General features: G+C 45.7%; 100 protein-coding genes (2 of these 100 only partly in view). 52 read left to right on the top strand and 48 right to left on the bottom strand.

Annotation, left to right across the window (positions count from 1 at the left end; genetic code table 11):
* The 5 genes in view from FME95_RS06110 to FME95_RS06130 are tightly spaced (at most 5 nt apart) and all read left to right on the top strand, a layout consistent with a single transcriptional unit that may run on beyond the window.
* Positions 1-494, top strand: partial view of a DUF58 domain-containing protein gene (locus tag FME95_RS06110; RefSeq protein ID WP_147713508.1) — the 3' portion only. Its footprint begins 412 nt before the window's first position; the window shows 494 of its 906 coding nt (coding positions 413-906); the start codon falls outside the window, past its left edge; its stop codon occupies positions 492-494.
* The gene (locus FME95_RS06115; RefSeq protein ID WP_147713509.1) at positions 482-958 is read left to right on the top strand and encodes a DUF4381 domain-containing protein; all 477 of its coding nucleotides are present in this window, start codon (positions 482-484) and stop codon (positions 956-958) included. Before FME95_RS06110 ends, FME95_RS06115 begins: the two co-directional genes overlap by 13 nt.
* Complete coding sequence (locus tag FME95_RS06120) at positions 955-1,911, top strand: vWA domain-containing protein (protein ID WP_147713510.1); 957 nt, start codon at positions 955-957, stop codon at positions 1,909-1,911. Before FME95_RS06115 ends, FME95_RS06120 begins: the two co-directional genes overlap by 4 nt.
* Positions 1,911-3,677 carry a VWA domain-containing protein gene (locus FME95_RS06125; protein WP_147713511.1) on the top strand — a complete coding sequence of 589 codons (1,767 nt, stop codon included), beginning with the start codon at positions 1,911-1,913 and terminating at the stop codon, positions 3,675-3,677. Before FME95_RS06120 ends, FME95_RS06125 begins: the two co-directional genes overlap by 1 nt.
* A 5-nt stretch (positions 3,678-3,682) precedes the next feature.
* Positions 3,683-5,362: a BatD family protein gene (locus FME95_RS06130; protein WP_187265457.1), complete on the top strand. Its 1,680-nt coding sequence runs from the start codon at positions 3,683-3,685 to the stop codon at positions 5,360-5,362.
* 149 nt (positions 5,363-5,511) lie between these two features.
* Here FME95_RS06130 and FME95_RS06135 read toward each other — a convergent pair whose 3' ends face one another.
* The 13 genes from FME95_RS06135 to tsaE all read right to left on the bottom strand — a co-directional run bounded on the left by FME95_RS06135 (position 5,512) and on the right by tsaE (position 21,624).
* The gene (locus FME95_RS06135) at positions 5,512-6,354 is read right to left on the bottom strand and encodes a polysaccharide lyase family 7 protein (RefSeq protein WP_222709911.1); all 843 of its coding nucleotides are present in this window, start codon (positions 6,352-6,354) and stop codon (positions 5,512-5,514) included.
* Between the two features lie 267 nt (positions 6,355-6,621).
* Complete coding sequence (gene rlmB / locus FME95_RS06140) at positions 6,622-7,377, bottom strand: 23S rRNA (guanosine(2251)-2'-O)-methyltransferase RlmB (protein WP_147713513.1); 756 nt, start codon at positions 7,375-7,377, stop codon at positions 6,622-6,624.
* A 132-nt stretch (positions 7,378-7,509) separates the two neighbouring features.
* Positions 7,510-9,885, bottom strand: coding sequence for a ribonuclease R (rnr, locus tag FME95_RS06145; RefSeq protein ID WP_246109329.1), 2,376 nt, complete (start codon positions 9,883-9,885; stop codon positions 7,510-7,512).
* A 186-nt stretch (positions 9,886-10,071) separates the two neighbouring features.
* On the bottom strand, positions 10,072-11,364 hold the full coding sequence (locus FME95_RS06150) for an adenylosuccinate synthase (protein ID WP_147713515.1): 1,293 nt from the start codon (positions 11,362-11,364) through the stop codon (positions 10,072-10,074).
* Position 11,365: 1 nt separating this feature from the next.
* A complete protein-coding gene (locus FME95_RS06155; RefSeq protein ID WP_147713516.1) occupies positions 11,366-12,562 on the bottom strand; it encodes an ATP phosphoribosyltransferase regulatory subunit in 1,197 nt (398 codons plus the stop codon).
* Positions 12,563-12,715: 153 nt separating this feature from the next.
* The gene (hflC, locus tag FME95_RS06160) at positions 12,716-13,645 is read right to left on the bottom strand and encodes a protease modulator HflC (protein WP_147713517.1); all 930 of its coding nucleotides are present in this window, start codon (positions 13,643-13,645) and stop codon (positions 12,716-12,718) included.
* Between the two features lie 10 nt (positions 13,646-13,655).
* Positions 13,656-14,837 (bottom strand): FtsH protease activity modulator HflK, encoded by a 1,182-nt coding sequence (gene hflK / locus FME95_RS06165; protein WP_246109330.1) that lies wholly within the window; start codon positions 14,835-14,837, stop codon positions 13,656-13,658.
* Between the two features lie 100 nt (positions 14,838-14,937).
* Positions 14,938-16,251 (bottom strand): ribosome rescue GTPase HflX, encoded by a 1,314-nt coding sequence (gene hflX, locus FME95_RS06170; protein ID WP_147713519.1) that lies wholly within the window; start codon positions 16,249-16,251, stop codon positions 14,938-14,940.
* A gap of 70 nt (positions 16,252-16,321) precedes the next feature.
* A complete protein-coding gene (hfq, locus tag FME95_RS06175) occupies positions 16,322-16,567 on the bottom strand; it encodes an RNA chaperone Hfq (protein WP_147713520.1) in 246 nt (81 codons plus the stop codon).
* 304 nt (positions 16,568-16,871) lie between these two features.
* A complete protein-coding gene (gene miaA / locus FME95_RS06180) occupies positions 16,872-17,834 on the bottom strand; it encodes a tRNA (adenosine(37)-N6)-dimethylallyltransferase MiaA (protein ID WP_147713521.1) in 963 nt (320 codons plus the stop codon).
* A gap of 2 nt (positions 17,835-17,836) precedes the next feature.
* On the bottom strand, positions 17,837-19,693 hold the full coding sequence (gene mutL, locus FME95_RS06185; RefSeq protein ID WP_147713522.1) for a DNA mismatch repair endonuclease MutL: 1,857 nt from the start codon (positions 19,691-19,693) through the stop codon (positions 17,837-17,839).
* Between the two features lie 99 nt (positions 19,694-19,792).
* Positions 19,793-21,154, bottom strand: coding sequence for an N-acetylmuramoyl-L-alanine amidase (locus FME95_RS06190; RefSeq protein ID WP_147713523.1), 1,362 nt, complete (start codon positions 21,152-21,154; stop codon positions 19,793-19,795).
* Between the two features lie 14 nt (positions 21,155-21,168).
* Positions 21,169-21,624, bottom strand: coding sequence for a tRNA (adenosine(37)-N6)-threonylcarbamoyltransferase complex ATPase subunit type 1 TsaE (gene tsaE, locus FME95_RS06195; protein WP_246109331.1), 456 nt, complete (start codon positions 21,622-21,624; stop codon positions 21,169-21,171).
* Between the two features lie 437 nt (positions 21,625-22,061).
* On the opposite strand from tsaE, the gene queG reads away from it, so the two are divergent.
* The gene (queG, locus tag FME95_RS06200; RefSeq protein WP_147713524.1) at positions 22,062-23,156 is read left to right on the top strand and encodes a tRNA epoxyqueuosine(34) reductase QueG; all 1,095 of its coding nucleotides are present in this window, start codon (positions 22,062-22,064) and stop codon (positions 23,154-23,156) included.
* Between the two features lie 32 nt (positions 23,157-23,188).
* On the opposite strand, the gene FME95_RS06205 is transcribed toward queG, so the two are convergent.
* The 5 genes from FME95_RS06205 to FME95_RS06225 all read right to left on the bottom strand — a co-directional run bounded on the left by FME95_RS06205 (position 23,189) and on the right by FME95_RS06225 (position 32,526).
* A complete protein-coding gene (locus FME95_RS06205) occupies positions 23,189-24,847 on the bottom strand; it encodes an FAD-dependent oxidoreductase (protein WP_147713525.1) in 1,659 nt (552 codons plus the stop codon).
* A gap of 150 nt (positions 24,848-24,997) precedes the next feature.
* Entirely contained in the window at positions 24,998-25,600 is a 603-nt protein-coding gene (locus FME95_RS06210) for an IMPACT family protein (RefSeq protein ID WP_147713526.1), read from the bottom strand.
* Positions 25,601-25,735: 135 nt separating this feature from the next.
* Positions 25,736-27,739, bottom strand: coding sequence for a methyl-accepting chemotaxis protein (locus FME95_RS06215; RefSeq protein WP_147713527.1), 2,004 nt, complete (start codon positions 27,737-27,739; stop codon positions 25,736-25,738).
* A gap of 322 nt (positions 27,740-28,061) precedes the next feature.
* Positions 28,062-29,117, bottom strand: a complete 1,056-nt coding sequence (locus FME95_RS06220) for an efflux RND transporter periplasmic adaptor subunit (RefSeq protein ID WP_147713528.1) — start codon at positions 29,115-29,117, stop codon at positions 28,062-28,064.
* Positions 29,110-32,526 (bottom strand): efflux RND transporter permease subunit, encoded by a 3,417-nt coding sequence (locus FME95_RS06225; protein WP_222709912.1) that lies wholly within the window; start codon positions 32,524-32,526, stop codon positions 29,110-29,112. The genes FME95_RS06220 and FME95_RS06225 overlap by 8 nt, the downstream gene beginning before the upstream one ends.
* A gap of 192 nt (positions 32,527-32,718) precedes the next feature.
* On the opposite strand from FME95_RS06225, the gene FME95_RS06230 reads away from it, so the two are divergent.
* The 3 genes from FME95_RS06230 (at position 32,719) to FME95_RS06240 (ending at position 35,403) form a co-directional block, all read left to right on the top strand.
* Entirely contained in the window at positions 32,719-33,336 is a 618-nt protein-coding gene (locus FME95_RS06230; RefSeq protein WP_147713529.1) for a flavin reductase family protein, read from the top strand.
* Between the two features lie 106 nt (positions 33,337-33,442).
* The gene (locus FME95_RS06235) at positions 33,443-34,402 is read left to right on the top strand and encodes a D-2-hydroxyacid dehydrogenase (RefSeq protein ID WP_147713530.1); all 960 of its coding nucleotides are present in this window, start codon (positions 33,443-33,445) and stop codon (positions 34,400-34,402) included.
* A 122-nt stretch (positions 34,403-34,524) separates the two neighbouring features.
* Positions 34,525-35,403, top strand: coding sequence for an ion transporter (locus FME95_RS06240; RefSeq protein ID WP_147713531.1), 879 nt, complete (start codon positions 34,525-34,527; stop codon positions 35,401-35,403).
* 37 nt (positions 35,404-35,440) lie between these two features.
* Here FME95_RS06240 and FME95_RS06245 read toward each other — a convergent pair whose 3' ends face one another.
* The 6 genes from FME95_RS06245 to FME95_RS06270 form a co-directional block, all read right to left on the bottom strand.
* Positions 35,441-36,250, bottom strand: coding sequence for a TatD family hydrolase (locus tag FME95_RS06245; RefSeq protein WP_147713532.1), 810 nt, complete (start codon positions 36,248-36,250; stop codon positions 35,441-35,443).
* Positions 36,251-37,042, bottom strand: a complete 792-nt coding sequence (locus tag FME95_RS06250; protein WP_147713533.1) for a divergent polysaccharide deacetylase family protein — start codon at positions 37,040-37,042, stop codon at positions 36,251-36,253.
* Complete coding sequence (locus FME95_RS06255; protein ID WP_147713534.1) at positions 37,029-38,333, bottom strand: S41 family peptidase; 1,305 nt, start codon at positions 38,331-38,333, stop codon at positions 37,029-37,031. The genes FME95_RS06250 and FME95_RS06255 overlap by 14 nt, the downstream gene beginning before the upstream one ends.
* 48 nt (positions 38,334-38,381) lie before the next feature.
* Positions 38,382-39,536 carry a murein hydrolase activator EnvC family protein gene (locus FME95_RS06260; protein WP_147713535.1) on the bottom strand — a complete coding sequence of 385 codons (1,155 nt, stop codon included), beginning with the start codon at positions 39,534-39,536 and terminating at the stop codon, positions 38,382-38,384.
* 129 nt (positions 39,537-39,665) lie between these two features.
* The gene (gene uxuA / locus FME95_RS06265; protein ID WP_147713536.1) at positions 39,666-40,850 is read right to left on the bottom strand and encodes a mannonate dehydratase; all 1,185 of its coding nucleotides are present in this window, start codon (positions 40,848-40,850) and stop codon (positions 39,666-39,668) included.
* A 48-nt stretch (positions 40,851-40,898) separates the two neighbouring features.
* On the bottom strand, positions 40,899-41,663 hold the full coding sequence (locus FME95_RS06270) for an FCD domain-containing protein (RefSeq protein WP_246109332.1): 765 nt from the start codon (positions 41,661-41,663) through the stop codon (positions 40,899-40,901).
* Positions 41,664-41,998: 335 nt separating this feature from the next.
* Here FME95_RS06270 and FME95_RS06275 point away from each other — a divergent pair, with 335 nt between their 5' ends.
* On the top strand, positions 41,999-43,516 hold the full coding sequence (locus FME95_RS06275) for a mannitol dehydrogenase family protein (protein WP_222709913.1): 1,518 nt from the start codon (positions 41,999-42,001) through the stop codon (positions 43,514-43,516).
* 2 nt (positions 43,517-43,518) lie between these two features.
* Positions 43,519-44,610, top strand: coding sequence for a class I mannose-6-phosphate isomerase (locus tag FME95_RS06280; protein ID WP_147713537.1), 1,092 nt, complete (start codon positions 43,519-43,521; stop codon positions 44,608-44,610).
* 98 nt (positions 44,611-44,708) lie between these two features.
* On the opposite strand, the gene gpmI is transcribed toward FME95_RS06280, so the two are convergent.
* Positions 44,709-46,253: a 2,3-bisphosphoglycerate-independent phosphoglycerate mutase gene (gpmI, locus tag FME95_RS06285; RefSeq protein ID WP_147713538.1), complete on the bottom strand. Its 1,545-nt coding sequence runs from the start codon at positions 46,251-46,253 to the stop codon at positions 44,709-44,711.
* Between the two features lie 264 nt (positions 46,254-46,517).
* Here gpmI and FME95_RS06290 point away from each other — a divergent pair, with 264 nt between their 5' ends.
* The 3 genes from FME95_RS06290 (at position 46,518) to secB (ending at position 47,741) form a co-directional block, all read left to right on the top strand.
* Positions 46,518-46,940 (top strand): rhodanese-like domain-containing protein, encoded by a 423-nt coding sequence (locus tag FME95_RS06290; protein WP_147713539.1) that lies wholly within the window; start codon positions 46,518-46,520, stop codon positions 46,938-46,940.
* Positions 46,941-46,949: 9 nt separating this feature from the next.
* Positions 46,950-47,213 (top strand): glutaredoxin 3, encoded by a 264-nt coding sequence (gene grxC / locus FME95_RS06295; RefSeq protein WP_147713540.1) that lies wholly within the window; start codon positions 46,950-46,952, stop codon positions 47,211-47,213.
* An 81-nt stretch (positions 47,214-47,294) separates the two neighbouring features.
* Positions 47,295-47,741 (top strand): protein-export chaperone SecB, encoded by a 447-nt coding sequence (gene secB, locus FME95_RS06300; RefSeq protein WP_147713541.1) that lies wholly within the window; start codon positions 47,295-47,297, stop codon positions 47,739-47,741.
* 141 nt (positions 47,742-47,882) lie between these two features.
* On the opposite strand, the gene thiI is transcribed toward secB, so the two are convergent.
* Positions 47,883-49,346 carry a tRNA uracil 4-sulfurtransferase ThiI gene (gene thiI, locus FME95_RS06305; protein ID WP_147713542.1) on the bottom strand — a complete coding sequence of 488 codons (1,464 nt, stop codon included), beginning with the start codon at positions 49,344-49,346 and terminating at the stop codon, positions 47,883-47,885.
* A gap of 157 nt (positions 49,347-49,503) precedes the next feature.
* On the opposite strand from thiI, the gene FME95_RS06310 reads away from it, so the two are divergent.
* The 18 genes from FME95_RS06310 (at position 49,504) to FME95_RS06395 (ending at position 64,876) form a co-directional block, all read left to right on the top strand.
* Positions 49,504-50,451 (top strand): serine/threonine-protein kinase, encoded by a 948-nt coding sequence (locus FME95_RS06310; protein WP_187265458.1) that lies wholly within the window; start codon positions 49,504-49,506, stop codon positions 50,449-50,451.
* Between the two features lie 38 nt (positions 50,452-50,489).
* On the top strand, positions 50,490-51,266 hold the full coding sequence (locus tag FME95_RS06315) for a PP2C family protein-serine/threonine phosphatase (RefSeq protein ID WP_147713544.1): 777 nt from the start codon (positions 50,490-50,492) through the stop codon (positions 51,264-51,266).
* Positions 51,267-51,589: 323 nt separating this feature from the next.
* Positions 51,590-52,609, top strand: a complete 1,020-nt coding sequence (locus tag FME95_RS06320; protein WP_147713545.1) for a glutamine synthetase beta-grasp domain-containing protein — start codon at positions 51,590-51,592, stop codon at positions 52,607-52,609.
* Between the two features lie 325 nt (positions 52,610-52,934).
* A complete protein-coding gene (gene glnA, locus FME95_RS06325; protein WP_147713546.1) occupies positions 52,935-54,338 on the top strand; it encodes a glutamate--ammonia ligase in 1,404 nt (467 codons plus the stop codon).
* Between the two features lie 234 nt (positions 54,339-54,572).
* On the top strand, positions 54,573-54,941 hold the full coding sequence (locus FME95_RS06330) for a type II toxin-antitoxin system RelE/ParE family toxin (protein ID WP_246109333.1): 369 nt from the start codon (positions 54,573-54,575) through the stop codon (positions 54,939-54,941).
* Positions 54,938-55,240, top strand: coding sequence for a helix-turn-helix domain-containing protein (locus tag FME95_RS06335; protein ID WP_147713548.1), 303 nt, complete (start codon positions 54,938-54,940; stop codon positions 55,238-55,240). Before FME95_RS06330 ends, FME95_RS06335 begins: the two co-directional genes overlap by 4 nt.
* 310 nt (positions 55,241-55,550) lie before the next feature.
* Positions 55,551-55,775, top strand: coding sequence for a DUF2188 domain-containing protein (locus FME95_RS06340; RefSeq protein ID WP_147713549.1), 225 nt, complete (start codon positions 55,551-55,553; stop codon positions 55,773-55,775).
* Positions 55,776-55,823: 48 nt separating this feature from the next.
* Complete coding sequence (locus tag FME95_RS06345; protein ID WP_147713550.1) at positions 55,824-56,267, top strand: DUF6932 family protein; 444 nt, start codon at positions 55,824-55,826, stop codon at positions 56,265-56,267.
* Positions 56,264-57,187 (top strand): hypothetical protein, encoded by a 924-nt coding sequence (locus tag FME95_RS06350; RefSeq protein WP_147713551.1) that lies wholly within the window; start codon positions 56,264-56,266, stop codon positions 57,185-57,187. The genes FME95_RS06345 and FME95_RS06350 overlap by 4 nt, the downstream gene beginning before the upstream one ends.
* A gap of 105 nt (positions 57,188-57,292) precedes the next feature.
* Positions 57,293-57,607, top strand: a complete 315-nt coding sequence (locus FME95_RS06355) for a hypothetical protein (protein ID WP_147713552.1) — start codon at positions 57,293-57,295, stop codon at positions 57,605-57,607.
* A gap of 110 nt (positions 57,608-57,717) precedes the next feature.
* On the top strand, positions 57,718-58,518 hold the full coding sequence (locus FME95_RS06360; protein WP_147713553.1) for a hypothetical protein: 801 nt from the start codon (positions 57,718-57,720) through the stop codon (positions 58,516-58,518).
* A gap of 353 nt (positions 58,519-58,871) precedes the next feature.
* Positions 58,872-59,255, top strand: coding sequence for a hypothetical protein (locus FME95_RS06365; protein WP_147713554.1), 384 nt, complete (start codon positions 58,872-58,874; stop codon positions 59,253-59,255).
* Positions 59,256-59,347: 92 nt separating this feature from the next.
* Positions 59,348-59,968, top strand: coding sequence for an HAD family hydrolase (locus tag FME95_RS06370; RefSeq protein ID WP_147713555.1), 621 nt, complete (start codon positions 59,348-59,350; stop codon positions 59,966-59,968).
* Positions 59,969-60,133: 165 nt separating this feature from the next.
* Positions 60,134-60,418: a MazG nucleotide pyrophosphohydrolase domain-containing protein gene (locus FME95_RS06375; protein ID WP_147713556.1), complete on the top strand. Its 285-nt coding sequence runs from the start codon at positions 60,134-60,136 to the stop codon at positions 60,416-60,418.
* 54 nt (positions 60,419-60,472) lie between these two features.
* Positions 60,473-61,168: an SDR family NAD(P)-dependent oxidoreductase gene (locus FME95_RS06380; RefSeq protein ID WP_187265459.1), complete on the top strand. Its 696-nt coding sequence runs from the start codon at positions 60,473-60,475 to the stop codon at positions 61,166-61,168.
* 397 nt (positions 61,169-61,565) lie between these two features.
* Entirely contained in the window at positions 61,566-62,051 is a 486-nt protein-coding gene (locus tag FME95_RS06385; RefSeq protein WP_147713558.1) for a GNAT family N-acetyltransferase, read from the top strand.
* Between the two features lie 305 nt (positions 62,052-62,356).
* Complete coding sequence (locus tag FME95_RS06390) at positions 62,357-64,222, top strand: methyl-accepting chemotaxis protein (RefSeq protein ID WP_147713559.1); 1,866 nt, start codon at positions 62,357-62,359, stop codon at positions 64,220-64,222.
* A gap of 252 nt (positions 64,223-64,474) precedes the next feature.
* Positions 64,475-64,876, top strand: coding sequence for a hypothetical protein (locus FME95_RS06395; RefSeq protein ID WP_147713560.1), 402 nt, complete (start codon positions 64,475-64,477; stop codon positions 64,874-64,876).
* A gap of 224 nt (positions 64,877-65,100) precedes the next feature.
* Here the strand turns inward: FME95_RS06395 and FME95_RS06400 are convergent, their stop codons facing one another.
* The 4 genes from FME95_RS06400 to FME95_RS06415 form a co-directional block, all read right to left on the bottom strand.
* The gene (locus FME95_RS06400; protein WP_147713561.1) at positions 65,101-65,574 is read right to left on the bottom strand and encodes a 2-thiouracil desulfurase family protein; all 474 of its coding nucleotides are present in this window, start codon (positions 65,572-65,574) and stop codon (positions 65,101-65,103) included.
* The gene (locus FME95_RS06405; RefSeq protein ID WP_147713562.1) at positions 65,574-66,011 is read right to left on the bottom strand and encodes a tetratricopeptide repeat protein; all 438 of its coding nucleotides are present in this window, start codon (positions 66,009-66,011) and stop codon (positions 65,574-65,576) included. Before FME95_RS06405 ends, FME95_RS06400 begins: the two co-directional genes overlap by 1 nt.
* Complete coding sequence (gene mrcB, locus FME95_RS06410) at positions 65,990-68,371, bottom strand: penicillin-binding protein 1B (protein ID WP_147713563.1); 2,382 nt, start codon at positions 68,369-68,371, stop codon at positions 65,990-65,992. The genes FME95_RS06405 and mrcB overlap by 22 nt, the downstream gene beginning before the upstream one ends.
* A gap of 170 nt (positions 68,372-68,541) precedes the next feature.
* Complete coding sequence (locus FME95_RS06415) at positions 68,542-70,893, bottom strand: DNA polymerase II (protein ID WP_187265460.1); 2,352 nt, start codon at positions 70,891-70,893, stop codon at positions 68,542-68,544.
* Between the two features lie 137 nt (positions 70,894-71,030).
* On the opposite strand from FME95_RS06415, the gene asd reads away from it, so the two are divergent.
* From asd to FME95_RS06430, 3 genes are all read left to right on the top strand, one after another.
* Positions 71,031-71,888 carry an archaetidylserine decarboxylase gene (asd, locus tag FME95_RS06420; RefSeq protein WP_222709914.1) on the top strand — a complete coding sequence of 286 codons (858 nt, stop codon included), beginning with the start codon at positions 71,031-71,033 and terminating at the stop codon, positions 71,886-71,888.
* 257 nt (positions 71,889-72,145) lie between these two features.
* Positions 72,146-72,439, top strand: a complete 294-nt coding sequence (locus FME95_RS06425; protein ID WP_147713565.1) for a hypothetical protein — start codon at positions 72,146-72,148, stop codon at positions 72,437-72,439.
* 155 nt (positions 72,440-72,594) lie between these two features.
* Positions 72,595-73,170 (top strand): ProQ/FINO family protein, encoded by a 576-nt coding sequence (locus tag FME95_RS06430; RefSeq protein ID WP_147713566.1) that lies wholly within the window; start codon positions 72,595-72,597, stop codon positions 73,168-73,170.
* 138 nt (positions 73,171-73,308) lie between these two features.
* Here the strand turns inward: FME95_RS06430 and epmA are convergent, their stop codons facing one another.
* Positions 73,309-74,250: an EF-P lysine aminoacylase EpmA gene (epmA, locus tag FME95_RS06435; RefSeq protein WP_147713567.1), complete on the bottom strand. Its 942-nt coding sequence runs from the start codon at positions 74,248-74,250 to the stop codon at positions 73,309-73,311.
* Between the two features lie 361 nt (positions 74,251-74,611).
* Between epmA and FME95_RS06440 the strand changes: the two genes are divergently transcribed.
* The gene (locus FME95_RS06440; protein WP_147713568.1) at positions 74,612-75,166 is read left to right on the top strand and encodes a heat-shock protein; all 555 of its coding nucleotides are present in this window, start codon (positions 74,612-74,614) and stop codon (positions 75,164-75,166) included.
* Between the two features lie 72 nt (positions 75,167-75,238).
* On the opposite strand, the gene efp is transcribed toward FME95_RS06440, so the two are convergent.
* On the bottom strand, positions 75,239-75,811 hold the full coding sequence (gene efp, locus FME95_RS06445) for an elongation factor P (RefSeq protein ID WP_147713569.1): 573 nt from the start codon (positions 75,809-75,811) through the stop codon (positions 75,239-75,241).
* Positions 75,812-75,850: 39 nt separating this feature from the next.
* On the opposite strand from efp, the gene epmB reads away from it, so the two are divergent.
* Complete coding sequence (gene epmB, locus FME95_RS06450; RefSeq protein ID WP_147713570.1) at positions 75,851-76,885, top strand: EF-P beta-lysylation protein EpmB; 1,035 nt, start codon at positions 75,851-75,853, stop codon at positions 76,883-76,885.
* 209 nt (positions 76,886-77,094) lie between these two features.
* Positions 77,095-77,658, top strand: coding sequence for a TetR/AcrR family transcriptional regulator (locus tag FME95_RS06455; protein WP_147713571.1), 564 nt, complete (start codon positions 77,095-77,097; stop codon positions 77,656-77,658).
* Positions 77,659-77,763: 105 nt separating this feature from the next.
* Here the strand turns inward: FME95_RS06455 and FME95_RS06460 are convergent, their stop codons facing one another.
* Positions 77,764-81,165 carry an autotransporter domain-containing protein gene (locus FME95_RS06460; RefSeq protein WP_147713572.1) on the bottom strand — a complete coding sequence of 1,134 codons (3,402 nt, stop codon included), beginning with the start codon at positions 81,163-81,165 and terminating at the stop codon, positions 77,764-77,766.
* 515 nt (positions 81,166-81,680) lie between these two features.
* Here FME95_RS06460 and fdhD point away from each other — a divergent pair.
* Together fdhD and FME95_RS06470 are read left to right on the top strand one after the other, a co-directional pair.
* Positions 81,681-82,529, top strand: a complete 849-nt coding sequence (gene fdhD, locus FME95_RS06465) for a formate dehydrogenase accessory sulfurtransferase FdhD (RefSeq protein WP_246109334.1) — start codon at positions 81,681-81,683, stop codon at positions 82,527-82,529.
* 41 nt (positions 82,530-82,570) lie between these two features.
* A complete protein-coding gene (locus FME95_RS06470; RefSeq protein WP_147713573.1) occupies positions 82,571-84,901 on the top strand; it encodes an FdhF/YdeP family oxidoreductase in 2,331 nt (776 codons plus the stop codon).
* Between the two features lie 112 nt (positions 84,902-85,013).
* Here FME95_RS06470 and serB read toward each other — a convergent pair whose 3' ends face one another.
* Entirely contained in the window at positions 85,014-85,967 is a 954-nt protein-coding gene (gene serB / locus FME95_RS06475) for a phosphoserine phosphatase SerB (RefSeq protein ID WP_222709915.1), read from the bottom strand.
* Positions 85,968-86,326: 359 nt separating this feature from the next.
* Between serB and FME95_RS06480 the strand changes: the two genes are divergently transcribed.
* Positions 86,327-87,610 carry a hypothetical protein gene (locus FME95_RS06480; protein WP_147713575.1) on the top strand — a complete coding sequence of 428 codons (1,284 nt, stop codon included), beginning with the start codon at positions 86,327-86,329 and terminating at the stop codon, positions 87,608-87,610.
* Positions 87,611-87,644: 34 nt separating this feature from the next.
* Here the strand turns inward: FME95_RS06480 and folK are convergent, their stop codons facing one another.
* The 3 genes from folK to tsaD are packed head-to-tail and all read right to left on the bottom strand — an operon-like array spanning position 87,645 to position 89,564.
* Complete coding sequence (gene folK / locus FME95_RS06485) at positions 87,645-88,184, bottom strand: 2-amino-4-hydroxy-6-hydroxymethyldihydropteridine diphosphokinase (RefSeq protein WP_147713576.1); 540 nt, start codon at positions 88,182-88,184, stop codon at positions 87,645-87,647.
* Positions 88,184-88,540, bottom strand: coding sequence for a dihydroneopterin aldolase (gene folB, locus FME95_RS06490; protein WP_147713577.1), 357 nt, complete (start codon positions 88,538-88,540; stop codon positions 88,184-88,186). The genes folK and folB overlap by 1 nt, the downstream gene beginning before the upstream one ends.
* A complete protein-coding gene (gene tsaD / locus FME95_RS06495) occupies positions 88,533-89,564 on the bottom strand; it encodes a tRNA (adenosine(37)-N6)-threonylcarbamoyltransferase complex transferase subunit TsaD (protein WP_147713578.1) in 1,032 nt (343 codons plus the stop codon). Before tsaD ends, folB begins: the two co-directional genes overlap by 8 nt.
* Before the next feature lie 204 nt (positions 89,565-89,768).
* On the opposite strand from tsaD, the gene rpsU reads away from it, so the two are divergent.
* From rpsU to rpoD, 4 genes are all read left to right on the top strand, one after another.
* Positions 89,769-89,984: a 30S ribosomal protein S21 gene (gene rpsU / locus FME95_RS06500; RefSeq protein WP_132699645.1), complete on the top strand. Its 216-nt coding sequence runs from the start codon at positions 89,769-89,771 to the stop codon at positions 89,982-89,984.
* Between the two features lie 44 nt (positions 89,985-90,028).
* Entirely contained in the window at positions 90,029-90,475 is a 447-nt protein-coding gene (locus FME95_RS06505; protein ID WP_147713579.1) for a GatB/YqeY domain-containing protein, read from the top strand.
* Positions 90,476-90,664: 189 nt separating this feature from the next.
* Complete coding sequence (gene dnaG, locus FME95_RS06510; protein ID WP_147713580.1) at positions 90,665-92,560, top strand: DNA primase; 1,896 nt, start codon at positions 90,665-90,667, stop codon at positions 92,558-92,560.
* A 218-nt stretch (positions 92,561-92,778) separates the two neighbouring features.
* On the top strand, positions 92,779-94,617 hold the full coding sequence (gene rpoD, locus FME95_RS06515) for an RNA polymerase sigma factor RpoD (protein WP_147713581.1): 1,839 nt from the start codon (positions 92,779-92,781) through the stop codon (positions 94,615-94,617).
* 175 nt (positions 94,618-94,792) lie between these two features.
* Here the strand turns inward: rpoD and FME95_RS06520 are convergent, their stop codons facing one another.
* Together FME95_RS06520 and FME95_RS06525 are read right to left on the bottom strand one after the other, a co-directional pair.
* The gene (locus FME95_RS06520; RefSeq protein WP_147713582.1) at positions 94,793-96,745 is read right to left on the bottom strand and encodes an integrin; all 1,953 of its coding nucleotides are present in this window, start codon (positions 96,743-96,745) and stop codon (positions 94,793-94,795) included.
* A gap of 246 nt (positions 96,746-96,991) precedes the next feature.
* On the bottom strand, positions 96,992-97,726 hold the full coding sequence (locus FME95_RS06525) for a VC0807 family protein (RefSeq protein WP_147713583.1): 735 nt from the start codon (positions 97,724-97,726) through the stop codon (positions 96,992-96,994).
* A gap of 78 nt (positions 97,727-97,804) precedes the next feature.
* Here FME95_RS06525 and FME95_RS06530 point away from each other — a divergent pair, with 78 nt between their 5' ends.
* Positions 97,805-98,503 carry a tRNA (adenine(22)-N(1))-methyltransferase TrmK gene (locus FME95_RS06530; protein WP_147713584.1) on the top strand — a complete coding sequence of 233 codons (699 nt, stop codon included), beginning with the start codon at positions 97,805-97,807 and terminating at the stop codon, positions 98,501-98,503.
* 128 nt (positions 98,504-98,631) lie between these two features.
* Positions 98,632-99,084: an Hsp20 family protein gene (locus tag FME95_RS06535; RefSeq protein WP_147713585.1), complete on the top strand. Its 453-nt coding sequence runs from the start codon at positions 98,632-98,634 to the stop codon at positions 99,082-99,084.
* A 63-nt stretch (positions 99,085-99,147) separates the two neighbouring features.
* On the opposite strand, the gene FME95_RS06540 is transcribed toward FME95_RS06535, so the two are convergent.
* The gene (locus tag FME95_RS06540; protein ID WP_147713586.1) at positions 99,148-99,747 is read right to left on the bottom strand and encodes a LysE/ArgO family amino acid transporter; all 600 of its coding nucleotides are present in this window, start codon (positions 99,745-99,747) and stop codon (positions 99,148-99,150) included.
* Positions 99,748-99,851: 104 nt separating this feature from the next.
* On the opposite strand from FME95_RS06540, the gene FME95_RS06545 reads away from it, so the two are divergent.
* From FME95_RS06545 to FME95_RS06560, 4 genes are all read left to right on the top strand, one after another.
* Complete coding sequence (locus FME95_RS06545) at positions 99,852-100,733, top strand: ArgP/LysG family DNA-binding transcriptional regulator (protein ID WP_147713587.1); 882 nt, start codon at positions 99,852-99,854, stop codon at positions 100,731-100,733.
* Between the two features lie 287 nt (positions 100,734-101,020).
* Complete coding sequence (locus tag FME95_RS06550; protein ID WP_147713588.1) at positions 101,021-101,851, top strand: amidohydrolase family protein; 831 nt, start codon at positions 101,021-101,023, stop codon at positions 101,849-101,851.
* A 13-nt stretch (positions 101,852-101,864) separates the two neighbouring features.
* Positions 101,865-102,272, top strand: a complete 408-nt coding sequence (locus FME95_RS06555) for a FixH family protein (RefSeq protein ID WP_147713589.1) — start codon at positions 101,865-101,867, stop codon at positions 102,270-102,272.
* 3 nt (positions 102,273-102,275) lie between these two features.
* Positions 102,276-103,502, top strand: a complete 1,227-nt coding sequence (locus FME95_RS06560; protein WP_147713590.1) for a cytochrome-c peroxidase — start codon at positions 102,276-102,278, stop codon at positions 103,500-103,502.
* A 36-nt stretch (positions 103,503-103,538) separates the two neighbouring features.
* Here the strand turns inward: FME95_RS06560 and FME95_RS06565 are convergent, their stop codons facing one another.
* The 8 genes from FME95_RS06565 to rlmF all read right to left on the bottom strand — a co-directional run bounded on the left by FME95_RS06565 (position 103,539) and on the right by rlmF (position 114,695).
* Complete coding sequence (locus FME95_RS06565; RefSeq protein WP_147713591.1) at positions 103,539-104,906, bottom strand: MATE family efflux transporter; 1,368 nt, start codon at positions 104,904-104,906, stop codon at positions 103,539-103,541.
* A gap of 81 nt (positions 104,907-104,987) precedes the next feature.
* Complete coding sequence (gene holA / locus FME95_RS06570) at positions 104,988-106,010, bottom strand: DNA polymerase III subunit delta (RefSeq protein ID WP_147713592.1); 1,023 nt, start codon at positions 106,008-106,010, stop codon at positions 104,988-104,990.
* A gap of 212 nt (positions 106,011-106,222) precedes the next feature.
* On the bottom strand, positions 106,223-108,802 hold the full coding sequence (gene leuS, locus FME95_RS06575) for a leucine--tRNA ligase (RefSeq protein WP_147713593.1): 2,580 nt from the start codon (positions 108,800-108,802) through the stop codon (positions 106,223-106,225).
* A 258-nt stretch (positions 108,803-109,060) separates the two neighbouring features.
* A complete protein-coding gene (locus tag FME95_RS06580; protein ID WP_147713594.1) occupies positions 109,061-109,828 on the bottom strand; it encodes an amino acid ABC transporter ATP-binding protein in 768 nt (255 codons plus the stop codon).
* Positions 109,829-109,838: 10 nt separating this feature from the next.
* Positions 109,839-110,954 (bottom strand): amino acid ABC transporter permease, encoded by a 1,116-nt coding sequence (locus FME95_RS06585; RefSeq protein ID WP_147713595.1) that lies wholly within the window; start codon positions 110,952-110,954, stop codon positions 109,839-109,841.
* A 9-nt stretch (positions 110,955-110,963) separates the two neighbouring features.
* The gene (locus FME95_RS06590) at positions 110,964-112,166 is read right to left on the bottom strand and encodes an amino acid ABC transporter permease (protein WP_147713596.1); all 1,203 of its coding nucleotides are present in this window, start codon (positions 112,164-112,166) and stop codon (positions 110,964-110,966) included.
* Between the two features lie 108 nt (positions 112,167-112,274).
* Positions 112,275-113,339 carry an amino acid ABC transporter substrate-binding protein gene (locus FME95_RS06595; protein ID WP_147713597.1) on the bottom strand — a complete coding sequence of 355 codons (1,065 nt, stop codon included), beginning with the start codon at positions 113,337-113,339 and terminating at the stop codon, positions 112,275-112,277.
* A gap of 399 nt (positions 113,340-113,738) precedes the next feature.
* On the bottom strand, positions 113,739-114,695 hold the full coding sequence (gene rlmF / locus FME95_RS06600; RefSeq protein WP_147713598.1) for a 23S rRNA (adenine(1618)-N(6))-methyltransferase RlmF: 957 nt from the start codon (positions 114,693-114,695) through the stop codon (positions 113,739-113,741).
* Positions 114,696-114,906: 211 nt separating this feature from the next.
* Between rlmF and FME95_RS06605 the strand changes: the two genes are divergently transcribed.
* Positions 114,907-115,343, top strand: partial view of a DUF3360 family protein gene (locus tag FME95_RS06605; RefSeq protein ID WP_147713599.1) — the beginning only. 1,045 nt of this gene lie beyond the right edge of the window; only the first 437 of its 1,482 coding nucleotides appear in the window; it begins with the start codon at positions 114,907-114,909; its stop codon lies off the right edge, out of view.

The raw sequence follows: 115,343 nt of genomic DNA on the forward strand, positions 1-115,343 counted from the left end.
TTCGTGTCGGTGATCAATGGCAACAGGAAGCCAGCTTAAGCCAACGCAGCGACGGTGCACGGGCTTGCCAACTGATCGCCACGGCACATCGCTATTTGGCGGATCACTTTTTAACACTCAACCCGCCCAGCAACAGCAATATTTTGCACTGGAACGACCGACCCAACCTTTGGTTTATTTCAGATTTTTTGCAAATTAATCAGGCAGAAATTAATCACAGCGCGCCAGCTAGCCTGTTTAGCCAATGCACTTTTTTACAAGCGGCAGACCCTTTTGACTGGCAGCTGCCAGAAGCCGGCCTGCTGCCTATTGAAGCCAACAAGCAGCAACGCTTTATTAACAGCAGCAACCGCGACATTCAAAAAAACTATCGCCAACAGGCCGAGCAACGACAACAGCGTTTAGAGTCAACAGCGGCACAGCGCGGTGGCCTATTACACACTCATTTCACACAAAGCTTTGAGTGGCAGGAGGTGTTATCTTGGCCTCTGTAACGCCCTATTTAGCTAGCCAAATGAGTTCCGCCTCGATACAGCCATTACTAGCGCAGTTGCAACCTAACATAGCTCCTACAGCGCCAAGTATTTGGCCATTAGCGATTGGCTATTGGTTGGTTCTGCTTGGCTTTTGTGCGCTGAGTTTTTTTATTGGTTATCTGTATTACAGAGGCAGGCATGCTCGGTATTGGAAAAAACAAATCAAGCTCGCTCAGCAGTCTGCTAACCCGCTAACTCGTAGCCATGAATTATTGCGCAGCTTTTTAATCATGCATTTAAACGCCGACAAGAGCATGAACGAGCAACAGCTCGCCCAACGCATTGAGCAGACATTAGGCTACGCGCCTGAATGGCTGAACGCCCATTACCGTGCCGATGGTGAATCAAATAGTGACATTAAAGTTAACTGGCAAGAGATAGACAAACTCATTAACCGTTGGCAACGCGAGGCTGGCGTATGAGTTTTGCTTGGCCTTGGTTAGTGTTTATTTTGCCACTACTTTGGTTAGTGGTGCCGTCAAAGCAGACGCTGTCTAGCGGCTCGATTCGCCACCCCTATTTATCAACATTAACAACCTTGCAACGTAAAAATCGGCGTGTGCAGCGGCGCTCGCCTCTTATTGTATTGAGCTGGTTATGCCTAGTGCTGGCGCTCATGCGACCTCAATGGATTGGCGAGCCTATCGACAATGCGTTAACTGGCCGCAGTATTTTTTTATCGGTCGATTTATCTGAAAGTATGCTCACCGAAGACATGCAATGGAATGGTCAGCGCACCTACCGTTACCGAGCCGTGCAAGAGGTGGTCGGTGAATTTGTACAACATCGCCAAGGTGATTTTTTAGGTTTAGTTGTGTTTGGTAGCTTTGCCGCTGTGCAATCACCACTGACTGCCGACACCCAAGCAGTTCATCGATTGTTGTTCGACCTGATTCCCGGCATGGCTGGAAAATCCACTGCCATTGGCGATGGCTTGGCGCAATCGGTAAAACAACTGCGCGATTCTAAATCGAACGATAAAATTATTATTTTATTATCTGACGGTGAGAATAACGCCGGTTCAGTCGAACCTGAAGACGCCATCATTGCGGCACAAAAAAGTGGCATTCGCGTTTACACCATTGGCTTTGGTGGTGACGTCAGTAACCGTTCTCTGTTTAGCCTAATGAACAGCAGTGGCGTGGATGAAGCAACACTCACCGACATTGCTGTCAAAACCGGCGGTCAGTATTTTAGAACGCGATCGGCCAGCCAATTACAGCAGGTTTTTGAAAAGATTAATCAACTCGAAACCAGCGAAAAAGAATTCGACAACTTACGCCTTGTTAGAGAACTTTATTGGCTGCCGTTGAGCTTGTGTTTAATTTTTCTTGCCACGCCGTTAGTCGTTCGTCATGTCAGGGAGAAGCGCTGATGAGTCTATTGCGACCGATGTTTTTAATGCTATTACTGATCTGGTGGCCACTCTGTTTCATGTTATTTAAAGAGCAGGTGTTAAAGAGCCGCTGGCTTAATGTGATGCCCGCACAGCTGTTAAAAGCTTTAACCGAGGCTTCACCAAAGTCGACCAGCAACCGCTACACCCTTTTACTGTTAGGCACTCTGATCATCCTAGCCTTGAGTGGCCCATCGATTAAACAAACAGATATCGAGTCAGTCAGTCAGGGGGATCTCTATGTGGTGTTAGACAACAGTCTTTCGATGGCAGCAACCGATACCAAACCGAATCGCTACAGCCGTGCAAAATGGATGATCGAAGATTGGGCAAAATCAGGAATTTTTGATCGCACCAGTGTCACTCTTTACGCTGCATCGGCCCACCTATTAACGCCACTCACACACGACAGTGAAACGCTCAAAACGCAGCTGACGCCATTAACGCCTTACTTGATGCCAAAGCAAGGCAGTGCACCAGAACAAGCATTCGAGCTACTTAAGCAACAGCTGGCGCATCAGAATAGCAGTGCAGCCCATATTTTATGGATCACCGATGAAATCCGATCGTCTCAAATCGATCTGATCGCTAAACAGCTGCCTTCTGTCGCCAGTAAAACATTGGTCGCGGTTGGCGATGAACAGTCGGTTCCTATTCCAATGGAAGGCGGTCAGGGTTATGTCACCTATGGCGGCTCGATGGTTCAGGTATCCACCAACCACCAAGCCATTGCACAGGCCGGTAAAAAACTAGGTTTCGAAACGGTTGCGTTAGGTTCATTGCCAAACCATTCAATCTTAAACTCGATTGCACGAGCAAATCAGCCGTTAGCATTGCGTGTCGATGTAGGTTATTGGCTGATGCTGCCTATCTTGCTGTTATTTTTATGGCAATTGCGCCATAACGCTAAGTTACTGCAATTTATCTTGTTACCCTGCTTATTGAGCAGTCTGTTAGTTGAGCCTGCTTCGGCGAACCTATTTCAAAATTCAAACCAGCAGGCGTACCAAGCGTTAAACAATAACGCAGCTGAGCAAGCCATTAAAAAAGCCCGCGACCCTGAAATTTTGGCGCAAGCCTTATTCGATCAACAACAATACCAAGCCGCCGCCGATCAATTTTTGCAGTTAAAGACTGCCGACGGCTATTACAACGCGGGCAATGCGTTGGCACACCTAGGTGATTTACAGGCCGCAATTTCAGCTTACGATCAGGCTTTAGCGATCACAGATCACGCCCAAGCAAAGGCTAATAAAAAGCTCATCGAAGACTATTTAAAACAGCAGGAATCTGATCAGTCGCAGTCGAATGAAAATAACTCAGGCGAGAGTCAGCCATCGTCTAATGGCGAGTCTTCGTCCAGTAGTGAACAGAATTCACAGCAAAGTGATTCGTCTTCAGCCGATAACCAAGACAACAGCGGAAATAATAATCAAGCTTCGTCGTCTGAGCCGGGCGATACAGATGAGCAAAGCAACGCTTCCAACAACGAACAGTCTGGTGATAGCGAAAACCAAAACGAGTCCAGCAGCGATGATAATAACGCCTCAAACTCCAGTCAGGCTGAAAGCACTGAACAAGCACAAAACAATGAAGCTACACTGAGTGCCGAAGAACTGCAAAACCGGCAGCAAGTCGATGTTATTTTAAATCAACTGCCTGCGGAACAGGATTCTCTGTTACGTTATAAATTCCAATACCAGTACCAACAAAACCCGAATGAGTCCGAGGGTAACCCATGGTAAAAAACATGATCCGATACATATCGTTAGCGCCGTTCAAATGGATAGTATTTTGCTGCGCCATGATTGCTGCGCCGCACCTTTTGGCCGAAGTGACCGCACGCACCGATCGTTATGAAATGTACTCCGACGAAACCTTGCAACTGAATGTTAACGTTGACTCACGCAGCAATATTAACCGCGCCGATATCGAATCGTTACAGACACTTTTTGATATTCTGGAGCAGCGCCAATACACCAGTACCAGCACAACGCTGAACGGACAACGCACAACCTCTAAAGTACTGCAATTTCGCCTAAGGCCTAAAAACACCGGCATACTTACCATACCGGCGTTTCGATCTGGCAATGAAGCCAGCCAGCCGATTCAAATCACTGTTTATTCTGCCGCCAAACGACCGAATAAGTTGCCGCAAGATGCGGTGATTATCAGTGCCACGTTAAGCGAGCAAACGCCCTATGTTAAGCAACCCTTCGTACTAACCCTAGAAGTGGCTTACAACATAGAGATGCAAAACGCCGCCTTAGAGGGGTTAACCTTCCCTGCGTTCGACAGTGTAGAGCTAAACAAAGGGACAACAATCGAAACCCGCTCAAACAAACAATACAAGGTTTACCGTCAGGTTTTGCAATTAACCGCCGACCAAGCCGGTCGCTATTCGCTGCCGGATATTGTGCTTTCTGCAGACTATTACAATGCAACATCAGGACAAGTAGAGCGTTTTTCACGTGCTGCTCAGGTTGGCAGGATCGATGTTAGAGCAATACCGAAAAACTACCCAACTAATGCCATCTGGCTACCTGTCACATCGCTAACGCTTGAAGATAACCTAGACAGCAATCAAAGTTATCAGGTAGGCGATTACATCGACTGGCTGACTCTAATGACCGTTGAAGGAGCACCAGCAACACAGCTGCCAGACCCGCTGGCAAACATTGAAGCGCAATTACCAACAGGCGTGCGTCTGTATCGCAATCCGGCAGAAATTGATGACAGCCGGCGCGTCGATGTTTCTGCATTAAGCTTTACCGCGGCTGGCAGCCTACGCCTGCCAGAAATTCGTATCCCTTGGTGGAATATTGATAAGGATAAACTCGAGTGGGCAACCTTACCTGCCCGTAATATGCGAGTCGCCGCGGTCAGTCAAAATAGTAATGCAACTAACGGTTTATCGCCTGCTCCAAACCAAGCGGTGGCTATAGACAGCGAGCAAGCCAGCAGCGACGAAACAGAAACGGAAACAACAACGCAAAAAAGTTTTAATTTTTGGAAAGCCATAGCGATCCTGTTAGCTATCGCATGGCCTGCAACAGTCCTTTATTTTATATTTATCGCTCGAAAGCCGGTGCAAAAAACGACAGAACAGAATAACAAAACAGTGGATACGGATGCCGAACAATCGCTCGCTCGTTACGCAAAACAAAATGATATCACTGGTTTTTACAATGAACTGATGACGCAAATGCGAGCAATAGAGCTGACAGAAAAACAGTTGATTAACGCTTTGGATGACGATGGCGTTAACGCCTTTGAGACATTAAACAATTATTTATTTGCCGAGCAGCGTCAACAACCGGATCAAGACTCATTACTTTTACTAGCCAAGAAATTCCGAAAACTATTTAAACAATACAAAGCAAACAACCGTAGTAAAAATAAATCCAAGCAACAGCTGTTTGATCTTTAATTCCAGTCATAAGATTTAATTTTATAGTTAGCCGTGAACTTGGATTTAAATTAGAACTAAAAAAACCAGCATTCATTAAGCATAAAAAAACCGGCAACTTGGCCGGTTTTTTTATCTATTTAATCTAATAAAGATTAACCTAACAAAGATTATTTTTTATCGATGCTATATTCAAGGCTATAGAAGTGCGCTTCACTGGTGCCATTTTTAAACTGGTTATAAACACCGGCTTTAAAGTAGCTGAACTTCTCGCTCCAGTAAGAGATATCGTGATTAACAACGGTTTCACCATCACGGTCGATCACCAATTTAGAATCACCGACAATAATGTCAAAGTGAGTTGGCTTGACTAAATCTACCTGACCAAGGTCTAGCTTGATATAGGCTTCTTTGCATTCAACCTTTTCTTTATTGCCGCTTTTTGAACCGCAATCCATGGCGTTATTTTTAATAATCGCCCAGTAATGATCTGTTTTACCGCTACGCTCTGCTTCATAAACAACACGAACCAACGGGTGAGGAATATAGCCTTCACCACTGGTACCACGTGCGCTAGTACCGTCACCACTGTTATGTACCTGCAAGAATGTCATGGCGTCGTTTTTACCGTCACTCATAGCAACAGCGGCTTGAGGATTGATCGGTAAGATATCCGCAGATAGGCGATAGAACGTATCGGGCAAAGAGGTATCAAAATTATCAAGGATACGAACTTCGCTGCGGTTTTTGTAACCTTTCATTTTAAACACAAGCGCTTCGGAATCTTCATCAACAAAAAATACGTCCTTTAATTCAAGGCCCGAAAAGTTACTGTCTGCGGCATATTCTGCCTTGTTACCCGATTTACCTTCAGGGTCAGACGCTTGTAATTTAGACTCGGCTAAAATCGGTTGGAACTGTTCGTAATCGGCAGGAACCGCAGCAAACACAGCAGCACTGCTCAGTGCGATGGAACTTACGAAGGCAACAGATTTAAGGTTTTTATTGATCATGTATGTACTACCTTTTATTTTTTACAGATTGTTTTTATTGAATAAATGTCACGATTTTTTGCTTTGACTTTAACTTTGTTTTTTATTTTTATTATTCGGCACGCATTAGAGGTGCTCAGATTGACCGACTATAGAGTCGGTCATTAAGGATTACAGTTATACCTATTTCGAACTCATTTTTCCATCATTTGTATGACAAATAGCGAGAGAGTTTGAACTGGATCTATATTTTACTAACGGCGAAAGAGTGGCAAGCAAGGCAACCGCTTATGCTCGCTGCCTAACCACTTCAAAAAGACAAACACCGGCGGCGACAGAAACATTTAAGCTACTCACCTCTCCAGCCATTGGGATATTAATTAGCACATCGCAAGTTTCACGCGTTAAACGACGTAAGCCTTTTCCTTCGGCACCCATCACTAACGCCATAGGTCCGGTCAGTTTATTCTGATAGATCGAGGTTGAAGCTTCGCCAGCGGTACCGTAAATCCAAATGCCGCGTTGCTTTAAACTTTCTAGCGTACGGGCCAAATTAGTAACCGCAAAAAACGGCACGGTGTCTGCCGCGCCACTGGCAATATTAACAGCAGTAGGCGTAAGCGTTGCCGACTTATCTTTTGGCACAATAAGAGCATGAGCACCGGCAGCATCACAACTACGCAAGCAAGCACCAATGTTATGAGGATCGGTCACGCCATCTAATACCAGCAACAATGGTGGCTGTTCTAGCTCGTCGAGCATGGCATCGAGGTCGTCTTCTTTTAGCACCGGTGCTGCAATAGTTTGCAGCAACACTCCCTGATGACGAGCGTCAGTTAGCTGCTGCTTTTGTAGAATTCGATCAAAGCTTGCACGATCGACCAGACGAAAACGAACACCCTGTTCTCGCACTAAATCGAGTAATTTGTTCATTCGATTATCTTGGCGACCCTTAAGCAGGACAACCTCTCGAACTCGGTCGGGGTGCGCCTCTAGCGCGCTGTTTGCCGCATGTAAACCGAACACCCACATTGACTCTGACATAAAACCTTTAACTCCAACATCTTACTGCGCCGACCGATGTCGGCGCCTGCTTACTGTTATATTTTCTATTTATACTTTTCTGTTTTTTTTGCTACTTATTTTTCACGGTTTTTTGCACAAACATTTTAAAATTTAGCGGCTTTTCTTTTTGCCTTCTGGCTTTGATTTTTTTGCTCGACTGGATTTTGGCTTTGCCGCCTTATCTCGACCCTTAGCTGGACGACTCGGCTTACCTTTTTTCGACTTACCTCCGCCGTTCGCTTGTGCTGCAACATCGGCTAGCTCAAAGTCAATTTTGCGTTCATCTAAATCAACGCGCATAACTCGAATTTTTAAGCTATCGCCTAACTTATAAGTTTTACGAGTACGTTCACCAACCAAGCGATGCCCTGCTTCTTGGTATTGGTAGTAATCTGACTGCAAGCTGGAAATATGTACCAAGCCGTCGACATAAATATCATCCAGCTGAACAAACAAACCAAAGTTTGTCACCGAAGAAATAGTGCCGGTGTATTCTTCACCGATATGGCCGCTCATAAATTCGCATTTAAGCCAAGCCATAACATCCCAAGTTGCTTCATCGGCGCGACGCTCTGCCATTGAACATTGCTCACCGAGCTCCAGCATCGCTTTAACATCGTAAGGGTAATTCTTTTCAATGGCTTCGTTTTGCGTCAACTCCATTCGGCGCACCATCGGGGTACGCTTTTTACTGCGCACAATCGAGCGAATGGCACGGTGTACCAATAAGTCTGGGTAACGACGAATCGGCGAAGTAAAGTGAGCATAGCGCTCAAACGCCAAACCAAAGTGACCGATGTTATCCGGCTGGTAAACCGCTTGCGCCATCGATCGGAGCATAACGGTTTGTAGCAAATGAAAGTCTTCACGATGACTGATTTGCTGCAACAGTTTTTGGTAATCTTTTGCGGTTGGTTTAAAGCCGCCCGATAATGCCAAGCCCTGCTCGCCCATGTAGGAGCGTAAGTTTTCTAGCTTTTCAAATGACGGCGTATCATGCACTCGGTACAGGCAAGGAATTTTCAGCGTCTCTAAAAAAGTCGCCGCTGAAACATTTGCCGCCAACATACATTCTTCAATTAGGCGATGCGCTTCGTTGCGTTCAGTTGGCACAATGCGATCAATCTTACGATCATCGTCAAACACAATTCGTGTTTCACGGGTTTCATATTCAATAGCGCCGCGCTCTGAACGAGCAATTCTAAAGCGTTGGTAAACATCGTTTAATGTTTCAATGTTTTTAACCACGGCTGCGCCGAACTGCTGGGTAAATAGCTTCTCTTGTGCGCCGCTGTCATCTTCTAAGAACTCACCCACTAGGGTGTAGGTTAGGCGTGCATGTGAATGAATCACGCCTTCCATAAATTTAAAGTTGAGCACTTCGCCTTGTTCGTTAACTTCCATTTCACAGACCAACGATAATCGATCGGTATGAGGGTTTAACGAACATAAACCGTTCGACAAGATTTCCGGCAACATCGGAATAACGCGTTCAGGAAAATAAACGGAAGTAGCTCGGTTACGTGCTTCATGATCCAATGGCGTATCAACAGCGACATAGTGAGAAACGTCAGCAATGGCGACGTAGAGTTTAATGTTGCCATTACGCATTGTCTTGGCAAATACGGCATCGTCAAAATCACGCGCGTCTTCACCGTCGATAGTAACGAACGCCAGCTCACGCAGGTCGATACGATCTGCCTTATCGGCTTCGCTGACTTCTTCGGTTAGGCCTACAACTTGGGCTTCAACCTCATAAGGCCATTCGTGTGGAATTTCATAGCTGCGCAGAGCAATATCGATTTCCATGCCAGGCGCCATATGTGCGCCCATTACTTTGGTCACCTTGCCTATTGGCTGTTTTCTAAAAGCCGGTTGTTCAACAATGCTGACAACGACAATATCACCGTCACTGGCTTGCTCTACATCGGCAGGCGGAATCAGAATATCGTGAGTGATGCGTTTATTTTCAGCATGAACAACACCAAAGGCTCCTTCCCAACGGAAGCGGCCAACCAACTCTTCGGTATTACGCTCTAACACTTCGGTAATGATGGCTTCGGTACGACCGCGGTGGTCGCGCTGGCCTTTGCGAGCTAAAACCACATCGCCATGAAAGCAGCCTCGCATTTGGCGATAGTTAAGATAGAAATCTTTACCGCCTTGATCTGGAATTAAAAAGCCGTGACCATCGGCATGGCCTTGCACTCGGCCACGAACCAAATCTAATTTATCGATCAGTCCGTAAGCACCTCGGTTGGTGCAATGCAGCTGGCCATCGCGCACCATGGCGATTAAACGGCGGCGCAGTGCCTCTATGTTTTCTTCACTAAATAAGGCTAATTCTTTGCTTAACTCGGGGTGTGTTGCTGGGCCGTTACGTTGCTCTAAGTGCGCAATAATAAATTCGCGGCTGGGAATGGGGTTGTCGTACTTTTCAGCTTCTCGCTGTTGATGCGGGTCTTTGACGTTATTCTTTTTTTTCACAATGACGATTTCACTCGATGAGGTTTCATCGCAGTATAACCACAGTGGCGATGGATAAGTAGGGATTCACTCGCTAATGCAGGTAATAAGCGTGAAAATGGCGCTTAACTAGGGTTAAGCGCCATTCTATGCAGCGGTATCGAGACAGTTCTCGATACCAAGCAGTGCTAAAAACGCAGCTGCTGCTTACATTTCGAATGAATGCTTCAAGACAATGGTTTCAATACGGTCAGGGCCGGTTGAAACGATATCGATACGGGCACCAATCGCTTTCTCAATGTAGGCAATATAGTTACGTGCATTTTGCGGAAGATCGTCGATCGACTTGGCACCGAAGGTCTTTTCAGTCCAACCCGGTAAGTCTTCATAAACCGGCGTCACGGCATCGAATGCTTCAGAAGACTCTGGCCATTCGACATCATTACCTTGCGCGTCTTTATAACCAACACAGACTCTAACTGTTTCTAGGCCGTCTAAAACATCGAGCTTGGTCAAGCAAATAGCGTTAATCGAGTTAATGCGAATGCTGTGCTTCACTAATACCGCATCGAACCAACCGCAACGACGTGCGCGTCCGGTGGTGGTACCAAATTCATGGCCTTTATCTGCCAAGTGCTTACCGTTGTCGTCAAACAACTCAGTTGGGAATGGACCGGCACCAACACGAGTAGTATAGGCTTTGGTAATGCCCATAATTTGGTCAATATAGAGCGGGCCAACACCAGAACCTGTAGCAACACCACCGGCAGTGGTATTAGAAGAAGTCACAAATGGATAAGTGCCGTGGTCGATATCTAATAGCGAGCCTTGCGCACCTTCAAACATAATGTTGCCAGACTTCTCACGAATACTGTGCACTAGGCTGACGGTATTCATGGTGATGTCACGAATGCTTTCCGCTTCGGCAATCACCTGATCAATCGACGCCTGAACATCAACAGGCTCTGCTTGGTAGTACTCTTTTAAAATAAAGTTATGGTATTCCAACAACTCGGTTAGCTTCTCTTTAAAGCCTGGTTGGAAAACATCACCAAGACGCACACCACGACGACTAACTTTATCTTCATACGCAGGGCCAATACCACGACCTGTAGTACCAATTTTATTGTCACCACGTTTTGTTTCACGAGCCTGATCTAACGCGACGTGAACCGGTAGAATCAGTGGGCAACCTTGAGATACAGCCAAACGCTCACGAACAGGAACGCCTCGCTCTTCAAGCATGGCCATTTCTTTTAACAGGGCAGTGATCGAAAGCACAACGCCATTACCAATCACGCACTTAACGCCATCACGCAAAACACCTGAGGGAATAAGGTGCAGAGCCGTTACTTTTCCGTCAATAACCAGTGTATGGCCAGCATTATGACCGCCCTGAAAACGCACCACTGCATCAGCATTCTCAGTCAACAGGTCGACAATTTTCCCTTTACCTTCGTCACCCCATTGGGTGCCTAATACGACAACATTCTTGCCCATATCAATTTTTTCCACTCGTTATTAACGGTTGAATAATCCACTGGCCGTCTTTTACAACCAGCTCTCGGTCGCAGCCTAATTCATCAACATAAGGCTGATCTTTAAACAGTTGAATCACTCGCTCACCCTGAGTTCTTAGCTGGCGAATCGCCTGCTTAAGTTGCTCAGAATCATCTGCTGGTGCTAGCACGCCAGCAGGACTTGACCAGTCTGCGACGGTTAACATGGCAAGGATTTTTAGATCACAAGAAAATCCGGTTGCCGGTCGTGAGCGACCAAACACTTCACCGGTATGATCATAACGGCCACCACGCGCCACCGGTTGACCAAACTCACTGACAAAGGCGGAAAACACCATGCCGGTGTGATAGTTGTAATCACGCAGTTCTGCCAAGTCGAGGTGAACGGTCACTTTCGGGTACTGATGAGTGATTTCTTCAGCGATAGACTGTAAATAGTTCAGCGCTGTAAAGACGGCTTCAGGAGCGCCGGCTAATTCTTTTTTCCAGCTATCGATTTGCGCAACAGAGCCTGCAAATGTTGGTAGCTTAATGAGTATATCTTTATCGGATTGTGCTAAGTCGACATTGCTTAGCCATTGCTCAAGCTCAGGTAACGCACGCTGACGCAATAGACTATAGAGATCTTCTTGTTGCGCCTCAGTTAACGCCATGCGTGCAACTAAAGCCTGATAAATACCAACATGGCCTAAATCGACAGTGACATCATTGATGCCAGACTTTTCTAAGCTGCGCAGCATCAGAGCGATGATTTCAACATCGCTTTGACTGCCAGAGTCGCCATAGAGCTCCGCGCCAATCTGTAACGGATTTCGTGAACTGAGTAAATTTGTCGGCTTGGTATGTAATATTTGACTGCAGTAGCAATAACGCGCCACACCCTGTTTCGGGATAGAGTGCGCATCCATCCTCGCAACTTGCTGAGTACGATCGGCGCTTAAGCCCATAAGCCGGCCGTTAAGCTGATCGGTAATTTTAAAGGTCAACAGATCCAGATCAGAACCGACACCTGTCAGCAGGGATTCTAAATATTCAGCAGTTGGAGGTTGTAGTAGGTCGTAGCCCCAAACTTGATACTCATCAAGTAGAGCTCGTCGTAATGATTCGATTCGAGCGGCTTGTGGCGGCAGTATTTCTTCAATACCGTCCGGTAAAAGCCAGCGTGCAGCAATTGTCATGCGTGATAAAATCCCGTCAATTCACTAATTTAGGGCACAAAAAAACCGGGCTTGGCCCGGTTGATGGATTATACACTTGCTAAAAGAATCTGTTAACTAAAACTATAAAAACTTGAGTCATCAAAATTAATTTAATGACTCTGTTACAGTGTTCTAGTTACCGTTTTGATCATTCAAGAAACGGAAGAATTCAGAATCCGGTTCCAGAATTAGCATATCGCCAGATTCTTCAAAGGCTGTACGATAAGCCTGTAAGCTACGATAGAAAGCATAGAAGTCTGGATCCTTAGAGTAAGCTTCCGCGTAGATTCGCGCGGCTTCTGCATCACCTTGACCACGAAGTTTTTCAGCTTCGCGATAAGCGTTTGCAATAGTAATGGTGCGCGTCTGGTCCGCTGTCGCGCTGATGATCTCAGCCTGACGTTGACCTTCAGAACGGAAGCCACGTGCTACCTGCTCACGATCGGAACGCATACGACGGAAAACATCGTCTGAAACCTGCTCTGGCAAGTCGATCGCTTTAACCCGAATATCAACAACTTCAATACCCAGCTCAGAAATAGCAACGTTATTAACACGCTCTAAAACACGCGCCATCAATGCATCGCGCTCACCTTCGTCCGAACCAATGATGTTACCTTCTGGTAAAGGCTGATCATTCTTCAAACCAGTCACAACTTCACGCAACGACTTATCACCAAAAGCATCACGCAGCGCGGCATTAACACGAGAACCTAATACTTGGCTGGCACGGTAACCATCACCACCACCCGTTGCAGTATAGAACTTAAGGGTGTCGTCGATACGCCACTGGACGTATGAATCAACTTCCAAGCTCTTCTGTTCGCTGGTAATAAAACGCTCAGATTGGCTATCAAGCGTCACCAAGCGCATATCAAACTTAAGGTGATCTTCAAGGATCGGCCAGTTCCAATGTAAACCCGGCTCAATATTGGCTTCAATCACTTCGCCAAAACGCAGTTTAATCGCGCTTTGTCGTTCATCGACAATAAAAAGGCTCGTGCTTGCAAAGAGTGCAGCCAAGGCAACAATGACGATAACTGAAATTAATTTACCATTCATTATTATGCTCCTAATTATTACGGCGACGGCTTTGCTCATTCACGATCAGATCATAAAGCTCACTGATTTCTGATTGAGTCAAAGAATTAATATTTAAGCTACTCGAAAAGCTTGCTGAAGAATCTGCTGCTGTTGCAGTATTTCTACGTAGCTGATCCAACGGTAGATACATCATGTTGTTGCCGCTTTCGACATCTAACAACACCTTAGCGCTGTTGCTATAGATCTCTTCAATAGTCGACAAGTACAGACGTTGACGAGTAATTTCTGGTGCCTTTTGATACTCAGCTAATAACGACGAGAAACGATCGGCATCACCAGATGCACGAGCAATGATTTCTTGTCGGTAAGCTTCTGCTTCAGCTAATTGACGCTCGGCTTGACCTTGGGCAACCGGCACAATCTGGTTGGCGTAGGCTTGCGCTTCATTGATAAGACGCTGCTGATCTTCACGAGCCTTAATCACATCATCAAAGGCTTCTTGCACTGCGGTTGGCGGCGAAGCATCGGTAATTTTCAACTGATCAAGACTGATACCGACGTTGTAGCTATCGAGGTATTCCTGCAGTCGTTCTTTAACCAGCGCCTGCAATTGGTCACGGCCTGTGGTTAAGATCTGCTCTAACTTGGCAGAACCAACAACATGACGCAGTGCCGACTCAGAGGCGTGTGCAATCGTGGCCTGAGGGTCTTGAACATTTAAGGTATAGAGTTCAGCGGCCGCAGCACGGTATTCAACTGTCATCGCAACGGTGACAATGTTTTCATCTGCGGTCAGCATCGAGTTGCGCAAGCTGGTTTCATTAACGCGAGTAACGTTAACCTTGGCGGCAACCTTATCGATGTAAGGGATCTTATAGTGTAAGCCTGGGCCTTCAACACGGTAAAACTTACCTAAGCGAAGCACCACGGCACGCTCGGCTTCATCTACCGTATAGAGGGTGTTATAGCCAGTAAAAACAATACCCAAAACCAATAGAATGGCCACGATAGGGCCGCTACCACCGGATCTTTTAGGGTTCTCGCTGTCGTTGCGGTTATTGTTATTACCGCCACCCAGCCATTTATTCAGTTTAGCGTTAAGCTGCTTAAACAGGTCATCAAGGTCAGGCGGACCCTCATTGTTTTTACGGTTACGATTACCCCAAGGGTCTTGATCGTTATTCCCACCTGGTGGTTCATTCCACGCCATGGTCAACTCCATATTTTATTTTCATATTAATGTTCATATAACAACGGCTAACGAGTGTTGTGCTTTGCTTTATACAACACTTTTGCAACAGTTGGATGCGCTATTGCTCGTAAGGCTCTTTCAGCCTAGCCACACCGAATCGTTGCTCAGAAAGATCAAACCGCTTTAATAGCTGCTTGAAGTCTTTCTTTTGTATTCTTATTTGAATAGATACGGTGCCATTATCTTCATAGTTTTCTGACACAATCGCATTATGCTCAAATAACGCTGCCCGTAATGCCAATTCATGGGGTTGCAGCTCAATTGACTTATCAATCACTTCATCGCCGAGCAATTCTGCAATCGCAGAGTTAATCAACTGGGTACCTTCACCATTATAAGCAGACACCCAAACGCGTACTGGCACGCCCTGCTCATTTCGCTCAATGGCTGGCTTAAAGTCGTCTAACAGATCAATCTTGTTAAACACCTCTAAGCGAGGAATCTGATGGCTACCAATTTCATCGAGCACATTTTCAACCTGAGCAATATTATTGAGGCGATTTTCGTCAGCACAATCCACAACGTGCAATAAAAGATCGGCTTCGGCGGTTTCTTGCAGCGTTGCTTTAAACGCCTCGACCAATTTATGAGGCAAATGCCTGATAAAGCCTACGGTATCGGCCAACACAATGGTTCCCATATCGGGAATTTGCAAGCGACGTAAGGTTGGGTCCAATGTCGCAAACAATTGATCTGCAGCATAAACCGAGGCATCGGTGAGTCGATTAAAGAGTGTCGATTTACCCGCATTGGTATAGCCAACAAGTGACACTGTTGGCGTATCTGAACGAGCTCGCGCACGACGAGACTGATTACGCTGGGTTTCGACCTTTTTCAGTTTTTTATTGATCGTACTGATACGAATACGCAACAGGCGGCGGTCGGTTTCTAGCTGAGTTTCACCTGGACCTCGCAGGCCAATACCACCTTTTTGTCGCTCTAAGTGCGTCCAGCCGCGTACTAAACGCGTGCTTTGGTATTGCAGCTGGGCCAGCTCAACTTGCAGCTTACCCTCATGAGTCCGAGCACGCTGGGCAAAAATATCTAAAATCAAACCGGTACGATCGAGCACACGGCATTCAATTTCTGCTTCAACATTACGTTCTTGGGAAGGGCTTAAGGCGTGATTAAACAGCACCACATCGGCTTGGGTGTCTTTTACTGCTTGGCGAATCTCTTCTAACTTACCAGTACCGACAAAAAACTTTGAATGAGGCGTTGTGCGGGATGCACGAATATATAAAGCCGGATCAGCACCGGCAGAAACCACCAACTCTTCAAACTCTACAGGGTCTTCACGGTGGTTGGACTCTGGAAAATCAACATGGACTAGGACTGCCCGATTACCAGCTTCAGCGCGTTCAAAAAACAATTAAAAAACTCCGATACCCGGCATTGCCGGGCGATGGGAAGACAACAGCGTGCTATCTATTGACGAGGCACTATTCGACGGTTACGGATTCTTCGCCGTCCATCGAAATCTTAACATTGCGCGCAGGCACAACCGTTGAGATAGCGTGCTTATAAACCATTTGGCTGACTGTGTTTTTCAGCAAAATGACAAATTGATCGAAACTTTCGATCTGACCCTGCAACTTAATGCCGTTAACCAAAAAAATAGATACGGGTATACGCTCTTTTCGTAGCGCGTTTAAGAAAGGGTCTTGTAGAGACTGGCCCTTCGACATGGTGGACTCCTTTTTCTTCAAGGATTGTAATAGTAATCGGCTTGCACTCTTTAGCAATAGATCATTGGTCAAATACTCAACCAACGCCTTGCTCTGTCAGTTCGAAAAACCAGGTATATCCGTGCTTCAAATGCTCCAGCGCCGCCCATTGATAAATGAACTTTATCGAGCCGCTTAAAAACTGGGATAGCCGCATTCAGTTATTCAATGTCCGGATTCTAAATTATTTTAAATAGATTGTAGATGGCTCAACGCGATTATTTACCGAGAATCTGACGATATTTAGCACTTTAGGCTGAAATCATCACAGCTGACTCAGGATTCGCTGACACCATTGCTCGGTTGAATAGGCTGATATGTCAATTTCGATCAGTTCCGGCCATCCTCTCAACCAGGTCAATTGGCGTTTTGCCAGTTGTCGAGTCGCAATAACGCCGCGCTCTACCATCTGTTCATAAGTATAGTCGCCCTGAAAGTATTGCCACATTTGTCGATAACCAACACTGCGAATTGAGGGTAAATCCAAGTGCAAATCGCCGCGCTCAAATAACAATCGCGCCTCAGCTTCAAAGCCCATCTTCAACATCAGATCAAAGCGCTCAGCAATACGTTGATGCAACACCTTACGATCATTCGGAATGACCGCATACTGCATTAATCGATAAGGAAACTGCTCAATGGCTGCGCTCGATAACTTACCTTTGGCGCTATTGTCTTGTTGCGCCCAAAAACTGGAAATCGGCTTACCGGTTTGGCGATAGACCTCTAACGCGCGCTGAACTCGCTGCGGGTTCTGCAATTCGATTTGCTGATGAGCAACAGGGTCGACCTCAGCCAACTCGGCGACTAGCGAAGCCAGTCCTTGCTCGGCTAATTGCTGTTGTAATTGTGCTCGAACAATTTCATCCGAGGCCGGCATTTGTGCTAACGGCTCAACTAACGTTTTAAAATAAAGCATGGTGCCGCCGGTGAGCAAGGGTGTTTTGCCTCGCGCGACGATGTCATCCATCAACGTCAATGCATCGTTTCGGAACTGCACCGCCGAATAAGACTCGGCTGGATCGCAGATATCAATCAGATGGTGCGGCGCCAAGGCTAACTCTTCGGCACTGGGTGTTGCTGTGCCAATATTCATACCGCGATAAATTTGCGCCGAGTCGACTGAGATGATTTCGCACTGCCCTTGTTGTACCAAAGACATAGCCAAGTTGGTTTTACCTGCCGCTGTAGGGCCCATAAGGAACAGCGCTGTCGGTTTATGCTGCACCTTTATCGGCCTCTTAAAAACAGTTTATCGAGATCTTTCATCGTCAACTGAGTCCAGGTTGGGCGGCCATGGTTACATTGGCCACTGCGCTCGGTGCGCTCCATATCTCGTAGCAAAGCATTCATTTCAGGAACCGTCAGCTGGCGATTAGCTCTTACAGAACCGTGACACGCCATAGTCGATAGAATTTCGTTACGATGCGCCAAGATAGCATCGGATGTTTCATGCTCAACAAAATCGGCCAACACCGACCGTACCAGCTCTGCAGCATTCGATTGCTGCAAGAACACTGGCACTTGGCGAATGGAAACCGTCTCCGGTGCGATGCGATCAACCACCAGCCCAAAACTGAGCAATAACTCAGCAAACTGCTCGGCAACATCGGCTTCACGCTCACTCAGCGATAAGCTCAGCGGCACCAATAATGGCTGCGCCTGCACCGCCTGTTGATCGTACTGCTGCTTCATCCGCTCGTAGGTAATGCGTTCATGGGCGGCGTGCATATCCACCATAATCAGCCCATGTTCCGACTGAGAAAGAATATAAACACCGTGTAACTGAGCGACCGCAAAACCCAGCGGAGGAATATCTGACTGTGTTTGTGGCTGATCTGCCGGTGTCACCAATTGCTGATAAGCCGCCAACTGTTCGGTCACACCGCTGGATTGCTGAGCGTAGCCATTAGCAGTCTGCGCTATCGAGTGCGAACCAGCAGCGTTAGCAAATTGCGCCGTTGGTGCTTCATTCATCGATAACGACGACTGACCCGAAAACTCACCCGCAGCAAGACCTGTGGCTTTTGGCGGCATGGCTTCAATCGTTGAATCTGCCGTTAGCGACTGGCCATCCGGTCGGTATTCAGCTAAAGCTCGGTGTAATTGCGAAAACAAAAAGTCGTGCACCAAGCGTTGATCTCGGAACCGAACTTCATGTTTTGTAGGGTGAACATTGACATCCACTGCGGCGTTATCAAGTTCTAAATAGAGCACAAAGCAGGCGTGGCGGCCATTGTATAGAACATCGCGATAGGCTTGTTTCACCGCATGAGCAATCACCTTATCGCGCACTACTCGGCCATTAACAAAGAAATACTGCATATCCGCAGAAGAACGTGAAAAGGTTGGCAAGCCGACCCAGCCGGTCATCGTTAAACCCGCACGTTCGGTTTCAATCACCAAGGCATTATTCATAAAGTCCGGGTTAAGCAATTGCGCAATGCGCCGCTGTTGTTCGGCAGGCGTTGCAGCAGGACGCAAAGCATGAATGGTTCGGCCGTTGTGACTAAGAGAAAAACCAACATCAAAACGTGCTAAGGCTTGCCGCTTAACCACCTCTTCTAAATGATTAAATTCGGTTTTTTCGGTGCGCAAAAACTTACGTCTCGCTGGGGTATTAAAAAATAGATCGCGCACTTCCACACTGGTGCCGTCAGTATGCGCCGCAGGCGTCAGATCGACTGCCATATCTCGGCCCTGAGCACTGACTTGCCAAGCGGTATCCTGAGCGGCGGGCTTAGAGGTCAAGGTCAATCGCGATACCGACGCCACCGACGCCAAGGCTTCACCACGAAACCCAAGCGAATTGAGCGCTTCGAGTTCATCTAACGAATAAACCTTTGAGGTCGCATGGCGAGCCAACGCCAAGGGCAAATCGTCCTTACCAATACCACGACCGTTATCACGTACCCGAATTAACTTAACACCGCCCTGTTCGATATCGATATCGATTCGAGTGGCTCCGGCATCTAAACAGTTTTCAATCAACTCTTTCACCACCGAGGCGGGGCGTTCAACCACTTCTCCGGCGGCAATTTGGTTGGCTAAACGAGGTGAAAGCACCTCAATTTTTCTGGATGTCATCAAAAATCCTAATCGATGTCTGTCCTAGTTACGCCTAACAGTCGGCGCAATAGGCAAATGTCTGGTGAACTAAGCACCTATAAACTCAGCACCTATAAACTAAGCGTCTGGAATTACTAATACCTGACCAATGCGAATAGAGGTACTCGACAGATTATTTGCTGAGATCAATTTACGCACAGAGGTTCCGTTCCGGCTGGCAATGCTAGATAAAGTATCACCTTGAGAAACGGTATAACGCCGAATAGTGTTTTTATTTTCCTGACGCCAGGCAATATAGCTGCCGTCTGGCGCATTACGCTCAAAGTAACGCTGCACGCCATCGCTAATCGCCGTTGCCATCTTTTTGCGATAACTGGCTGAGCCTAAATTGGCCGCCTCTCGCGGGTTACTGATAAAGCCAGTTTCAACCAATATTGAAGGTACATCTGGGGCACGTAACACAACAAAGTTAGCATGACCCACCGAGCGTCGGTCGCCATGCAACTTGGTGAAATCACCAATTTCGGATAACACCATGCCGCCAACTTCAACCGAACGTTGCAAGGTAGAGGTCATTGATAAGTCGACCAGCACCGAACGCAAAACATCGTCTTTATCTTCTAACGAAACGCCGTTAATACCACCAATGGTATCGGCTGCGTTTTCTTGGTCGGCAAGGTATTTCGCCATTGCGCTGACAGAGCCGCCATTGGAGAGCGCAAACACCGAAGCACCATGTGCCGAAGGTAAACGGTAAGCATCGGCGTGAATCGAAATAAATAGGTCTGCATTGTTTTCACGGGCAAAGTCGCTGCGTTTTTTTAACGCAACGATGTAATCGCCGGTGCGCGTCATAACCGGTTTATAGCCTGGCAGGGCATCCAGTTGACGATACAATTCTTTAGCGATTGCCAGCACGACATTTTTTTCATGCAGTTTTCTTGGCCCAATGGCACCTGGGTCTTCACCACCGTGACCGGCATCAATAACGACTATAATGTCGCGTTTTTGGCTCGTGACTTGCTCAATGGTTTTGGCAGCACTGGGGACAGTTTCGTTAGCCTTAATGGCCAGATCTCTTTCTAGGTCGATCACCAAGCGATGACCGTACTGCTCGTTCGGCAATAAAGAAAAGCTCCGCGGTGTCATCTCGGCTTGCATATCGAGCACAATACGAACATCGCTGCCATTACGCACGCCACTGCGGATTCGCTCAATGCCAGTATTATCGAGATCGAGCGCTGCTAACTCGGTTGCTAAGCTGCTGTCTTTAACATCGAGTACAATACGATCCGGGTTTTTCAGTACCAGCAAACTGTGCTCGACAGATTCGCTAACATCGAGCACCAGTCGCGTACTATCGGGTGCCGGCCAAATACGAGCACTTTCAATGCTGACCGCCTGAACCATAGTTGCCAGCAATAACGATAAGCACAGCGCTGTAAGCTGCCGTACGGATAATCTGTTCTTTGGCTTCATGCTTATTTTCAGCCTCACGCCATCGCTTCCATCTGTTGAAGTTGCTGTGCGCCCTTATCTGAACAGGCGACTAACCTTAGTTTTCGGCTATTTTGCGCATCTTCAAAATAAACCTCAATATCTGCTGGCGGTAATAAGCCCGCGCCGCGTTCAGGCCATTCGATTAGCCAAATGGCCTGATGCTGATCAAAATCACGTACGCCTAAAAACTCCAGCTCTTCTGGGTCTGCTAATCGATAAAGATCAAAATGTAACGCTTCGACCAAATTACCGCTGTATTGTTCAACCAAAGTATAGGTTGGGCTTTTTACTCGCCCCTGCCAACCAGTGGCTTCAACGACGCAACGAGACAGCGTTGTTTTACCCATTCCTAAAGTGCCTTGCAGATAGATAACACTGCCCGAACGGCAAGCTTTTGCTAGCTGAGCACCAAAGGCTGGCATTTGATCTTCTGTTAAACTTCTTTCCACAACCCTACTTCCAAAAAACCGACATCATTTACGCTTATCAGATTCACGATAAAACGCGATTCATTCGCTGTTATTCAACCAAAGTGTATCAGCTTTGTACCAACGAGTATTCGCCAGCCAAAAAAAGCAAAAAAGCGCTTGACCAAGCCAATTAATCACTCTAGATTGAACGGTATAGAAGTTAGGCAGCTAAGTCACTCAAGTGTCTTAAAAACATCTCAGGATTTACTGCCTATTTAAAAAAGCCCGAACCGTCTTAAAAACGTCTCTCGGGCTTTTTTATGCCTACGACTTACAGCTCAGGCTATTATGATATTTATTCGGCTTTGCACTCACCTACGTTACTTGGCTGCCGCCGAAGGTTTAGATAATCGACCGCAGCGACGCTACACTCAATAACGCCAATTCATCATAACCTAGCACACGATTATCAATCCATGCAGCCTACCAACTCCATCATAGCAACATCAGGTGAATTAACTCTAGCTGAACAGATCCGTCAGCTGGGCTTAAACTTAGGTTTGCAGGCCGTACACTTTAGCTCGCCTTCAACCGATGAACACGAATTACGCTTCCAACAATGGCTCGATGCCGGTCATCATGGCGAAATGGATTGGCTACAACGCAATAAAGATAAACGCTTTCACGGTGGCCAACTGCACCCCGGCACCAAGACTGTGATTTCGGTACGTATGGATTACCTGCCCGACGGTGCGCCGCCATTCAACATTCTTTCCGACCCGAACAAAGCTTATGTTGCCCGCTATGCGGTAGGCCGCGACTACCATAAGGTGCTGCGCAAACGGCTGACACTCTTTGCTAAACAGATTGCACAACTGGCTGGCGAGCATGGCTATCGCCCGTTTGTCGACAGCGCACCTGTCATGGAACGCCAATTGGCCGAAAAGAGCGGCATGGGTTGGATTGGTAAAAACACCCTATTATTAGCGCCGGGCGCGGGCAGTTGGTTCTTTTTAGGTGAGTTATTTACCGACTTAGAACTGCCGTTCGATGAACCGTTTGAAAAAAATCACTGTGGCAGCTGCCAAGAATGCTTGGTGAAATGCCCGACCGATGCCTTTACTCAAGCTGGGGTATTGGATGCAAGAAAATGCATTAGCTATTTGACCATCGAATACAGCGGCAGCATTCCTGTCGATCTGAGAAGTAAAATGGGCAACCGAATTTACGGCTGCGACGATTGCCAACTGGTGTGCCCACACAATAACAAAGCCGATACCTCGGCCGAGTCCGACTTTACGCCGCGACATCAACTCGATCAGGCTTCACTTACCGACTTATTCAGTTGGGACGAGACAACCTTTTTAAGCCGAACCGAAGGCAGTCCGATCCGGCGTATTGGTTATCAACAGTGGTTACGCAACATCGCTATTGCATTGGGTAATGGCGAGCCGAGTCATCAGGTCATCCAATTATTGAGTAATAAACTCGGCTGTTATTCAGAGCTGCTCGATGAACACCTTCGCTGGGCCATTGAGCAGCTAGAACAACGCTTAACCATCAACTCATAAATTTTAACCATCAACTCATAAATAAGGCTGAATTAGCGCCCAACCTGTTGTGCCATTAAATAGCTGGTATAGCCGCCGGTCATATTTAATACCGAATAACCATGTTGAACCAACATGCGTTGCGCGACATAGCCTCTTAAACCAACCGCACAAAGCGTCACCCATGTTTTATCTTTTGGTAGCCGCTGTAAGTTTTGACGCAACTGATCCAGCGGAATATTAATAGCGCCTTCAATGCTGCCGTGCGCTGATATTTCTGACGCTGAACGGACATCCAACACCTGCACATCATCACCCTGCGGCAAGGCGTCTGCTTGGCAAATATCATGCGAGCCGCGCAAAGCATTGCTGGCGACAAAACCGGCCTGATTAATAATGTCTTTTGCCGAGCCAAAGGGTGGTGCATAACAAAGCTCAAACTCTTCCAAATCAAAAACCGTTAAGCCTGCTCGAATTGCAGTAGCGAGCACATCAATACGTTTATCGACGCCTTTTTCACCGACCGCCTGCGCACCTAAAATACGGCCATCTGTTGGCTGAAATAATAACTTAAGGTGAATTTGGCGAGCATCAGGGTAATAGCCTGCATGATCGGCTGCGTGCAAATACACCTTTTGGAAAGGCTTTTGCTCTGCCAATAATTGCTTTTCATTGGCACCCGTTGAGGCCGCCGCCAAGTTGAAGACCTTACAGATACCAGTGCCTAGCGTATCTTTATATTCCGAAGCCATACCAAAAATATTATCAGCGACGATTCGACCTTGCCGGTTGGCAGGCCCAGCCAATGGAATCTGCGCGTGGCTGCCTGTAACAAAATGCGCAACTTCAATCGCATCGCCAACCGCCCAAATATGTTCGACGCTGGTACGCATCTGCTTATCGACTTGAATGCCACCGCGTTGGCCTAACGCCAAGCCCGCTGTTTTAGCCAGCTGATTTTCAGGTGTCACGCCAATCGCCATAATCAGCATATCGGTTTTTAGCTCTCGGCCTGAACGCAATGTCAGCGTTAGCTCGTTATCGCTAGATTCTGTTATCGCTTCTAAGGCATCGCCTAATATCAATTGAGTACCGTTGCGACGCATTTCTTGGTGCAAAGGTACCGCCATTTCGGCATCGATTGGCGGCATAACCTGATTCGACAACTCAATTAGCGTGGTCTCGACTTTGCGGTGCACTAACGCTTCTGCCATTTCAATGCCAATAAAACCGCCACCAATTACCACCGCTGAGCGAGGCGCATCGATATCCAGTTTATGAATAATTCGATCCATATCGGGGATGTTGCGTAAGCTAAACACTGAGGCTAAATCGATGCCAGGAATCGGCGGCATTATCGGTTTTGCACCTGGCGACAGGATAAGCTCATCGTAAGATTCTTGATAACGCTCGCCCGTATCTAGCCTGTGTACCGACACCTGTTTCGCCTGAGCATCAATATCAACCACTTCAGACTGGATGCGAATATCAATATTAAACCGCGCATGCATAGATTCGGGAGTTTGCACCAATAGGGCATTGCGATCTTCAATTTCGCCACCGATATGGTACGGCAGACCGCAGTTAGCAAAGGAGATGAATTGATCGCGCTCAAACATAATGATCTGCGCTGTCTCATCAATACGACGTAAGCGCGCCGCTGCCGACGCACCCCCAGCAACACCACCCACAATGAGGATTTTTTTTGTCATGGCCAGAGCCTCTACAAGCTAAGATTAAATTAGAATTATCTTATATTAATAAATTCTAATATTCTAGCCATTGTAGGGTAAAGATCGCTGCGGCAACGAGTGATAGCAAACGAGTTAGCTAAAAGTTGATCCGGCGCAAGCGCTGGCGGGTCAGTCGAGTGCCGAGACACTGATCGAAAGTTGATCTCCAGCTGGAGCTACCGTTTGTAACAGCTCACACACTTCATTTTTTTGCGACTGTTTCACCGTCAGCTCTGCGCTAACTTGATCGTGATAAGCCACTTGCTGTAGCTGTAAACCGGCCTTACCGAGTACGTGCCGTACTTGGTTTTCTAAACCAAAGGGGAAACTTAACGCTATTTGCCACTGCGACTCGACCGTCAGCAGTTCTGCGTTTTCTAAGGCCAGACTAATGGCATTACCATAAGCGCGGCTTAAACCGCCAGCACCGAGTTTAATACCGCCAAAATAACGCACCACAATGGCGACAACATCGACCAAGCCTTTGTGATTTAAAACATTAAACATCGGTTTAGCGGCGGTGCCCGAAGGTTCGCCATCGTCACTCAATCCGGTCTGACCTTTAACATAAAAGGCCGTGCAAACATGACGTGCATCGGGGTACTGCTGGCGAATATCGGCAATGCGTTGCTTGGCAGCCTGTACCGATGAGACCGGTTCAACCCAGCCTAAAAATCGGCTTTTTTTAATTTCAAACTCGGCAAACTTCGGCTCTGCTAAGGTAACTGCCATAACTCTTCTCTACTGCTCAACGATAAAGACCATGGTAACCAATATTACCGAGTAACAGAAATAACGCCTCTACTGGCTCAATGAGCCGAGCCAGTAAAAGCTTTGTTCAACCGCTGAGTATGGTTATGAATAGAATTAAAAGGTAAATCGCTCAACCATGTCCGACTGCTCTTTGGCCAACTCAACCAATGCTTTCGATTGCTCGTCGGCCTGTTTTGCGCCGGTTGCAGAATCGGCACCCAAATCGGCGATTCGCACGACATTTTGCGCCACCTCTTTTGCCACCACGGTTTGTTGTTCTGCAGCAGCGGCAATGCTCTGACTCATCTGATTAATGGAGGCTAGGTTTTCCAGCATGCGATCCAGTGCGTCTCCGGCTTCTTGCGCTTTAGCGACGCTTTCTAATGCATCCGACTGACTTTTTTGCATACCTAAAACAGTGTCTTCAGAGTTCTTTAATAGCGTTTCTATTTTGCCAGAAATTTCTTGTGTCGCGTCTTGAGTGCGCTGCGCTAAACTTCGCACCTCGTCTGCAACCACGGCAAAGCCTCGACCCTGTTCACCGGCCCGAGCTGCTTCGATAGCGGCATTCAACGCCAGCAAATTAGTTTGCTCGGCAATGCTTTCAATGGTCGACATGATTTGTTCAATCGATTCACTGCTGGCTTTTAATTCTTGCGCACCGTCACTGGCCATTTTTAACTGCCGATCTAAGGTTTGAATTGCGCGTTTATTTTGATCCATAAGTGTTTTATTGGCTAACGCTTCTTTGTTGGCATCATCAACCTGTTGGCTGGCGCTTTCTGCATTTTTGGCAACCTCTTCAATGGCCGATTCCATTTCGGTCACGGCACTGGCAACCGCTTGGGTTTCGTCAAGTTGTTCAGTCACTCGTGCAGCAATCTCCGAATTAATAGTCAAGGCTTGGTGAGAGGTGCGGCTTATCATCGAAGCGCCCGACGATACCTTGCTTAATATTTCCGAAAGCGCTTGCGCCAAACCATTTACACCACGCGCAATACTGGCAATCTCTTGCGCGCCTGTTTGTTCCAGCCTAATTGACATGTCGCCTTCGGCTATGCGGTGTAAGCCCTGTTGAATTTTTGCAATCGGTTTTTTAATGCCCGCAACCAAGGAACGAACCATAACCAACGAAACTAACGTCGCCAAAATACCGACCAATAAAATAAGGTTACGCGCGTTACTCAAGGCTTTGGCAGTATTCAACTCCGAGGCTTGTTGCGCAGCAATTACCGAGTCGCCTAAGCGCATCACCAATTGCTCCGCTTGCAATTCAATGGCATGCATCTGGTCAAGTTTGCTCATGCGCTGTTGTACTGTTTCTAAGTAACTGGCTTGGGTAACGATTATCGATTTTTCGCCAATGAATAGAGCTTCACTGTTGGTAATCAGCTCGTCCATGGCGATGCCTAAAACGCTGACTTCGTCTTTAATAACCGGCCAGGTTTGCAGCCATTCCTGGTAAATATCTGCAAGGTCTTGTTGGTAATCAAGCATCTTTTCTGGTTGTGTTTCTTGCAAGGCAAAACTGGTTTGCTCGAATAAAGTATTGGCGCGTTCGTTAAAACGGCTAATCGCAAAACGAGCGCCAAAGGATGATGATTCATTGAGAATATAATCTTCAATATCGTCCGATTCAACTTCAAAGCCACTAATAATTTCTTCGCGTAAAAAGTTCTGCTGTTTTAAATCACTGGCCAGTTGCAACTCACGTTTGGCTATGGCGATAAACTCTTCGGCGACTTTAAAGTTTTCGTTAATAAGTGTTTGCGTTTCTGTATTTAACGCTTGGTCTTCGCTGTACTCAGGTAACTGTTTAACAGCCTCAAGCAATAGCGTTTTCTTGCTGGCCAGTTCTGTAATGTAGGCTTGTTGTTCTTTTTCATCATTGGTTTGAGCAAAACGATTAACGATAAGGTCGGCATTTAACAGGTTAACCTGAATATCCGAGACCAATGTTTTTAACGGACTGACCCGATGAATTATTTTATCCAATTCATATTGAGTAGAGCGAAAACCGCCCACCGACACTAAGGCCAAAATAACAATGGTGGCGACTAAGATCGCACCCACAAATATGACTTGACCGACTAGGCTGACTGATCTTTTTAGCATCATGAAGCAATACCTTTGCTGACGAAGCTTAAAGATTGATAAACCGCTATAACGTCACGGTTAGACTATTCGATTGTTGACCATTCGTTGGATCATTAAACGTAAAGCATGGGCGTTTGAATTAGAGTTTATCAAAGCTTCTATTATTTTTATTTTCAGCCTAATACTAGGCCATTTTTCTCGAACAGTGTAGCGCTAAACAGCGTTTGATTGACGCAAGTACTGTGTCGACGAAGCAAGACTGACCTAGGTCCATGATTTACCCAGTTAGCTGGCCTGTGTCAGTCAGCGCTTTCAACTGACTCACACAAACCGCTCTAGACGACTAAGGGTTAATTAACACCTCAGCACCAGCACTCAGTCCTGACCTTACTAATGAATACTCATCAAGTTGTTTGCCCGTACGGACAATGGCCGGTAACGCTACACCCTGCTCATTCAGCGCTTTGACGTATTCGATTTGGCCGACTCGGTAGACCGCACGACTATCAACCAGCAACGCTGGCTGGTATCCGGTGGTCAATTGCAGACGGGCAAACATACCCGGCAATAACGGCTGAAGACTTGGCTCGATATCCAGCTTCACTAAAAAACTATGCGAGGCTAAGTCTGCCGCTGGCGCAATTTCGACAACCGTTGCAAACAGCTGTTGCTCTTGACTTGCTACCTGTAGCGGCCAACGCTGCCCCAACTTGATAGCCTTGATCACCGATTCGGGAATATTGACACTCAATTGCATGTCATTAGGGTTGTAAAGGCTCACTAACGCAGCACCGACGTTGGCTTGGTCGCCTAAGTTCAACCAGCGTTTAGAAATAATGCCATCGTAAGGCGCTGCAATCAGTGAATAGCCAAGACTTGCTTGCGCTTCGCTTAAGGCTGCGTTCGCCTGCTTTAAATTGGCTTGCGCTATATCCAGCTGCGCAACAACGCGATCGCGTTCCGCTTCGGGTAACAGCTTTTCATTAACCAAGGCGATTACTCGATCGTGCTCTAATCGGGCTTTATTCAATTGCGCTTGTGCTGCCGCTAGACTTTCCTGTTGAGAGATTCGTCTGGCATCTAAATCTTGATTGGCCAAGCGCATAATAATATCGCCCTGCTTTACACGAGCGCCGACATCGGCCAAGACATCCACCACCTGCGCACTGATTCTGGATGACAGCACACTGGTTTGCTTAGCAATTAAATGCCCCGGGTATTCACTCACTATGGCGATTTCTCGTTCGATGACCGCTGTCACCGGCTGTTGATTCGCAGCCTGTGCATGCGAGTTTTCTGCTGGCTTAATTTTACTGGTAAAGCCACCTGCCATGGCGATAAAGATTAGCAACAGAGCACCACTGCTAAGCACCGCTATTAACCATTTTTTATTAAACATGTTTCTCTCCCTCGGTCATCACATCGTTCTGCTGCGAGTTAGTTAAGTTGCCGTAAGCCAAGTTATAAACCACCGGAATCACCACCAATGTAAATAGCGTTGAAGCGGTGATGCCGAACATAATCGCCCACGCCAAGCCATTAAAAATGGGGTCCAAGGTGATGACAATATTTCCCAGCATGGTGGTTCCAGCCGTTAATAAAATGGGCCGCATGCGTACTGCACCGGCTTCGATCAACGCCTGTTTTAGCGCCATACCTTCGGCTAAAGACTGATGAATAAATTCAATCAGTACCAGCGAGTTACGTACCACAATACCGGCAAGCGCAATCATGCCGATCATGGCTGTGGCGGTGAACAAGACAGGGTTTGGATAATTAGCAATTTCAGTTGTGCCAATATTATTGAGCAATAAAAAGCCCGGCATAATACCGACGACCGTCAACGGAATGGCCAACATAATAATGCCTGCCACCGTTGGTAAACCGGTTTGCAACATCAGCACAATGTATACACCGATTAGAGCGACGCCATAGGCAATGCCCATATCACGAAAAACATTTAGCGTAATTTTCCATTCACCTTCGCCATTCCAAACAACCGAAATATCTTCTGGCACTGACCAGTAATCATCACCGCCGTTAGCAAAGTAATTTCGCCAGCCAAGCGCTCTAGGTTGCTCAGAGTTATTTATTTCACTAGCAGCCTCGACCTTATCAACCGAAGTGTCGACGACGATTTCTGCTGGCACTCGGCCAACGGCCTCAGCGTAAACATAAACCACGGGCTTAAGGTTTTTATGGAAAATCGGTTGGTCAACATCTTCCAAAACAAACTCGCCGAGTTCTCCAATTTGCACCAGCGCTTGAGGCGCATCGACTAACGAACCGGCAACCAATGTTTTAGCCACACCCGCCTGTGCACGAACATACAGATGCTTAATCTGCTCCAACTGATCTCGACTATCCGAAGCCAAACGAACATGGATGGGTGTCGGGAAGACTTCGTTTTCATCTTGCAAATAACTCAACGTACGGCCGTCGTTAGCGGCGCTGATAACCGCATTAATATCGGCAATCGAGACACCTGAAAGCGCGGCCTTTTCTCGGTCGACCTCAAAGCGCCAGCGCTGGTAATCAAGCTGAGCGCTGGTATCGACTTCACGTGCCGACGGCTCACGTTTTAATCGCTCAGCAACAATATCAGCAGCGGCAATCACATCTTCATAGGCGGTATTATCTTCACCGTAAACTTCGGCAACCACGGTCGCAATAACTGGTGGGCCGGGCGGCGTTTCGACCAATTGCATATGAGCCTGATAGTTATCCGCAATGGCTTGCAAATCGTCGCGCAATTTCATGGTTAAAGCATGTGACTGATCGTCACGGTATTTTTTATCTGCCAACACCACTCGCAACTCACCTTCGGACTCATTACTGCGTAAAAAGTAATGACGCACCAAGCCGTTAAAATCCATTGGCGAAGCGATACCGGCAAATGCCGAAACAGAGGCAACCTCAGGCACGGTTCTCAAATAGCGATCCATATCTTGCAACAGATTCGCGGTGCTTTCTAAGCTGGCTGACTCAGGTAGATCGACTACCAATTGGAATTCGTTTTTGTTGTCGTACGGTAACAACTTCAGTGGCACCCAACGCATGGTTGGCAACATAGCGGCAACTACAAACAACAAAGCAACCACCGAAAGTAGAATCCAACTGGCGCGTCTTGAGGTTAAAAAGGGCGTCAAGATGCGTTGATAAAATCGGTACAGTCCGGTTTCGGTCACCGCGACTTGCGCCGCAGGATTGTTATCGGCGACGATGATTTTTTTGGCCAGCCAAGGGGTAATAAAAAACGCCACCACGGTAGAAAACACCACACTGATCGGGACGTTAAACGCCATCGGTGCCATGTAAGGCCCCATCATTCCGGTGATGAATAACATCGGCGTAAAAACAATCACAATCGCCACAGTGGACATCAACAAGGCACCACGAATTTCTGCCATCGCCGCAACAATCGCCGAAGCCTTTGCCATACCTTTGCGATTTAAATAACGCTCAATGTTATCGATACTGGCAATGGGATCATCGACAATTAAACCGAGCGCTAAGATCAACGCAAACAGCGTAACTCGGTTTATCGAATAGCCAAACGCTAAGTCCATCGCTAAAGCTGCGCCATAGCTGATAGGAATAGCAATGCCGACCACTAATGCCGAGCGCCAGTTTAAAAACAGGCCAACAAAGACAACCACCGTCAGCACTGAAACGGCCAAGCTGGAAATAAGATTGGACACCTTATCGTTAGCGGTTTGGCCGTAATCTCGGATCACCGAAAACTGCACCGCCTCAGGAAACTGCTGTTGTTGAATCTGCTCCAACTCCTGTAACAGATCGTTGGCAACCCAAACCGCATTGCTGCCTTTTTGTTTCGCAGCCGCGATAAATACCGCAGGATAAGGCTCAGCAGAAGCTGGCAACACCGAACCTTGGCTGACGCCATCCGGCTGACCGAGAGCAAATGCAGGCCCCTTTGAAAACCAGCTATAGCTGGCAGGCTCGTCTGCGCCATCCTGTATTTTAGCGATGTCACGTAAATACACGGGGCGACCATCAATAACATTAACAATGCTGGCACCAACATCATCGGCATCACGAAAGTAACTGCCCGATTGCACTTCAAAACTACGGCCTTGCACATGCGTTGAACCAGCCTGTTGGCGCTGATTATTAACACCTAAGGCAAAGGCAACATCATCAATAGTGGTTTTTCGGCTGGCCAGCGCTGCGGCATCCAGTTCGATATTAATTTGCCGAGGACTGCCACCAATCACCTGCACGTTATTACTTTTATCAACCGACTGCAGACGCTGACTGGCTTCTTCTGCAAGGCGTCGTAATTCGAACTCATCAACCTGATCAGCATCGGTAGAATAAAGTGCAGCAACAAAGATCGGCACATCGTCGATCTCGACTGGTTTAATTAGCCAATTAGTGACCGAAGGTGGCATTAAGTCTTGGTGCGAATAAACCTTGTTATAAAGTTTAACCAGCGAGTTTTCACGCTCTTGGCCAACTTCAAACCGAGCGATCACAATGGCTTGGCCGGTCGATGAGGTGGAATAAACATACTCCACGCCATCTACCTGCTTAAGCAGTTGTTCCAGCGGTTCGGTAATCTGCTTTTCGATCTGCCGAGCAGAAAGCCCGGGCGCAGAAATGATTAAGTCCGCCATAGGAACAACAATTTGAGGGTCTTCTTCTCGGGGTGTCAGCCACAAAGCCACTGCGCCGATAACGAGCGCCAGCAGCATCAGGATGGGCGGGAAATAGCTGTTCATCACCCGACCAACAAAATCGCGCTTCAGGGATTGTTCTAATTTAGCATCGTCTTGGCTTGCCATAGACTGCAACCTATAAAAGAGGGTTTCACACAGCTCAGCATCAACAGATTAGCCGAGCGTACATTAGTTGCGCATAATATTAGAAAACATTAATATTAGCAATATCTAATATTTGGCCATAGCAACAGCCACCAGACTGAGCTTATACTGTGCAGCCTAGACTGGTTCGCCACTCATCCTTAGGAGAACACGATGAACTTTGATTTCTCTCAACTACAAAAACCTGAAATCTACCGCCTGTTTACCCACGCCATCATTCCGCGCCCTATCGCTTGGGTACTCACTGAAAACGAAAGCGACAATGAAGACAGAAGTTACAACATTGCGCCCTATTCTTTCTTTACCGCAGTAACGTCAGAGCCGCCAGTATTGGTGTTTTCTGCAGGTAAAAAGCGTGATGGCAGTAAAAAAGATACTTGGCAAAACATCGAACGCAGCAAGCGCTGTGTCATTCACATTGCCAATACTGACTTAGCCGAACCATTGAATGCTTCTGCGGCATCACTAGAAAGCGGCCAGTCTGAAATCGAACACATTAATCTACCGATAACAGAGCAAGCTGGCTTCGTACTACCTAGAGTTACCAGTGCTCCGGTGGCGTTTGAGTGCAGCCTCTATGAGATTCATGAAATTGGCGACGCGCCTCAGGGGATGATTTATTGCCAAGTTGAAGCAGCCTATGTTGCCGATGACGTCATGCACAAAGACAAACCGTTGATCGACTTCACCAAGCTGCAGCCGCTATCGAAAATTGGCGGTGAAGACTATGCCGCGCTAGGCGAGATCACGACATTAAAACGTCCCTCTTAAGGCAACGCCATAATTGTCATCATTAGCTGTAACAAGCGCATGCAAGGCATGCGCTTGGCGTCAAAGCAGGTTAAGCTAGCCTAAAACACAGTACGGCGATGACAGTATGACTCAACCATTACAGGCAGTATTTCTCGACCAATCCAGTCTTAACCCAACGGACTTAGACTTCGGCCCATTAGAAGCCGTTGCCAATTGGCAATGGTTTAGTCAGACCTCGGCCGATCAGGTTGCCAGCAGAATTGAACAGGCTGACATCGTCGCCTGTAACAAGGTCATTCTGAACAAACAACAGATAGTCAACGCCCAACGGCTTAAGCTAATCATCGTTGCCGCCACGGGCGTTAACAATATTGATCTTGATGCTTGCCGTGAGCAGGGCATCGCCGTTTACAACTGCCAAAGCTACGGCAATGAGTCGGTCGTTCAGCACAGTTTCGCGCTACTATTCGCACTGGCCAACCAACTAACGGCCAACCATCAGGCCGCGATTCAAAAATGGCCTAACGCCAGCCAGTTCTGCTTGCTGGATCATCTGCCCATGCAATTGGCAGGTAAAACCTTTGGCCTTGTTGGCTATGGCAGCCTCGGCAAAAAAGCGGCTCAAGTCGCCGAAGCCTTAGGCATGAAGGTAATTATCTCGGCACGTAAAGGCCAAGCCACCAGTGATGGTCGGGTTAGCTTTGAACAGCTATTAAAACAGGCCGACATCATTAGCCTGCACTGCCCATTAACAGCAGAAACTAAAGACCTGTTCAGCTTAAATGAATTCAAACAGATGCAAGCACACGCCTTGCTGATCAATACCGCGCGCGGCGGTATTGTTAACGAAACCGATCTGGTGCAGGCACTGCAACAGGGTTTGATCGCAGGCGCTGCGAGCGACGTATTAACAGAAGAGCCGCCGGTTAATGGCAACCCCTTATTAGAATACCGTGGCGCAAACCTTATCGTCACACCTCACATGGCATGGAGCAGCAGCCAAGCTCGGCAAACCATCATCGAGCAGCTGGCGCAGAATATCGAAAACTTTCGCCACCAAAACGACCTACGACGTATTTGTTAGCTTTATCTGTTAGCTTTAATAGCACCAACCTAACTCATTGAAGGCATCAACAGCGGCATTAGTGTGCTGCTGTGTTATTGATGTAAACTGCTGTTTAAAACCGAATAAAGATAAGTCATAGCATGAAGCCAGTCCGTACCAATAAGTTTCATATATTAACCACCGATGCACCGGAAGAAAGCTTTCCTCAGTGGAAGCTTAGGCTGAACGATATTATTTTTGGCGCTGAGTCTAAAGCCGGTAAAGCCTTCGATGTATTTTTAATTATCGCCATCCTAATCAGTGTTTTGGCGGTGATGCTAGAAAGCGTCAGCAATATTTCGCCCAACTATAAGCGCTGGTTATTTTTTATTGAGTGGAGTTTCACGCTCGCCTTTACCATCGAATACGTGCTGCGTTTGTTATGCGTTAAGCATCCGTTGAAATACGCCTTCAGTTTTTATGGCATTGTTGATCTGTTGTCTATTTTGCCTTCTTACTTGTCGATCGTTTTGCCTGGCGCGAACACCTTCTTAGTCATTCGTATTTTACGAATACTGCGTGTTTTTCGTATTTTAAAACTATTCAGCTACATGCGCGAAGCCGAGCAATTAGCGTGGGCAATGCGCTCCAGCCGACGAAAAATCTTAGTATTTTTGTACGTGGTGTTCACCATTGTGGTGGTGTTTGGTTCGATTATGTACATGATCGAAGGGCCAGAAAACGGCTTTACTTCGGTGCCCACCGGAATTTACTGGGCCATTGTTACGTTGACCACCGTAGGCTATGGCGACATTACGCCCGCCACGGCTTTTGGCCAAATGATCGCCTCGGCAACCATGATTACCGGTTACGCCATTATCGCCGTGCCTACTGGTATTTATACTGCAGAACTCACTCAAGCAATGCGCCATAAACGCGACGCACGTGGTTGCTTAGGTTGTGGCAAAACAGGCCATGAAGTGGATGCTAGCTATTGCCGTCATTGCGGCACTGCGCTTGCTGAAGATACAAAACTGTAGTCGTGCAGTTTTTCTGCTTTGCTGCCAAGGCAAAGCCTTAACACCGAAACAGTTGCTGGGTATTTTGCCGACACTGCTCAGCTAATTGTTCAGTGGAAATATCTTTCGCTCGCGCCAAATGCTCGGCAACATCAGTCAATATCAACAGCGGGTTACTCAGCGCCTCGCTCGAATAAGTGGCAGCCTTCATATAGGGCGCGTCGGTTTCTAATAAAATATTCGCCAACGGCAACTGCGCAAACACTCGGGTTAGTTTTTGCGATTTCAATAACAACGGCCCGGCGCCGAAACAAAAACCCAAGGCTAAATACTGCTGAGCAATTTCAATACTGCCATTAAAGGCATGAATCACTCCTCGTATTTCGGGGAATTTTTTTAGCGTTTCGATGACTTCATTATGTGCTTTAACCGCATGCACAATCACCGGCAATTGATGAGACTCCGCTATCGCCAACTGCTGACTAAAACTTTCTAACTGTATTTCCTTTGACGGCCTCGGCTGCTTGGCAGGGTAAAAATCCAAACCAATTTCACCGATAGCAACCGGCCGCTGAGCCGTGCTTGAACTTTCTGTTAACATGCTGGAACTTTCTTTTAAGAAACGCAACAACTCAGCTTGCTCTTGCTCAGGGTTTTCAACATACCAAGGGTGCGTACCGAGCGCGATGTGAATACTGGGCGATTGCAACGCCATCACTTTAGGCCATTGCGCCGGTGTTATTGCGGGCACAATATGTTGGCAAATGCCAAGACTGTGGGCTTGGTCTAAATTCGTAGTCAGGGCTTCAACAGCATCCAAATGACAGTGGCTGTCAATCAATGAGTGCGGTTTAACATCCTGCTGCATTTACGCCTCTTCAGGAAAGTTTCGTTGATTTACTGGTGGCAACGGAGTTGCTTTTTCTGCGGGATAATTAAGTACCGCTGACAATGGCTGCGACATAGTCAGCTCTTCAGCGGTTGGTGATAGGGTTTGGAAAAACGCTAAGGTTTCTTTATAAGGATGACAAATAACGGTAACTACTTCGCCACGCTGTGCGCGCAAAACTGCCTTTTGCCATTGGGCGGCAATAAATTCTTCGGTTTGATAATGGTCTAAAAAGATTTGTCGTCGGTACCACGGAATATCCGACTCTTTCGCTACTTGCCAAGCGACCGAACCGGAAATAGTTAGGCTATCAAAATAATAAAAGCCGGATTTTTTTAATTCCGCCATCACCCACTGCATGGCTTCTCGATCTTGAGTTAGGCGACTGCCCATATGATTCGATAAACCCACAGCATGCGGTACGGTTTCGATAGATTGTTTTAAATTAGCCAATAGCTGAGCTTTGCCATCGCGGCGATCTAAACCCAACGCACCCAGCGGAAAATCGCCCATATTGGACATCGGCGCATGGATGATGACTTCTTTATTTTTTTCGAAGGCGTACTCGGCGAGTTCCTGTGTGTAGGGTCGACCGGGCATAATCGCCACGGTAGAAACCCAAGGAATATCTATAGCGGCGCGGCCAACAGCGCGCTGATTGCCGATATCGTCAACCACCAGCACAATGCTACCGCTGGCGTAAACAAAGCTAGCGCTGCAACACAGCAGCGCTAGCAGTAAGCCATAACAGCGGTATTTAACGGCTTGCATCTAAAATGGAAATTCCTTTTAGCACCGTCAATGCTTGATAAAGCTGGTAATCATCTTCGGCTAATTCAGCCTCGGTTTTTGCGTTATCTTCTGCGCTGGTATCGGCTTTGTCGTCGCCATTCGGGTTATCCAAAGCGCCGCTTAAGTCAGATTCTTTGTAAAAAGGATCCACTTCATTTTGCGTCAGGCTACCTTGACGAACCACGATATCTGGCACAATACCTTGCGCCTGAATTGAGCGGCCGCTTGGCGTAAAGTAACGCGCGGTAGTCAATTTTAATGCGTGGTCTTGGCTCAACGGTAAGATAGTTTGCACTGAGCCTTTACCAAAGGAGCGTGTTCCTAAAATAAGGCCACGTTTGTGATCTTGGATAGCACCGGCAACAATTTCTGACGCCGAGGCAGAACCACCATTAATTAACACCACAAGGTTCACACCATTGCTTGGGTCGCTACTGCGAGCCACAAAGCGGCTGTCAGAATTTGGAATTCGACCTTCGGTATAAACGATCAAACCTTCGCTGATAAGCGCATCAACTACAGCGACCGAAGCCTGCAACACGCCGCCTGGGTTGTTACGTAAATCTAACACCAAGCCTTTGAGGCCATTCTCAGTCTCATCGTTGAGCGCTTTAATGGCTTTTTCAAAATCGTTACCAGTACGTTCTTGGAAAGAAGAAATACGGATGTAACCGAAATCTGGCTCTAACATACGATGACGAATGCTGGTGATCTTAATGATGTCGCGAGTAATCTCGACTTTCAGCGGTGCATTTTCACCTTGGCGTACAATCGTCAGCTCAATATCGGTACCCGGCTTTCCGCGCATCAGTGCAACGGCATCGCTAATGGTCATACCTTTTACCGGCGTGTCGTCGATTTGAGTAATGAGATCGCCAGGCTGAATACCTGCTTTGTAGGCTGGGGTATCGTCAATCGGAGAAACAATGCGGATAAAGCCAGTTTCGTCCAAGGTGATTTCGATACCTAAGCCACCAAACTCACCCGAGGTACTTTCACGTAAATCGGCAAAATCTTCTGGTGTCAGATAGTCAGAGTGAGGATCTAAACCGGTAAGCATGCCTTCAATAGCCGCTTCGATCAGTTCTTCATCGGTCACTTCCTCGACATAGCTTTGCTTGATGCGCTCAAGAACTTGCGACATCAGGCGAACTTCATCAATGGGTAAGCGCGTTTCGTTATTGGCTTCCACCGCTGTGGTTAGACCCACGGCAATACCAATGACCAACGCTGTCGTCGCCGCCAGTAAGGGGTTACGAATTAATCTCATAACAATTCCTTTAAAATCATCTGTGTCATTTATTTCTTTCACTGTGGCCTACCTTTTACCCAACCAGGCTGATGGATTTACCGGTTCTCCGTTTATACGAAGTTCAAAGTATAGTCCGCTACGATTGTAGCCGCCGGATTGGCCAACTTCTGCGATCAACTCCCCAGTTTCGACCCAACTGCCGACATCTTTGAGTAAGCTGTTGTTACGACCGTATAACGACCATACACCATCGCCGTGATCAATAATAATCAGCAGGCCACTGGATTTAAAAAAGTCAGCAAAAATGACTCGACCACCATGTACCGCTCGTACACCGTCGCCAAAATCAGCCTCAATGAGCCAGCCTTGCCACTTTAAAGTAGTGCCATCAATAGCGCGACCATACTGATTTACTAGACGCCCCGCCACTGGCCAAACCAATTTCCCTTTAACTTTACCAATTGCTTCTAATTCTGGGAAATCGAGGTTCAATTCATTTAATTTAGACTGCAACTGATTCACCAGATCGGCCATCCGTTGCTGCTCAGCTTCTTTATGGGCGATCTCTGCTTGAGTATCTTTCGACTGTTCGACCAATTGCTGTAGCAGTTGTTCACGCTCTTTACGTTGTTCTGCGAGGACTTTGGTCTGTTCTAGCTGGCTACTGAGGTTGTCTTTTAATTGATTATTGAGCTGCAACTGCTGCTCAATGGTTGCTGCCAACTGAGTTTGGCGATCTAACCATTGCTGTAATTGGTCACGCTGATTTTTTGTCAGTGCCGAAAAATAATACAGTTGTCGCGCCAGCTCTTCTGGCCGCTCGCCAGACAAAATCAACTTAATTAATGGCAAGTTGTTTTGCTTGTAGGCTAAACGCAGGATGGCGTCGATCTCAGACTTTTTACTGGCTTGCTGCTGTTCTAGTTCACTTTGCTGTTGCTGCAATTCATTCAACTGCTGATTGGCTTGGCTGATTTCAGCACGCAACTGGCGTAAACCGTTTTCTAATTGCGCCATGTTTTTTTCGACACGCGTTAACGCCTGCCGCTGCTTAGAAACGCCCTGATTTTGGTTTGCGAGTCGCTGTTGCAGCGACTCCAGCTCTTGCGTGATCTGTTGCAGGCGCTTTTTGTTGTCATCGAGCTCATCTGCCAGCACCAATGGGCACAGTAGCAGCAGCGATAAAACAACCGTTAAGAATCGAAAAACTAAATCAGGCACAGGGCAGCATCGTAAGTCTCAGTTGCAAGGCATACTACCAGCTGCTCTAAAGGTTGTCGCTAGCCAGCGAAGCTCTATCCGTAAGGCCTTTGCAAAGTGACGAAGCAATCAGCGAACGCCGTACGAGCACTAAGCGCTGAACTTGGCGCGTAGCAGCGCCAGCTCTAAACCGCGCAGCTCTGCCAAGCCCTTTAACCGACCAATCGCAGAATAACCGGGGTTCGTCTTCTTATTGAGGTCATCTAAGATTTGATGGCCATGATCTGGGCGCATCGGTATGGCGCGCTTATCACCAGCCAGCCTGCGACGTTGCTCTTCTTCTAACAAGGCATAGACCACCGAATACATATCGACATCGCCAGCCAAATGACTCGCCTCGTGGAAACTTTTTGGATTGGCCTCTCGCTGGGTGGAACGCAAATGAATAAAGTATATTCGCTCGCCATATTGGCGAATCATTTCAGGCAGGTCATTATCGGCGCGCACACCATAAGAGCCAGTACAAAACGTTAAACCATTGACGTTACTGGGCACGGCTTGCATCAACCAAGCGATGTCATCGATGGTTGAGACCACACGAGGCAAGCCCAAAATCGGCCGCGGCGGATCATCAGGATGAATCGCCAAACGCACGCCATATCGCTCACAGACCGGAACTATCTCTTGTAAAAACAGCGCCAAATTTTGTCTCAATGCATCAGCATCGATCGCTTGGTAGCGATCTAACTGCTGTTGAAATTCAACTAGGCTGTAGCCTTCTTCGGCACCCGGTAAGCCGGCAATAATATTCGAAGTAAGCTGATCAAGATCGGCCTGACTGGCCTGCTGAAAATAACGCGCTGCCTGCTCTTGTTCTTCATCGCTGTAGTCTTGCTTGGCAGCGGTTCGCTTTAAAATAAACAGATCAAAGGCTGCAAAGGCAATTTGGTCAAAGCGCAAAGCTTTTGAACCGTCGGCCAGTTCGTAGGCCAAGTCGGTACGAGTCCAATCCAATACCGGCATAAAGTTATAACAGACAGTATCGATACCGCATTCGGCAAGGTTAATCAGCGACTGCTTGTAGTTATCGATCCACTGCTGGAAATTACCCGTTCGGGTTTTTATTTCCTCGTGCACCGGCACACTTTCGACAACCGACCAAACTAAACCTTTCGCTTCAATAGCCGCTTTGCGCTGATTGATTTCTTCTTTGCTCCAGATTTCGCCATTGGCAATATGATGCAATGCTGTCACCACGCCGGTTGCTCCGGCTTGGCGAATATCGTTAAGCGTGACGTTGTCTGCTGGACCGTACCAGCGCCAAGTCTGTTCCATTTTTTAGCCTCGTATTTTTATTTTTATGATCGAGCGCCGTCATCCAACTTACTGTTTTTGTTCAATCACCACTGGGCTTGAATTAAACAGGTAACCATCGAAATGAGGATCGTCGACATCAGAAAGTTCGAACAGTTTTTGCTTTACGTTCTCAAGGTGTTGCCACATAGCCCGCTTACTTGCAGCAGGGTCTTTACGTTGCAATGCCATGAGAATTTCGGAATGGTCTTTTAACCATTTGTGCTGATAGTTGGTGTTGTGAACGCGCGCGTGCAGCTGCTTCCACATCGGGCTTTGGTCGCGCCGCTGCCAAGACTCAAGCAGCATTTCAACCAACACCGAATTTTGAGTCGCTCGGGCAACACTTAGGTGAAACTCTTTATCGCCGTCTTGGCTGCCTTCACCCTGAGCCAACTCGGCAATTTGCCGGTCAACCGCTTGTCGCATCTGGATGATGTCATTAGGTGTCGCTTGCATCGCCGCAAATTCAGCGATGTTGCTTTCCAATAGCTGCCGAGCTTGCAGCATTTCAAACGGGCCAATATCGTCGCCGCCAGTGAACTGATCTTCCATCAAAGCGCTTTGCGGCGCGTTAATAACATAAACACCAGAACCCTTACGCACCTCAATTAGCCCTTCCAGTTCCAGCATGATTAAAGCTTCACGCACCAAAGTTCGGCTGACATCCAACATCTGAGCAATATCACGCTCTGCAGGCAGTTTTTCGCCGACGCGATATTCCTGTTTCATCAATCGGTTGCGTAATTCTAAACCGACCTTTTGGTAAGGACGTTTAGCTTCAAACTCGGGCACGGAAACCACCTTTTATACGGAATGGGCTGGATAAGATGGCGTAGAGTGTATACTTATTTTAATTTTGGTCAACCAAAATAAGTTGTGCCGACCGGCTGCATTTTCCTCGAACATCAGTAAAAATCGCTTATTATCGAGCAATAATGACATCAATCAGCTTTTCAGCGAATAAATAAAGCCCTTCCTTTGGTTGACCAATTTGACAAGACCTAGAAAAGGTCGCACTATGCTCAGCAACAAAAAGAACAACCCGAGCAGCAAAAACTAGAATAAAAAACAACCCATGGCCGCACGGCCTAACTGCTCAAATCGCCCAGACCTAAAAGGAATATTCTGTGAGCTCTTCTCTGCCTGATACCTCAGCCAGCCTTGCCAATCAGTCACTGGCAGCAGCGGTACAACAGCCAAACTATGATCGCAGTCGACTCAAAAGCCGAATAGCCCACCTTGGCTTTGGTGCCTTTCATCGTGCGCACCAAGCGCTCTATACCAGCGAAATGCTCGATAAAACTCAAAGCGACTGGGGCATTTGTGAAATCAACCTATTCAGCAGCCAGCTCATTGAGCAGTTGCGACAACAAAATCATCTGTTTAGCGTATTGGAAAAAGGGCCATCACAGCAGCAAGTTAAAGTCTGTGGCGCCATAACAGAATCGTTACACCCAAAGCTTGATGGCATTGCAGCTGTGATCAATAAGCTGGCCGACCCTGATATCAAAATCGTGTCGTTAACCATCACAGAAAAGGGCTACTGCGTCGATCTCAGCAACGGCCATTTAGACTCAGAAAACCCACTGATTAGCGCCGACTTAAAACAGCCTGAGGCACCGCAGTCGGCCATTGGTTACATTGTCGCGGCACTAAAAAACCGTCGAGCCAACGGCTTAACGGCCTTCACTGTTATGTCTTGTGACAACATGCCGAACAACAGCAGTATCGCCAAACAGGCCATTATTGATTACGCCACCCTTATAGATAGCTCGCTAGCCGAATGGATTGAACGTGAAGTCAGCTTCCCCTGCACGATGGTTGACCGCATCGTGCCGGCGATGACTGCGCAATCGAATGAAGAGCTAAGCCAAGCATTAGGTGTCGATGACCCTTGCGGTGTCGTCTGCGAGCCTTTCCGCCAATGGGTGATCGAAGATAACTTTGTCAACGGCCGTCCAGATTGGGATCTCGCCGGTGCGCACTTTGTCGATGATGTGACGCCGTTCGAAGAAATGAAATTACGTATGCTAAATGGCAGCCATTCCTTTTTAGCTTACCTAGGCTATTTAGGAGGCTATTCACTGATATATCAGGCTATTCAAAATGCCACTTACCGTAACGCCGTGACAGCTTTAATGACCGATGAACAGGCACCGAGCCTTTCGCTACCAGACAGCGTCGACCTCAACGCCTACGCAGAATCTCTGATTGAGCGCTTTGCCAATACCGCCATTGCCCACGAAACCTATCAGATCGCAACAGACGGTAGCCAAAAATTGCCACAACGAGTGTGCGAGTCGTTGCGCTACCACCTTGCATTGGGCAACCGAGCACCATGGCTGACACTGACGATCGCAGGCTGGATGATGTATGTCTGCGAGCAAGATGAACAGGGCAACAGGATAGAGGTGCGTGACCCGATGCTGGCAACCATTCGCCAACATCGCAAAGGCGCCAGCAATGCTCGGCAATTAGCAGAAAGCCTGTTAGCCATTGAACCGATTTTTGGCCAAGATCTAAGACAGAACTTAGGCTTTGTGACACAACTTAGCGAACAACTGGATCGCCTACATAAGCTTGGTGCAGAACAGACGATCCAAGAAACGTTACAGGCAACTAAAACAACAACAGGAGGCCAGTAGCCATGATCCATAAAAGCAAACTCATTCGCTTTTTACCGAATCGTGTCTGGCGCACATACACCGGCGGCAAGGTGCTGGATTGCTTAGAAAACAAAACCGACCCTCAGGATAGTCACTTTCCAGAAGACTGGATTGGCTCGACCACACGTGCCATTAACCCAGACCGAGAACATATTTCTGAGGGTATTTCCAGCGCCGTCATCGGTGCCGACATTGTCGCCTTCGACGAACTATTACGCACCGACCCAGCTTACTTTTTGGGTGAGCAACACGTCGAACAATTCGGCGCTAACCCAATGCTGCTGGTTAAATTTTTAGACTCTTCCGTGCGCTTACATTTTCAAGCTCACCCAACAGCAGAGTTTGCTCGCAAACACCTCAACAGCAATCACGGTAAAGCCGAAGGTTATTATATTTTGCAGGTTCGTGAAGGCATCGAGAATCCTTATGTCTATGTTGGCTTTCAACATCCACCGGCCAAAAAAGATTTCAAAGCCATGATTGAACAGCAAGACATCGAAGCCATTGAGCGCTGCTTCGAGAAAGTGCCGGTAAAGCCGGGCGACTGTTTGTTTATTCCCGGCGGTGCGCCACACGCCATTGGTGAAGGGATTTTGATGCTCGAAATCATGGAACCTTCGGATTGGGCAGTGCGGTTTGAATTCACCAAATCTGGCTACACCATGCCCGAGAGTGCGCGCTTTATGAATCGCGATTTAGACTTTTGCATGCAGGTATTTGATTTTAGCCAACTGACCGTTGCGCAAGCGATTGAGAAGTTTCAGCAGCCAGCAAAACGCTTGCGCGAATTTAACGCTGCAAGTTTTCAGGACTCACTGATTGATCAGCGCGCGACCGATAAATTTCGCGTTAAACGCTCAACCCTTGTTGGCCAAGTCGAAAAGTCGGAAGACGATTTTTACATCGGCATTGTCACCAAAGGCCAATGCGCCATCACCATCGGCGAAGAAACCACCCTATTAAAAACTTTTGATCGCTTCTTCTGCCCTGCGGGTGTTGAGTCACTGCTTATCGATTCGACTGATGGCGTTGAAATTTTAGAATGCTTCCCGCCGTTAGTGGCACAACCGTAAGCAGCTATTTATTTTCGACAGACACAAAAAAGCCCGCTGTTAATTGAAGCGGGCTTTTTTTATTGCGCTGCTAATGCAGCGCTATCGTTTGCAGCGGCTTATTTAAACAGGCTTTTGCCAGTCATTTCTGCAGGGGCATCAATGCCGATCATGTCCAACAACGTTGGAGCTAAATCGCACAGCGCGCCTTCATGAAGGGTGACACCTTCAATGTTTTTAGACACATAAACCAATGGTACTGGGAAGGTTGTATGCGCTGTCATGGCACCGCCCGTTTCAGGGTCAACCATCACTTCACAGTTACCATGGTCTGCCGTGATTAACATTTCTGCACCGGTTTCTAGTGCTGCATTGGTGACAGCATCTAGTGCAACATCCATCGCTTCTACTGCTTTAATTGCAGCTTCTAGGCTACCGGTGTGACCCACCATATCGCAGTTTGCGTAGTTACAGATGATCAGATCGAATTCTTCAGACTGAATCGCTTCAACCAATTTTTCTGTCACGATTGGCGCGTTCATTTCTGGCTGTAAGTCGTAAGTGGCAACCTTAGGTGACGGCACCAAAATACGAGTTTCGCCAGTGAACTCTTCTTCACGCCCGCCATTCATAAAGAACGTCACGTGCGCATACTTTTCTGTTTCTGCAATACGTAATTGTTTGCCACCAGCGCTTTGTACAACTTCACCAATGGTGTTGGCTAAGCTTGCTGGCGGATAAGCAACATCGCAATCGATATCTGAAGCGTACTCAGTCAGGGTAACAAAGCCGCTGAACTCAGGCATAACGGTGCGGTCTAGGTCAGATTCCAAATCTTTTTGGATTAAACCACGAACAATTTCACGCGCACGGTCAGGGCGGAAGTTCATAAACACAACCGAGTCGCCATCTTCCATAACAACCGGCTCACCACCGTCGGCACGGATCGATGAAGCTGGGCAGAATTCGTCGTCTTTATCTTGAGCATAAGCTGCTTCTAGAGCTTCTAGCGGAGTCTTAGCAACAATGCCAGCTTTGCCTTGAGTTAATAGATCGTAAGCAACCTGCACTCGCTCCCAACGGTTATCGCGGTCCATCGCATAAAAACGACCCACCAACGAGACAATACCGCCAACACCCAACGCCTGCATTTTAGCTTCTAGACCTTCAATCGAAGCTTTTGCGCTACGAGGTGGAGTATCACGACCATCTAAGAAGGCGTGAACATAAACTTTTTTCGCGCCACGCTTAACGGCTAAATCAACCATTGCGTGCATATGATCAACGTGCGCATGTACGCCACCTGGGCTTAACAGACCTAAAAGGTGCACTGCCTTGCCTTTAGCAACAGCGGCATCAACCGACTTAATTAAGGCTTCGTTTTCAAAGAAGTCACCATCAGCAATGGCTTTAGTAACACGAGTTAGCGATTGATAAACCACTCGACCCGCACCGATATTCATGTGACCGACTTCGGAGTTACCCATTTGGCCGTCTGGAAGGCCAACATCCATGCCCGATGTTTTGATCAATGTGCGTGGGTAGGTTTCCCATAAACGGTTCCATACTGGATTATCCGCTTGCTCAATCGCGTTTGACGCTGACGTCTCGGTATAACCAAAGCCGTCCAAGATGATAAGGATCGCCGACTTGCCCTTTGCCATAAAAATGCCTCTACGTTATGTAAGTGTTGATTTATCGATGCGCCTAGTTTACTGATTCACAGGTAAACTTCGAGTTGAATTTAGCCATAATTGGCCGCCGCTTTTATCAATTAAGCACAAACTTGATCTGAATGTGCCTCTAGCAAGCCGGATTTAACCAATATCAGGATCTGCTTTATTAGGCTTGACGATGGCTACCCTATCGCCGTCAGTGGTGTATACTTCGGCCTCATTTTTCATCGAACCAACAGAGAAACACCACCCATGCTTGAACAAATTCTAGAATTCATCGCAAACCATTGGGTACTTAGTTCTATCTGGGCCATTCTTTTACTGTTATTGCTAAAAACAGAAAGCGGCCGCGGCGGCTCAAGTATTTCTAACCAAGAAGCAACCCAATTGATTAACAAACAGGATGCGAAAATTATCGACTTACGTAATCGCGATGATTTTCAATCTGGGCACTTACCTAACGCAATCAACATTCCTGCTAAAGACATGCAAACTCGTATGTCAGAGCTAAGCGCCTACAAAGACGAACACCTCATTTTGGTTTGTAAAACCGGCACCACAGCCAGCGCGTCTGGTACTGTACTTGCCAAAGAAGGCTTTAATAAGCTACACAAGCTAAAAGGCGGCATGATGGACTGGAAAGCCAACAATCTGCCTGTCGTAAAAGGCAAATAAGGAGACATCATGTCAACCCAGCCGCATATTAAAATATACAGTTCTGCTTGGTGCCCGTTTTGTATTCGCGCTAAACAATTACTCGACAGCAAAGGCGTGCAATATGAAGAGCTGGTTGTCGACAGTAAGCCAGCGCTGCGTAAAGAAATGACCGAACTTTGTGGCCGCACCAGCGTACCGCAAATATGGATTGGCGAAACTCATGTAGGCGGTTGTGATGATCTGTACGCCTTAGAGCAAGGCAAGAAACTCGATGCGCTTTTAACGAACTAAGCACTCGTTATTAAACACGCAAGCGAATCCTTATTGCTTGATTGCTTGCCTTAACTTTATTTTGTTTTAACTGGAGCCATTATGACTGAACAACAACAGCCGCAATTCGGTATTCAACGCGTATACATTAAAGATTTATCTTTTGAGTGCCCTAACTCTCCAGCGATTTTTCGCAAAGAGTGGAAACCGCAAATCAAACTGGATTTAAACACCCAAAGCCAAAAGCTAGATGAAGATATCTACGAAGTGGTTTTGACATTGACCGTATCTGCCAAGCTAGAAGATGACACGGCGTTTTTATGCGAAGTACAGCAAGCGGGTATTTTTTCTATTGCTGGCTTCCCTGAAGAAACACGCGCTCAAATGATTGGCGCTTACTGCCCGAACATCTTATTCCCATACGCGCGTGAAGCGATTGACACAGCAGTGGTTAAAGGCAGCTTCCCTGCATTGATGTTAGCACCGGTTAACTTTGAAGCGCTGTACGCGCAAAACAAAGCTGCCGCAGAGAACGCGACTAAGAACTAGTAAGTAAGAACTAAGAACGATAACTTACTCGTTGCAGCCTAAAAAAATAGCGACCTTATGTCGCTATTTTTTTTGTCACTTCAATTTATATCACTACAATTTTTAGCACTTAAATTAATGTCACCTCAGCAACAGAGCCAACTATTCTGCAAGTCGGAAAACGCCAACGTTTTTAAAGCCGTTGTCGGCTAGGTGCAAGGCGTGCATTTTACTCATCACACCCTTATCGCAATAGAGCAAATACTCGCGCTGTTGATCGAGTGTTTTAAACTGTCGGTTCAAACTGTAGAACGGCATCTGGATAATATCTTGGCCGGCCACTTCTAATGGCGCTTGCTCAATCTCGTTCGGGTGACGAACATCGATAATCACCGCTTGCTGTCGATCGATCTTATCGTTTAACGCCTGTTCCATCTCTAACGTCGGCTGCCAAACCATCTCATCGATCAACTCAACTTTTGCCGATTGCAAAGCCTGATCAAGCACGCACATGGCAAACGGTTGCTCGGCGCGAACAACATCATCACGCTTACAGGCGGCATTTGGTTTTTTAGAAATCACGCCGCAGTATTCAGGAATACGCTCAACAAAACTCGCCGCACCAATTTCACGCGCCGCATCAACAATGGTTTGCTTGTCTGAAACTGCGAGTGGACGAATCACCAGTCGATCAGAAACTTCATCGATCAACCGTAAGTTCATCATCGTTTGGCTGGAAACTTGCGACAGCGCCTCACCAGTAACAAATGAGTCGACCTTTAATTTTTGTGCCACGGCATTAGCAGCACGCACCATCATGCGCTTTAACACCACGCCCATGTAGCGGTCTTCGACCTGCTCTAAAATTTCTTCAACCACGCCTTCAAAAGGCACCGATATAAACTTAACCTTGTGTGAGCTGCCGTATTTTTTCCACAAATAATAGATGACTTCTTTAACGCCGTTTTCGTGCGCCGCACCACCCAAATTAAAAAACAAAAAGTGCGTGCGAATACCGCGACGCATCATTTGGTAAGAAGCGACGGTGGAGTCAAAACCGCCACTGACCAACGACACAGTAGAGTCAGCACCGCCAATCGGGAAGCCGCCCAAGCCAGCTCGACGCTGATCGATCACCATCAGTTTTTGCTCACGCACTTCGAGGCGGATCAAAACATCAGGGTTATGCAAATCGACGCCTTTGGCATCACTGTGTTGGCGAATACCGCCACCGACATAACGCTCAACATCGGTGGATTGAAAATCGTGTTTACCGGTGCGCTTAACACGCACAACAAAGGTTTTATCGACCAGTGCATCACGCCAAACACTGAGCGTGTTCTGCACGATATCGTCAAAGCTGCCCAGTTCAAATTCGCGCACTCGGTTCACCGCAGCGATACCCGGAATGCAGGTCAAGGCTTCATAAACGTCGTCATTCAGCGCATCGGTTGCGTGTTCAGGCGTGTAGACTTCAACCGCATCCCAGCCATTTTTAACTTGGATACCGGAGCCGACGCGATGCAGCACATTACGAATGTTCGCGGCCAACTGCTTAGTGAGTAGCTTTCTAACCGGACGAGTCTTAATGGTGATTTCTGGGAATAGCTTTACAACAAATTTCATTTTAGCTTCGACATCTTGCAAAAAGCGCGCAGTATAGCACTGTAAATCCTGAGTACTAAGCCGAATTTTCACCCAAATAAAGGCTCTTTACGCAGCCAGTCTTGGCGGTTTAAGATCGCACAGCAATTGAAAGCGAACCGTATAAAGGATGCGAACCATGCTCGAGTTCCAACAACAGGCAGACGCCGAAACGCGACTGCACATCGAAGACACCGACGCGCCCTTACCGGAAAAGCTAAACCCTCAAACCCGTTACGCCTTTTTTAGCACCATCGCCAAGGGCGGTAAATCGCTGATCAAATCCTGCCGCGATCTGCATTTGGGCCGCACCGTCTGCTACAAAACACTCAGACCCGAATTTATCGACAACCCTATCGAGTCGACTCGGCTGCTGCGCGAAGCACGTATTTCAGCCATGCTGCAACACCCAAACACCGTACCGACTTACGAAGTCGGCCGCGACGCGCGTGGCAATTACTATTTCACCATGAAGCTGGTGCATGGCTACACCCTGCGCGAAGTGCTCAATTACCGTGAGCGCTACGACCTTGTTCAGCTGATGGAAGTAATCACCCAAGTGGCCAACGCACTGGCTTATGCACACTCGCGCGGTGTCATTCATCGAGACATAAAGCCCGACAACATCCTGATTGGCCCTTATGGCGAAACGCTCTTGCTGGATTGGGGCCTTGCTAAAGTGTGGCACAAGGACAAAGCACAAACCGATGATGAATCACTGATTGAAGAGGTCGACGCTGGCCCCGGCATGACCGGCGAAGACAAGCTGCAAGGCACGGTCATGTATATGTCGCCAGAGCAGATCGAACGCGACCCTGCGATTAACTTTAAATCGGACATCTACAGCCTAGGTGCCGTGCTATACGAAACGCTCACCGGCGTGACGCCTTTTCAGGGCGAGGTTGTTCGCGAGCTGTTGCAGCAGGTAAAAACTCAACGCCCGATCGATCCACGCCAAGCATCCAAAACACGCGTGCCTGCCGCACTGGCACAGCTTTGCATGCAATGCCTAGAAAAGGACCCTGAAAAACGGCCAGCCTCGGCAAACGATGTAATCTACCTATTAAAAGACGGCTGGCAGCTGTAAAGCATGGCCTGCGGTAAACTGAATAAAGGGCAACCTAAATGCCTCAAATAGACTTAGAACAATTAGAAACACTTAGCGACTCGCTAAGCGATGCAGAGATCACCTTTGCTTGGAACAGCGCAGGGCTGAGCGATGTTGGCCGCGTACGTAAAGTCAATGAAGACGCCTACCTGTCTTCGCACGAACAACAACTATGGGCGGTCGCCGACGGCATGGGCGGCCATAGTCGAGGCGACTACGCCAGCAAGACCGTCGTGGAATCGTTGCTTTATTTTTCGCCACGCCGCTCATTACGCAAAAGTATTATCGAGCTAGATAGCTGCCTAAAAAAAGCTCATGACGTCTGCCGAACCACCTTCCCTTCTGAACGAGTCGGCTCTACTGTTGCCGCGCTTTACGCTCAGGCAGACTATGGCTTTTTTATTTGGCTTGGCGATAGCCGAATTTACCGGCTACGCGACGGCCAACTAGAACAGATGACATCCGACCACACCGTCGCGCAAGAAAAGTGCGACCGCGGTGAACTCAGCCCATTAATGGCCGCACTTCACCCTTCTGCTCATGTATTAACACGAGCCATCGGCATTAACTTCCACCTAACAATCGACATTCATTACGCAAAAATTCAAGCCGGAGATCGCTACTTACTGTGCAGCGACGGCCTTTATAACGAACTCGAACACAAAGAAATTTTGCACTACTTAGCGCAGGGCACGCCGCAACAGGCGGTCGCAGAGCTGTTGGCCTATTCACTCAAGCAGGGTGGTAAAGACAACACAACCGCCATCGTGGTAGACGCCATCAAGCAGGCTTAAAGCACTGTTAAAAACCATACAGGCACCAAAATAACGCACCCGATAAAATTAAAGGCCATTTTGGGGCGCAAATTAGCCCGAGTGACACATCCTACTGTCAGGACTTTTCAAGAAGAAAAAACACTTGACCGCCCGCAAATCGAGCGTTCATGCGCTTTTTTTGGGCGTAACCCCGCCAAAAAACAGCGCATTATTATTTATCGACAAACTTGGAATAAAACCTGCAGTAGCTACCAGGTTATTTGTTAACAACAATCTACCCAGTGTTTGCGAATATGCCGTGAACACTAACGCAATGAAACACAAGTGGAGAGCATTTCACCATGAAGAGTAAATTAGAGTACATTTGGCTTGACGGTTACAAGCCTACTCAGAGTCTACGTAGTAAAACAATGGTTCGTAACAACTTTGGCGGAACCTTAGAAGAGTGCCCAGTTTGGTCATTCGACGGTAGTTCTACTGAGCAAGCTGAAGGTAACGACTCTGATTGCCTACTTAAGCCAGTCGCTATCATCCCTGATCCAGATCGTAACAACGCTTACCTAGTTATGACTGAAGTATTAAATGCAGACGGCACCCCACACGAAACAAATGGTCGTGCGACTATCGACGAAGGCGATGACGACGACGATTTCTGGTTCGGTTTCGAGCAAGAATACTTCCTATGGGACATGACAACCAATCGCCCACCAGGTTTCCCTGCTGGCGGTTTCCCTGATCCACAAGGTCAATACTACTGCTCAGTTGGCGCGAAAAACGCTTTCGCTCGTGAAGTTATCGAAGAGCACCTAGACCTATGTCTAGAAGCTGGCCTAAACGTTGAAGGTATCAACGCAGAAGTTGCAGCTGGTCAATGGGAATTCCAAATCTTCGCAAAAGGCGCTAAGCGTTCTGGCGACGAAATCTGGTTAGGCCGTTACCTACTTGAGCGTACTGCTGAAAAATATGGCTACGCGATTGAATGGCATCCCAAGCCTCTTGGCGACACTGACTGGAACGGTTCTGGTATGCACGCTAACTTCTCTAACGGCGCAATGCGTGACTTGGGTGACGAGTCTGTATTCACTAAAATCTGTGAAGAGTTTGGTAAAAACATTGAGCGTCACATCAGCGTTTACGGTGCCGACAACGATCAGCGTCTAACTGGTAAGCACGAAACTCAAGCTATCGACGAATTCAGCTACGGTGTATCTGACCGTGGTGCGTCTATCCGTATCCCTGTTGGTACGATCGAAGATGGTTGGAAAGGTCGTCTTGAAGACCGTCGTCCAGCGTCTAACGCGGATCCATACAAGGTTGCAGCGGCTATCGTTAAAACAACGAAAGAAGCCATGGCTAAGTAATCATTATTTACTTATAAATAATGATTCAGCAATCCAAAAGCCGAGCAATGCTCGGCTTTTTTTATGCCTGCTAAAGCTGTCATTTGTGCCGACTAAATCTATAAACAGTTGCAACGATTGCAAGACTCCGCTGAGCAATTCACAGGTGTCTTAGTATAAAAAAGCAGGCATAATCCGCGACGAACACGTTCAATAACACTTGTGGCGCAGTACTGCTGTTAGCAGCCTTGCCTTAAGTGCCCTAGAAAAAGCCAGTCATCTGGTTTTTTCAAACCACCAAATGACCGCTCAATAATTGAGCGGCTTCTTATAATGGAGACGCCAAATGTCGCATACGCTTTCGCTGATCAAAGAATCTGAAGCTCGCTGGGTTGACCTACGCTTTACCGACACCAAAGGTAAAGAGCAACATGTAACTATTCCTTCTTCTGAAGTAGACGAAGATTTCTTCCAAGACGGTAAAATGTTCGACGGCTCTTCTATCGAAGGCTGGAAAGGCATTAACGAGTCTGACATGGTTCTTATGCCAGACGACTCAGCCTCTCTACTGGACCCATTCACAGAAGACGCAACTGTTATTGTACGTTGTAACATTGTTGAACCTTCAACCGGCGAAGGCTACAACCGCGACCCTCGTTCTATTGCAGTACGCGCCGAAGAATACCTAAAAACAACCGGCCTAGGCGACGCTGCCTACTTCGGTCCAGAACCTGAGTTCTTCGTATTCGACGACATCAAATGGGGTGCCGACATCTCTGGTTCGTTCTACAAAATTTCATCTGATGAAGCAGCTTGGTCTTCTGAGCGTTCGTTCGAAGATGGCAACATGGGCCACCGCCCAGGTATTAAAGGCGGTTACTTCCCAGTACCTCCAGTCGACAGCCTGCATGAAATCCGCGCACAAATGTGTGACGCCATGGAAGCCATGGGTCTAGCTATCGAAGTTCACCACCACGAAGTAGGTACCGCAGGTCAGTGTGAAATTGGCGTTGGCGCAAACACCCTAGTTAAGAAAGCTGACGAAGTTCAGATTCTTAAATACTGCGTACACAATGTAGCGCACGCTTACGGCAAAACAGCCACCTTCATGCCAAAACCTCTAGTTGGCGACAACGGTTCTGGTATGCACGTTCACATGTCTTTCGTTAAAGACGGTGTTAACCAATTTGCTGGCGACGCCTATGCCGGACTTTCAGAAACAGCCCTGTTCTATGTTGGCGGCATCATCAAGCACGCCCAAGCATTGAACGCCTTTGCTAACGCCTCAACCAACTCTTATAAGCGTTTGGTTCCTGGCTTCGAAGCGCCTGTTATGCTGGCCTACTCGGCTCGTAACCGTTCAGCCTCTATCCGTATTCCATACGTCACCTCACCTAAAGGTAAGCGTATCGAAGTGCGTTTTGGCGACCCGACTGCCAACCCGTACCTAATGTTCTCTGCTTACCTAATGGCAGGCCTAGACGGCGTACTTAACAAAATTCACCCAGGTGAAGCAGCCGACAAAGACCTATACGACCTACCGCCAGAAGAAGCAGCCGCTTACCCAACGGTAGCAACCAGCCTAGAAAACGCACTTATCGCCCTAAACGATGACCGCGAATTCCTAAAAGCTGGCGGCGTATTCGACGACGACACCATCGACGCCTACATCAACTTAAAAATGGAAGAAGTGACTCGTTTAAACATGACCACTCACCCAGTTGAGTTCGACATGTACTACTCGATCTAAACGCCTTATAAGTTCGCTTTTTAGCAACTTGTAATCAGCTATGAAACAAAAGCCAAACCGGCAACGGTTTGGCTTTTTTTGTGGGGTTTGATTATCCGCGCCAAGTAGCAGTAACCGCTGCCTAACGGCTAGCAGGAATACGACAAAACTGCCTCTGGCGGCACTAGCTTTCCTTTTATTAGCATTTATGCCAGTCTGACCCAATATTGAAAATATACCCTTATGGAGTATACTTTGATCTACAAGACCAAGGTTTTTGCTTCTTTAACGAAAAAAGAAGCGTTACCAGACAGCGACCTTATTAATGCCTGTAAGGAAATGAGCAACGGGCTTTTTGATGCCGACTTAGGTGGCAATGTTTACAAAAAGCGTATCGCATCGGGCACTAAAGGAAAGAGTGGCGGATTCCGTACTATTATCGGTGCGGTTATTGGGGATAAGTATTTCTTCTTATATGCGTTTGCCAAGAGTGATAGAGCCAACATCAACGCAAAAGAGAAGCTAGCCCTAAAAGAGTTGGCAAAAGAGTTTTTAGCATTTAGTCAGGATGAGCTGAACCAACTAATTGAAGATGGCGAGCTCATTAAGGTAGGTAAATTATGAGTGACATTTTAAAAGCAGTACACCAATCAGCAAAAGGTTTGCACAAATCAGGGGTCATTAAAAAAACCACAATGCGAAAGTTTGATGCTCTGTGTTTAACCACTGTTCATGAATTTACACCAGAGCAAGTACGCGCCCTACGCGAAAAAAACAACCTTTCCCAACCTGTATTTGCTCGCTACTTTAATGTCAGTGATAAATTAGTTAAAAAGTGGGAACAGGGTGAGAGTAAGCCGAGAGGTGCAGCATTAAAAATGCTATCTCTCGCTGAAAAAAAAGGCCTTGAGGCCATTGCATAACCAAAATCTAACAATCGCATTAAATTAGTAGATCAAAAGCCAAACCGGCAACGGTTTGGCTTTTTTTGTGAGTTTTGATTATCCGCACTACCCAGCAGTAACCGTAACAGCTGCCTAACAGCGAGCAGAAACACAGCAAAACCCTGACAAGCGGCTTTTATAGATATTCAATTTGACGATCATCTTAAGAGATAGCATATTAGGGCTATTCAGAGAGTCGGTAGCTTTAACAAGCCTGAAAAGCCACTTCGTATAGTTCCACTTAGGCGGAGAACGAAACTGTTATATTTTAAAATATTAGGAGAACAGCATGGATAACTATCACATTACTAAAGATGGGGACAAATGGAAGCTCACAAAAGAAGGTGGAGAGCGAGCATCAATTACAGCTGATACAAAAGAACAAATCATTCAACAAACTAGAGAATTTATGGATAATAAAGTTTGCTCTGTAAAAATTCATAAAGAAGATGGAAAACTTCAAGAAGAGAGAACTTACCAAAGAAAAAACGACCCAAAGTCAACTAAGGGATAAAATATAACAAGCCGCAAATACGGGCGTTACTCAAAATAAGTATCGAGCATGGAACAAAAACCTTTATTAGAGCCAGGATTGCACGACTTCGAATTGAAGGAGATAGGAAATCACTTTCTAAAGAATTTTCCTGCTTCTAAGACGCGAAAATTGCTCATTGATGGCTTAAACTCCTATGTTGGTCATCTAGCAAGTATTGGCACACCTGTTGAACTTTGGATTGATGGTTCATTTACCACTAATAAAGAAAATCCGAATGATATTGATTTGGTAATATTCTCTCCTGCATCAGCTCTTAATGTTCTTCCAGATGACAAAAAACAGCTATTTCAAGCACTCACAGACCGAGCAAGTATCAAAGCTAATTTCGGATGTGATGTATTATTCTGCCCTACAGAAAATCAAGATATGAGGAGTTACTGGCGTGGGTGGTATGGCTTCGATAGAAATGAGCAGCCGAAGGGCATTGCTAGGGTAATGGTGGCGGCATGAGTGACGATATAAAGAAAAAGGCATCGCAAGCTAAAAAACTACACCAGATAGCAAAAGAAAAAAGTGAAGCTGGTGACTTCGCGTACCAATTAGCTGCTCGATCATTTGAGAGCCATTTAGATGAGCTGGCCCAAATAGAATTAACCTCTCAAACAAGTCCTGCCTTTGAAATGCTGGATTTTCGTATTGTTGCTCCGAATTTAAAAACAGGTAGTGCCCCCTTAGATTTAGTTTCAAAATTATCGGAAGAAATACGTAAAACATTGGGGTATGCGGCACTAAGGTTGATGCAAGGCGGAATTGATAGAAAACGAATTCCAAAAGATCTATATGAAGAGCTTGATCTTAGATTGCAAGGTCTATTACCTGGATCATCTCGCTTCGTTATATCCGCAGCATCAAATAGAGACTTGCTAGACGACGGCTTAAGCAAGGGTGCTATCGAACGAATGTTTTCGGTTTTGTCCTCGATGGGTCACGGTGAAGATTTTCTTTCTTCTGTAAATTTACTTGGGCCTTCAAGTGCTCGAAGTTTGAGAGAATTTCTAAAAGTTATTAAGTCTTATTCTGCAACTGCTGAATTTACATGGAAATATTCAGGTGATGAAATTAAAAAGTGGTACGGAAGCAAAGAAGCTATTAATTTAGTAACCTCAGCATTAGAAGTTACTGAGATCATAGAGCAAGAAAAAATACTACTACACGGAAAGATAGAGTTATTGAGCAAAAGAGAAAGAATCGAGCTAAGAGTCGATGAAGGTAAGTTGGTAAAAATTCTATATCCTAAAAGCAAATTAGCTAACGTCAGTGAGCTGCATTTAGAACAGGAAGTAACTTTATACTGCCAAGTAACTGAAACTGAAAATCCGCTTACCAATGAATCATCGATATTCTACGAGTTGTTAGAGGTGAAGAGTTAACAAGCGCATATTGTCGGGACAAGATCAACTGGTTTTCCGCTTTGCTCCAAACCAGCCGAATATACGGGCGTTATGTGATCATTAAGAATATAACTAGAGGAAAGTATGAGTCGGGAAAATCGAGAGAAGTTTACTTTAAATTGTCAGGTTTCACCATTTACCGACAACTCCACTCAATTAGCTCTTGCAAGATACCAGTTAATTTACTCAACTATCGGCCTTGTGCTTGGTCTTATTTGTGTACTAGGTGGAATTTATCTCTTTATTCAAGGTGTAGCAGGGGAAATGAACTGGAGCTTAAAAGTATTTGGCAATGAATCAGTTATCGCTAACGCTGCTCCTGGGGCAATATTGTTTATAGTTGGTCTATTTTTGGTAATAGTTACCAAGTTCAAATTTAAGCATATACAACCCAAATAATGGCGAGCGCATATAACAAATCAATTAACTTCACGCCTTCGACGTCGAACATACTAAAGTGTTCTGGTTATTCAGGCGTTATGTAACATTTCTATACACAGGAGTTATTAATGAAAATTCATAGTAAGATACCTGCGTTAACTAGTAGTTTAATTACTATCGGTGCATCAGTTCTTAGTGTCCCAGGGGTACTACCTGAAGGAACTCCGCGTACCCCATTCTTGTTTTTAGCTCTAGCTCTATTTATTTTATCCATTACTTTATTATGCGTATATTATTTTGATTTAAGGTATGTTTTTTCAAATTTGGTTGCTTTAAAAAATTTAGGGATAAGGAAAATAGATGAGAGTGGCGGAGGAAGCATAAAATGGAAGTCTAAAGTTCTTAGTACTTCTAAAAGGATAAGGTTTATGGCCGTATCAGGAGAAGGTTTTATAAAAGCCTATAGAGAACCTATTATCACGGCCTTAGTCGATAAGAAAGTTATTATAAAAGTGTTGTTGGCTACTCCTGCATCAGAATTCATAAGCGATCTTGAGAATGTTGAGTCTAAAGTTAGGGCTGGACACATTTCTCCAGAAATTCATAAAGTAAGTGCATTGCTTGAAGAGTATTTAATCGAGGCAGATAAAAGAAAAACACAGGATGATTTAATTGGAAAAATTTATATTGCATTTTTCGACACAGAATTCAGAAACTCAGCATTGATATGCGATGAAAAACAGGGTTGGTTGACAATTAATCAGCCTCCTAAAAGGGCTGTTGAGAGCGTATCTTTTCAACTTGTAAGTGGAAAGAATTCATTACTTAATACGACTGTAAATCATTTTGATACTGTTTGGGATATTTGTAAGTCGCGGAATACAGTAAAACAAATTTTATTAAATCAGACCGAATTGGAAGCTACGTAACAATCGCAAGCTGGTATGGACAAATTCTCTGCTAGCGCTACAAATTTAACTCTTGCGTGCGTTAGGCACTTGACCGATAAATGCCGAGGGTTAATATAATCATGGACGATGTGGTTATTTTACAAGCTATCAGTACCAGCTTTTGGCTTATTATCATTGGTGAAATCAACAGACTCAGAGCCTTTGATTAAAATTAATCTTTAAACTAGTCGCCAACTTAACTGCTAACGTGTTTTTTTAAGAACACCCTTACCAAAAAAAGCGAAAGCTTAGCCCCCGTTACGCCTTTTACCTAATCATGCTAGAGTACTGAACTTCGGATTTAGACCCACGCTATAAAAAAGGATTTATTTATGAGGTTTATTGGTTTTGCTCTTTTAGGGCCTCTAATTCCAACATCCGTAATAGTTTTGATATTTTTTAATCATATTGATTCTGTTATGAGTATTATTTATTTAGGTTACATAATCGGCATTGTTCCATCTATCATTGCAGCTATTACTTACTATTTTATTTGCAAGAGTAAACGATCATCCATACAACAGTTACCAAGTTTTATGAAAGGCTCTATGAGCGGTTCTGTTCCTGGTGGAATCATTTATTTAGTTATCTATATAAATTCAAGTGAAGCTTTTATTGCTACAACCTTTTTTGTTTGCTGTCTATTTGCTGGCGCGATATGCGGGCAGATATTTCGACCAAGGAGTCAGGCTGATGACTCTGATAATCTGTCATAATTCTAGGGTAATCTATTGGCATAAACGCTAGTTACTTTTTTCTGGCGCTCAATTTAACAACAGATGTTTAAATGCCATAGAAGGAATAAACCATGACTGCCGCGAGCATCCAAAATGTCGTCTTTGATATTGGTAACGTTATTGTCCGTTGGGCGCCATTAGAAATAATCCGCTTAGCATTGGGTGAAGCTAAAGCTTCAGAGCAATTGGCAACGTCTATCTTTCAATCTGATACTTGGCTTGCGCTGAATAAGGGTTTTATTTCTGAAACCGACGCTAAGCTGCAATATCAACAGTCTTTGGGTTTATCCAACTTAGAATGCGATCGTCTCTTCTACTACGTTAAGCAAACGCAGATTCTTATTTTTGGTTCAGTTGATTTACTTAAACGAGTCAAAGCCGCCGGTTACGGTGTGTATGCATTAACAGATAACGTTCATGAAATTGTCGCTCACCTCAAGTCGAGCTATAGTTTTTGGCCCTTGTTCGACGGCGCAATCGTCTCTGCGGAATTAGGGCTACTCAAGCCTCAAGCTGAAATCTATCAGGAGTTACTGACTCAATATAAATTAGAAGCCTCGCAAACTGTGTTTATAGACGACATGCCACACAATGTTGCAGGCGCAAAGGCTATTGGCATTGCTGGCATCCAGTTTGAAAACGCCGCCCAATGTGAACAGGAGTTGTGTAAACTACTGGGACACCCGCTGTAAACGAACACAACATCCCTATTCATCAAATTACATTCTCAAGGGGTTAGAATGTCGAAGCACTTTGCCAAAATCCATTGGGTTCGAGATAGCCAAGAAATTTATATTGATAATAAATACAGCCGAGCACATCTAGTCATAACTATCGATCAATCTAAGTAGGAAATTATGAAGTTATCCGAATTGCAAAATCATATAAAAAGTTTTGATCATGCACCTGACTTACCTGAGCATTATTTTTTAAAACTCATTGAAGAGGTTGGCGAGCTGGCTGAGGCTATTCGCAACGGCAAGGTTGGTCAGCCTTCGTTAGAGGAACTTAAAGGTTCGGTTGCAGAAGAATTATATGACGTACTTTATTACGTATGCGCTCTCGCGAATATCTACGATATAAATTTAGAACAAACCCATGACCTCAAAGAAGTTTTGAACAAAGCCAAATACAACCGTTAGAGCGGCATAAATATTAATGTTTAAATACAGTACTACCCAATTAAGGAGCTCGCATTGCGCAATGTTTTAATTACCGGAGCAGGCAAAGGCCTCGGCAGAGAATTGGCGAGAGCTTTTTTCGATCAAGGCTGGCAATTGTTTTTGGTGGTGAGAAATGAGGCATCCCAAACCGAATTAGCCGAAGAGTTTACGACTGCCAATATTTTACTATCGGATGTTGCAAAACCTGATCACGAATTAAAGCTAAGCGCTTGGCTAGGCGATGCTACATTAGATGTGGTGATCAATAATGCTGGAGCGGGTAGTAAAGGCGCGACACTCGGTGAGGCGAGCGCAGAACAAATAACCTCGGCATTTGAAACCAACTGCATCGGCGTATTCGCTACTGTTAAGGGCGCACATAAGGCGTTGCTTAAATCGCCAAGCGGCATGGTTGTAAATATTAGTTCGCGACGTGGTTCTTTAACGATGCAAGCAAACGGCGCGGCAAAAAATTCTGGCTGCTCTTATTCTTACCGGATCAGTAAGGCAGCACAAAATATGTTAACGCTTTGTTTAGCAGATGATCTAGAGGACGATGGCATTCGAGTTGCTGCGATTCATCCAGGAAGGTTACTCACCGATATGGCCTCAAAAGATGCTCACATGACTGCGCAGAAATCCGCACAATTAATTAGCCAACTGATTATCAACAATAAGATTAAAAATAAAGATTACCTGTGCATGGAAACCGGCACGCTCGCTTGGTAAAGAATATTTTTTAACTGAAAATAATTCAATAGCTGTGCAATTAATTTTTTTATTTTTGATTCCAAGCTAAAACAATTACTTTAGAAGATATATATGAAAATTTTAATTATATACTCGTATACATTAGCCATACTTTCCCTAGTGACGATGTGGTACAACTTTGAAAAATCTGATATTAGCTTTCTTTATTCGTTTATTCTTTCTACTATTTTAACGTATTTAATATGCAAAATATTGCACAATTGGAATCCATCTAAATTAAAAATAACTTTGTTAATTTTTATATTCTTTACTGTCTTTCCGTCAGTAGCTTTTTTCATGCTTATTAAGCAATTATAGCTTAAAAGAGACATTAGAATTAAAAACACCTTTAAAATTCATATATAAAGGAATCTAGATGCACCATATTCGTCAGGCTAAAAAAGAAGATATTAGTCGAATAGCAGAAATCGAAAAAGCCTGTTTTCCTGAATCTGAAGCAGCTTCATTAGAATCATTTAAAAAAAGGTTTTCGGTTTTTTCTGAGTGCTTTTTTGTTTTAGAGTGTAATGACATTATCGTTGGCCATATCAACGGCTGTGTATTTAATGCACCTGAGCTTCCCGATTCCCTTTATGAAAATGCCAATCTTCACTGTCCACAAGGCGATTACCAAACAGTTTTTGGATTAGCTGTTGCCCCTAAATACCAACATAACGGCTATGCATCAGCCCTTACCAAACATTTTATTGAGTTTAGTAAAAACGCTAACCGGAAAGGCATAGTACTTACGTGTAAAAACCACCTAATCGAGTTTTATGAGAGTTTTGGGTTCAGTCATCAAGGAGTCTCGAGTTCAAGCCATGGCGGGTCACAGTGGAATGACATGCTATTAATTTTTTAATTAATGTTACTGAGCAATTTGTTACTCGCAATATAAAATATGGCTTAAAATATTTTAGCAAACGACTACCCAATAGCTAAATCCGATAACTTATATAAATCACAACAACTTAGAAGCTAAGCCAAACTAACACCAATACCCCCCTTAAACAGAAGGCAATGGCAGCACCAAAACTGCCTGCCATACATGCTATATCAGCTAAATCACCCAGTAAAAAAACAATTAAAGCCTGTGCCTTTATGGTCGATATGCACTATAACTATAAGATGTTTGGATCATACTAATGCTTTGGGGAAAGATAGAACATGAAATTCACACATAAGCTAGTATCTGTTGTTGCTGCACTGATTCTACTGACTGTTAGTTCATTGTCTATAAAACAATTTTTAACGGTAAAATCGAATATATTCTCCACTATCGATCAAAGCCTCAACGATATTATCGGTAATGTCACCAGTAGTATTTCTGGAGAAATGCGTGGGAACATACAACTGGCTAGTTATGTTGCTGAGCGTGTAGGCATCGACATGTCGACAGATAATATTATCAGCTCAATAAACTCCCCTGTAGTTAAAGAGGCCTTTGTTCTTGCCGGTGCTGCTTTTGAGTCAGATGGGAAATTGATGAGTAATGGCAGCTCTAATTCTAATTTAGATGCTAGAACACTGCTCTGGTATAAAGAGGCAAAACAAAAGAAAAATGATGGTGTCTTTGTTACTACACCCTATTTTGACTCCACTTCTAATAAAACTATTATTTCAATTACAACACCATTAATAAAAGACGGTCAATTTATAGGCGCGCTATTTTTTAATGTTGACCTTGAGAAACTGGCAATCGTTACAAATAAAGTTCACATGTTTGGCGCTGGCTATATTCAACTTGTTTCAAGCAACGGCACTATCATCGCCCACCCTGATGAAGATAAAAATGGTAAAAACTTCAACACTTACCACCCTGATATCAAAGTCGAAGAAAAATTACAAATTGAATATATTGATGGCGTAGAATTTGGTTTTAATTTTTTCAAAATACCAAACCAAGACTGGTATGTTAGCTCCGTACTGGATCACACCATTGCGTTTGGCGCCATAACAGAAACAGAAAGAAATGCCATAACTTATTCACTCATTGCATTAATTTCAAGCATCGCAATTTTCTTCTTTTTAATTAATAAATTAATGAAGCCGATTGGTTTACTCAACATAGCCATTCAAGATATTGCTTCAGGAAAAGGGGATTTAACAAAAAGATTAAACACTAAAACCGATGTTGAATTTTCTCAACTTGCCAAAGGATTTAACACTTTTACAGAAAACCTACAGGGTGAGGTTAAATCACTTAGAGAGATTGGTGACCACATTCTCAGCAGTGCAACAGAAACCGCCGAAAGTACAGAAAAATCAACTCAAGCTTTATCTAACCAAGTAGAAGAACTTGAGCAATTAGCGACGGCAATGAATGAAATGTCAATGACATCCGTTGATATGGCAAAGAGTGCTCAAAATGCTGCAGAAAAAGCTAAAGAGGCTGACGAAGCCTCGCAAAGAGGCTCTCAAGTGGTGGATCATACTAAAGACTTCATTAACAATTTATCCATTAGTATTGATGATGCCGTTGTACAAGTTCAGTCTTTAGAGCACTCCACAGAAAGTATTGAGTCTGTCCTACAAGTAATTAATGACATTGCTGATCAAACAAATTTATTAGCACTGAATGCTGCTATTGAGGCTGCTAGAGCTGGTGAACATGGCAGAGGTTTTGCTGTAGTAGCTGACGAAGTTAGAATGCTAGCGCAGCGAACGCAAGTTTCTACAACCGAGATCAGAAATATGATTGAGCAACTACAATCGAATGCACAATCAGTAGCCCAAGCAATGTCTGCCAGTAAAGAAATAGCAAAAGATACTGTTTTAAAAGCTCAAGAAACAGATGAATCGTTGAATAAAATTAACAATGCCATACAGAAAATAACAGACATGAACACGAGCATTGCATCAGCAGCAGAAGAGCAAAGCTTGGTCTCTGAAGAGATTAATGTAAACACTCAAAGAATCAAGGATATTTCTGAAGAGGTCACTAAAAATGCACAAAGTAACCGTAATTCTATGAACCTACAAAGCGAGCGTGCTGTAAAACAAAACGATATTTTAAATCGTTTCATTGTGTGACCTTTAAAGAAAGCCTAAATATAAAAAAGATTAATGCCTAATCGACAACTGACTCTGCACTCTGAAAAAAACCATGGGTACCGAGCCACTAAAAAAACACGGCTACATACTAGAAAAACTTACCTTTGTTCAACATATTTACTTTTAATAATTCCAAGAATCATTGTTTTATTAAGTTTTTTTGATTTATTTAAAATGTAGTGTAATCACATAGATTAAAATCTGACACTTTAAATTCTCTAAGAGAAATGCATGATAAAAATTGATGTTTTTACTAACGTTATAACTGCAACTATTGCATCAGCTGTAGCTACCTATATTGCTATATTTATCTTTCAATCTTCATGGTGGTTTCTTCACCCTTCAGAGCCAGCTAACTTTAAGGCATTAACCCTAATTTCAATTTTATTTTCATTTTCGTCTTCTTTGGTTTTAATTATTTGGGGGATACCTACTCATTTCTTACTAACCTACTTAGAAAAAAACTCTATCATCTGGTATCTATGCTCATCTTTAATAGCAAGCTGTTTTATTTCCTACCTTATCACTCACAATAAAAACATTTCAGATCAAATCCATGGCTATGTACTATGTTGTTCTCTTGGCTTTATTTCCAGTTCAGTATTTTGGTATGTAGCTGTGCATAAGAAATAATACGTCAAAAATTGACGTTAAGTATCAACTTCTAACTATCACTCATTTTTAGAATAATAAAGTTACAGTTCATGAAGGTAAGGTGCTCACTGTTGCAAGCCTATAAAAACGGCGTAAACCTCGGCTATAGTGCAATTTTGATCAGCAACTTTTTTAACTAAGTTTTATAGACTGACATGTACTGCTCTGTAATAACTGTAATTGCTACGTCAGATTCTTTCGCTTTAGCTTCCCATTGCAACTTCGAGTTGTTCAAGCTGGTGCTGGTTAAATACGCGAATACCATGATCCATTAACAGCTGCGCTGTCGCTCCGGCGCCTGCTATGAGCTTTCCAGAAAAGCTGCCATCGTAAATGCGTTCGTTACCACAAGAAGGACTACCGGCAGCTAATAACGCAAAGCTACAGCCAGTTTCTTGAGCTTTTTTTAGCGCAAGCTCTGCACCTTTTTGAAATTGAGCGGAAACATCGTCGCCGTCAATCGTGACTATTTTCCCGGATGCAATAAGTTCGGCTGGCGGCCTTGGCGTTGGTAAGCCACCAATCACTTCTGGGCAAATAGAAACCAATCGGTTTTGCTTACGCAGAAGTTCAATAAAGGGATGTTGTGTCAGCAAGTGGCCGCCATCGTAACGCACCGCTTGCCCAAGCAGGCAAGCACTGACTAATAACGAGGATGGTTGTTGCTGCGCGCTCATCAGTAGGCTCGCAATTGCTCAACCAACTTATTCAGCTGGGTGTAAGCTTCGCTGTCTTTGTCGGCATGTGTTAAACCCTTTAGCGCCAACTGTTCGGCTTCATCATAACGGCCTTGCTGAACCCGCAAACCGGCCAGCTGAGCATAGAGTTCGGCGTCATCACCGCTAATGCGTAAGGCGCGAGTCAGTATCACTTCGGCTTGGTCAAACTGACCTTGGTTTTGCGCCATCTGTGCCTGCTGCTTAAACTGAACCATCACATCGTTTTTGGTTAACACCTGCTCACTCGACTCAAAGCCTGGATCAGCGAGCTGTTGCGGTTTAGTGACGACACTGCCTTGCTCATCGCGAACCGTATCGGTGCTTTCAAAACTGCTACAGCTGGCCAAAATAACTAAGCAGCTGAACCATGTTATTAATCGAATACTTTTTGCCACCAAGATTTTTCACTCGCCTCTTGTTGTGTTTCGTTTTCGGACCGACAACGATTGCTTTTTTCTGGTTCGGTACCGTTAATAAAGGGTAACGATATGGTGTTATCGCATCGCTCTGGTACGTTAATACCCGATTCGTTAACCGTTAAATATTTAATACTGCTTGGTACTGAACGACGCTCCTGAATCGGTTGCAGCTCTTTCATCACTCGCATCCAAATCGGTAAGGCGCCGGTTGAACCCACCAGCGGCGTTTCTTCGTTATCGTCGCGGCCAACCCAAACCACCAATTGGCGATCGCCAGTAAAGCCTGCGTACCAAGCATCGCGATTACCGTCGGTAGTGCCGGTTTTACCTGCTGCCCACCAATAGGAAGGCAATTCACGACCAATACGTGCGCTGGTTCCTGTGAGCGTTCCTTCATGCAAAGCAGTTTGAATCAGGTAGCTAACATCGGCAGAAAATCGCTGATCGACTTTTAAATCGAAGCGCTGAATCACACCTCTATCGGGGTGCGAAACCGCACGAATAAAGTTGAGTGGCGAATAAAAACCGTTACCGGAAATGGTTTGATACATCTGCGCTACCTGCATCGGTGACATCTCGTGCGCGCCGAGCATGACTGAAGGCACCAGCGGCACATCGCCTTCAACGCCAAGCCTTTCGATAACATCAAACACGTTCACTAAGCCGACTTGCATGCCTAAGCGCGCTGTCGCTTGGTTGTAAGATTTTGCCAAGGCATTAATCAACATCGGCGAGCCGTGGCTTTGCTTATCGTAATTCAGCGGTTGCCAAATATCGCCTTCGCGTGTTGCAACAGAAACGTCGGAATCATCAATGTTGCTTGCCAGACTGTAGCCGTTTTCTAACGCGGCAATATAAACAGCGGGCTTCATCAAAGAACCCACCGGCCGGTAGGCATGCAACGCTCGGTTAAAGCCGGTTTCTTTAGCGTAGCGATTGCCTGTCATCGCCAGTACATCGGCGGTAGAAGGTCGCGTCATAACGGCGGCGGCCTGTAAGCTGCCAGATTCGATACGGTAATTGCGCTCAGCTTCACTAACGGATGCATGCACATTTAACTCTAGGGTTTCTTGCGCCACAGGGTCGAGCGTGGTGTAAATGCGCAAGCCTTCGGCGAGTAAATCATCTTTGCGGTAATCACGCTGAAGCTGCACTCGCAGTGCTTCCATAAAAGCAGGGAAATTCGCTTGGCCCGGTTTATCGGTAACACCTAACGGCGCGTTAACTGCAATGCGATATTCATAGTCGCTAATCAGTTGCTGTTCGTGCCAAACCTTAAGCACCACATTACGGCGCACCTTGGCACGTTCTGGATTTCGGCGCGGATTGTAATAAGAAGGGCCTTTAATTAAGCCAACCAACATGGCTTGCTGCTGAATAGACAAACCTTCAATAGTAGTGCCATAAAAAAACTGCGCAGCTAAACCAAAACCGTTAATGGAACGAGCACCTTGCTGACCAATATAAACTTCGTTCATATAGGTTTCTAAAATTTCATTTTTGCCATAATGAAATTCTAAGATGATCGACATCAGCGCTTCGTTAACTTTTCGAATGATGGTTTTTTCTGGCGTTAGATACATATTTTTAACTAACTGGTTTGTTAGCGTACTGCCGCCCTGCTGGGTAGAACCTGAGGTTAGGTTGGCAAAAAGTGCACGTGCAATGCCACGAAAAGAAATGCCCCAGTGTTCAAAGAATCGATTGTCTTCAACGAGCACCAAACCTAGCACCAGACGTTCGGGTAGATCTTCGAGCTTATACAGCAAGCGGTCTTCAACCACGCCGGGATAAATTTGGCCTAAATAGAGTGGGTCTAAACGCGTCAGTAACACCGCCTTACCAGCCATGTTAGAAACCGATTGCACGCCTTGGCTATTAAAGCGGATCAATAATTTTTGCGACGGCTCAGGGCCATCCCAAAAATCGAAACCGCGACTGTACAGCAAAATGGTTGAGCCTTGCTGATGGTAACGGCCCGGCTGGCTAACCGAAGATGATTGCAAATAGCCAAGTTGGTCGAGCAGGTCAACTAAGGTTTGCTGACGAACCGGAGCTCCGGCGTAAAGTTCTTGCGCTTCGCTGTATACCCGAGCAGGAACTTGAAAGCGTCGACCTTCAAAACCTTCGCGCACCAAAGCGTTCAGGTAGATCATCCAGAAGATTAATAAACAAAAACCGATCAGCGATAATTGCATGAACAGCTTTGCTACCCGAGCAAAGCGACCTGTCGATGCTTTTTTAGCTTTACGAGTAGAACGCTTCGGCTGCGGCTTTTTACTGCTGCGGGCAGACGCTGAGCGTGACGATTGAGTCGTGGTGTTTTTCTTAGTCATAAGATCAAATTATAAAGACAATCGAACGATTATAAAGATACGCCATAGCAATTACTGGGCAGCAGCGCGCAGTTTACCCTAATACGACAATCCGCAACATCTCACCGAAAACCAGCCAGACAACGCCAGCAAGAGCTAAACAATGCCAGCACTCTACGCGGCTTCAGTGACTAAAACAACGACAGCTGCTCATCGATGAGGGCGTCGAAATCCTGCCCTAAAAATTGCAATAAGGCTTGGGCAATCGGCCCCAGCTGCTTTTCAATGTAGTGATGATAATCTGGCTTGGCGCTGACAAAGGGGATCGGCTGCCAACCTTCAACCGTGGCGATGTACTCAATTTTACGACCTTGCCAACCCGGCTGCATACGCTGACGCAGCAAGGCGGCTTGCACATGCGGCGGGCGATTTTTTTCGTACTGCTCTGGCCTTCGGCGCAGGGTCTTTTTATAGATAATTTGATCATCCAATTCACCTGCCTTTAATTGCGCCACTGTTTGCGCAATGAGCGGCCGCAAATCCTGCCCTTGAAAGTACAGTCGATACAGCTGCTGTTGGAATTGCTTAGCCAGTGGTGTCCAGTCGGATCGAACCGCTTCTAGACCTTTAAAGACCACGGTAAAGTCGTCGTCTTTTTTAAGCCAACCGGCGTAACGCTTTTTTGAGCCCTTTTCAGAGCCGCGAATGGTGGGCATGACAAACTGTTGATAATGGGTTTCGAACTCGATTTCCAAATAGCTGGTGAGACCATGCTCATTTAACAGGCGCTGCTGCCACCAGTGGTTTAATTTAACCGCCAGTTCTTTGCCTAGCTGCATCGGGTCTGGATGCTCGGCGGCGTGCACAAACACCGAGTCGGTATCGCCATAAATAACCGCATAGCCTTCTTGCTCAATAAACTCTCGCGTCTGCTGCAATATTTGGTGGCCGCGCATGGTAATGGAGCTGGCCAAGCGTGGATCAAAAAACCGACACAGATGACTGCCTAATACGCCATAAAAAGAATTCATAATAATTTTAATGGCTTGCGACAGCGGCGCATTCTGTTGTGCTTTTGCTTCATCACGCGCTTGCCAGAGGCCGTCGATCAGCGCCGGTAAAATATGTTGCTGGCGATGAAAACGTGCGCCCAAGAAACCTTCAACAGAATCAGCCTCTGGCGCTTTTAAGCCTAAATTTAACCCCAACGGATCAACCAAAAAAGTGCGGATAATCGATGGATACAGGCTTTTAAAGTCGAGCACCAATAGGTTGTTGTAAATGCCCGGCTGGCTTTCCATGACAAAGCCTCCGGGGCTGGCGGTTTGCAGTGTTTGCTCACCAACATGGTTGGCAATAAATCCTTGCCGATGCAGGCGCGGTAAATAGACGGTATTAAAAGCAGCAGAAGAGCCACCAGCACGCGCCATCGGCAAACCGGTTAGATGACTGCGTTCAACTAAAAACTGCCACAAGCCTGCCTGCTCGAATAGGTCCAACACCAGCTGCGCATCTTCCAAGTTGTAGTGCGCAAAGGCGGCTAAATCTTCTCGGTAAAGCCGCTCAATTTCGGCGACGCGATCATCGGCATGTTCAATTTTTTTACCGCGCTTCAAGACCGACTGAGCAACGTTTTCGAGCGAGAAATCATCAAAAAACCACGCCGCGGAACGAAACGCACCCGGGCCATCGATTACTTGCCTGCCTTCTAATTCAATGGCGTAGCGTTCAGTTTGGTCGGCACGCTTGCGCCAATTCGGCAAGCTGTGCTGACGGCCAATGGCAAACTCAACTTTGTGGCGGTCGCAATGTTGCTGCAAAATCTGCAAATCGAAATCGATAACATTCCAGCCAATAATGCAATCAGGATCGGTTCGCTGAATAAAGGCCACCGTCTGTTCAAGGCACTCTTTGACCGACGCGACAAGCTGCACCATGCCAGCTTGCTGATCTTCAGTTAGGCGAGCTTGCTGCGCATCGATGACCAGCACCAGCTGTTCGTGATCGGTCGCTAACGCCACACTGTACAAATCCGGCAGGATACCGGGTTGATACCACTGGGTTTCAATATCGATCGACAAGCGGGTGAGTGCTGGCTTACTACGGATAGGTCGTGGCTTGCCTGCCTCGAACACGAGACTGCCAAACAAGAAGCGCTCCATTAAATAGCGCTCCGCAGGCATGATGTCGTCCTCCCAAACTTGTAAACCCTGTTTGCGACCCTCTTTAACCCAACGTCGCTGTTGACTTACAGCCGTGCTGTAAACTGGCAGCGCGACATCTCCGAGCAGTGTATTAAACTCGCCCTGACCAATACGCACCTGAAAACGCCGAGATTGCCAAAGTTGCTGCCATGCTGACAACTGAGCCACGGCAACAAAACAAACCGACTCCTGCTTTGGCACTCGCCACAGTTGCGCGCTTTGCTGACTGCTTTGTTCGCCCTTTAGCCAAAAACGCAGCTCGATGCCTTCGGCGCTGTCATGCCAGTGGTGGCTGACAATAAAAAATGGGCTATGGTCGGCGGGCATGTGGTTTATCAAGATCGGCTACTAATAACTTTTAACAAGCCGCCAGTTTACCACCAATTAGCATAAACGCTTATTTTGCAGCGCCGTTGTTCATGATACTGAGTTCGTTATACTCTCAAGCCATTTAATAAAGACCTCAGCGAGACTCTATGAAAAGCATCAAAAATGCGCTCTTCCTAATGGCCCAATTTGTATTGCCGCACCATGCGATTTCGCGATTAGCAGGCGCTCTTGCTAATTGTTCATGGAAGCCTGTTCGGCTCGGTTTAATCCGGTTGTTTAGCAAACGCTTTAAGGTGTCGCTGGCAGAAGCTGAGATTAGCAACCTAGAACAGTTCGCCAACTTTAATGACTTTTTTACCCGCGCACTAAAACCGGAAGCTCGCCCTATTGATGCACGAGCGAACCAATGGGTGTCGCCAGCAGATGGTGTGATTAGCCAGTTGGGGGAAATCGATGACGGTAAAATACTGCAAGCCAAACAGCATAACTATTCACTACTGACATTATTGGGTAACGATAGCGAGATGGCTAAGCGCTACCATAACGGCCAATTTATGACGGTTTATTTATCGCCTAAAGACTATCACCGCATTCATATTCCTGCCGACGCCACGCTAGTCAAAACCATTCATGTGCCGGGCAAGCTCTACAGTGTTAACCAACTGACCAGTGAAACCGTTAACGGACTGTTCGCTAAAAACGAGCGTCTGGTCTGCGAGTTTGAATCTGCCGAGGGTCGTTTTGTTATGGTGTTAGTTGGCGCAATGATTGTTGCCAGCATAGAAACCCGCTGGGCTGGTGTGATTACGCCGATTAAAAAGCAGCTAAGCTATGCCGACTTTAGCAATGCTCAGCCGATCAGCTTTAGTAAAGGTGACGAGATTGGCCGTTTCCGCTTAGGCAGTACGGTGATTGTTGCCTTTGAACCCAATGCCATTAACTTCGCTGCCAGCCTTTGCGCAGGCAGCGAAATACACATGGGGCAAGCCATAGGTGAGAAGTAGCTCACCCTGTTTTTTGTAAATTACTCAGCCGAATAGAAACAGCGTTAAAATTTGCTGGCCAGTTACCATACTTTCTCATAAGGCTGAGGTATGTTGTTTTGCGATTGAAGTGATGGTTGATATTTTGCGCAGCATCACATATTTATAGCTATAGTGTAGCGATACAGATAAACGCACTATATGAATATAAACTATATATTTACTAAGCCATCCCAACACAAGCCGTTAGGATGTTCATTGGTTTTTAGGAGGCCTTTATGGACCCGTTAATGAGTTTCTCCGAAACAAACAGCTACATCCTTTCCAAGCTGGTCGCATTGGTGCGACGAGAAACCGGCGATCGATATCGACTCAGCAGTAATGCCTCTATTAGCCAACTATTAATGGTTGCTTCTCAATCTTCCGATGAGCGCATTCAAAACCATTACAACCGCTTTCTAGAAAACCTACCGGCTGAACATCTCACCGCGTTTAAGAATGCGGGTGTTAATATTCCCAACCGATTCATCCAAGCAGCCGAACAAGACATAAAGCTATCGAATTTCGCATAATCGATGATTCCCTTCTGATTCGATAGCTGATAAGCACCTTCCAATGCGCTGATTAATATCAGCTTTCCGCCCCGTTAGACGCAATTCGCCTTTGCAAATGTCTGATAACGGGGTATCCTCGCCCGTTCACAAAATATGTCCTAGAAAGCAAAAAGATGTCAGAACAGCCAACTACCGAACAGAATCAAGAAAACCCTAAGGCTAAGCTTGAAGCTAAGCGAAAAAAAGAATACGAAGCCAATCGAAAAGCACTTGACGAGCTCTGCACGCTGTACCCTGAAGTTTTTGACATGGCCGCTCCAAAGCCGTTGCAAATCGGTGTACATACGGCCATCGCAGAAGATGGAAAGCTTTCTAAGACACGCATCCGTAGAGCATTAAACCTCTATGTACGCATGCGTCGTTATATTGCCTGCTTAACAGAAGGCGCTGAGCGAATTACGCTTGGTGGCAAAAGTGTTGGTACGGTTACCGAAGAAGAAGCTAAACACGCGGCCGAAAAGCTTGCTGAAATCGATAAAAAACGTGCCCAGCGTAAGCCTCAAACCGATAAGCCGAAGCGTCGTCCTAATCGTAACAAACCAAATTCGACTCGACCTGCAGCGAATAAGCCGGCTAATAAAGCCAGCAAACCTCAGGCTGAAAAGAAACAAACTCCAGAATCAAAACAGAATGCGGAAGAACGCATGCAGTCTAAGCTGGAAGCATTGGTGAATAAACGTTCAAATTAGTATCGCACTAATTCAGTAACGCCAACAAAAAAGCCAGATGACTCTGGCTTTTTTTGTTTCTGGCTTAGCTGCTTCTAGCTTAGCTGCTTCTAGCCTTGCATCAATAAACGCCTCAGCGATTTATCTCTTTTGTAGGTGTCAGCTACGCTGCTGTGAAAACGCCAACACCTCTTCAATACGCTTCTTACCAAGCAAAATCATCAATAGACGATCGACGCCTAAAGCCACTCCAGCGCAACTGGGCATGCCATGCTGTAGCGCGGCAATAAAATGCTGATCAATCACCACTGGAGCTAAGTTTTGCTCGCGACGCGCCTGTTCTTCAGCCAAAAATCGGCGTTGCTGCTCCTGCGCATCGGTCAATTCAAAATAGCCATTAGCTAATTCCATGCCCTGCCAATAGAGTTCAAAACGGCGAGCAAGCAAAACGCCGTCGACCTCATGATGGCGCGCCAACGCCGCCTGCTGTGCCGGGTAATTATAAATATAGGTTAACTGGTTCGGCGCTAAGCTGGGCTCAACCACCATCGACATTAACGCATCTAAACAATCATCCAGCGACCAATCTTTCGCCGCACAACTCAAGTGCTGCTCACAGCATTGACGTAATTCACTCACATTCGCCGCATGAGGGTTTGGTAAGCCCGCGGCTAAAAACACCTCACTGTAAGATAGATTCTGAACCGCTAAATCACTTTGCCCCGAAAGCTGTTTAATTAGCTCAGTGACCTCTTGCATCAGCTGGAACTCATCAAAGCCCAACCGATACCACTCCAACATAGTAAATTCTGGATTATGGCGACTGCCCTGTTCGTCCAAACGAAACACCCGCGCCAACTGAAAAATATCGCCACTGCCCGCGGCCAATAAACGCTTCATGGCAAACTCAGGCGAAGTATGCAGATAGTAACCATTGCTGGTTTGCCACTGTTGCAAATGCACATCGGTACCGCTGGCTTGCGACAGCACTGGCGTTTCTACTTCCAGCACTCGACGCTCAGCAAAAAACTGCCGGATCGCCGCTAAATAATGAGCACGCGCGGTCAGCGTTGCTATGCTGGCATTTGGCTTCCAAGACATCTTAAAAAGACTCCAGTTTTAAAATCGATGAGAGGATAACGGGAAAGCTCTGAACAGACCATTCTAAACAAAGGCGGCCAAAACCACACCAGTGCTGACTAGCTAAAATAAAGCAGAACTATTCCTCTATATATGCTGCCAGATAAGAAAAAACAGCCTAAAACAACCCCTTATTGACGAATAGGCGGCATTCATTATACTGAATGCATCGATGTAGCAGACATGCTTAGCATGACATCGCGTAACCTCTTAGAGGTCGAGGCTGTGTCCGGTAATGACGATCTGAATCCAAGATTTTATCTTGGCGAAGGCTCCCTAGATGGAGCCTTTGTTATTTTTGGAGCAAGGAAAGCGCCATTAAATGACTAAAAAGCAGCTCTTCAACCTGCCTGATAATGAAGTACAGCAATGGAAAAACTTCAATATCGGTAATCACAAATATAACCTGCAGCATCTCAATGCCTGTAAGCATCACTTTGATCATCCTGAGCGAAACGAAAGCTACACGCTATTCTTTACTTTTTCTCACCACGTATTTACTAGGTCTATCAAGGCTGTCGAGAACGTCAAAACAGACCAGATTTACCCTTATCCTTCAGATCAAAGAGCTTTTGACCTAGCTCGGTTTAAATTATCCAAACACTTACCCAATATCATTCAAAATCTGCCCGATCAATTTTTCTATCATGGTGGTTATAGCCGCTATTGTAGCTGCAAACTGACTCAAGAAAACGGCACATCGATAGAGTATCAAGTTGTTTACCGGACTTGGAAAACACGAGGAAAAATGAGATTTCATATTGAAAGCGCCTATCCACTACAAGCGCCATTAGGCAAAGTAAAAAAGGTTAATTTTTGGGTGATCTGCCACAACCTGCTTCATAACAAGAAACCACCTCAACCAGCAGCAAAATAATCACATACTAAAATGCTCTTCAGCCCATAAAAAAAGCCGCACAATGCGGCTTCTTTAATCAAAAACAGCTTATTAGCTTTTCGCGCGGCTTAGGTAATCACGTGAGCGAGTATCAACACGGATAACTTCGCCTTCGTTAATAAACAGAGGTACTTTTACCACGGCACCAGATGACAACTTAGCAGGCTTAGAGCCGCCAGTTGCGGTATCGCCTTTAACGCCTGGGTCGGTTTCAACTACTTCTAGCTCGATGTGATTAGGAGCTGTGACAACAATCGGCGCGCCGTTGAACAGCGTAACTTCGAATGTTTCTTGCTCTTTTAGCCAATCGATTGTTTCACCAACGGCGGCTTTATCAGCACCGATCTGCTCAAATGAGCCATCGGTTTTCATGAAGTGCCAAAATTCGCCATCGTTGTACAGATATTCCATTTCGATATCCATAACATCGGCTGCTTCAATAGATTCACCCGATTTAAAGGTACGTTCCCAAGAACGGCCCGTTTTTAGGTTTTTTAGCTTTACGCGGTTAAAGGCTTGGCCTTTACCTGGTTTCACCAGCTCATTTTCGACAATGGCACAAGGCTCGCCGTCTAATAAAACTTTTAAACCAGACTTAAATTCATTGGTAGAATATGTCGCCATAATCCCTATCTTCTAGTTAACTGAATGAAAAGAGCCACCATGATACCTGTTTCTGCCATAAGTTTGGACTCTAAATCACCGCTAAAAGCTGACCATTGGCAACAACAGATGGCAAATAGCCTGAAAACCGCGTCTGAATTGCTCAACTATTTAGTTATTGATGAACAATCGCTGCCTTATGTTGTTGATCATAACCAGCCATTCAATACCCGAGTGACGCGCCACCTTGCCGATTTAATCGACGCTCAAGACCCGTACGACCCGATTTTATTGCAACTATTGCCGACTCAGCACGAAAACCAGCAACGAGAAGGCTTTAGCCTCGACCCTCTAATGGAGCAAAGCTATAACGTTCTGCCCGGGCTGGTACATAAATACAAAAACCGAGCGCTGTTAATTGTTCACCAAGCGTGCGCGATCCATTGCCGTTATTGTTTTCGTCGCCACTTTAACTACCAAGATAACGGCCTAAACGGCCAGCAACGGGCCGACATTATTGATTACTTACAGCAACACCCTGAAATTAACGAAATTATTTTTAGCGGCGGCGACCCCTTAAGCCTTTCCGATAAAAAATTGCAGCAACTGATTGAACAACTCAGTGAGGTTAGGCATCTAAAAAACTTGCGTATTCACACCCGAACGCCGGTTGCATTACCGAACCGTATTACCGATGAATTTATGCAGCTATTAGCCGATTGCCGCTTTAACACGACACTGGTGACGCACATTAATCACCCAAACGAGCTGGCTGTTGAACTGACAGAAAAGCTATCGCTGCTTAAAAATTCAGGCGTGACGCTGCTCAACCAATCGGTACTATTAAAAAACATTAATGACAATGCGCAAACGCTTTGTGAATTGAGCGAAAAATTGTTCGATGCGGGTGTGCTGCCCTACTATTTACACACACCCGATGACGTTGAAGGTACACAACACTTTTATGTTGAGCGTGAAGCGGCTATTAAAATTTGGCAACAAATGCAGGCTCAGCTTTCCGGTTTTTTATTGCCAAGATTAGTGAAAGAAATTCCTCAAAAACAGAGCAAAACTTGGATAATTGAAAACCCATAACTGCCATGACTTGTTAATAACTAGGTTAGTTTGCAATCAAGGTGAGGGGCGATCTACGTATCGGCATCTAAAAATCGACATTTTAGGAGTCGATTAGTTCCATCTAATCTTAACTGTCATGCAAAATTAATTTACCAGAACCGAACATATGCCGCTATAATTTGATATGAATCACGCAAAAGAACATATCTTTAGAGTAGGCAGTTATCATGGTTTCTAAAAAAGACGCAATACTTACCGCCGCGACAGACTTATTCTCTAAGTATGGATACCATTCCGTCGGCATTGATCGCATTATCGCTGAAGCAAGCATCGCGAAAATGACGCTCTATAAGCACTTCCCTTCTAAAGAAAACCTAATAGAAGAGACACTTAAAAAGCGCGATACCGATCTAAGAACCAGCATATTAGCGGCTGTTGAATCTCATCAAAATCCAACTGAAAAGCTCAAATCTATTTTCGATTGGTACGCGCACTGGTTTGGCAGCAACGATTTTCACGGCTGTATGTTTATTAAAGCCGCTGAAGAATTCCCCGATACCTCACCTAATATTGTCGCAGTTTCTCAAGCGCACAAGCGCTGGCTCACCGAACTTATCGAGTCGTTACTGATCGATATTGGCAGTAAAAATGAAAGCCTATTAGCAAGCCATATTATGGTTATTTTGGATGGCCTTACGGTCTCAGCTAATATGTTTCATCAAAGCAACAATAAACAAACCGTCTCTGCTTGGACTTACGTGGAAAGCCTTTTACAACAGAACGCCGCGTAAGGGCTAAGTTGTTAAAAAAATAAAAAGCGGTTTAAAAAAAGAGAGGCTTAGCCTCTCTTTTTTATTGCTGAAATAAAATTGAATACTACGCCAATCTTTTATTGATCAAAATTGATACGCAACATCGAAGTGGCCGTTGGTGTAGCTTTCGTCACTGCTGCTGCCCATCGCTACGCCTAAGGCGATATTAATATTTTTAAACACAACCATACTTACATCGATACCTGCAAAAGGTGTTGTCGCGGTACCGTTACTTGAGCTGCTGTAACTAAAGCTGTTGTTATTAATGCTGGCAGTTACATCTTCGTCATTACTGTTACGGCTGGTTGCGCCGAGCGTCAATGTCGCACTGCCTTGCTCTATAAACTGATACACCGTTGCCAGTTGCAACGTTGCACTGGTGGTTTGTAAGCTTCGACTTTCAACGGTTAAATTAGAGGAAGTGGTACCTGTTTCAGTATAATCGCTGATTTGTGCCAGCATTAAATCAATACTTACCGATGGTTGCAGTTCTACTTTATCCATCACTTCAAAAGAGGAGCTTAACGCCACTGATGGACTCATATACAGGCTGGTAAAATCTGAACTTGCGATTTCTGCTCCGTTAACAGCATCGATCACAGATCGTTGGTTATCGTTATTGGCGTAACCAAAAACAACGGAAGACGATACTTGCCCCCAACCCAATTTCACGCCGTAATAAGCACCGCTATAAAAGCTACTACTGTCGCTTACGAACGTATCAGAACTTTCCGTTGTTGCATTAACAAAACCAGCCATTACACCGATGCGGCTGCGAGCGATATCTTTTTCATAACCTAAGGCTAAACCGCTATGGTCTGCTTCGTAAGCGGCGGCATCATCGCTAGCTTCATACTCGGCACTGCCAAAAAAGAATTGCGACCAAGCAACTGGCTTACGCTCTTGGAACAACATGCTCGGCGAAAGTGTTAGGGCTGCAACTTGAACGGGCTCCGGAGTTGGGCTATCGGCCATCATACGCTGGCGAGCAAGGCCACTAATGGATGCAGTAGATGAAGAAAGCGCAGCCGAGCGAGAAGATTCTGATGCAGAATCGACTGAAACGACAACACCACCAGCAACAACCCCCGTACCAGCCAGCGTAATGTTTTCGGCATTAGCAGAACTGAAATCGTACGTTAGGTTACCTTTGGCATAAACATTAATAGTATCGTTATCGGTTCCATCGCCGCCTAAATCAATATCACCAATAATCGTTGAGCCAGCCAAAATATTAAGAGTCGTGTCTGTACCATCTACACCCAAAATGGCATAAGCATTTTCGCCTGTCGCAGAGACAGTGCCACTGTTAATAATGGTGACATTGTCACCAGTGACCGTTATGGCGTGACTGTTCTCGCCTGTGCTTGAAATAGTACCGTTGTTCTCTAATTCAAAAGAAGATGCAGCGGTGGAAACAGCAGCACTGTTATCGCCTGCTGTGGAAATTGTGCCGCTGTTGCTTGTTAAAACAAAGCTGGTGTTATTAATCGCTAACGAGCCATCACTTACAGTAGAAATGGTTCCGCTATTAATGATTTCAATTCCTGTGCCTGTCAGGTACAGGGCATCAGAGGTTGCACCTGTTGTAGAAATTGTTCCACTGTTGTTTAGCGTAAAATCTGAGGCTGCAGTAGAAACCGCAGAGCTGTTATCACCTGTTGTAGAAATTGTGCCGCTGTTCTCGGTTAAGGTGACATCCGTTCCTGAGATTGCTGAGGAATCTTCGCCAACTGTAGAAACCGTGCCGCTGTTGCTGATGCTAACGCCCGTGCCTGTTAGGTTAAGCGCGTTCGCCGTGGCTCCTGTAGTTGAAATAGTACCGCTGTTATCTAACGTAAAATCTGAAGCTGCGGTAAAAACCGCAGAGCTGTTATCACCTGTTGTAGAAATTGTGCCGCTGTTCTCGGTTAAGGTGACATCCGTTCCTGAGATTGCTGAGGAATCTTCGCCAGCAGTAGAAACCGTGCCGCTGTTGCTGATGCTGGTATTTGCACCCGTTGAAAAGATACCGTCGACATAATCGTTTACCGAAGAAATGATTCCACTGTTCGATACCTGAGCGTTATCACCAGACAAATAAACAGCTGCGATATCGGTAGTATTAGTGTCATTACCCGCACTATTAGAAATGCTGCCACTATTGGTAATGGTCGCATCGTTTGCTGTTGATTTTACGCTGTTAGCATAGTTACCTGTCGCTGAAAGGTTACCTGTATTAATGAAAGAAGCGTCGGCACCCGTCAAGTTAATAGCATCTGCATAATTGCCTGCCGTTGATACATCACCACTATTTGTTAGCGTAGCGTTATCCCCTTGCAGAACAATGCCTTTAGACCCTTCGGATGTCGTAGTGATTACCCCATCGTTGGTAACATTTACAGCACTGCCGGTAGAGTTAATACCATGAGACCCAAGCCAAGTTGTTTCAATACTTCCGCTGTTTGTAATGGTCGCATCGGCTGCTGTCGAATTAATGGCATGAGCAGAAGTGCCTGCTGTAGAAATAGTGCCGCTATTGGTAAGCGTCAGACCCGGTGTATTGCCCGAGGAAGAAACAATCGAATTAATGGCATAGGCGTAATCTCCTGTTGTAGAAATAGTGCCACTGTTAACAATCGTCGCATTTTCATCTGTGTCAATACCGTGAGCATTATCACCTAGCGTCGAAATCGTACCGCTATTGGTAATAATGGCATCGGGTTGATTCGCATAAATACCATCTGAATAATTACCATACGTTGTGATGGTACCTGTATTGGTTAGGCTGGAGCCTGCCGCACTGAGGTAAACCCCATACGAGGGTGAAGAAGCGTTTGTCGTGGTTGATTCTGTTGTTATCGTACCGTTATTGATAACGTGGTTGCCATTAATGGCCACATAAACACCATCTGAACCTATCCCGCTCGTCGTTATCGTTCCATCGTTAATAAGGGTTGTATCTTCACCCCTTACAACAACGCCATAAGCATCATCGCCCGTTGTTGTAATAGTGCCATCCACGCCATTAGTGATACTGGAATTATCAGCTGAAGCATAGATAGCGTCGCCACCTAAACCGGTAGTTAAAATTTCACCATTATTTGTCAGAGTACCGCTACCAGAAAATGAAATAGCATAATTGGATGAAGCGCTACCAGCTAATATCGAACCATTGTTTATAATGCTGACGCCCTCAACACCTGAGTCGACGATAATGGCTCTTTTATTAGTATCACCGTTCCCAGTAATATCGATTGTGCCATCGTTAACAATCGAGGCGTTATTTCCCGAGATCGTAACTGCGCCAGATGTAGATCCGGTAGAAGAAACTGCTAACGTGCCGCCTTCTTCAATCGCTCCTGTCTCATTAGCATTCAAGGTCTGCACAGTGGTTTCTGTTTCACCATCGGCAATAGTAAAATCAGTTGCATAGCTGTTCACACTGGCGAAGGTTGCACACACAGCTAGGCTTAAATAACTTCTTTTAAATAATAAACTACTCATTTTTTGAGGCGTCCTAATAACAATAAGTAAAACATCAAAAACACCTCAAAGTGTAGATCTGCATGTTAAGTCAGTTGATTAGCGGTGTTTATAAAGGACAGGTAGTCAGAAAATATATGACGCTTTCTAACAGCGTAGATTTGATCGATTAGCTTCCACTTCGACGCCTAAATACAGACCTGTCTATTTCGGGCGCAAATTAGAGTAAAATGCGTTACCAGTGTCAATACAGATTTTTCTAATATGCGGCCAAAACTCAACAATGTGTTGAAAGTATCGACGAAGTAGTAAAAACCACTAAAGATTGTGTAAATCAGCACACTGCAAAATGACAATATACAGCTGTATTTTATAGCGCGTAGATGCCACTTTATTTAACGTTAAATGCATAATCCTGAGAACATATTTCAAACTTACACTGAGCATCTATTTTTATCTGATTAACCGGTTATGTGGAAAATCGTTAGACGCCCAAGCTAGATCGCCGTATTATTTTGCCGCCTCAGCAACAATCGATGCGTAGTTATATGACCGACCCCAGCTTGCAGTTCTTTGGTTTTAAACACACACAGTATCAATGTGTGACTGCTCGCGGCGAAAATAAAAAAGAAACCCCATTAGTTGAAGAAATCCCCTTTGCGATCAGCATTAACGACATCTCTTATGCCGTTCTCATGGCGACGCCTGTCAACCTTGAGCAGCTCGCTCTGGGCTTTTTAGTCAGTGAAGGCATTATTAAAGAGCTGTCCGACATTCGCGACATTGAGCTGACACAAAACAACCTACCATTCGTTCAAGAAGCCGTCATGGAATCCAGTGTGGTGGCAAACATTCAAATCAGTCCACGATTATTCAATCGCTTTAAGCACCGACAAAAAGCTCATTTAGGAGCCAGTGGTTGTGGCTTATGCGGTGTAGATTCAATCAGCCAAGCTTTTCCTTCGTTAACCAAATTAAAGCCTAGTAATGCAAAAAATGCTGATGCCTTACGTGCTTTAAAAGAGCAATTAAAACCGCTACAAACGCTCGGCAATAAAACCGGTGCTCTGCATGCTGCGCTACTACTATCGCAGGATGACAAACCGATCTGCTGCATGGAAGATATAGGTCGCCATAATGCACTGGATAAAATCATTGGCTTTGCTCTGCAAAACAAGCTGTCGCTGTTTAATCACAACGTTTTAATGTCGAGTCGTTGCAGTAGCGAACTGGTGCAAAAAGCGGTACGCGCTGGATTATCGAACCTCACGCACCTAGCCTCGCCCAGCACTCTTGCTGTGACACTGGCTAACCATTATGGCCTTAGGCTCATCCATTTACCCAAACGAGAGGCGCCTCGCCTATTTTCTAATTTCAACGACTGATTCCCGATCAACAAGGGTTCTGCTTAGGAGTGACCAACAGCATGAGTAACCAAGACGATTATTACACACCTTACAATGGTCCAGCTGGCGGCTGGGGCGCACTCAAAGCAACAGCAGAACACCTGATAAAGAGTAAGAACGCCACTCGCAACATCAATACACTTTTAAAAACTAATCAGCCAAAAGGGTTCGACTGCCCTGGCTGCGCCTGGGGCGAAAAGCACCACCCGACTAAATTTCGTTTTTGCGAAAACGGCGCCAAGGCGGTCAATTGGGAAGCCACCTCACGAACCGTCGATGCGTCTTTCTTTTCAAAATACAGCGTCAGCTGGCTAAAAACACAAAACGATTATTTTCTTGAACACCAAGGTCGACTAACCGAGCCGATGCGTTACAACGCAAAAACTGATCATTACGAAGCCATTAGCTGGGACGACGCCTTTAAGCTCATCGCGCAACGACTCAAGGCTCAAGCCGATCCAAACAGCGCTGCTTTTTATACGTCTGGGCGAGCCAGTAACGAGGCCGCTTATCTGTATCAACTGTTTGCTCGCGCTTACGGCACTAACAATTTCCCAGACTGTTCGAACATGTGTCACGAGGCAAGCGGCTACGGTTTAATTAGCAGCATTGGCATTGGTAAAGGTACCGTTACTATTGATGACTTTGACAGCGCTGACGCGGTTTTTGTTTTCGGTCAAAACCCAGGCACCAATCACCCTCGTATGCTGGAAACTCTAAAAAGTGTTGTCGAGCGGGGCGCTAAGATAATCACCTTTAATAATCTGAAAGAGCGTGGTTTAGAGCGCTTCCAAAACCCGCAAGATAAATTAGAAATGATCGTTAATGGTTCCAAACCAACCCATACGGATTATTTTTGTCCGAAGATTGGCGGAGACATGGCGGTTGTTCGCGGTATTGTCAAAGTACTTATTAGCATGGAAGAGGCGGCTCAAAAACAGGGCAACGCAATTTTCGATCACGATTTTATTAACCAACATACCGAAGGCTTAGAGGCTTACCTAGAGCAGGTAAAACAAACCAGCTGGCAACAGATAACGCAACAATCAGGTTTAAGCCAGCAACAAATTCACCACTGCGCTGAAGTGTATGCCAATTCCGACAGAGTCATTGCTACTTGGGCAATGGGCATTACGCAACATCATCATTCGGTAGCGACCATTCATGAGATTGTGAACCTGCTTGCACTGCGCGGAAACATCGGCAAACCCGGCGCGGGTGCTTGCCCAGTGCGAGGACACAGTAATGTTCAGGGCGACCGCACCATGGGCATTAACGAAAACCCTTCGGCTGCTTTTTTATCTGCCCTAGAAAAACATCACCAATTTACACCACCAACCAAGCCCGGTCTTGCGGTGGTTGAAACCATTGAGGCAATGCAACAGGGTAAAATCAAAGTCTTTATCGCGCTAGGCGGTAACTTTGCAGCGGCAACACCAGATACCAAGGCAACCGTTGCGGCGCTGAAGCAATGCGAACTGACGGTTCAGATCAGCACCAAATTAAATCGCTCGCATCTGGATATCGGCCAAGACGCATTAATACTGCCTTGCTTAGGCCGTACCGATATCGACCACCAAGCCGACGGTATTCAAAAGGTTACCGTCGAAGATTCGTTCAGTATGGTTCACGCCTCTGGCGGAGTGCTTGAACCTTTAAGCGACCAGATGAAATCGGAACCGGCAATTATTGCGGGCATGGCAGCGGCCACCTTGGGCGAAAATAGCCCCATTGATTGGCAAGCAGCGATCAGTAACTACAACACCATTCGCGATCATATCGAAGCTGTAATTCCAGGCTTTAAAGATTTTAATCAACGCATATTAACAGACGACGGCTTTTACCTTGGTAACAGCGCAGGTGAACGCAAATGGAATACGCCAAGCGGAAAACTCAACTTGCATACACACAAACTACCGGAATCCATTTTACCGATGCAGGCACGCGGCCAGCTTTCGGAACGCACTCTGGTATTGCAAACGCTACGTTCACACGACCAATACAACACCACTATTTACGGCATGAACGATCGCTATCGTGGCATTAAAAACGAGCGTGATGTGGTTTTTATGAATCCAAAAGACATCGAGCGACTAGGTTTCACTAATGGCCAAACAGTCTCGTTACGCGCTTTATGGAACGACGGCGTCGAGCGCAAAGTTAATGGTTTTAAAGTGGTTGCTTACGATATTCCTGCTGGCAATATCGCAGCCTATTACCCAGAGACAAATCCTCTGGTGCCATTAAACAGTTACGGCGAATTCAGCCATACACCGACGTCAAAAAGTATTGCTGTAGAACTTTCGGTGTATCAAGACCCAACAAAAATATCGACGGTGGCAGCCATTTAAAATTCGTTTTTACCAATCACGTAAGCTGCGTCATAAACTGAAATTCCAATCCAAAAAAAAGCCGAACATACTGTTCGGCTTTTAGCTAAATCAGCTATTCAACCTAATCGGTTTAGTCATCCGCAAGCTCATCGTCGCTATAACCCAAATAATAAAGAACGCCATCCAACCCTAAAGTGGCAATAGAATAGCGTGCGCTTTCTTTAACGATCGGCTTGGCATGAAAAGCAACGCCTAAGCCTGCTTCTGCCAACATTAATAGATCATTAGCGCCATCGCCAACGGCAACCGTTTGCGCGAGCGTTAAACCCTCTTGCTCTGCTAATTGCTTAAGCAATTCGGCTTTCTTTTTGGCATCGACAACTTCACCTTTAACTTCGCCGGTGACTTTACCGTCGACCACATCAAGTTGGTTGGCATAAACATAATCGATGCCTAATTTGCTTTGCAGGTATTCGCCAAAGTAGGTAAAACCACCAGAAAAGATAGCGGTTTTATAGCCCAATTTTTTTAGATTTTTTAACAGCCGTTCTGCACCTTCGGTAATCGGCAGTGCGTCAGCAATTTCTGATAAAACAGATTCATCCAAACCTTTAAGTAAGGCCATACGGCGTTTAAAACTTTCGGTAAAATCCAACTTACCTTGCATGGCCTGTTCGGTAATTTCAGCCACCTGCTCACCAATACCGGCAGCTTCGGCTAAGCGATCAATCACTTCCGCTTGAATCAACGTCGAGTCCATATCAAAACAGGCGAGTCGGCGCTGTGTGTTATAAGCTGCGGTTGGCTGCAATGCGATATCAATACCGAGCGAAACACTCAACTCGAGTAACTGAGCGCGAGCTTTTGGTAAGTCATCTAATAAACCTTGCAAATGGCATTCAAGCGCGGCGCGGGCTAATGGATTGTCATCAACAACAGGCTTAGTCAGCTGCTGAATGTTTACCACGCTCAGCCCGAACTGAGAGATCAGTTTAAATACTTCGGCTAACGCACTCGGTTGCAGTTTTCGAGCGAGTATTGTCAGCACAAAACCCTGTTGTTGATCGTCTAAAATATTACTCACACACACTCCAGTAACATGGCTAAAAATTAGTTTGTGCCGCTAAAACCATTACCCATAAGTGATCTATCGGCTTATTGCTCATTTAAATGTTCTAACGTTCAAGTGTTCTAATGTTTAAGTGTTCTAACGCTCTGCTATGCTTTAAGATAATCTTTAAGCTCGTTATTCTTATGGTTAATTGTTTAAACTATGTTGCTTATCTTTGTTTGTCGAATTAACTATTTATAGAGCGCTAGCGATTAATTAACAATTAATGCTGGCTACTTATTAAAGTCATTGTATCGCCTAGGCTGATTTATTCTACCCTCATGAAACATATAAACTGGATCACTCAACCGCTCGTGCTATTGGCTCTGAGCATGCTGCTGCTCGTCAACCTAATGCTCTATTCGGTTTGGTATAAGCCAGTCACCGAAAATCTAGCGAGCACCTTTAATCAACAGGGTGAAGCACTGGTCAACGACCTCGCGTTTCAGGCAACGCCGATTCTGCATAACAATAACCGTGTCGCTTTAAGCGCTTTACTAAACCGCGTTAGTGAACGAGAAAACGTTATTTTGGCATCGGTGACCTTCGAACCAAAGGCCGATCAAGCAACAGCAGATACGTTAAGCTCGAAAGAAAAACCAACCGATCAGACCGGTATCGGCTTCCAAAAACCAATTGAGTTCAGCCATGAACGGCTAGGCTATGCCGAAATTTTACTCAGCCACGATTTTCTAATGCGCTGGAAGCAACGTGCCGCTTACAGCGCTGCACTATTTAATAGCCTGATTATTCTAGGCTTTGGTTTGTTTATTTATTCTAACCACCAGCGACAACAGGGCCAGTGGCAACAACTTTCTGGCAACCTTCACGCGTTACTGCCGAAGCTGGCAAAACAATTAACAGGCTCTCCAGAGCAACAACTCAAGCAGCTGTTTCAACAATTAAACGACCCTTTAAATCAGCAAGGCGAAGTAATTCGCTACTTGCAAAATAACCCCTTTGTGACCACCGACCGGTTGATTGAACAGATTTCATTAGGCGATGACAGCCGCTATTTAAATGTTGCCTTGGTATCGGTTGAATGCCAAAACTGGGAACAGCTGATTCGCAGCTACGACGCTAACCAGCTTCAGCACATCTGGCAGCGTTACGAAAGCATGTTGATTCAGGTTGGCGAACTGTACGACGGTGTCATTCTAGCCAATGGCTTAACACTCGCTTTTGGCTTAGCCGATTCTGATGAACAGTACGCCGTTAATGCTCTTTACGCGGCGAAAGTGATTGAACTGGCGCATCAAAAAATCGCTCAATCATTAAAAGCGAAAGCGCCAGAATTTGGCATCGCTGTCAGTACCGGCCCTGCTTTTGTCAGCCAAACATTAAAACATGGCTTACCCTTGCCGGTTGTTGCTGGCGACGCCGAAGCGCAACTAGCACAGATTCGGGCACTACAACCGCGCAACCAGATTCTAATATCCGAGCCGTTGTTACAATTCAAAGAGGTCAACAATAGAGTTGAGGCGAACTTAGCGCGTGACATCACCCTACATAATGGTGACCGGCTCGAAGTTTGGGAGCTGGACGACATCAAGGGGCAGTCGTCATTGCTGGATAAGCAGGCGCAAGTCTTAGTTGAAACCGGCTTACATTCGTAGCGATTGAAATTAGGCAGCTTATAAGCTTTTTAAATCAGGCTGGCTGCTCTAAGTCGGTAAACTGAAACTCAACTCGATGCAGTGCTTGGCTTCGGTTGCCTTCGTTGTGCCATAGTTCAGCAAAGCTTTGTTGCCGCCCCGGCACCTGCTGCTGAGGGATCAAATCCGCCAGCGGCTTGGTTACAAAAGCATTAAAAAACAGCTCTGGCCTTGGTAATTCAATGCCGTCAATCACACCGCATTCATCACCGTAAGTCACCACATCGATATCCAATGTGCGCGGGCTAAACTTGGGCCCACTTCGATCACGGCCATTAGCATCTTCAATAGCTTTAAGGATGTGAATTAACTCAGGCAGAGACAAATCGGTTTCAATCACCACGGCCATATTTAAGAACGGGCTGCCATCGAAACCAACCGCAGCAGACTCATAGACAGGCGAACAATGCAGCGCGCCAAATTCAGCCCGCAAAGCATTGAGCCCAGCATTGAGGTGAAAATAGCGACGCATATTACTGCCCAAACTCAAGGCAACGCGTTTAGATTCAAAGGCGAGGATTTCGATTTGATTCATCAAACAAAACTGCGCTCAATTTTAATACCGACGGCTGCACAGCCTTTTATTGCCATCGGTTTATTAATCGTTAACACCAACCGAGAAATGGCAAACTCTTGATGCAGTAACGTACACAAACCTTCGGCTAAGGTTTCGATCAGTTCAAAACGCTGTTCCGAACACCAAGCACGAACGCGTTGAGAGAGCTGGTCGTAATCCAGTGCAAGCGTAAGGTCATCGGTTTTACCGGCCGGAGCGCAATCGAAATCGATTTCTAAATCGAGCAACAACGGCTGCTTAGCATGACGCTCAAAATCGTAAACACCGATCAGTGATTCCACTTCCAATGCTTTAATATAAACCACATCAGACATTCATTGGCTCCAATTCATCCAGCGGCCAACGGGCCTTAATGTTAATGGCTAGCGGCGACTGATGGCCTGCTTGCAAGCGCACCCAACCGGCGTAAGCGATCATGGCACCGTTATCGGTACAAAACTCTGGCCGCGCATAAAATACCTGCGCTCGCTCTTTTTTTACCATCTGTTGCAGTTGCTCTCGCAGCGACTTATTCGCACTGACGCCACCGGCAACCACTAAGGTTTTATGGCCCGTTTCACGCAGCGCACGACGGCACTTAATCGCCAAGGTATCGATCACCGCTTGCTGGAATGCATGGGCAATATCAGCCTGAGTTTGCTCCGGCACCTGTTCATCAACAGCTTGTCGAGCAATTTCTACTCGCACTGCCGTTTTAAGGCCAGAAAAACTAAAATCCATACCGGGGCGATCAACCATCGGCCTTGGGAACTCAAATACCCCAGCACGGCCTTGCTCAGCGAGCTGGCTTAATAAAGGCCCACCGGGATAAGGCAAACCCATCATTTTTGCGGTTTTATCGAACGCTTCACCGGCGGCGTCATCAAGTGTTTCACCTAAAATTTGGTAACAGCCCGGCGCACTAACATCAACCAACATGGTATGACCACCACTGACTAACAGCGCCACAAAAGGATATTCGGGTGGTTCGTCTTCGAGCATCGGCGCTAACAAATGGCCTTCCATATGATGCACACCAATCGCTGGGATATTCCAACCCACGGCTAATGAGCGACCTAGTGCCGCACCGACCATTAACGCACCGACCAAGCCTGGGCCTGCGGTATAAGCCACCGCATCGACTTCACCCATACTCAAGCCTGCTTCAGTAAATACCGACCGAATCATGGGGGTTAATTTGCGGATGTGGTCACGCGATGCCAGCTCAGGCACAACGCCGCCAAATTCGGCATGCATCTTTACCTGACTGTACAGCTGATGAGCCATTAACCCTTGCTCGCTGTCATAAATGGCGACGCCGGTTTCATCGCAAGAACTTTCTATACCCAATACACGCATGTCAGAATCTAATTAGCTATTCAAAAAAGGCGCGTAGTTTAGCGTTTAAAGCGCCATGCCGCTAGATCGCATCGCCATTGTAGTTTTTATAAAAAGCTGCAACCAAGACTTGCCAGTCGCCATCGGCATCAGTACAATTACGCGCCTCGAAATCTGAGCCCTGCTTTTGATTTCGATACACTCACTTAATTTTAGGAATAGTAAATGCCACACGTTAAAGTAAAAGATAACGAGCCATTTGACGTAGCACTGCGTCGTTTCAAGCGTTCTTGCGAAAAAGCAGGTGTACTTTCTGAAGTACGTCGTCGTGAGCACTATGAAAAGCCAACTTGGGTTCGTAAACGTGCGCAAGCAGCAGCAGTTAAGCGTCATGCTAAAAAGCTGTCTCGTGAAAACAAGCGCATGAATCGTCTTTACTAAGATTATCCATTAAAGATAATCACTAGAATACGTGGGTTAACGATATGTCTGAGCTCAAGCAACTCCTTACTCAAAATATGAAAGAGGCGATGCGCGCCAAAGAAAAACAGCGTCTCGGCACGATTCGCATGATTTTGGCAGAGCTCAAACGCATTGAAGTTGATGAACGTATCGAGTTAGACGACACCCGTGTTTTGGCCGTTTTGGACAAAATGACTAAACAACGACGCGATTCCCTTGCTCAATATGAGGAAGCTGGACGCGAAGATCTTGCCGCGATCGAACGATATGAACTGGAGGTGATATCCACTTTTCTTCCGGCGGCGTTGACTGAAGCAGAAATAGAAGCTTTAGTTGCAGAAGCAATTGCTCAAGCAGAGGCCAAATCGATGGCTGACATGGGCAAAGTAATGGGCATCATCAAGCCCAAGGCTCAAGGGCGAGCCGATATGGCAGATATCAGCAAGCTGATTAAAGCTCAACTGAACTAAGTACTTTTACGATACTGAATCATTTTTTTACGATAATGAGCACTGCTTTGCGACATTGAGCATTGTTTTAATATATAAGTACTGCTTTAAGTTATCAGTACCCTTTTACAGCAAGTATCGCTTTCACCCAGTAACATTTTTTATATCAAACAAGCCCTTTTCTGGCACGTATCTATTTAGAGAGACTGTATGGCCGGTTTAATTCCCAATGACTTTATTGAGCAACTGCTCGATCGCACTGACATTATTGAAGTCATCGGGAATCGTATCGACCTTAAAAAGAAAGGCAAAGATCACTGGGCCTGCTGCCCATTCCACCAAGAAAACTCCCCCTCGTTCTCCGTCAATGCTAACAAACAGTTTTATTATTGCTTTGGCTGCGGCGCCAGCGGTACAGCGGTTAAGTTTTTACAGGAATACGAGAACCTCTCTTTTGTCGAAGCCATTGAAGAACTGGCTCGCATGGCAGGCCAAGATGTGCCTCGCGAAGAAGTCAGCCGAGAATCTCAGCAGCGACAACAGCAACGCAGAACGTTACACGATCTAATGGGTAGCTGTGCCGACTACTTTACTCACCAACTTTATCAGCACCCGAACGCACAACAGGTGCAGCAGTATATTTTGTCTCGTGGGCTGACCGAAGAAACAGTACGCACCTTTGGCATTGGCTTTGCGCCCGCTGGTTGGGACAACCTAATCCAACATTACCGCAGCGACAAGACCAACCAAGAACTGCTCACCACCGGCATGCTGACACAAAACGAACAAGGCCGCACTTACGATCGCTTTCGTAACCGCTTGATGTTCCCCATTCGAGACATCAAAGGCCGCGTCATCGCGTTTGGTGGACGGGTGATGTCCGCAGATGAAAAACCCAAATACCTAAACAGCCCAGAAACACCTATTTTCCACAAAGGCTCTGAGCTTTACGGCCTTTATGAAGCCCGCAAGGCGCTAAAAGACTTCGACAACATCATTATCGTTGAAGGCTATATGGATGTCGTTGCATTAGCGCAGCATAAGGTTCGTAACGCGGTAGCGACACTGGGCACGGCGACTTCGACCACCCACATTCAAAAGCTGTTTAAACACACCCAAGAATTAGTGTTCTGCTTCGATGGCGATAATGCTGGTCGGCGAGCTGCCGAACGCGCGCTGGCGAACTGCCTTTCAGAAATTAAAGACGGCTATCAGGTGCGTTTTTTGTTTTTACCCGAAGGTGAAGACCCAGACACCATCGTGCAGCAAGAAGGTTTCGATGGTTTTATGCACCGCGTTAAGCAGGCACAGAGCTGCTCTGACTTTTTATTCCAGCACCTACAAACTCAAGCCGATATTTCACGCTTGGATGGCCGCGCTAAATTAGCCAGTCTCGCACGCGGCTGGATCGAAAAAGCGCCCGAAGGTATTTTTAAACAGCTGCTCTACAAACAGCTATCCGATCTAATCGGGCTAAGCAGCGAACAGATAATCGAAAATTATCGTGTAGAAAAACCCGATATCGCACCACCACCAGAGCCAGAAAGCAACCCATCGAATGTCGCGCCAGCCTATCCGTATCACGGCGAAACCAGCACGCAACATTACAGCCCCGAACAGCAACAACCTGCTCAGCGTCACACCAACAACCGGTTAGGTGTGCGTATTGGCATGGTGCACAGAACACTGGCTTGGTTAATACGCTACCCTGAACTAGTCTTGAATATTGATGTCGAATCACTCAAGTTATTGCCCGAAAACGCCGATAACCAATTATTAGTACGAGTTGTTGAATTACTGCTCAGCGCACCGAAAAAAGACCTTTATTCGGCATTCGACTACCTATGCCAGCACAACCTACGGGCAGCCTTGTCACCAATTGCCGAGTCTGACTATCTCTGGCTCGAAGCGCACAACGAACAGCAAAGAGATGAGAAGGAGTTTGCCAAGTTAGAACTTGAAAAACTGATATCTGGCCTTATTCATAAGGCACCTGATCAAGAATATGAAAAACTCGCAGAGCGGGTTAGAACCTTAGATCCGTCGTTAACGGATACTGAAAAGCAGCGATACCGTGAGCTGCTCGCACAAAAAAAACGGAAATGACGCCAAACTGTAGCGTTGTAAACGAAAATAACGTTTAAAAACAGTAATTTTGCGCCAAAGACAATAAAGCGCAATACGAACACGCACCGAAATAAGCAGGATTAAAGCGCCGGAAAACCGCATGAGCAGCCGTCTAAATTGGCTAATATGTCGATTTCCTGTACAATGCCCGGCCATTTGCGTGCACCATTAACCCTTTTAGAATTTACAGGTTATCTATGGCTGAAAAATCCCAGCGTCAGTCCAGGCTCAAAGAACTGATTGCCAAAGGTAAAGAGCAAGGCTACTTGACCTTTGCAGAAGTAAACGACCACCTTCCAGAAGAGATCAATTCACCGGATCAGGTCGAAGACATCATCGCAATGATTAACGACATCGGCATCGAAGTGTTCGAACAAGCGCCCGATGCTGATCAGCTATTGCTTGCCGATAGTGACCAAAATACCGATGACGACGCCACCGAAGAAGCCGCCGCCGCGCTTGCTGCTGTCGAATCTGACACTGGCCGCACTACTGACCCTGTGCGCATGTATATGCGTGAAATGGGCACGGTTGAGCTATTGACTCGTGAAGGCGAAATTGTCATTGCCAAACGTATCGAAGAAGGTACGCGTGAAGTCATGCAAGCCATGGCGTTCTACCCTGGCGTTATTGAAGACATCATCAAAGCCTATGAAGGTACGCTTGAAGAAGAAGGCGGCCGTCTTTCAGATATTCTAACCAGCTTCCAAGACCCAGACGAAGAAGATCCATTACCGGCGGCAGACTCGCCAGATGCGATCCCAACCGAAACTGACGATGCCGAAGTTGAAGAAGACGACGACGCTGAAGAGGAAGAAGTCGACAACGGTCCAGATCCAGAATTGGCTCGTGAGCGCTTCACGCTTCTTAAAGAACAGCTGCAAATAGCGTTGAAAACAATTGAGCAACAGGGTCGTTACAGCAAAGAATCGAACATTGCTCTTTCTGACATGGGTGAAACCTTCTCTTGCTTTAAGCTAACACCTAAAGCCTTTGATGATTCGATCAACCCAATTAAAGAAACCGTTGCTGAAATTCGCGAACAAGAGCGTAAAGTAATCGCTATTTGCGTGCGCACCCTAAAAATGCCACGCAAAGCCTTTATCGACCTGTTCGTTGGCCATGAAACAGAAGACGAATGGCTGAATACTATTTTAGAAGACCCAGCCTATGCTGACGAAGCCTTCCGCCACGAAGTGGAATTGCGTCGAGCACAGCGTAAGTTGCGTAACATCCAAAAAGCATCTGGCCTAACGCTCGCCGAAGTAAAAGACATTCACCGTCGTATTTCTATTGGTGAAGCGCGTGCTCGCCGAGCTAAAAAAGAAATGGTTGAGGCCAACTTACGTTTGGTAATCTCTATTGCGAAAAAATACACCAACCGTGGTTTGCAATTCTTAGATCTTATCCAAGAAGGCAACATCGGCTTGATGAAAGCCGTAGATAAATTCGAATACCGCCGTGGCTATAAGTTCTCGACTTACGCCACCTGGTGGATTCGTCAGGCGATTACTCGCTCTATTGCCGACCAAGCACGTACTATTCGTATTCCGGTGCACATGATCGAAACCATTAACAAGCTGAACCGTATTTCGCGACAGATGCTTCAAGAAATGGGTCGTGAACCAACGCCAGAAGAATTGGCCGAACGTATGGACATGCCGGAAGATAAAATCCGCAAAGTACTGAAAATTTCGAAAGAACCAATCTCACTAGAAACACCGATTGGCGACGACGAAGACAGCTCACTGGGCGACTTTATCGAAGACAACACCATGGAACTGCCGATTCATTCAGCAACCTCCACTGGTTTGCGTGACGCCACCAAAGAAGTACTTGCTGGCCTAACCGCCCGTGAAGCAAAAGTACTGCGTATGCGTTTTGGTATCAACATGAATACCGACCACACGTTAGAAGAAGTCGGCAAACAGTTTGACGTAACGCGTGAGCGTATTCGTCAGATCGAAGCCAAAGCACTACGCAAACTTCGCCACCCTTCACGCTCTGATCACTTACGTAGCTTTATCGACGAGTAGTGATTGCTAAAAGTTTTAAAAAAGCAATGAACAAATAAAAGGGCCGAAAGGCCCTTTTTTGTGTCTGCTGTTTTTTATTTAACGCACTTAGCGCACAGACCAAAAACAAAAAAGCCAACAGACGAAACTGTTGGCTTTAAATTTTAATAATTTAGTTAGGTAATTAGTTATCAAATTAATAAAGGTAAACTGCACCCGAATAACTGGCATCATTATTTGTTTGATCTCCGCCAATACCGGATGCGGCACTATCCTCTGAAATCGCCCCAGCCGCTAATGACCCTTCATCAGAAATACTTAATCCAGTATATCCAAAATAATCAAATGCTTCCGTATTACTAGCCTTTAAGTAGTAACTCGTTTCACCCCACGTCCCTGTATCATCATCCCAAACATAAACAGAAACAGCTCCTGAGGTTAACGCACTGTTATCTGTTTGATCGCCATCTATTCCAATCGCATTACTATCTTCATAAAGTGAAGTTACTGCTAAGCGAGAGCCATCATTACTCAGATCAATAGAATAGCCAAAATTATCATTTTCATCTGGATTACTTGACTTAATATAGGCCTGCTTCAGCCAATCAGAGCCAAGATACAGATATACATAAACAGCGCCGGAAGAGCTCAGATCATTATTAGAGCTATCGCCATTGAGACCAGAAGCATTACTATCATCGCCGTTTGCAGAAACAGCGAGCATCAAACCATTACCACTTAGGCTGACTTTATAACCAAAGAAATCATCAAGCTCTGGCTCTGGGGCCATTAATCTATATTTCTGGTTCCAATTTGAGGCAGACCGAGTGAATGTATACACTGCACCAAGATTTAACTTAGCATCACCTTCATACTCATAACCATCATAAGTATAAGCGCCAATAGCCAGAGTATCACCATCGTCACTTATGCTAATTGAACAACCGAAGTTAGTGGTATAATTACCCATATCGCTCGGCTTTATATATGCTTGTTCAGCCCAACTAGTACCAGAGCGAATATAAACATAAGCTGCACCTGCGTTCGCAAGAGTGTCGTCAGATCCATCACCATTAATACCTGTTGTAATACTATCTTCAGCTTTCACCCCAACTGCTAACGTATCCCCATCGCCACTTAAGCTAAGTGCATCACCAAAATTATCTTGCGAACTTGCATTACTGGCCGTGACGATATCTTCTTCAGTCCAAGTTCCATAGTAACGAGTAAATAGGTAGGCAGCTCCTGAATTACTCAACTCGTTAGCTTCACCATCATAACCACTAGCACCAACAGCTAGCCTACCACCATCGTTACTTAAACTGACTGTCATCCCAAAATAATCTAATGTTTCTCCATCACTTGCCTTAAGGTACGCCTCTTGAGTCCATATATTGCTACTTGAAAGACGGAATATGTATACAGCACCTGACTTTGAAACATCATCAGCAGACTCAAAAGGAGCCCCAACCGCCAAGGTAATGCCATCATTACTTAAGCTCACTGCCCTACCAAATTGAATAGTCTCCTCCGAATTGCTCGCTTTAAAATAACCAATAGCGTCATTAATATTATCCGTAACAGTAACAACTGAGCTATCAACACAGCCATGGTCATTACAAGCAGATAAAACATAACTAGCATTGGTACGCTCATACAACGGTACATAGTGATCGTACTCCCCTGTACCGGCTGGAATATCTTCGCCCACTTGTGTGTAGCCTGAGTTTCCATCTGCGTTTTCTAATAGCTGATAGTAGGTTGCATCTACAACGTCCGTCCAAGTAAAGCTAAAGGTCTTAATCTCTTGGATAGTCAGCGTTGGTTCTGCTGCAGAAGTTGGAGGATCGATTGCATCGGAACCGTCTTCTGAACCGTCTTCTGAACCGTCTTCTGAACCGTCTTCTGAACCGTCTTCTGAACCGTCTTCTGAACCGTCTTCTGAACCGTCTTCTGAACCGTCTTCTGAACCGTCTTCTGAACCGTCGTCTACTTCATCGCCAGACTCCGATTCTTCACTCTCATAAATAATAGTGGTCTCATTGTCACCAACATTCACGTCAACATTACATGCCGACACTAAAAAACTTAATAAAATAATACCGATCACACTCCTAAATGAGCGTAAGTACTCGTTCATCGTTTTCATTACATCATCCCTTTTGATTATCAGTGAGCTATCTTTAACCTAATTGGATAGGTGTTCGATTTTTAAACTACCAATAGTGTTATCGCCAGAATGACTAGGTTCTTAATCTTTTTTTGAACAATGATTTAAATATTCATAAAACTAGAAACTTGAATTTTTTTGAAACCATAAAAAAAGCCAACAGGGCCTCCCTTGCTGGCTTTGCATTATATTGGCTCGAATTAGCGCGATAAGAGCGCTTTGAGGCTATTTTTTAGCGTTATCAACCAGTAGCTCTTCTAACGGCAATTGCGTCAGTTTGGCCAAGCGTTTGAATAAAAACCACAGTGCACCCATGAGCACGACCATACTCGGAATGACGATTACTGGGTAGCTCAATGCCGTCATCTTACCCAACTCTTCGGCAAACTCTGTTGTGCCCGGCGGACTTTGTAGAACGATTTTAGCCAACAGATAATTAAGCAATGACGATAAAAAGAACGACGAGGCGACGAGGTAAGTTACCGTTGTCATACTTTGTTCGAAGGCTTTTACCGTGCCCTGCTGTTGCAGCGCTTGGTCAACCTTATCGATCTGGATAATCTTGTCGTTAAACACCATTAGTTTAACTAATGAGCGTTTTGTTTTTTGGCTAATGATAACGGCAAGACCAATAATGCCGGGAATAGCGGCCTCTTTTATCGCGATATATTGCGGGTCAAGCTGTAGCAAGCTAATGCCACCGGTTAGCACTACGCTAACCACACCCAACACGGAAAAGCCGTTCACTTTGCCGGTTAAACGCATTTCCCACAGGCCGTAGCCAATTGGGAAGGCTAATGCGACTGCCACGCCCCATGCTGGACCTAAGGCGTTTTCACCACTGAACTTTGATAGAATGAATACCGGAATGAGGATATTAAACAGCAAATTGCTGAAAAAGCCCGCCTGCTTTGGCTTTTGCGCCGCTGCAGCTTGCTTTTCTGATTCTGTACCTTGCATTTTTTCACCAGAACACGAAATAAAACGACACTTTACCTGAAACCAGACCAACCAGCATAGCCAGTTGACGATAAATATATGAAAGACGATGTCCTAAAAACCAAAATGGGCAAACGCCTAATGGCGCTATTCCAGCAAATACCAGAGCATAGCCGCGAAGTGATTGATCTGTGCTGCGACCATGGCGCATTGGGCCGCGCCATTTTAGAAACCCGACCTCATTGCTCGGTTATTTTTAATGATGTACGTGCCAATATTATTGATCAGCTGTCACAAAAGTTACTGTCGCTTAACGCTAGCAACTATCAATTGAGTATAGAGCCGGCACAAAACCTAAAAATCCAACAGGCCGAAAGCACTGTAGTTTTGGCGGGCGTTGGAGCGGAGCAATGCATTGAAATATTAACCGAACTGTTCCAGCAGCCATTGGCACAGAGCTGCCATTTTATTATTTCTCCGGCGACAAAAAATTTTTATGTTAGACAGTTTTTATGTCAGCAAGGGGTTTATCTGTTAAACGAACAGACTGTCACAGAAAAAAATCGCACTTACGAAATCATTACTGTTCAATTAAATGCTGTTCAAAACTCAAAAAAAATGCAACAGACTGACGATTATTTATTTGGCCAGTGTTGGCAAAAAAACAATGCTGAGCATATTGCACACTTAAATAAAATTTTAACCTATTACCAGGCAGCCAAGGTAATTAATGAAAGTACTAAAAAAATAATTACTGGCTATAAAAAAATTAAAAAAAATATTGAACATCCCCTTTAAAAGAGTATCAGCCACCCCTATAAATAGGTTGTAGCGCTGCTAAGCAGGCTACATAAACTTAACGGGATCACTCTGTAACTTAGGTTAATAGTGAAACCATTACCTTTTGCTCAATAGGAGATTAGGCTATGCGAAATGCATTTGATTTTTCACCCCTTTACCGTACCACTGTTGGCTTTGATCGAATTGCACAAATCTTAGATGCAGCTCATCAAACACAAAGCAGCAACACTAACTACCCGCCGTACGACATCGAAGTGACTGGCGAGAACCAATACAGCATCACCATTGCAGTGGCTGGGTTTTTAGAAAGTGAAATAGATATTCAGTCTGAAAACGGCGTATTACAAGTTCGCGGTAAAAAAGATAAGCAACCAGAAAAGCAAAACTTTTTATACCAAGGTATTGCCTATCGTTCCTTTGAACGTAAATTCCAACTGGCCGATTACGTTGAAGTTTTAGGCGCACGTTTGGAACACGGCATACTGCAAATCGACTTAGTGAAAGAAGTACCAGAAGCGATGAAGCCGAAAAAAATCGCCATCAACTCGACAAAAGCAATCGAGCAATCAGCTGAATAAAAACAGCCACGATAAAGCACCGCTTAGCGGTGCTTTACTCTGCAAATAAATTCCCCAACTCAGTTACAGACCCAGCCATAAACCTAACGCTGCCCAACACATAACGACGCAAATTAAACCATCGAATAATCGCCAGCGAATTGGCGACTTCAAAAAATTTTTCAATGGCTTTCCTGCTGCTGCCAAACTAAAAAACCAAACCGTCGATGCACTGGCCGCACCACTCCAAAACAGCCAAGGCGAACTCGACGCCGAGGCAAGACTTCCAACTAGAATTACCGTATCCAGATAAACATGTGGATTCAATAATGAGATCAGCAACACCGTCGCTAAGGCTTTTTGCCAACTAATAGATTCTGTCTGCGATGCTTCTAAACCTGAGTTACCACGCCACACTCGAAGTGCCGCCGAAAACGCTAACCACAACAACAAAACAATACCTAAGCCAGTAAACCAAGGCACGACATTAGGCAGCCATTGTTGCAGGTGATGAAAAAACAACGTACCTGTCGCCATCAAAAACGAATCGATCAGCGCACAAACCGTAGCCAACAGCCAAGGATAATGCCTACGAATACTCATCCCCAAAACCCAAGCGTTTTGCGCACCAATAGCCACAATCAAGCCAAACGAAACTGAAAAACCAACCCAAAAAACCTGCACCCGACAACCTCGCCTCAATCTCTTGTGATCAACAATGACACTAGCTTAGCGCTGCGCCGCAATGTAATCTAATTAATAATTCTTGCTATTGATTAGTAAAACTTATGATTGATTACCGTGAGCTACAGGCACTGGCCGCTGTCGTTGCTGAAAAAGGCTTTGAAAAGGCAGCCCAGCAACTGCATATCACCCAATCTGCGGTCAGCCAGCGCATAAAGCAGCTAGAAAGCAAATTAGGCCAACCTGTTTTGCTGCGGCAAACCCCGCCTATGGCGACTGACTTAGGCTTACAGCTGATTAATCATCTGCAAACGGTGCAGCATTTAGAAGCTGACCTGCAGCTCTCTTCTGCACAACACGAACAAATCAATGCACGTATCGCTCTAGCGGCAGACTGCCTTGGCACCTGGTTTGGTCAAGCACTGGCGCCTGTTTCCGAGCGAATTAATGCTGAGCTGATTACTGTCGATCAGGATATGGGGATTGAGCTGATGCGCCGCGGTCAAGTATTGGCAAGCCTGTGTGCCGATGACACCCCGATTCACGGTGCTCAACATTTTAAGCTCGGCATTATGCGCTACCGTGCTTACGCCAGCGCCGATTTTGTAAAACGCTTTCGACTCGACGAATCCCCTGAAAACCTATACCAAACTCCGGCACTGATTTTTAATGAGGATGATCAACTGCAACACCGCTACCTCAAATTACTGAACCAACCAGATCCGACAAATACTCACCGCTGCCCATCAACCGAAGGCTTTATCCAGCTCATTAAAGAAGGTTGTGGTTTTGGCCTGATGCCCGAAATGCAAGTTCAGCAATGGGGTTTAGAGCACCAATTAGTCGATGTATCGCCAGAGCACACCATTGATATCGCGCTTTACTGGCACTGCTGGCAATCGGCGGGCTCGGTGATGAAAGCATTAACGCAATCGGTTATCGCAACGACCAAAGAACTATTAATCCAAAAACCAAGTAACAGCTAATCCAAACACCAACTCATCCAAACGCTATAACGGCAGCGACAGCACTAAGGGCAAGAACCTTCTAGTTAAAATTAGGTCTTTGATGGAACACAGGGTGATCCAAAGCCGTTGCTTGACCATAAGTACGATAGATATATTGGCCTGTTTTACCCACTCTAATAAAACTCAACACTTTCTATTGAAAGAGCCTTTATTTAAAGAGCCTCGACTATATGAAGGGGCTCAATAAAGAACCTCTAAATAAAGAACCTATAAGCACTCACCATCACAGGTGGCTAGGAGATAAGATGCGAACACTGTTTACCTTCACACTCGCAGCAATAGCATTTGGCTATAGTGTTAACAGCCAAGCAGACGAACTCATCGTCATCGACTCTCACATTCATTACAGCCACGACGCATGGCAAAAATTTCCGCCGCCTAAGGCTGTTGAAATTTTAAGAGATTCAGGTTTAAAGAAAGCCTTTGTTTCCAGCTCTAGCGACCAGGGTACCCAGATGCTCTACCAAGAAGCGCCGGATCTAATCGTGCCGGTACTCAGACCCTACCGTAAACGCGGTGAAACCTATTCTTGGTTATTTGACGAGTCAGTTCCTGGCATGCTTTCAGAGTTACTCGAAAAAAATATTTACGCCGGTATCGGTGAGTTTCATGTCTTTGGTGATCAGGTTGAACTGCCAGTATTTCAGTCGGTACTGACACTGGCAGAAAAGCACCAGATGTTCTTACATGCGCATTCCGACGCCGATGCGGTACAGCGCATCTTTAAACACTACCCAGAGGCGATTGTACTGTGGGCGCATTCTGGCTTTGACCAGCCTGATGAGATCCGCGCCATGCTCGAAGCCTACCCTAATTTGTGGTCCGACTTGGCCTATCGCAGTGAGCACGCCTATGGTGACAAGGTTGATGCTGAGTGGCTAGCGCTGTTCAGTGATTACCCAGAACGCTTTATGCTTGGCACCGATACCTTTGCTCCAGAACGTTGGTATTACGTTAAAGAACACGCCGATTGGTCGCGTCAGTGGCTGGCTAGTTTGCCATCAGAATTGGCAGAGAACATCGCCTATCGTAATGCAGAAGATCTACTAAAAGCTGTTGATAAATCGTTCGACTGAGCAGGTACCCACTATGAAATTATCCATTTTGAGCGCCACCTTTTTGATGACAGCCTTTGCGACTGGACACGCTCTAGCTTGCGATTTTAGTCAGTACAATCTAGCAAGCCCTAGTGGAACCAATAAGCTTACTCTCGGCTATCAGGTTAGCGAGTCGGCCTTGGCTGTTGATCAACACTTTAGTTTGCAGGTGCTGATCTGCGAAAACGACACGCCGGTCAGCGACGCCACGTTACGCGTTGATGCGACCATGCCAGCCCATCGACATGGGATGAATTACCGCCCGGCAGTGACTTCTCTGGGTCAGGGTGAGTACCAAGTCGATGGTTTGCTATTCCATATGGCTGGGCACTGGCAAATGGTATTCGATGTATTTATCGAGCAACGCAAAGAACAATTCCTAGCGGACCAACAGCTGTAAACGATGAATATTATTGCTGCGACTGCCTGCACTCTGCGTTGCTCATCGAAGCAAAAACACCGGCCTGCAACAAGCATCGCAATGACTGCATTAGCCAGCACACTGATGTTTTATTCTGCATCGATTAGCGCTGCCGAAGCCATTGTATTTTCCGAGCAGGAGCTTTCTGTCATTTCATCCTTTGGCCCTTGGCCGCCTAAATTTGAAAGTGATAGCAGCAATCGCGTTTCTGGTAACTCACTCGCGCGCGAATTTGGTCGAACTCTTTTTTTTGATACGCTACTTTCTAAAAATAACGATCTCGCCTGCGCCAGCTGCCACCAAGCAGATAAGTACTTTACCGACGGCCTTGCATTAGCCCAAGGTGCTGTAGAGTTAGAACGTAATACGCAGTCGTTAATGAACATTGCTGGCAACCGATGGTTTGGCTGGGGCGGCGAATCGGATTCTCTGTGGTCGCATTCGATACGGCCACTAACATCGGAGCAAGAGATGGCCAGCTCTGCTGATATCGTTAAGGAACGCATTCTAAATAATACGGACTACCGACAACTCTATAGTGACATCTTTAAAACCGCGCCAAACGATGACGACTCCGATACGGTGATGATCAATGTTAGTAAAGCCTTGGCAGCCTACCAAGAAACCTTAATCTCGCCTCGCACCCAATTTGACCAATTTAGAGACGCCGTGGTGGTAAATAACCAAACGGCAATGGCGCGTTACCCAGAGCCAGCTAAGCGAGGTTTAAAACTGTTTATTAATGAAGGCAACTGCCAGCTGTGTCATTTAGGGGCTAATTTTAGCAGCAAGGAATTCGCCGATGCGGCCGTGCCTTATTTTACTAGAAATGGTGTCGACTCTGGCCGCTATCAGGGAATTAAAACGGTGATGGACTCACCCTATAACCTATTGAGCCAATACAACGACGCGGCCGAAAAAGCAGACATAGAGAGCAACACCTTAAGCATTGGTCATGTGCAACTTCAGCATAAAAACTGGGGCGAATTTAAAATTCCATCGCTACGAGGTGCTCTTTATACCGCGCCTTATATGCACAATGGTAGTTTGAAAAGTTTACAAGAGGTGGTGCAGCATTACTCAAATATTGATGAAGAGCGACTACATTCGGATGGTGTTAACATACTCAGGCCACTCAACCTAACCGAGCAGCAAGCCAACGACCTGCTGCTGTTTCTGCAAACCTTATCGATACCTGAAAGCCAGTAACAAAAGGCTAGTTAGCAAACACTTATTTAGAAAAACTTATTTAGCAGTTTCCATCGCTTGTTGCTCTAGTGGACTGACTGTTTGTTGAGAAATTTTATTGGCAAGTCTCAACGTGACGACAAAAAAGATCACACCCGATATTAATTGCGCTGATGCTAAGCCAACATACACGCCAAGCGTTTGCGCTACACGAGCACCGAACCAAGTCATCGGTATAACAAATACAGAAATTCGCAATAGCGTGATTACTAGCGACGTCATTGAACGATGCAAGGTGTTATAGATTTGCGCCAAAATCATCGTCGCAGCCATGCCGCAATAACTTAATGGAATAATTCGTAAATAGAGCACTGCTAATTCAATAACATCTGGGTCGCTGGTGAATATACGGCTTATCGGGCGGGCAAAGATAAACACGACAAAATACAATAATAAATACAGCAGCGTGACACGAGTTAAAATAAAGCGGATAGCTTCTGCCGAGCGTTGGTAATTTTTTGCACCATAATTTTGGCCGAGAATTGTTGGTAAAATACCGCCTGTCGCCATCACAAAAATTAATAAGATAGCTTCAATACGCACACCTACACCGAATGCTGCAACACTTGCAACACCATAGGCTGAAAGCATAGAAATAATAATACCTGCGGTAATCGGGCTAAGCATTTGAGTAAGCGCAGCAGGTAAACCAATCTTCATCAGCTGCTGCCAGTTTTTCAGCAAGGTTTCAAAATTAAATTGTTCAAACGTGATTAGTTTTAAGCGATAGCGCAGCATGTAAAAGGCGACACAAAAAGAAATCATCCAAGCAACGAGCGTCGCGATTGCGGCACCACGAATACCCATATCTAACCAAAATATGAAAATAGGATCTAAGCCAGCATTCAGCAAACCGGCTAAAAACATTACCTTACTCGGCGTCTTAATATCGCCACTGGCCCGAATCGCTGCGTTACCCTGCATAGGTAATACTAAGAATGGAATACCTATAAACCAAACCAGCATGTACTCACGAATCAACACCAACATCTCTGGCCCAGAACCCATTGCGGTAAAGAGCGGATTCATAAATAAAATGCCAAAAGCAGATAGAACAGCCACTAAAAAAGTCGCCAAAATTAAACTGTCTGTTGTGAATCGCTGAGCCTTTAAGATCTCGCCTTGCCCCAATAGGCGACCAACGCTAGCACCCACGCCAATAGCCAAACCAATACTCAAACTCGATACTGTAAACACAACTGGAAAGGTAAACGACACGGCGGCCAGAGGTTCGGTTCCTAAAAACGCAATAAACCAGGTATCGACCAAGGCAAACATCTGGATGGCTAAAATACCAAGCGACATCTGTAAGATTTTTTTAACAACAAGCTTTGGAATTGGCTGTTCAAATAATTCGTTTTTCAAGTGCTGACCTTTTTATTAGGAGGTAAATAGGAACTCACAGAAAATAAAACAATGCCAGTCTGTGCTGAGCAAAACAGGTAATTAAAACTGATAAACGGTTAATGACGGTCGACAAATCGCAACCATCATTTCACTAATTGCGTTCCAAACATCGCCTTTCACCTGGCCTTTAACAAGCGCATCGATATCTGCACAGTTTATTAGACACTGACGGTAATGTTCAGCAGAACAACGTTGAATAGCGGTACTGTAGTCTTTTTGTCGTTTATCAAAAATCCGTAATCGCTTAAATGCTGCCATTAGAGGCTGGCCTGCTTGTTGCGCTTCGGCTAGCTCAACCAGCAAGCGTAACTCACGAGAGATCAACCAAAGAATTACCGCCGCCTCTACGCCTTCGCCGGACAGTACATTGAGTATTTTTAGCGAGAGCGCTAAATCGCCAGTTAAAAACGATGCAGACAGGTCGAAAACTGTATAACGAGAACTATCGGAAACACTTTGCAATATTGACTCAGCAGTTAACGGCCCTGACTGAGTTAAGGCGAGTTTTTCAATTTCTTGTTTCGCAGCTAATAAATTGCCATCAACTCGCTCGGCTAATAAGGCCACGGCGTCGTTATCGGCCTGTAAGCCCGCTGCGGATAACCTCGACTGTAGCCAGTTAGGAAATTGATATCGCTCTATTGGCCAAATAGGCACCCACCAACCAAGGGTTGTACATTGAGAAAACCATTTGGCTTTAGTTTGCGCGGCTTCAATTTTTGCAGAAATAATCAACAATAAATTATCAGGGTTGGCCGTGTTGCAATATTCAATCAGCGCCTTTCGGCCTTTATCAGAAAACTTAGCCTGCACACGCAACTCGATTAACTGGCGATCACCAAACAGAGACATCGACTGGTTCGCTGCAATCAATTCAGCACCATCAAATTTAGCATCGACATCGATAACCGTGCGATCGGTAATTTGGTTTGCCTTAGCTGCCTGGCGCACCGCATCACAGGCTTCGAGTACTTGCAGCGGCTCATCACCGCTGATCCACACCAACGGCGGCAACGGTTGAGAGTTCAACTGTGTGTGAAGCTGTGTTGCACTGAGTTTCATTAGCTATTTATCCAAAAACGCTGCGTTTCAAAAATCCATTAGGCTTCAAAAAGCTGTTGTATGGAATATAAACCACGAGCCATAAGGCATCTGCCAAGCAATTGGCAAAGAGCGGTTTAGCAAGCGCTAAACCGCCATCAACTGGCCAGTATTTAAAGTAACAAAATGCACGGCGAGGCATTAATTACAAACTATGTTAATTAGTAACTGAGTTAATTAGCAACAATGTTAACTAGCTTTCCTGGCACTACGATCACTTTGCGCACAGTGTTGCCTTCGATAAATTTTTGCACTCGCTCATCGGCCAACGCCATCGCTTCGACTTCGTCTTTGCTAGCCTGAGCAGCCACTTCTAATTTAGCTCGAACTTTGCCGTTAACCTGAACAACATAAAGCAGACTATCTTTGACCAACGCGGCTTTATCGACCTGAGGCCACGGCTGATCAATAATCAGATCTTGGTGGCCAAGCTCTTGCCATAATGCTTGTGTCATATGCGGTGCAATTGGCGACAACATCAAAATCGCCGCTTCAATCGCTTCACTGACAACAGCACAAGATTGTTTATCGTTCGATTCAAACTTAGTCACAGCATTAAGCAATTCCATAATTTTTGCGATAGCAGTGTTAAAGGTTTTGCGCTCGCCAAAATCATTAGAAACTCCTTCGATTGTCTCATGCGTTTTACGGCGTAAAGCCTTTTCGACATCGGTAAGCTGATTAACATCTAACGCGTCAAAGTCACCGCAATCTTTTAATTGATGCGCGGCACGCCATAAACGCTCTAAGAATTTTTTCGCGCCCTGCACGCCAGACTCGGTCCATTCCAAGGTTTGCTCTGGTGGCGCTGCAAACATTGAGAACAGACGTAAAGTATCGGCACCATATTCTTCAATAGCGCTTTGCGGGTCGCGGCCATTCATTTTCGACTTGGACATCTTCGCCATGCCGGCGTATTCAACAGCGTCATTGGTCGAGGCTTGAATGCCACCAACAATTCGACCCTGCTCATCTTTTTTCGGTTCAACGTCTTCTGGCGATACCCAAATACGTTCGGTGCCGTTCATCTTGTACCAAGTCTCGGCCAACACCATGCCTTGGCATAATAGGTTAGTAAACGGCTCATCCGCTTTGACTAAGCCTTCATCACGTAGCAGCTTTTGGAACAAGCGAGCGTACATAAGATGCATTGTGGCGTGTTCAATACCACCAATGTATTGGTCTACCGGCAACCAATAGTTCACTTCTTCAGGCTCTAACATGCCTTGATCATATTCAGGCGAACAGTAGCGAGCGTAATACCAGCTCGACTGCATAAAGGTATCAAAGGTATCTGTTTCGCGAATTGCAGGCTTACCTTGCCAAGTGGTCTCTTGGAACTCTGGGTTATTTTGCAATGGCGATGAAACACCATCGAAGGTGACATCGTAAGGCAATTCTACAGGGAAGGATTCTGCTGGCTTAGCTTCGCCATCAACATAGACGATCGGTACTGGCGTACCCCAATAACGCTGGCGGCTAACACCCCAATCGCGTAATCGGTAATTGACGGTAACTTCACCACAGTTTAACTCGCCCAAGCGCTGAGCAATGGCATCAAAGGCTTGCTCGAAGCTCATACCGTCAAACTCGGCGGAGTTCACCAAGACACCCTTTTCAGTAAAGGCCGCGGCTGAAAGATCACACGCTAAGTCACTACCTGCAGCAGGCGCAACCACCTGTTTTACTGCTAAACCGTATTTATGGGCAAATTCCCAGTCGCGCTGATCATGACCAGGAACAGACATAACCGCGCCAGTGCCATAATCCATCAACACAAAGTTCGCCGCCCAAACAGGTACCTGCTCGCCGGTTAATGGATGCACGGCGTAAACGCCTGTTGCACAACCTTTCTTTTCCATGGTTGCCATATCGGCTTCCGATGTCGTCGATTGGCTACATTCACTGATAAATTCTTGCAACTGACTGTTTTGTTCAGCGGCTTTCACCGCCAATGGATGCTCTGCTGCAACCGCTAAATAGGTAACACCATAAAGTGTGTCTGGACGAGTGGTGTAGACTTCTACCGACTGGTCAGAGCCTTCGATGGCAAATTTAAGCGTCACGCCTTTAGATTTACCAATCCAGTTGCGCTGCATGGCTTTTACTTCTTCAGGCCAGCCAGGCAGGTTATCAAGTTCGTTTAATAATTCTTCTGCATAAGCCGTGGTGCGGATAAACCACTGCTCCATTTCTTTACGCTCAACCGGCGTGTCACAACGCCAGCAGCAACCGTCGTGCACCTGCTCATTGGCTAAAACCGTTAGATCGTGCGGGCACCAGTTAACATAAGAAGACTTCTTGTAAGCCAAACCTTTCTCAACCAAACGGGTAAAGAACCACTGCTCCCATTTGTAATAATCCGGTTTGCAGGTCATCACTTCACGATCCCAATCGTAAGCAAAACCTAAGCTCTTCAACTGATCACGCATGTAATCGATGTTTTCGAACGTCCACTTAGCCGGTGCAACGCCATTTTTAATGGCGGCATTTTCAGCAGGTAAGCCAAACGCATCCCAACCCATCGGCTGAATGACATTTTTGCCCAACATGCGCTGATAGCGACTAATAACATCGCCTAAGGTGTAGTTGCGAACATGCCCCATATGCAGTGCGCCACTTGGGTAAGGCAGCATCGATAAGCAATAAAATTTCTCTTTATTGGTGTCGACAACGGCTTTAAACGCCTGCTTTTCTTGCCAAATTTGTTGGACTTTACGCTCGATAGCGGCTGGGGAATAACTGGCTTCCATGTATTCGCAACTCATTTATAAAAGGTAAATTGACCGGAATTAATCCGAAAAATAAGGACGCTAAGAATACAGCAGAGGCGTATTCAATAAAACTGGAATTCGATGCCTTTGTTTCGTAAAAGCGCTCGATTATAGGTTTTCTATATTGGAGTAAGCCAAACAATGCGAGGTTGAGAGGCTCGCGCAAGCTGGCGCATAAAAAAAAGCCCATGAGTTTCAAGTCATGGGCTTTTCGTTAATACCAGCAATTAAAGGCGATTAGTGACCTAAAATTTGGCTTAAGAACAGTTGAGTACGCTCGTTCTGAGGGTTCTCGAAGAAATCAACTGGGTTGTTTTCTTCAATCACCTGACCGGCATCCATAAAGATTACGCGGTCGGCAACTTTTTTGGCAAAGCCCATCTCATGCGTTACACACAACATGGTCATGCCTTCATCGGCCAATGTCGTCATTACATCTAACACTTCGGCGATCATTTCAGGGTCAAGCGCTGAAGTCGGCTCGTCGAACAACATAATTTCAGGCTTCATACACAATGAACGCGCAATCGCTACACGCTGTTGCTGACCGCCCGATAACTGACCTGGGTATTTATTCGCCTGATCTGGAATTTTAACGCGCTCTAGATAATGCATGGCGGTTGCTTCAGCTTCGGCTTTCGGGATCTTACGAACCCACATTGGCGCAAGCGTCAGGTTTTCCAAAATTGTTAGGTGCGGGAACAGGTTAAAGTGCTGGAAACACATACCCACTTCACGGCGTACTTCTTCGATGTTTTTAACATCGTTAGTAAGCTCAGTACCGTTAACAATAATTTGACCTTGTTGATGCTCTTCTAGGCGGTTAATGCAACGAATCATCGTTGATTTACCTGAACCAGAAGGACCACAAATAACAATGCGCTCACCCTTCTTAACTTCAAGGTTAATGTCTTTTAGTACGTGAAATTCACCGTACCATTTATGCATTTGATTAATTCGAATGACAATTTCATCCGACAATTCACGTTGAGTAGATTCAGTCATGAGATGTCCCTTAATTTCTATGGCCGGTGTTAAGCACACGCTCTAAATGTTGAGAATAACGGCTCATTGCAAAACAGAAGATAAAGAAGCCGATAGCGGCAAATACATAGCCTTCGATAGTGAAGCCCAGCCATTTTTGGTTAGTTGATGCCAATTGCACCATACCTAGCAGGTCGAACAGGCCGATAATCAATACCAAGGTAGTGTCTTTAAACAGACCGATAAAGGTATTTACGATACCTGGAATCACCATCTTCAAAGCCTGCGGCAAGATAATCAGCAACATACTCTTCCAATAGTTAAGTCCAAGAGCAGCCGCTGCTTCATACTGACCTTTCGGGATAGCCTGTAAGCCACCGCGCACAACCTCTGCCATATAGGCGGAAGAGAATAGAATAACGCCGACCAATACGCGCAATAATTTATCTGGGCTGATGTTTTCCGGTACAAATAACGGAAACATTACCGACGCCATGAACAGCACCGTAATCAGTGGAATACCACGCCAAAACTCAATGAAGATGACACAGAATGACTTAATTACCGGCATGCTAGAACGGCGACCCAAGGCCAACAAAATACCTAGCGGTAGCGAAAGTACAATGCCCGAAACAGCAATCACCAATGTTAGGAACAGACCACCCCAGCGAGATGTTTCAACTTCTTGCAAGCCAAAACCGCCGCCTGCATAGAGATAAAAACAAATGATTGGGTATATGACCAATAAAAAAGCAATTAACGCTAACTTAACCTTGCGAGCAACAAAGCTAAAGAACAGCGGTGCTGCTGCTGCAATTGCCAAGATATAGGATAGGTTAATTCTCCAGACAGATTCTGACGGAAAACGTCCATATAAGAATTGATCGAACCAAACTCGAATAAAGACCCAACAGGCACCTTCTTTCGAACACGCGTCTTTAGTACTGCCAATCCAATCGGCTTTAGCGATAGCCCAATTGAATAATGGTGGTACGTAATTAATAAGCAGCAAGATCGAACAAATCGTTAACAGACTGTTGAACACGCCATTAAATAGATTTTCTTTTAACCAGTACAACACACCAACGGAGTTGCTTGGTGGTGGTAAGCTTGGATGCTGACCGACGGGATGCTTTTGCGTTGTCATATTCTCTCCCTATCTCTCAACTAACGCTTTAGAAGCGTTATACCAGTTCATTAACGACGATATAGTCAAACTCAAGAATAAGTAGACCATCAACGTAATACCCATAATTTCGACTGCCTGACCGGTATTATTTAACGCAGTACCCGCAAATACAGAAACCAATTCAGGATAACCAATAGCCGCAGCTAATGATGAGTTTTTCGTTAGGTTTAAATACTGAGAAGTTAGCGGCGGAATAATCACTCGTAAAGCCTGAGGAATAATCACTAAGCGCGTGGTCCAAGAAGGTTTTAGTCCTAGTGAAAAGGCTGCTTCAGACTGCCCTTTACTCACAGACATAATGCCAGAGCGAACAATTTCTGCGATAAATGATGAGGTGTATATCGCCAAGGCGAAAACTAACGCCGAAAACTCAGGCGTAAGTACCTGACCACCGACAAAGTTCTTGATTCGAGTACCTGCAAGCTCAGGGATATCCCAGCTAATCGGGAAGCCAGTAGCAACAGCAGCCAATAGCGGCAGCAATACTATAAGCCCAAGGGAAGTAAAGAATACAGGGAAACGCTGACCGGTAGCTTCCATGCGCTTTTTAGCCCAAATTTTCAATACAATTGAACCGACAATAGCAAGCACTACCGCCAACACAATCAAACCAAAACCTTGCTCGTACACAGGCGCAGGGAAGAACAAACCACGGTTACTTAAAAAAATCATACCGAATAGGCTATCTGCCTCTTCCGGTTTTTTAAGTGGTCTAAGTACCGCGAAGTACCAGAAAAATAGCTGTAGTAACAAAGGAATGTTACGCAATGTGTCGACATAGATAGCCGCTAATCGTGAAACAATCCAGTTATTTGAAAGACGAGCCACACCAACAACAAAGCCAATGATGGTGGCAAAGAAGACACCAATAATGGAGACCTTAAGGGTATTGAGCAGACCGACCAAAAAGACATCAAAATAGGTAGAGCTAGTATCGAAAGGGATCATTGTCTCTGCGATTCTAAAACCAGCTGCAGTCCCTAAAAAGCCAAAGCCCGAAGAAATCCCACGTGCCTCTAGGTTCACCATGGTATTTCGGATAAGAGTGAATATTACAAAAAGAACCAGCAGCAAGAATACACCCTGAAACGCCAGCGCCCGCTTGTCAGGGTCGCGCCAGAAAGGTGGTTTTGCTGGAGTAGACGATTTGGTTACAGAGGAATCATTCACCAATCTATCTCCCTACATTTTATTTAGCTCAATAAGAGCGATTTATTTTTAATAACGATTGAGCAAAAGACAGGAGGGCGAACGCCCTCCTTTAAGACAAGCCTGCGATTAACGCAATGGCGGCGCGTACATGATGCCGCCTTGGCTCCATAGATTGTTTAGACCACGTGGTAATTCTAGAGGTGCAACGTTGGTTTCCCAAATTTCACCGTAGTTACCTACTTGGCTGATGATGTTATAAGCCCAGTCTGCTTCTAGACCTAGGTTTTCACCAAGTGAACCTTCAACACCTAAGAAACGCTTCTGTGCAGGGCTAGCATTAACATCTGCTTTAGCTGCTGCTACGTTTTCTGAAGTGAAGCCCATTTCTTCTGCTTCGATAGTTGCGAAGATAGCCCACTTAACGATATCAAATAGTTTGTCATCGCCGTGTGCAACTGCAGGGCCTAGTGGTTCTTTAGAAATAATTTCTGGAAGAACAACGTGTGCATCTGGATCTTCTAACTTAGTACGCTGTGCAGCAAGACCTGAAGCATCTGTTGTATAAACGTCACAACGACCTGCGTCGTATGCTGCTACAACTTCGTCAGACTTTTCGAATACAACTGGGTTAAATGTCATGTTGTTGTATGCGAAGTAATCCGCCATGTTTAGCTCAGTTGTTGTACCTTGGTTAGTACAAACAGAAGCACCATCAAGTTCTAAAGCGCTAGTAACACCTAGGCTCTTACGAACCATGAAGCCTTGGCCGTCATAGTAAGTGGTCGCAGCAAAGTTGATACCCATTGCAGTATCACGAGACTGAGTCCAAGTCGTGTTACGAGAAAGCATGTCAATTTCACCAGACTGAAGTGCAGTGAAACGCTCTTTCGCAGAAAGCGGAGTGTATTTAACAGCATCTGCATCGCCAAATAGGGCAGCAGCAGTCGCTCGGCAGAAGTCAACATCTAGGCCAGACCAGTTACCACTTTCATCGGTGTTAGAGAAACCAGGTAAACCCTGAGAAACACCACACTGGATAAAACCTTTTTCTTTAATAGCGTCTAGAGTAGACGTTTCTGCAACTGCTGGAGCACTTTCAGACTGAGCAGCTTCTTCGCTGCCACAACCGACAAGTACTGCTAAAGATGTTAAAGCAACACCTAAAGGTAAACGTGCGACTTTTTTAATCATTTGAGTCTCCTAGAATATGATTTTGTTTGCTACGAACAGGTTAATTACTTACCTGTCAAAATTAAGCAGAACTCAGATTAGCACGGTTAATTTTAAAATCGAAGCTGCTCAAAAGCCGTCAAATCATCGCAATAGAGACAAAGCGCGCCAATATGGTGCACGCCCTCTTATGGGGCAATTTTGGTGCACATCGATGTTGCCATTCAACCTAAAAACCGTCGTTTTCCGGCAATATTTGAATGTCAGCAAATTGTAAAGATGCTACAAGTTATCCAATCGACAGCCGAGTTAGTTTCAGATAACCGATCGAATTAAGCACCTCAAGAATCACGCCAATATCATCGCCAAAACAATAGGCTTTAAACTTATATAAAGTGCATAAAAAGTCATCGATAAAAATCATAAAGTCATCAGCTGCTTAAGCGACTTTGGTGTTTTGAATGTCCACGCTAATAGGCGGCTGTTTTTTTGGCCTTGTGACATTTCAATCACCTGATGCTCAACAGCTCCGGCCTTTTGCAACTGTTTAATCAACGTAGAAACATGCTTGCCATTGGAAATTAATGAGCTAAACCAGCCCACCTGCTGAGCAAAGTTGACACTTTCACTAATCATATTTGATACAAACTTAAGCTCACCACCCTGACAATAGAGTTCACTGGCGCTGCCACCAAAATTACCCGAGGCTTTATCTAACTGATCTCTTTGGCCGCGCCCTTGAGCGTTACGAGCTAAATTATTATTTTTACGCTGCCGAGCCTTTGCCGCTTCGTCTTTCGATTTAAAAAAGGGCGGATTGCAAAGCGTTAACTGGAAATAATCATCGCCTTGAATAACACCCGCAAAGATAGAAGCCGGATCTGACTGACTTCGTAGCTGAACTCGGCTTGCCAAATCATCATTATTGGCCACTATCGTTGCAGCGCACTCAATTGACTGCGGATCCACCTCACTGGCAACGACATGCCAACCATATAGTTGGCTAGCAACAATGGGGTAAATGAGGTTGGCACCAGTACCTATGTCTAACACTCGTACATTAAGCCCTTTAAAGTTCTTTTTATTAGCACTTTGCAATATTAGATCGGCAGCATAATGGACATAGTCTGATCGGCCAGGAATAGGAGGGCAGAGGTAACCCGGCGGAATCTGCCAATAGTCGATACGGTAATAGTGCTTTAGCAAGGCTCGATTCAACTCCAATACCGCCACAGGATTAGAAAAGTCGATGGTTTTCTCGCCTTTAGGATTAACGGTTAAGAACGGCGCCAACTCTTTGTGCGTGGCGACCAGCATGTCCATGTCATAACGTCCTTGGTGCAAGTTACGTACATGTAGGCTATTTTTCGGTTTCAACTATTATTCTCCGAGCCCGAATGTTGATAAGAATCTGCCTATCTGTCGATTGATAAGGCGAGGTTTGAGCAACTTTGTTCTGAGTCTTGACCCGAATCAATATAGTTGTCATGAAATAAAACTACATTTAGCAGCGATTTTTCTGGCGAAATTTACGATTTTTTGTAACAAAGCCAAAATTTACGAAATTAAATTCCCAAATGGAAACCGCATGATGCAAGAAAATACTGGAGCCGAAGTGATCGCTGAAGAAAAAAGCTACGCTGAACTTCATCGTCCCGCTTCCGAATTTAACTCCCGAAGTGATTATCTAGATAATGAACTGATCATTATGAAGCCTCGCCGCTGGCGGCTCAACCTGCCTGGTCGAGATTTCCGCTTTGAAATCGAAGATCTGGTTCCTGCCATCGCCGGTACCATCGGCATTACTGTGATGTACTCCGCAGTGATGACTTCTTGGGCAAACGGCTTTGGCTTAGACGCCAACTTTATTATCGAGAATGTTCGAGTCGAAATGCTGGTTTCAGCGTTCTTCTTCTGCATCATCACTTCTGGCTTTTTAAACCCTCGCGCAAACCTAGCTGGCAACCACGGCCCAATGATCCCATTAATCGGCATGATTGCAGCATCAGGTGCTCACCCACTAGC

Origin of the sequence: Reinekea thalattae (assembly GCF_008041945.1) — a bacterium.
GTDB classification, from domain to species: Bacteria; Pseudomonadota; Gammaproteobacteria; order Pseudomonadales; family Natronospirillaceae; genus Reinekea; species Reinekea thalattae.

Coding starts and splice junctions, on each gene's coding strand:
- FME95_RS06120 (WP_147713510.1), top strand. CDS start 955: ATGAGTTTTGCTTGGCCTTGGTTAGTGTTTATTTTGCCACTACTTTGG.
- queG (WP_147713524.1), top strand. CDS start 22,062: ATGCAGCCTACCAACTCCATCATAGCAACATCAGGTGAATTAACTCTA.
- FME95_RS06240 (WP_147713531.1), top strand. CDS start 34,525: ATGAAGCCAGTCCGTACCAATAAGTTTCATATATTAACCACCGATGCA.
- glnA (WP_147713546.1), top strand. CDS start 52,935: ATGTCGCATACGCTTTCGCTGATCAAAGAATCTGAAGCTCGCTGGGTT.
- FME95_RS06215 (WP_147713527.1), bottom strand. CDS start 27,739: ATGATGCTAAAAAGATCAGTCAGCCTAGTCGGTCAAGTCATATTTGTG.
- FME95_RS06505 (WP_147713579.1), top strand. CDS start 90,029: ATGTCTGAGCTCAAGCAACTCCTTACTCAAAATATGAAAGAGGCGATG.
- FME95_RS06555 (WP_147713589.1), top strand. CDS start 101,865: ATGAAATTATCCATTTTGAGCGCCACCTTTTTGATGACAGCCTTTGCG.
- FME95_RS06280 (WP_147713537.1), top strand. CDS start 43,519: ATGATCCATAAAAGCAAACTCATTCGCTTTTTACCGAATCGTGTCTGG.
- FME95_RS06460 (WP_147713572.1), bottom strand. CDS start 81,165: ATGAGTAGTTTATTATTTAAAAGAAGTTATTTAAGCCTAGCTGTGTGT.
- rlmB (WP_147713513.1), bottom strand. CDS start 7,377: ATGTCAGAGTCAATGTGGGTGTTCGGTTTACATGCGGCAAACAGCGCG.
- FME95_RS06125 (WP_147713511.1), top strand. CDS start 1,911: ATGAGTCTATTGCGACCGATGTTTTTAATGCTATTACTGATCTGGTGG.
- FME95_RS06585 (WP_147713595.1), bottom strand. CDS start 110,954: ATGACAACGCAAAAGCATCCCGTCGGTCAGCATCCAAGCTTACCACCA.
- epmB (WP_147713570.1), top strand. CDS start 75,851: ATGATACCTGTTTCTGCCATAAGTTTGGACTCTAAATCACCGCTAAAA.
- FME95_RS06220 (WP_147713528.1), bottom strand. CDS start 29,117: ATGTTTAATAAAAAATGGTTAATAGCGGTGCTTAGCAGTGGTGCTCTG.
- FME95_RS06205 (WP_147713525.1), bottom strand. CDS start 24,847: ATGACAAAAAAAATCCTCATTGTGGGTGGTGTTGCTGGGGGTGCGTCG.
- FME95_RS06210 (WP_147713526.1), bottom strand. CDS start 25,600: ATGGCAGTTACCTTAGCAGAGCCGAAGTTTGCCGAGTTTGAAATTAAA.
- folK (WP_147713576.1), bottom strand. CDS start 88,184: ATGAATCAAATCGAAATCCTCGCCTTTGAATCTAAACGCGTTGCCTTG.
- FME95_RS06430 (WP_147713566.1), top strand. CDS start 72,595: ATGTCAGAACAGCCAACTACCGAACAGAATCAAGAAAACCCTAAGGCT.
- FME95_RS06385 (WP_147713558.1), top strand. CDS start 61,566: ATGCACCATATTCGTCAGGCTAAAAAAGAAGATATTAGTCGAATAGCA.
- FME95_RS06365 (WP_147713554.1), top strand. CDS start 58,872: ATGAGGTTTATTGGTTTTGCTCTTTTAGGGCCTCTAATTCCAACATCC.
- FME95_RS06340 (WP_147713549.1), top strand. CDS start 55,551: ATGGATAACTATCACATTACTAAAGATGGGGACAAATGGAAGCTCACA.
- FME95_RS06315 (WP_147713544.1), top strand. CDS start 50,490: ATGCCTCAAATAGACTTAGAACAATTAGAAACACTTAGCGACTCGCTA.
- FME95_RS06355 (WP_147713552.1), top strand. CDS start 57,293: ATGAGTCGGGAAAATCGAGAGAAGTTTACTTTAAATTGTCAGGTTTCA.
- mrcB (WP_147713563.1), bottom strand. CDS start 68,371: ATGACTAAGAAAAACACCACGACTCAATCGTCACGCTCAGCGTCTGCC.
- FME95_RS06320 (WP_147713545.1), top strand. CDS start 51,590: ATGAAGAGTAAATTAGAGTACATTTGGCTTGACGGTTACAAGCCTACT.
- FME95_RS06480 (WP_147713575.1), top strand. CDS start 86,327: ATGCTGCTGCTCGTCAACCTAATGCTCTATTCGGTTTGGTATAAGCCA.
- rpoD (WP_147713581.1), top strand. CDS start 92,779: ATGGCTGAAAAATCCCAGCGTCAGTCCAGGCTCAAAGAACTGATTGCC.
- FME95_RS06550 (WP_147713588.1), top strand. CDS start 101,021: ATGCGAACACTGTTTACCTTCACACTCGCAGCAATAGCATTTGGCTAT.
- FME95_RS06375 (WP_147713556.1), top strand. CDS start 60,134: ATGAAGTTATCCGAATTGCAAAATCATATAAAAAGTTTTGATCATGCA.
- FME95_RS06190 (WP_147713523.1), bottom strand. CDS start 21,154: ATGAAGCCAAAGAACAGATTATCCGTACGGCAGCTTACAGCGCTGTGC.
- FME95_RS06440 (WP_147713568.1), top strand. CDS start 74,612: ATGACTAAAAAGCAGCTCTTCAACCTGCCTGATAATGAAGTACAGCAA.
- FME95_RS06395 (WP_147713560.1), top strand. CDS start 64,475: ATGATAAAAATTGATGTTTTTACTAACGTTATAACTGCAACTATTGCA.
- FME95_RS06235 (WP_147713530.1), top strand. CDS start 33,443: ATGACTCAACCATTACAGGCAGTATTTCTCGACCAATCCAGTCTTAAC.
- hflC (WP_147713517.1), bottom strand. CDS start 13,645: ATGAATGGTAAATTAATTTCAGTTATCGTCATTGTTGCCTTGGCTGCA.
- FME95_RS06335 (WP_147713548.1), top strand. CDS start 54,938: ATGAGTGACATTTTAAAAGCAGTACACCAATCAGCAAAAGGTTTGCAC.
- FME95_RS06135 (WP_222709911.1), bottom strand. CDS start 6,354: ATGATCAATAAAAACCTTAAATCTGTTGCCTTCGTAAGTTCCATCGCA.
- mutL (WP_147713522.1), bottom strand. CDS start 19,693: ATGACATCCAGAAAAATTGAGGTGCTTTCACCTCGTTTAGCCAACCAA.
- FME95_RS06560 (WP_147713590.1), top strand. CDS start 102,276: ATGAATATTATTGCTGCGACTGCCTGCACTCTGCGTTGCTCATCGAAG.
- FME95_RS06155 (WP_147713516.1), bottom strand. CDS start 12,562: ATGACAATTGCTGCACGCTGGCTTTTACCGGACGGTATTGAAGAAATA.
- dnaG (WP_147713580.1), top strand. CDS start 90,665: ATGGCCGGTTTAATTCCCAATGACTTTATTGAGCAACTGCTCGATCGC.
- FME95_RS06470 (WP_147713573.1), top strand. CDS start 82,571: ATGAGTAACCAAGACGATTATTACACACCTTACAATGGTCCAGCTGGC.
- hfq (WP_147713520.1), bottom strand. CDS start 16,567: ATGTCGAAGGGCCAGTCTCTACAAGACCCTTTCTTAAACGCGCTACGA.
- FME95_RS06425 (WP_147713565.1), top strand. CDS start 72,146: ATGGACCCGTTAATGAGTTTCTCCGAAACAAACAGCTACATCCTTTCC.
- FME95_RS06310 (WP_187265458.1), top strand. CDS start 49,504: ATGCTCGAGTTCCAACAACAGGCAGACGCCGAAACGCGACTGCACATC.
- folB (WP_147713577.1), bottom strand. CDS start 88,540: ATGTCTGATGTGGTTTATATTAAAGCATTGGAAGTGGAATCACTGATC.
- asd (WP_222709914.1), top strand. CDS start 71,031: ATGAAAAGCATCAAAAATGCGCTCTTCCTAATGGCCCAATTTGTATTG.
- FME95_RS06350 (WP_147713551.1), top strand. CDS start 56,264: ATGAGTGACGATATAAAGAAAAAGGCATCGCAAGCTAAAAAACTACAC.
- rpsU (WP_132699645.1), top strand. CDS start 89,769: ATGCCACACGTTAAAGTAAAAGATAACGAGCCATTTGACGTAGCACTG.
- FME95_RS06580 (WP_147713594.1), bottom strand. CDS start 109,828: ATGACTGAATCTACTCAACGTGAATTGTCGGATGAAATTGTCATTCGA.
- FME95_RS06455 (WP_147713571.1), top strand. CDS start 77,095: ATGGTTTCTAAAAAAGACGCAATACTTACCGCCGCGACAGACTTATTC.
- FME95_RS06360 (WP_147713553.1), top strand. CDS start 57,718: ATGAAAATTCATAGTAAGATACCTGCGTTAACTAGTAGTTTAATTACT.
- FME95_RS06525 (WP_147713583.1), bottom strand. CDS start 97,726: ATGCAAGGTACAGAATCAGAAAAGCAAGCTGCAGCGGCGCAAAAGCCA.
- leuS (WP_147713593.1), bottom strand. CDS start 108,802: ATGGAAGCCAGTTATTCCCCAGCCGCTATCGAGCGTAAAGTCCAACAA.
- fdhD (WP_246109334.1), top strand. CDS start 81,681: ATGCGTAGTTATATGACCGACCCCAGCTTGCAGTTCTTTGGTTTTAAA.
- FME95_RS06250 (WP_147713533.1), bottom strand. CDS start 37,042: ATGCAAGCCGTTAAATACCGCTGTTATGGCTTACTGCTAGCGCTGCTG.
- secB (WP_147713541.1), top strand. CDS start 47,295: ATGACTGAACAACAACAGCCGCAATTCGGTATTCAACGCGTATACATT.
- FME95_RS06535 (WP_147713585.1), top strand. CDS start 98,632: ATGCGAAATGCATTTGATTTTTCACCCCTTTACCGTACCACTGTTGGC.
- FME95_RS06245 (WP_147713532.1), bottom strand. CDS start 36,250: ATGCAGCAGGATGTTAAACCGCACTCATTGATTGACAGCCACTGTCAT.
- epmA (WP_147713567.1), bottom strand. CDS start 74,250: ATGTCTTGGAAGCCAAATGCCAGCATAGCAACGCTGACCGCGCGTGCT.
- grxC (WP_147713540.1), top strand. CDS start 46,950: ATGTCAACCCAGCCGCATATTAAAATATACAGTTCTGCTTGGTGCCCG.
- FME95_RS06370 (WP_147713555.1), top strand. CDS start 59,348: ATGACTGCCGCGAGCATCCAAAATGTCGTCTTTGATATTGGTAACGTT.
- FME95_RS06255 (WP_147713534.1), bottom strand. CDS start 38,333: ATGAGATTAATTCGTAACCCCTTACTGGCGGCGACGACAGCGTTGGTC.
- FME95_RS06530 (WP_147713584.1), top strand. CDS start 97,805: ATGAAAGACGATGTCCTAAAAACCAAAATGGGCAAACGCCTAATGGCG.
- tsaD (WP_147713578.1), bottom strand. CDS start 89,564: ATGCGTGTATTGGGTATAGAAAGTTCTTGCGATGAAACCGGCGTCGCC.
- FME95_RS06545 (WP_147713587.1), top strand. CDS start 99,852: ATGATTGATTACCGTGAGCTACAGGCACTGGCCGCTGTCGTTGCTGAA.
- FME95_RS06400 (WP_147713561.1), bottom strand. CDS start 65,574: ATGAGCGCGCAGCAACAACCATCCTCGTTATTAGTCAGTGCTTGCCTG.
- FME95_RS06390 (WP_147713559.1), top strand. CDS start 62,357: ATGAAATTCACACATAAGCTAGTATCTGTTGTTGCTGCACTGATTCTA.
- FME95_RS06345 (WP_147713550.1), top strand. CDS start 55,824: ATGGAACAAAAACCTTTATTAGAGCCAGGATTGCACGACTTCGAATTG.
- uxuA (WP_147713536.1), bottom strand. CDS start 40,850: ATGGAACAGACTTGGCGCTGGTACGGTCCAGCAGACAACGTCACGCTT.
- FME95_RS06225 (WP_222709912.1), bottom strand. CDS start 32,526: ATGGCAAGCCAAGACGATGCTAAATTAGAACAATCCCTGAAGCGCGAT.
- FME95_RS06290 (WP_147713539.1), top strand. CDS start 46,518: ATGCTTGAACAAATTCTAGAATTCATCGCAAACCATTGGGTACTTAGT.
- FME95_RS06520 (WP_147713582.1), bottom strand. CDS start 96,745: ATGAAAACGATGAACGAGTACTTACGCTCATTTAGGAGTGTGATCGGT.
- gpmI (WP_147713538.1), bottom strand. CDS start 46,253: ATGGCAAAGGGCAAGTCGGCGATCCTTATCATCTTGGACGGCTTTGGT.
- hflK (WP_246109330.1), bottom strand. CDS start 14,837: ATGGCGTGGAATGAACCACCAGGTGGGAATAACGATCAAGACCCTTGG.
- FME95_RS06595 (WP_147713597.1), bottom strand. CDS start 113,339: ATGATTAAAAAAGTCGCACGTTTACCTTTAGGTGTTGCTTTAACATCT.
- efp (WP_147713569.1), bottom strand. CDS start 75,811: ATGGCGACATATTCTACCAATGAATTTAAGTCTGGTTTAAAAGTTTTA.
- thiI (WP_147713542.1), bottom strand. CDS start 49,346: ATGAAATTTGTTGTAAAGCTATTCCCAGAAATCACCATTAAGACTCGT.
- FME95_RS06130 (WP_187265457.1), top strand. CDS start 3,683: ATGATCCGATACATATCGTTAGCGCCGTTCAAATGGATAGTATTTTGC.
- FME95_RS06230 (WP_147713529.1), top strand. CDS start 32,719: ATGAACTTTGATTTCTCTCAACTACAAAAACCTGAAATCTACCGCCTG.
- holA (WP_147713592.1), bottom strand. CDS start 106,010: ATGAAACTCAGTGCAACACAGCTTCACACACAGTTGAACTCTCAACCG.
- FME95_RS06150 (WP_147713515.1), bottom strand. CDS start 11,364: ATGGGCAAGAATGTTGTCGTATTAGGCACCCAATGGGGTGACGAAGGT.